General features: G+C 69.7%; 102 protein-coding genes, 1 other RNA gene and 17 pseudogenes (1 of these 120 only partly in view). 50 read left to right on the top strand and 70 right to left on the bottom strand.

Annotated elements, in window-relative coordinates; all coding sequences use genetic code 11:
* The 21 genes and pseudogenes from murB to LRS10_RS21180 all read right to left on the bottom strand — a co-directional run.
* Window positions 1–397 carry the 5' portion of a UDP-N-acetylmuramate dehydrogenase gene (murB, locus tag LRS10_RS21080; protein ID WP_257838953.1) on the bottom strand. Its footprint begins 515 nt before the window's first position, so the window shows 397 of its 912 coding nt (coding positions 1–397); the start codon lies at window positions 395–397; its stop codon lies beyond the left edge, outside the window.
* A complete protein-coding gene (gene murC, locus LRS10_RS21085) occupies window positions 394–1821 on the bottom strand; it encodes a UDP-N-acetylmuramate--L-alanine ligase (RefSeq protein ID WP_257839233.1) in 1428 nt (475 codons plus the stop codon). Before murC ends, murB begins: the two co-directional genes overlap by 4 nt.
* A gap of 32 nt (window positions 1822–1853) precedes the next feature.
* Window positions 1854–2951, bottom strand: a complete 1098-nt coding sequence (gene murG, locus LRS10_RS21090; RefSeq protein WP_257838954.1) for an undecaprenyldiphospho-muramoylpentapeptide beta-N-acetylglucosaminyltransferase — start codon at window positions 2949–2951, stop codon at window positions 1854–1856.
* Between the two features lie 14 nt (window positions 2952–2965).
* Window positions 2966–4141: a putative lipid II flippase FtsW gene (gene ftsW / locus LRS10_RS21095; protein WP_257838955.1), complete on the bottom strand. Its 1176-nt coding sequence runs from the start codon at window positions 4139–4141 to the stop codon at window positions 2966–2968.
* Window positions 4138–5547, bottom strand: a pseudogene (gene murD / locus LRS10_RS21100) (UDP-N-acetylmuramoyl-L-alanine--D-glutamate ligase). The gene ftsW and the pseudogene murD overlap by 4 nt, the downstream one beginning before the upstream one ends.
* 18 nt (window positions 5548–5565) lie before the next feature.
* On the bottom strand, window positions 5566–6675 hold the full coding sequence (mraY, locus tag LRS10_RS21105) for a phospho-N-acetylmuramoyl-pentapeptide-transferase (protein WP_257838956.1): 1110 nt from the start codon (window positions 6673–6675) through the stop codon (window positions 5566–5568).
* A gap of 16 nt (window positions 6676–6691) precedes the next feature.
* Window positions 6692–8068 (bottom strand): annotated as a pseudogene (gene murF / locus LRS10_RS21110) (UDP-N-acetylmuramoyl-tripeptide--D-alanyl-D-alanine ligase); the annotation flags it as partial.
* A pseudogene (locus LRS10_RS21115) lies at window positions 8061–9513 on the bottom strand (UDP-N-acetylmuramoyl-L-alanyl-D-glutamate--2,6-diaminopimelate ligase). The pseudogenes murF and LRS10_RS21115, both read right to left, overlap by 8 nt.
* Window positions 9513–11256, bottom strand: a pseudogene (locus LRS10_RS21120) (peptidoglycan D,D-transpeptidase FtsI family protein). Before LRS10_RS21120 ends, LRS10_RS21115 begins: the two co-directional pseudogenes overlap by 1 nt.
* Window positions 11253–11693: a cell division protein gene (locus LRS10_RS21125; protein WP_257838957.1), complete on the bottom strand. Its 441-nt coding sequence runs from the start codon at window positions 11691–11693 to the stop codon at window positions 11253–11255. Before LRS10_RS21125 ends, LRS10_RS21120 begins: the two are co-directional and overlap by 4 nt.
* Window positions 11690–12622 carry a 16S rRNA (cytosine(1402)-N(4))-methyltransferase RsmH gene (gene rsmH / locus LRS10_RS21130; protein ID WP_257838958.1) on the bottom strand — a complete coding sequence of 311 codons (933 nt, stop codon included), beginning with the start codon at window positions 12620–12622 and terminating at the stop codon, window positions 11690–11692. The genes LRS10_RS21125 and rsmH overlap by 4 nt, the downstream gene beginning before the upstream one ends.
* Entirely contained in the window at window positions 12619–13122 is a 504-nt protein-coding gene (locus tag LRS10_RS21135; RefSeq protein WP_257838959.1) for a division/cell wall cluster transcriptional repressor MraZ, read from the bottom strand. Before LRS10_RS21135 ends, rsmH begins: the two co-directional genes overlap by 4 nt.
* Before the next feature lie 246 nt (window positions 13123–13368).
* Window positions 13369–13756: RNase P RNA component class A (rnpB, locus tag LRS10_RS21140), an RNA gene on the bottom strand.
* Between the two features lie 51 nt (window positions 13757–13807).
* Window positions 13808–14527, bottom strand: coding sequence for an N-acetylmuramoyl-L-alanine amidase (locus tag LRS10_RS21145; RefSeq protein ID WP_257838960.1), 720 nt, complete (start codon window positions 14525–14527; stop codon window positions 13808–13810).
* Window positions 14524–15417, bottom strand: coding sequence for a DMT family transporter (locus LRS10_RS21150; protein WP_257838961.1), 894 nt, complete (start codon window positions 15415–15417; stop codon window positions 14524–14526). The genes LRS10_RS21145 and LRS10_RS21150 overlap by 4 nt, the downstream gene beginning before the upstream one ends.
* A 50-nt stretch (window positions 15418–15467) precedes the next feature.
* A complete protein-coding gene (locus tag LRS10_RS21155; RefSeq protein ID WP_257838962.1) occupies window positions 15468–16367 on the bottom strand; it encodes an alpha/beta fold hydrolase in 900 nt (299 codons plus the stop codon).
* A gap of 57 nt (window positions 16368–16424) precedes the next feature.
* Window positions 16425–17042, bottom strand: coding sequence for a DUF3052 domain-containing protein (locus LRS10_RS21160; RefSeq protein ID WP_257838963.1), 618 nt, complete (start codon window positions 17040–17042; stop codon window positions 16425–16427).
* Window position 17043: 1 nt separating this feature from the next.
* Entirely contained in the window at window positions 17044–18186 is a 1143-nt protein-coding gene (locus LRS10_RS21165) for an acyl-CoA dehydrogenase family protein (RefSeq protein ID WP_257838964.1), read from the bottom strand.
* A 58-nt stretch (window positions 18187–18244) separates the two neighbouring features.
* Window positions 18245–19450 carry an acyl-CoA dehydrogenase family protein gene (locus LRS10_RS21170; RefSeq protein ID WP_257838965.1) on the bottom strand — a complete coding sequence of 402 codons (1206 nt, stop codon included), beginning with the start codon at window positions 19448–19450 and terminating at the stop codon, window positions 18245–18247.
* Between the two features lie 125 nt (window positions 19451–19575).
* The gene (locus LRS10_RS21175) at window positions 19576–20049 is read right to left on the bottom strand and encodes an energy transducer TonB (protein WP_257838966.1); all 474 of its coding nucleotides are present in this window, start codon (window positions 20047–20049) and stop codon (window positions 19576–19578) included.
* Between the two features lie 134 nt (window positions 20050–20183).
* The gene (locus tag LRS10_RS21180) at window positions 20184–20885 is read right to left on the bottom strand and encodes an energy transducer TonB (protein WP_257838967.1); all 702 of its coding nucleotides are present in this window, start codon (window positions 20883–20885) and stop codon (window positions 20184–20186) included.
* Window positions 20886–20974: 89 nt separating this feature from the next.
* On the opposite strand from LRS10_RS21180, the gene LRS10_RS21185 reads away from it, so the two are divergent.
* The gene (locus tag LRS10_RS21185; protein WP_257838968.1) at window positions 20975–21706 is read left to right on the top strand and encodes an endonuclease/exonuclease/phosphatase family protein; all 732 of its coding nucleotides are present in this window, start codon (window positions 20975–20977) and stop codon (window positions 21704–21706) included.
* On the opposite strand, the gene LRS10_RS21190 is transcribed toward LRS10_RS21185, so the two are convergent.
* The 3 genes from LRS10_RS21190 to LRS10_RS21200 all read right to left on the bottom strand — a co-directional run bounded on the left by LRS10_RS21190 (window position 21703) and on the right by LRS10_RS21200 (window position 23675).
* Window positions 21703–22347 (bottom strand): phospholipase D-like domain-containing protein, encoded by a 645-nt coding sequence (locus LRS10_RS21190; protein WP_257838969.1) that lies wholly within the window; start codon window positions 22345–22347, stop codon window positions 21703–21705. The two genes, LRS10_RS21185 and LRS10_RS21190, sit on opposite strands and share 4 nt — an antisense overlap.
* Window positions 22290–23177, bottom strand: a complete 888-nt coding sequence (locus LRS10_RS21195; RefSeq protein WP_257838970.1) for a hypothetical protein — start codon at window positions 23175–23177, stop codon at window positions 22290–22292. Before LRS10_RS21195 ends, LRS10_RS21190 begins: the two co-directional genes overlap by 58 nt.
* A gap of 159 nt (window positions 23178–23336) precedes the next feature.
* Window positions 23337–23675: a hypothetical protein gene (locus LRS10_RS21200; protein ID WP_257838971.1), complete on the bottom strand. Its 339-nt coding sequence runs from the start codon at window positions 23673–23675 to the stop codon at window positions 23337–23339.
* Window positions 23676–23850: 175 nt separating this feature from the next.
* Between LRS10_RS21200 and LRS10_RS21205 the strand changes: the two genes are divergently transcribed.
* From LRS10_RS21205 to LRS10_RS21215, 3 genes are all read left to right on the top strand, one after another.
* Window positions 23851–24270: a PaaI family thioesterase gene (locus LRS10_RS21205; RefSeq protein WP_257838972.1), complete on the top strand. Its 420-nt coding sequence runs from the start codon at window positions 23851–23853 to the stop codon at window positions 24268–24270.
* On the top strand, window positions 24267–24473 hold the full coding sequence (locus tag LRS10_RS21210) for a DUF1289 domain-containing protein (RefSeq protein ID WP_257838973.1): 207 nt from the start codon (window positions 24267–24269) through the stop codon (window positions 24471–24473). Before LRS10_RS21205 ends, LRS10_RS21210 begins: the two co-directional genes overlap by 4 nt.
* Before the next feature lie 89 nt (window positions 24474–24562).
* Window positions 24563–25081: a TIGR02281 family clan AA aspartic protease gene (locus tag LRS10_RS21215; RefSeq protein ID WP_257838974.1), complete on the top strand. Its 519-nt coding sequence runs from the start codon at window positions 24563–24565 to the stop codon at window positions 25079–25081.
* On the opposite strand, the gene dusA is transcribed toward LRS10_RS21215, so the two are convergent.
* Window positions 25025–26041 carry a tRNA dihydrouridine(20/20a) synthase DusA gene (gene dusA, locus LRS10_RS21220; RefSeq protein WP_257838975.1) on the bottom strand — a complete coding sequence of 339 codons (1017 nt, stop codon included), beginning with the start codon at window positions 26039–26041 and terminating at the stop codon, window positions 25025–25027. The two genes, LRS10_RS21215 and dusA, sit on opposite strands and share 57 nt — an antisense overlap.
* A gap of 117 nt (window positions 26042–26158) precedes the next feature.
* Here dusA and LRS10_RS21225 point away from each other — a divergent pair, with 117 nt between their 5' ends.
* On the top strand, window positions 26159–26785 hold the full coding sequence (locus LRS10_RS21225; protein WP_257838976.1) for a hypothetical protein: 627 nt from the start codon (window positions 26159–26161) through the stop codon (window positions 26783–26785).
* Between the two features lie 237 nt (window positions 26786–27022).
* Here the strand turns inward: LRS10_RS21225 and LRS10_RS21230 are convergent, their stop codons facing one another.
* The 7 genes from LRS10_RS21230 to LRS10_RS21260 form a co-directional block, all read right to left on the bottom strand.
* Complete coding sequence (locus tag LRS10_RS21230) at window positions 27023–27910, bottom strand: alpha/beta fold hydrolase (protein ID WP_257838977.1); 888 nt, start codon at window positions 27908–27910, stop codon at window positions 27023–27025.
* A 67-nt stretch (window positions 27911–27977) separates the two neighbouring features.
* Entirely contained in the window at window positions 27978–28385 is a 408-nt protein-coding gene (locus LRS10_RS21235) for a GFA family protein (RefSeq protein ID WP_257838978.1), read from the bottom strand.
* A 16-nt stretch (window positions 28386–28401) separates the two neighbouring features.
* The gene (locus LRS10_RS21240; RefSeq protein WP_257838979.1) at window positions 28402–28845 is read right to left on the bottom strand and encodes a RidA family protein; all 444 of its coding nucleotides are present in this window, start codon (window positions 28843–28845) and stop codon (window positions 28402–28404) included.
* Between the two features lie 21 nt (window positions 28846–28866).
* Window positions 28867–29172: a hypothetical protein gene (locus LRS10_RS21245; protein ID WP_257838980.1), complete on the bottom strand. Its 306-nt coding sequence runs from the start codon at window positions 29170–29172 to the stop codon at window positions 28867–28869.
* On the bottom strand, window positions 29165–29458 hold the full coding sequence (locus tag LRS10_RS21250; RefSeq protein WP_257838981.1) for a hypothetical protein: 294 nt from the start codon (window positions 29456–29458) through the stop codon (window positions 29165–29167). The genes LRS10_RS21245 and LRS10_RS21250 overlap by 8 nt, the downstream gene beginning before the upstream one ends.
* Window positions 29445–29729, bottom strand: coding sequence for a hypothetical protein (locus tag LRS10_RS21255; RefSeq protein WP_257838982.1), 285 nt, complete (start codon window positions 29727–29729; stop codon window positions 29445–29447). Before LRS10_RS21255 ends, LRS10_RS21250 begins: the two co-directional genes overlap by 14 nt.
* Window positions 29726–30781 carry an arginase family protein gene (locus LRS10_RS21260; protein WP_308237999.1) on the bottom strand — a complete coding sequence of 352 codons (1056 nt, stop codon included), beginning with the start codon at window positions 30779–30781 and terminating at the stop codon, window positions 29726–29728. Before LRS10_RS21260 ends, LRS10_RS21255 begins: the two co-directional genes overlap by 4 nt.
* 24 nt (window positions 30782–30805) lie before the next feature.
* Between LRS10_RS21260 and LRS10_RS21265 the strand changes: the two genes are divergently transcribed.
* The 15 genes from LRS10_RS21265 (at window position 30806) to LRS10_RS21335 (ending at window position 45583) form a co-directional block, all read left to right on the top strand.
* Window positions 30806–31699 carry a LysR family transcriptional regulator gene (locus LRS10_RS21265; protein ID WP_257838984.1) on the top strand — a complete coding sequence of 298 codons (894 nt, stop codon included), beginning with the start codon at window positions 30806–30808 and terminating at the stop codon, window positions 31697–31699.
* Window positions 31700–32144: 445 nt separating this feature from the next.
* A complete protein-coding gene (locus LRS10_RS21270; protein WP_257838985.1) occupies window positions 32145–33089 on the top strand; it encodes a bifunctional enoyl-CoA hydratase/phosphate acetyltransferase in 945 nt (314 codons plus the stop codon).
* Window positions 33086–34264, top strand: a complete 1179-nt coding sequence (locus LRS10_RS21275) for an acetate/propionate family kinase (RefSeq protein ID WP_257838986.1) — start codon at window positions 33086–33088, stop codon at window positions 34262–34264. The genes LRS10_RS21270 and LRS10_RS21275 overlap by 4 nt, the downstream gene beginning before the upstream one ends.
* A 137-nt stretch (window positions 34265–34401) precedes the next feature.
* Window positions 34402–34848 (top strand): TadE/TadG family type IV pilus assembly protein, encoded by a 447-nt coding sequence (locus tag LRS10_RS21280; protein ID WP_257838987.1) that lies wholly within the window; start codon window positions 34402–34404, stop codon window positions 34846–34848.
* Window positions 34845–35252, top strand: a complete 408-nt coding sequence (locus tag LRS10_RS21285; RefSeq protein WP_257838988.1) for a TadE/TadG family type IV pilus assembly protein — start codon at window positions 34845–34847, stop codon at window positions 35250–35252. Before LRS10_RS21280 ends, LRS10_RS21285 begins: the two co-directional genes overlap by 4 nt.
* A 2-nt stretch (window positions 35253–35254) precedes the next feature.
* Window positions 35255–36550 carry a Tad domain-containing protein gene (locus tag LRS10_RS21290; protein ID WP_257838989.1) on the top strand — a complete coding sequence of 432 codons (1296 nt, stop codon included), beginning with the start codon at window positions 35255–35257 and terminating at the stop codon, window positions 36548–36550.
* Window positions 36547–37791 carry a pilus assembly protein TadG-related protein gene (locus LRS10_RS21295; protein WP_257838990.1) on the top strand — a complete coding sequence of 415 codons (1245 nt, stop codon included), beginning with the start codon at window positions 36547–36549 and terminating at the stop codon, window positions 37789–37791. The genes LRS10_RS21290 and LRS10_RS21295 overlap by 4 nt, the downstream gene beginning before the upstream one ends.
* Window positions 37792–38031: 240 nt before the next feature.
* Window positions 38032–38196, top strand: coding sequence for a Flp family type IVb pilin (locus LRS10_RS21300; protein ID WP_257838991.1), 165 nt, complete (start codon window positions 38032–38034; stop codon window positions 38194–38196).
* A 66-nt stretch (window positions 38197–38262) separates the two neighbouring features.
* Window positions 38263–38757, top strand: a complete 495-nt coding sequence (locus LRS10_RS21305; protein WP_257838992.1) for a prepilin peptidase — start codon at window positions 38263–38265, stop codon at window positions 38755–38757.
* Window positions 38758–38770: 13 nt separating this feature from the next.
* Entirely contained in the window at window positions 38771–39637 is an 867-nt protein-coding gene (gene cpaB / locus LRS10_RS21310; protein ID WP_257838993.1) for a Flp pilus assembly protein CpaB, read from the top strand.
* Window positions 39634–41061, top strand: a complete 1428-nt coding sequence (locus LRS10_RS21315; protein WP_257838994.1) for a type II and III secretion system protein family protein — start codon at window positions 39634–39636, stop codon at window positions 41059–41061. Before cpaB ends, LRS10_RS21315 begins: the two co-directional genes overlap by 4 nt.
* A gap of 2 nt (window positions 41062–41063) precedes the next feature.
* Entirely contained in the window at window positions 41064–42278 is a 1215-nt protein-coding gene (locus LRS10_RS21320) for a CpaE family protein (RefSeq protein ID WP_257838995.1), read from the top strand.
* Window positions 42279–42282: 4 nt separating this feature from the next.
* Window positions 42283–43683, top strand: a complete 1401-nt coding sequence (locus tag LRS10_RS21325) for a CpaF family protein (protein WP_257838996.1) — start codon at window positions 42283–42285, stop codon at window positions 43681–43683.
* A complete protein-coding gene (locus LRS10_RS21330) occupies window positions 43680–44630 on the top strand; it encodes a type II secretion system F family protein (protein ID WP_257838997.1) in 951 nt (316 codons plus the stop codon). The genes LRS10_RS21325 and LRS10_RS21330 overlap by 4 nt, the downstream gene beginning before the upstream one ends.
* Window positions 44627–45583, top strand: a complete 957-nt coding sequence (locus tag LRS10_RS21335) for a type II secretion system F family protein (protein WP_257838998.1) — start codon at window positions 44627–44629, stop codon at window positions 45581–45583. Before LRS10_RS21330 ends, LRS10_RS21335 begins: the two co-directional genes overlap by 4 nt.
* 5 nt (window positions 45584–45588) lie before the next feature.
* On the opposite strand, the gene hemN is transcribed toward LRS10_RS21335, so the two are convergent.
* The 9 genes and pseudogenes from hemN to ccoN form a co-directional block, all read right to left on the bottom strand.
* On the bottom strand, window positions 45589–46965 hold the full coding sequence (hemN, locus tag LRS10_RS21340; RefSeq protein ID WP_257838999.1) for an oxygen-independent coproporphyrinogen III oxidase: 1377 nt from the start codon (window positions 46963–46965) through the stop codon (window positions 45589–45591).
* A 49-nt stretch (window positions 46966–47014) separates the two neighbouring features.
* Window positions 47015–47173, bottom strand: coding sequence for a cbb3-type cytochrome oxidase assembly protein CcoS (ccoS, locus tag LRS10_RS21345; RefSeq protein ID WP_257839000.1), 159 nt, complete (start codon window positions 47171–47173; stop codon window positions 47015–47017).
* Window positions 47173–49353 (bottom strand): heavy metal translocating P-type ATPase, encoded by a 2181-nt coding sequence (locus tag LRS10_RS21350; protein ID WP_257839001.1) that lies wholly within the window; start codon window positions 49351–49353, stop codon window positions 47173–47175. The genes ccoS and LRS10_RS21350 overlap by 1 nt, the downstream gene beginning before the upstream one ends.
* The gene (locus LRS10_RS21355) at window positions 49344–49835 is read right to left on the bottom strand and encodes a FixH family protein (RefSeq protein ID WP_257839002.1); all 492 of its coding nucleotides are present in this window, start codon (window positions 49833–49835) and stop codon (window positions 49344–49346) included. The genes LRS10_RS21350 and LRS10_RS21355 overlap by 10 nt, the downstream gene beginning before the upstream one ends.
* Window positions 49832–51328 (bottom strand): cytochrome c oxidase accessory protein CcoG, encoded by a 1497-nt coding sequence (gene ccoG / locus LRS10_RS21360; protein WP_257839003.1) that lies wholly within the window; start codon window positions 51326–51328, stop codon window positions 49832–49834. The genes LRS10_RS21355 and ccoG overlap by 4 nt, the downstream gene beginning before the upstream one ends.
* The gene (gene ccoP / locus LRS10_RS21365) at window positions 51325–52233 is read right to left on the bottom strand and encodes a cytochrome-c oxidase, cbb3-type subunit III (RefSeq protein WP_257839004.1); all 909 of its coding nucleotides are present in this window, start codon (window positions 52231–52233) and stop codon (window positions 51325–51327) included. The genes ccoG and ccoP overlap by 4 nt, the downstream gene beginning before the upstream one ends.
* On the bottom strand, window positions 52226–52399 hold the full coding sequence (locus LRS10_RS21370) for a cbb3-type cytochrome c oxidase subunit 3 (RefSeq protein WP_257839005.1): 174 nt from the start codon (window positions 52397–52399) through the stop codon (window positions 52226–52228). The genes ccoP and LRS10_RS21370 overlap by 8 nt, the downstream gene beginning before the upstream one ends.
* A pseudogene (gene ccoO, locus LRS10_RS21375) lies at window positions 52396–53134 on the bottom strand (cytochrome-c oxidase, cbb3-type subunit II). Before ccoO ends, LRS10_RS21370 begins: the two are co-directional and overlap by 4 nt.
* Before the next feature lie 10 nt (window positions 53135–53144).
* On the bottom strand, window positions 53145–54638 hold the full coding sequence (gene ccoN, locus LRS10_RS21380) for a cytochrome-c oxidase, cbb3-type subunit I (RefSeq protein WP_374571059.1): 1494 nt from the start codon (window positions 54636–54638) through the stop codon (window positions 53145–53147).
* 302 nt (window positions 54639–54940) lie between these two features.
* On the opposite strand from ccoN, the gene LRS10_RS21385 reads away from it, so the two are divergent.
* From LRS10_RS21385 to LRS10_RS21395, 3 genes are all read left to right on the top strand, one after another.
* The gene (locus LRS10_RS21385) at window positions 54941–55195 is read left to right on the top strand and encodes a hypothetical protein (RefSeq protein ID WP_257839006.1); all 255 of its coding nucleotides are present in this window, start codon (window positions 54941–54943) and stop codon (window positions 55193–55195) included.
* Complete coding sequence (locus LRS10_RS21390; protein WP_257839007.1) at window positions 55186–55578, top strand: cytochrome c; 393 nt, start codon at window positions 55186–55188, stop codon at window positions 55576–55578. Before LRS10_RS21385 ends, LRS10_RS21390 begins: the two co-directional genes overlap by 10 nt.
* A gap of 93 nt (window positions 55579–55671) precedes the next feature.
* The gene (locus LRS10_RS21395; RefSeq protein WP_257839008.1) at window positions 55672–56325 is read left to right on the top strand and encodes an OmpW family protein; all 654 of its coding nucleotides are present in this window, start codon (window positions 55672–55674) and stop codon (window positions 56323–56325) included.
* 133 nt (window positions 56326–56458) lie between these two features.
* Here the strand turns inward: LRS10_RS21395 and LRS10_RS21400 are convergent, their stop codons facing one another.
* The 14 genes and pseudogenes from LRS10_RS21400 to LRS10_RS25400 form a co-directional block, all read right to left on the bottom strand.
* On the bottom strand, window positions 56459–57337 hold the full coding sequence (locus LRS10_RS21400) for a DMT family transporter (protein ID WP_257839009.1): 879 nt from the start codon (window positions 57335–57337) through the stop codon (window positions 56459–56461).
* Window positions 57338–57385: 48 nt separating this feature from the next.
* Window positions 57386–58777: an FAD-binding oxidoreductase gene (locus LRS10_RS21405; protein ID WP_257839010.1), complete on the bottom strand. Its 1392-nt coding sequence runs from the start codon at window positions 58775–58777 to the stop codon at window positions 57386–57388.
* A gap of 1 nt (window position 58778) precedes the next feature.
* Window positions 58779–59132, bottom strand: coding sequence for a cupin domain-containing protein (locus LRS10_RS21410; RefSeq protein ID WP_257839011.1), 354 nt, complete (start codon window positions 59130–59132; stop codon window positions 58779–58781).
* A 22-nt stretch (window positions 59133–59154) separates the two neighbouring features.
* A pseudogene (locus LRS10_RS21415) lies at window positions 59155–59879 on the bottom strand (amino acid ABC transporter ATP-binding protein).
* Window positions 59876–60151 carry an ABC transporter permease subunit gene (locus LRS10_RS21420; protein WP_257839012.1) on the bottom strand — a complete coding sequence of 92 codons (276 nt, stop codon included), beginning with the start codon at window positions 60149–60151 and terminating at the stop codon, window positions 59876–59878. Before LRS10_RS21420 ends, LRS10_RS21415 begins: the two are co-directional and overlap by 4 nt.
* 112 nt (window positions 60152–60263) lie before the next feature.
* Window positions 60264–60533, bottom strand: a pseudogene (locus LRS10_RS25395) (ABC transporter permease subunit); the annotation flags it as partial.
* Window positions 60533–61123, bottom strand: coding sequence for an ABC transporter substrate-binding protein (locus LRS10_RS21430; protein WP_257839014.1), 591 nt, complete (start codon window positions 61121–61123; stop codon window positions 60533–60535). The pseudogene LRS10_RS25395 and the gene LRS10_RS21430, both read right to left, overlap by 1 nt.
* Before the next feature lie 197 nt (window positions 61124–61320).
* Window positions 61321–62808 carry an NAD-dependent succinate-semialdehyde dehydrogenase gene (locus LRS10_RS21435; protein WP_257839235.1) on the bottom strand — a complete coding sequence of 496 codons (1488 nt, stop codon included), beginning with the start codon at window positions 62806–62808 and terminating at the stop codon, window positions 61321–61323.
* Between the two features lie 144 nt (window positions 62809–62952).
* Window positions 62953–63579, bottom strand: a pseudogene (locus LRS10_RS21440) (aminotransferase class III-fold pyridoxal phosphate-dependent enzyme); the annotation flags it as partial.
* Window positions 63580–63616: 37 nt separating this feature from the next.
* Window positions 63617–63817 (bottom strand): annotated as a pseudogene (locus LRS10_RS21445) (aminotransferase class III-fold pyridoxal phosphate-dependent enzyme); the annotation flags it as partial.
* Between the two features lie 43 nt (window positions 63818–63860).
* Window positions 63861–64022: pseudogene (locus LRS10_RS21450) on the bottom strand (hypothetical protein); the annotation flags it as partial.
* A 269-nt stretch (window positions 64023–64291) separates the two neighbouring features.
* A complete protein-coding gene (locus LRS10_RS21455; protein WP_257839015.1) occupies window positions 64292–65542 on the bottom strand; it encodes a TonB-dependent receptor in 1251 nt (416 codons plus the stop codon).
* The gene (locus tag LRS10_RS21460) at window positions 65539–66372 is read right to left on the bottom strand and encodes a TonB-dependent receptor plug domain-containing protein (protein WP_257839016.1); all 834 of its coding nucleotides are present in this window, start codon (window positions 66370–66372) and stop codon (window positions 65539–65541) included. Before LRS10_RS21460 ends, LRS10_RS21455 begins: the two co-directional genes overlap by 4 nt.
* A 10-nt stretch (window positions 66373–66382) precedes the next feature.
* Window positions 66383–66661: pseudogene (locus LRS10_RS25400) on the bottom strand (TonB-dependent receptor); the annotation flags it as partial.
* A 231-nt stretch (window positions 66662–66892) separates the two neighbouring features.
* Here LRS10_RS25400 and LRS10_RS21465 point away from each other — a divergent pair.
* Complete coding sequence (locus LRS10_RS21465; protein ID WP_257839017.1) at window positions 66893–67432, top strand: hypothetical protein; 540 nt, start codon at window positions 66893–66895, stop codon at window positions 67430–67432.
* Here the strand turns inward: LRS10_RS21465 and LRS10_RS21470 are convergent.
* The 4 genes from LRS10_RS21470 to LRS10_RS21485 form a co-directional block, all read right to left on the bottom strand.
* Entirely contained in the window at window positions 67426–68370 is a 945-nt protein-coding gene (locus tag LRS10_RS21470) for a glyoxylate/hydroxypyruvate reductase A (RefSeq protein ID WP_257839018.1), read from the bottom strand. The two genes, LRS10_RS21465 and LRS10_RS21470, sit on opposite strands and share 7 nt — an antisense overlap.
* Window positions 68371–68374: 4 nt before the next feature.
* Window positions 68375–69340: a LysR substrate-binding domain-containing protein gene (locus tag LRS10_RS21475; protein WP_257839019.1), complete on the bottom strand. Its 966-nt coding sequence runs from the start codon at window positions 69338–69340 to the stop codon at window positions 68375–68377.
* 116 nt (window positions 69341–69456) lie between these two features.
* Window positions 69457–70956: a CoA-acylating methylmalonate-semialdehyde dehydrogenase gene (locus LRS10_RS21480; RefSeq protein ID WP_257839020.1), complete on the bottom strand. Its 1500-nt coding sequence runs from the start codon at window positions 70954–70956 to the stop codon at window positions 69457–69459.
* Between the two features lie 85 nt (window positions 70957–71041).
* Window positions 71042–72736, bottom strand: coding sequence for an amidohydrolase (locus LRS10_RS21485; RefSeq protein WP_257839021.1), 1695 nt, complete (start codon window positions 72734–72736; stop codon window positions 71042–71044).
* Window positions 72737–72951: 215 nt separating this feature from the next.
* On the opposite strand from LRS10_RS21485, the gene LRS10_RS21490 reads away from it, so the two are divergent.
* The 4 genes from LRS10_RS21490 to LRS10_RS21505 all read left to right on the top strand — a co-directional run bounded on the left by LRS10_RS21490 (window position 72952) and on the right by LRS10_RS21505 (window position 77366).
* Window positions 72952–74229 (top strand): DUF1206 domain-containing protein, encoded by a 1278-nt coding sequence (locus LRS10_RS21490; RefSeq protein WP_257839022.1) that lies wholly within the window; start codon window positions 72952–72954, stop codon window positions 74227–74229.
* Window positions 74223–74603 (top strand): hypothetical protein, encoded by a 381-nt coding sequence (locus tag LRS10_RS21495; protein WP_257839023.1) that lies wholly within the window; start codon window positions 74223–74225, stop codon window positions 74601–74603. The genes LRS10_RS21490 and LRS10_RS21495 overlap by 7 nt, the downstream gene beginning before the upstream one ends.
* Before the next feature lie 272 nt (window positions 74604–74875).
* Complete coding sequence (locus LRS10_RS21500; protein WP_257839024.1) at window positions 74876–76771, top strand: PAS domain S-box protein; 1896 nt, start codon at window positions 74876–74878, stop codon at window positions 76769–76771.
* Window positions 76722–77366: a response regulator gene (locus tag LRS10_RS21505; RefSeq protein ID WP_257839025.1), complete on the top strand. Its 645-nt coding sequence runs from the start codon at window positions 76722–76724 to the stop codon at window positions 77364–77366. Before LRS10_RS21500 ends, LRS10_RS21505 begins: the two co-directional genes overlap by 50 nt.
* Window positions 77367–77570: 204 nt before the next feature.
* Here the strand turns inward: LRS10_RS21505 and LRS10_RS21510 are convergent, their stop codons facing one another.
* Window positions 77571–78710, bottom strand: coding sequence for an acyltransferase (locus LRS10_RS21510; RefSeq protein ID WP_257839026.1), 1140 nt, complete (start codon window positions 78708–78710; stop codon window positions 77571–77573).
* 231 nt (window positions 78711–78941) lie between these two features.
* Between LRS10_RS21510 and LRS10_RS21515 the strand changes: the two genes are divergently transcribed.
* The 6 genes and pseudogenes from LRS10_RS21515 (at window position 78942) to LRS10_RS21535 (ending at window position 84863) form a co-directional block, all read left to right on the top strand.
* The gene (locus LRS10_RS21515) at window positions 78942–80051 is read left to right on the top strand and encodes a glycosyltransferase (protein WP_257839027.1); all 1110 of its coding nucleotides are present in this window, start codon (window positions 78942–78944) and stop codon (window positions 80049–80051) included.
* Between the two features lie 3 nt (window positions 80052–80054).
* Window positions 80055–81863, top strand: a complete 1809-nt coding sequence (locus LRS10_RS21520) for an ABC transporter ATP-binding protein (RefSeq protein ID WP_257839028.1) — start codon at window positions 80055–80057, stop codon at window positions 81861–81863.
* Between the two features lies 1 nt (window position 81864).
* Window positions 81865–82956, top strand: coding sequence for a glycosyltransferase (locus tag LRS10_RS21525; RefSeq protein WP_257839029.1), 1092 nt, complete (start codon window positions 81865–81867; stop codon window positions 82954–82956).
* A gap of 229 nt (window positions 82957–83185) precedes the next feature.
* Entirely contained in the window at window positions 83186–83968 is a 783-nt protein-coding gene (locus LRS10_RS21530; protein WP_257839030.1) for a hypothetical protein, read from the top strand.
* A gap of 276 nt (window positions 83969–84244) precedes the next feature.
* A pseudogene (locus tag LRS10_RS25405) lies at window positions 84245–84442 on the top strand (DUF4126 family protein); the annotation flags it as partial.
* A gap of 22 nt (window positions 84443–84464) precedes the next feature.
* The gene (locus tag LRS10_RS21535; RefSeq protein WP_257839031.1) at window positions 84465–84863 is read left to right on the top strand and encodes a DUF4126 domain-containing protein; all 399 of its coding nucleotides are present in this window, start codon (window positions 84465–84467) and stop codon (window positions 84861–84863) included.
* An 85-nt stretch (window positions 84864–84948) separates the two neighbouring features.
* Here LRS10_RS21535 and LRS10_RS21540 read toward each other — a convergent pair whose 3' ends face one another.
* The 6 genes from LRS10_RS21540 to LRS10_RS21565 all read right to left on the bottom strand — a co-directional run bounded on the left by LRS10_RS21540 (window position 84949) and on the right by LRS10_RS21565 (window position 89766).
* Window positions 84949–85206, bottom strand: coding sequence for a hypothetical protein (locus LRS10_RS21540; RefSeq protein ID WP_257839032.1), 258 nt, complete (start codon window positions 85204–85206; stop codon window positions 84949–84951).
* Between the two features lie 305 nt (window positions 85207–85511).
* On the bottom strand, window positions 85512–86387 hold the full coding sequence (locus LRS10_RS21545; RefSeq protein WP_257839033.1) for a hypothetical protein: 876 nt from the start codon (window positions 86385–86387) through the stop codon (window positions 85512–85514).
* A 109-nt stretch (window positions 86388–86496) separates the two neighbouring features.
* A complete protein-coding gene (locus LRS10_RS21550) occupies window positions 86497–87207 on the bottom strand; it encodes a glutathione S-transferase family protein (protein ID WP_257839034.1) in 711 nt (236 codons plus the stop codon).
* Window positions 87204–87653, bottom strand: coding sequence for a MarR family winged helix-turn-helix transcriptional regulator (locus LRS10_RS21555; protein WP_257839035.1), 450 nt, complete (start codon window positions 87651–87653; stop codon window positions 87204–87206). The genes LRS10_RS21550 and LRS10_RS21555 overlap by 4 nt, the downstream gene beginning before the upstream one ends.
* Window positions 87653–88645 carry an ABC transporter substrate-binding protein gene (locus LRS10_RS21560; RefSeq protein WP_257839036.1) on the bottom strand — a complete coding sequence of 331 codons (993 nt, stop codon included), beginning with the start codon at window positions 88643–88645 and terminating at the stop codon, window positions 87653–87655. The genes LRS10_RS21555 and LRS10_RS21560 overlap by 1 nt, the downstream gene beginning before the upstream one ends.
* The gene (locus LRS10_RS21565) at window positions 88642–89766 is read right to left on the bottom strand and encodes a Gfo/Idh/MocA family protein (RefSeq protein ID WP_257839037.1); all 1125 of its coding nucleotides are present in this window, start codon (window positions 89764–89766) and stop codon (window positions 88642–88644) included. The genes LRS10_RS21560 and LRS10_RS21565 overlap by 4 nt, the downstream gene beginning before the upstream one ends.
* A 106-nt stretch (window positions 89767–89872) precedes the next feature.
* On the opposite strand from LRS10_RS21565, the gene LRS10_RS21570 reads away from it, so the two are divergent.
* Window positions 89873–91147, top strand: a complete 1275-nt coding sequence (locus tag LRS10_RS21570) for a Rieske 2Fe-2S domain-containing protein (RefSeq protein ID WP_257839038.1) — start codon at window positions 89873–89875, stop codon at window positions 91145–91147.
* A gap of 21 nt (window positions 91148–91168) precedes the next feature.
* Here the strand turns inward: LRS10_RS21570 and LRS10_RS21575 are convergent, their stop codons facing one another.
* Entirely contained in the window at window positions 91169–93346 is a 2178-nt protein-coding gene (locus LRS10_RS21575; protein ID WP_257835453.1) for a TonB-dependent receptor, read from the bottom strand.
* Between the two features lie 100 nt (window positions 93347–93446).
* On the bottom strand, window positions 93447–94817 hold the full coding sequence (locus tag LRS10_RS21580) for an MFS transporter (protein ID WP_257835454.1): 1371 nt from the start codon (window positions 94815–94817) through the stop codon (window positions 93447–93449).
* Between the two features lie 140 nt (window positions 94818–94957).
* Here LRS10_RS21580 and LRS10_RS21585 point away from each other — a divergent pair, with 140 nt between their 5' ends.
* Window positions 94958–95425, top strand: a complete 468-nt coding sequence (locus tag LRS10_RS21585; protein WP_257835455.1) for a MarR family winged helix-turn-helix transcriptional regulator — start codon at window positions 94958–94960, stop codon at window positions 95423–95425.
* Here LRS10_RS21585 and LRS10_RS25410 read toward each other — a convergent pair.
* The gene (locus LRS10_RS25410) at window positions 95388–96257 is read right to left on the bottom strand and encodes a class I SAM-dependent methyltransferase (RefSeq protein ID WP_374570831.1); all 870 of its coding nucleotides are present in this window, start codon (window positions 96255–96257) and stop codon (window positions 95388–95390) included. The two genes, LRS10_RS21585 and LRS10_RS25410, sit on opposite strands and share 38 nt — an antisense overlap.
* A gap of 211 nt (window positions 96258–96468) precedes the next feature.
* Between LRS10_RS25410 and LRS10_RS21590 the strand changes: the two genes are divergently transcribed.
* The 5 genes and pseudogenes from LRS10_RS21590 (at window position 96469) to LRS10_RS21600 (ending at window position 100175) form a co-directional block, all read left to right on the top strand.
* On the top strand, window positions 96469–96954 hold the full coding sequence (locus LRS10_RS21590) for a nuclear transport factor 2 family protein (RefSeq protein WP_257839039.1): 486 nt from the start codon (window positions 96469–96471) through the stop codon (window positions 96952–96954).
* Window positions 96955–97173: 219 nt separating this feature from the next.
* Window positions 97174–97422, top strand: a pseudogene (locus LRS10_RS25415) (TonB-dependent receptor plug domain-containing protein); the annotation flags it as partial.
* A 49-nt stretch (window positions 97423–97471) separates the two neighbouring features.
* Window positions 97472–97588: pseudogene (locus LRS10_RS25420) on the top strand (TonB-dependent receptor plug domain-containing protein); the annotation flags it as partial.
* 883 nt (window positions 97589–98471) lie between these two features.
* Window positions 98472–99368, top strand: a complete 897-nt coding sequence (locus LRS10_RS21595; RefSeq protein WP_257839236.1) for a TonB-dependent receptor — start codon at window positions 98472–98474, stop codon at window positions 99366–99368.
* Window positions 99369–99446: 78 nt separating this feature from the next.
* Complete coding sequence (locus LRS10_RS21600) at window positions 99447–100175, top strand: glutathione S-transferase family protein (RefSeq protein WP_257835458.1); 729 nt, start codon at window positions 99447–99449, stop codon at window positions 100173–100175.
* Here the strand turns inward: LRS10_RS21600 and LRS10_RS21605 are convergent.
* Complete coding sequence (locus tag LRS10_RS21605; protein ID WP_257839040.1) at window positions 100172–100927, bottom strand: SDR family oxidoreductase; 756 nt, start codon at window positions 100925–100927, stop codon at window positions 100172–100174. The two genes, LRS10_RS21600 and LRS10_RS21605, sit on opposite strands and share 4 nt — an antisense overlap.
* A gap of 181 nt (window positions 100928–101108) precedes the next feature.
* Between LRS10_RS21605 and LRS10_RS21610 the strand changes: the two are divergent.
* The 9 genes and pseudogenes from LRS10_RS21610 to LRS10_RS21645 form a co-directional block, all read left to right on the top strand.
* A pseudogene (locus LRS10_RS21610) lies at window positions 101109–101432 on the top strand (MFS transporter); the annotation flags it as partial.
* Between the two features lie 74 nt (window positions 101433–101506).
* Window positions 101507–102346 (top strand): MFS transporter, encoded by an 840-nt coding sequence (locus tag LRS10_RS21615; RefSeq protein ID WP_257839237.1) that lies wholly within the window; start codon window positions 101507–101509, stop codon window positions 102344–102346.
* Window positions 102347–102484: 138 nt separating this feature from the next.
* Window positions 102485–103243 carry an SDR family NAD(P)-dependent oxidoreductase gene (locus LRS10_RS21620; RefSeq protein ID WP_374570836.1) on the top strand — a complete coding sequence of 253 codons (759 nt, stop codon included), beginning with the start codon at window positions 102485–102487 and terminating at the stop codon, window positions 103241–103243.
* 252 nt (window positions 103244–103495) lie between these two features.
* A complete protein-coding gene (locus LRS10_RS21625) occupies window positions 103496–103909 on the top strand; it encodes a carboxymuconolactone decarboxylase family protein (RefSeq protein ID WP_257839239.1) in 414 nt (137 codons plus the stop codon).
* A 394-nt stretch (window positions 103910–104303) separates the two neighbouring features.
* Entirely contained in the window at window positions 104304–104591 is a 288-nt protein-coding gene (locus LRS10_RS21630; RefSeq protein WP_374570839.1) for a VOC family protein, read from the top strand.
* A gap of 123 nt (window positions 104592–104714) precedes the next feature.
* Window positions 104715–105098 carry a nuclear transport factor 2 family protein gene (locus LRS10_RS21635; RefSeq protein ID WP_257835463.1) on the top strand — a complete coding sequence of 128 codons (384 nt, stop codon included), beginning with the start codon at window positions 104715–104717 and terminating at the stop codon, window positions 105096–105098.
* Window positions 105099–105573: 475 nt separating this feature from the next.
* Complete coding sequence (locus LRS10_RS21640) at window positions 105574–105999, top strand: phosphotransferase (protein ID WP_257839041.1); 426 nt, start codon at window positions 105574–105576, stop codon at window positions 105997–105999.
* A 111-nt stretch (window positions 106000–106110) separates the two neighbouring features.
* Window positions 106111–106413 (top strand): annotated as a pseudogene (gene eno / locus LRS10_RS25425) (phosphopyruvate hydratase); the annotation flags it as partial.
* Window positions 106414–106492: 79 nt separating this feature from the next.
* Window positions 106493–106737: pseudogene (locus LRS10_RS21645) on the top strand (hypothetical protein); the annotation flags it as partial.

The raw sequence follows: 106737 nt of genomic DNA on the forward strand, positions 1-106737 counted from the left end.
CCAGCGCCCCGCCGATCGTCCCGGGCACGCCGCGATAGAACTCGAGCCCCGCGATCCCCGCCTTGCCGGCCTCCCGCGCCACCACCGCGTCGAGCGCCGCCGCTCCGGCATAGATGCGGTTGTCGCCGCGCGGCTCGACCTTGGCGAACGCCTTTCCCAACCGGATAACCACGCCGTCCACGCCGCCGTCGCGGACCAGGGTGTTGGAGCCGACGCCCAGGACCGTCACCGGCACGTCCGCCGGCAGCCCCTTCAGGAAGGCCGCCAGGTCGTCCTCGTCCTCCGGCAGGAAGATCACGTCGGCCGGCCCGCCGACGCGGAACCAGGTGAAGGGGCCGAGCGGCTCGTCCTTCAGCACCTTGCCACGGACGGGCGGAAGCTTGTCCTTCCAGCTCATTGCGCGGCCTGGCCCAGGGCTTCAAGTTCGCCCGGCAGGGCGTAGGCCCAGCTGGTGATGTCGCCGGCGCCCAGCAGCACCACGAGGTCGCCGCTCTGGGCTTCCTCGCGCACGAGCTTCGCGAGCTCCCCCGGCGCAGGGAGCGGCACGACCCGGCGGTGGCCGTAACGGCGCAGGCCGCTGACGAGGCCGTCCTTGTCGACGCCCTCGATCGGCTGTTCGCCGGCGGGGTAGACGTCGGCCACGACCACAGTGTCGGCGTCGTTGAAACAGGCGCAGAAGTCGTCGAAGAGGTCGCGAAGGCGCGTGTACCGGTGCGGCTGGACCACCGCGATCACCTTGCCTTCGGTCACCGCGCGGGCCGCCTTCAGCACCGAGGCGATCTCCACCGGATGGTGGCCGTAGTCGTCGAGGACACGGACCCCGTCGGCCACGCCCGTCGTCGTGAAGCGACGCTTCACCCCGCCGAAGGCCGCCAGCCCCTTGCGGATGGCGTCGTGCGCCACGCCGAGCTCTCGGGCCACGGCGATGGCGGCCAGCGCGTTCTGGACGTTGTGCTGCCCCGCCATCGGCAGCAGGAGGTCATCGTAGGACGTGAAGCTGCCGTCCCGCGGCTGGATCATCACCGAGAAACGCGCGCCTTCCGGCCCCATGCGGATGTTGTGCGCCCGCACCTCGGCCTGCGGATTGACGCCGTAGGTGACGAGACGGCGGTTCTCGACCCGGGCGGCCATGGCCTGGACTTCCGGATGGTCGGTGCAGACGGCGGCGAAGCCGTAGAACGGGATGTTCTCGACGAAGTCCTGGAAGGCTTTCTTCACGGCCTCGAAGTCGCCGTAGTGGTCGAGGTGCTCGGGATCGATGTTGGTGACGACCGCGGCCGTCGACTTCAGCTTCAGGAACGTGCCGTCGCTCTCGTCGGCCTCGACCACGATCCAGTCGCCGGCGCCGACCTTCGCATTGGTGCCGTAGGCGTTGATGATGCCGCCGTTGACCACCGTCGGATCGAGCCCCCCGGCGTCCAGCAGCGTCGCCACCATCGACGTCGTGGTGGTCTTGCCATGCGTGCCGCCCACGGCCACCGAGAACTGCAGCCGCATCAGCTCGGCCAGCATCTCGGCCCGGCGCACCAAGGGCAGGCGCTTCTCGCGGCCGGCGACCATCTCCGGATTGTCCGGCTTCACCGCCGTTGAATAGACGATGGCGTAGGCGCCTTCGACATTGGCGGCGTCGTGCCCGATGAAGATCTTCGCGCCCAGCTTCTCCAGCCGCTCGGTGTTCGCGCTGGCCTTGGCGTCCGAGCCCTGCACCTGGTAGCCGGTGCGCAACATGATCTCGGCGATGCCGCTCATGCCGATGCCGCCGATGCCGATGAAATGCACGGGGCCGATCGCGAAGGGTACGGGGCGGCGATTCATAGCGATCTGCTACCGCCGACCGCCCTCGTGAGCAATTGCTAGCCGCCGCGGGCGGTCTGCTCCACCACGTCGGCCAGGCGCTCGGCCGCGTCCGGGATCGCCACCGAGCGGGCCGCGTCCGCCATCCGCTGAAGGCGGGCGGGGTTGTTCAGCAGCTTCTCCAGCGCGTTGGCCAGGCTGTCGACCGTGAGCTGGTGCTCGCGCGCCACCTCGGCGCCGCCGGCGTCGGCCAGCAGCTTGGCGTTCTGGCCCTGGTCGTCGTCGATGGCGATGGCCAGCGGCACCAGGATCGAGGGCTTAGCCGCCACCGCGAACTCGCACACCGTGCCCGCGCCGGCCCGGCCGATCACGAGGTGGGCGTCGCGCAGGCGGCTGGCGATGTCCCGGAAGAAGGGCGCGATCTCGGCGTCCACCAGCGCGTCGCGATAGGCGCGCCGCGCGGCGTTCATCGACTCCGCGCGGGTCTGCTGCTGGACCGCCAGCCGCCGGCGCAGGTCCTCCGGCAGCGCCTTGACCGCCTCCGGCACCAGTTCCGACAGCAGGCGCGCACCCTGGCTGCCGCCCGTGACCAGCAGGCGCACGGGTCCGTTCGGCTCGGGCGGGACGTAGGGGACGTCGGCCAGCGCCCGGATGGGCGGCCGAACAGGGTTGCCGACCACGACGGCCCGGGCGGCGACCTTCTCCGGGGCCTTCTTCAGCGTCGGGAAGGCGCAGGCGACGGTCTTCACGTGCGACGCCAGCAGCCGGTTGGTCCGGCCCATGACCGCGTTCTGCTCGTGGATCACCGTCGGGCGGCGGTCCAGCAGCGCGGCGACCAGCGCCGGCGCCGAGGGATAACCGCCGAAGCCCACGACCACGTTCGGGCCGATTTCGCGGAACGCGGCGCGGGCGTGCATGGCCCCGCGCATGACCGCAAAGCCCGCGCGCATCATGCCGATCGGATCGCCCGGCTTGTACGTGGCGGCGGAGAGGCCGATGCGGCGTTCGGCCGGAAAGTCCTGGGCCAGGCCGGCGACCCGCTCGTCCGAGGCGAGCACGACGCCCCAGCCGCGGGCGATCAGCGCCTCGGCGAGCGCCTGAGCGGGAAAGAGGTGGCCTCCGGTGCCCCCGGCGGCGACGACGGCGATCTTACGCATGATTGGCGGGACGCTTAGGCGAAGGCGCCCGCCTTGGCGAGCCCCTCGGTCGGGGTATAGGCGCCAGGCCGGCGGCGGGTGAGCGCCAGAGCCATGCCCAGGGTCAGCCCCATCGCCAGCATGGACGACCCGCCGTAGCTGATGAACGGCAGCGTCATGCCCTTGGTCGGGATCAGGTTGAGGTTCACGGCGACATTGATGATCGCCTGCTGGCCCACCAGCACGAACAGGCCCGCCGCGGCGACCTGCTCGAACGGGTCCGACAGCTTCATGGCGCGGTAGAGGCCGCGGATCACCACGAAGGCGAACAGCGAGATCAGGAGCAGGCTGAAGACCAGGCCGTACTCCTCGGCGCCCACCGAATAGATGAAGTCCGTGTGCAGGTCGGGCACGTGGCGCTTCATCACGCCCTCGCCGGGGCCGCGGCCGAAGAAGCCGCCGGCTGCGATCGCCTCGGCGGCGCGGTCCACCTGGTGGGTGTCGGCCTTGTCGGGGCTGAGGAACCGGTCGACGCGGCTGGCCACGTGCGGGAACAGGAAGTAGGTCGAAGAGAGGCCGGCCACGGCCATAGCCCCCAGCAGCATCACCCAGGACAGCGGCACGCCCGCCATCCAGAACGCCGCGCCGAAGGCGACGGTGATGAGCACGGTCTGGCCGACGTCCGGCTGGATCAGCAGCAGGCCCACCGAGACGGCATAGAGACCGAAGGCGATCGAGACGCCCGGCACGCCCTGCCCCTTCTGGCCCTCGGCGAACATCCAGGCGACCAGGATGATCAGCGCCGGCTTCATGTATTCCGAAGGCTGGAAGGTGAAGCCGCCGAACTCGATCCAGCGGGTCGCCCCCTTGGCGTTGTGGCCGATGAAGGGCAGCGCGACCATCACGGCGATGGCGGCGAGCCAGATGAAGAAGGCGGCGCGGCGGACGTTCTTCACGTCCAGCATCGAGATGCTGATCAGGATGACGGTGGAGCCCACCGCGAAGACGCACTGGCGGACGGCGAAATGGAAGGGATCGCCGAGATTCATGCGCGCCGCGGCCGCCGGACTCGCGGCGAACGACATCAGGATGCCAATGAAGATCAGCAGACCCACGACGCCCAGCATCCAGCGGTCGACCGTCCACCACCACACGCCCAGCGGCGAGCGGTCGGAACGGGGAAAGGCGTGAGCCTGGCTGACGGTGGTCATGCGGCGGAAACCTGGGCTTGGGCCAGCCGCTGGACGGCCGCCCGGAAAGCCTCGCCGCGCTCTTCGAAATCGGCGAACTGATCGAACGAGGCGCAGGCCGGCGACAGCAGGACGACGGCGTCCTGTCCGGTGGCGTTCGCATCCGCGAACGCCTGCTGGACGGCGGTCTCGATGACGCCGGCCTCGACGGCGGCGACGCGTCCCCTGAGCGTCTGGGCGAAGGCCGGCGCGGCCTCGCCGACGAGGTAGGCCTTCTCGATGCGCGGGAACAGGTCGGTCAGGCTGTCGATGCCGCCGGTCTTGGCGAGGCCGCCGGCGATCCAGAAGAACTTGGGATAGCTGGACATCGCCTGGCGCGCGGCGTCGGCGTTGGTGGCCTTGCTGTCGTTGACGAACCGCACCTTGCCCAGGGTCGCCACCGTCTCCATCCGATGGGCGAGGCCCGGGAAGGTCATCAAATGCTGGGCGGCTTCGTCGCCGGGCACGCCCAGCCCCTTGGCCGCGGCGTAGGCGGCGGCGGCGTTCTGCCAGTTGTGCCGGCCCGGGAGCGAGCGGGCGCGCTTCAGGTCCGCCGCCTCATGGGCGCGCTCGCCGGTGGCGTCGTACAGCAGGCCGTCGAGCGCGTAGACGCCGCGGCTCATCGCCTTGGACGCCGAGATCGGCACGATGGTGCGGCGGTTGGCGGCGGTGATCTCTGTGCAGATCCGCTGCCCCCAGGGATCGTCCACGCCGATCACCGCCGTGTCGCCCTTGCCCTGGTTGGCGAGGATGCGGCGCTTGGCGGCCACGTAGTTCTCCATCGAGCCGTGCCGCTCGAGATGGTCCGGCGAGATGTTCAGGATGACGGTGACATCGGGGTGCAGGCTCGACGTCAGGTCCAGCTGGTAGGACGAGAGCTCGAGGACGTAGACCGCCCCGCCGTGCATGTCCTCGAGGCTCAGGACGCCGTAGCCGATGTTGCCCCCCGATGCGCACGTCGCGGCCGGCCTCGGCGAGGATGTGGCCGATCAGCGCCGTGGTCGTCGACTTTCCGTTGGTGCCGGTGATGGCGACGATCTTCGGCCGCTTGTGGTCGGGCGCCGCGTTCACGGTGCGGGCGAAGAGCTCGATGTCGCCGAGGATCTCGACGCCGGCTTCGCGGGCGCGCTCCACCGTCCAGTGCGGCGCGGGGTGGGTCAGCGGCACGCCGGGCGACAGCATCACGGCGGCGAACCGGCTCCAGTCGGCCCGGGTCAGGTCGGTGAGCTCGAACCCGTCCGCCTCCGCGGCCGCCCGGGACTTCGGGTTATCGTCCCACAGCGCCACCTGGGCTCCCCGGCCATGAGCGCGCGCGCGGCGGCGAGGCCCGTACGGGCCAGGCCGAACACGGCGACCGTCCTGCCTTCGAAGCCGCGGACCGGGATCATGGCGTGCGCGCGACCTCCCTACCGGAGCTTGAGGGTGGCGAGGCCCAGCAGGGCCAGCATGATGGCGACGATCCAGAAGCGGATGACGACGGTGGATTCCGACCAGCCCAGCTTCTCGAAATGGTGGTGGATCGGCGCCATGAGGAAGATCCGCCGGCCGGTCCGCTTGAACCAGGCGACCTGGATGATCACCGACAGGGTCTCGGCGACGAACAGTCCGCCGATCACCGCCAGGATGATCTCGTGCCGCGTAGCGACCGCGACCGTGCCGACGGCGCCGCCGAGCGCCAGCGAACCCGTGTCGCCCATGAAGATCTTGGCCGGCGGCGCGTTGTACCAGAGGAAGCCCAGTCCTGCGCCGATCAGCGCGCCGCAGAAGACCGAGATCTCGCCGACGCCCGGCACGTGGTGGAGCTGCAGGTAGTTCGAGAAGACGAAGTTGCCGACCAGGTAGGCGATCAGCCCGTAGGCGGCCGCGGCGATCATCACCGGAACCGTCGCCAGCCCATCCAGCCCGTCCGTGAAGTTCACGGCGTTGGCCGCGCCGACGATGATGAAGGCGCCGAACAGCAGGTAGAACCAGTCGAGGTCGAGGAAGAACTGCTTGAACAGCGGGAAGGTGACCGAGGTCAGCAGCTCCGGCGTCTGGGCCGGCTTCTGGGCGAAGACGATGATCAGCGCCACCGCCGCCATGGCGATGCCCGCTTCCAGCACCAGCCGCACCCTGCCCGAGACCCCGGCGGTCGATTGCCGCGTGACCTTGGCGTAGTCGTCCATGAAGCCCAGCAGCCCATAGCCGGCGGTGACCAGCACCACGGCCCAGACATAGACGTTGGAAAGATCGCTCCAAAGCAGGGTTCCGGCGAGCAGGCCCGCCAGGATCATCACCCCGCCCATGGTCGGCGTGCCGGCCTTCTCGATGACGTGGCGCTCGATGCCTTCGGCGCGGATCGGCTGGCCCTTGCCCTGCTTGGCCTGCATCCAGCGAATGAAGCGCGAGCCCATCGCGACCACGATGAACTGGGCCGTGAAGATGGCCATCCCCGTGCGGAAGGTCTGGTATTTCAGCAGGTTGAGGATCGGGACGTAGCCCGAGGCCGCGAACTGTTCGTACAGCCAGTAGAACATCAGGCCGCCTCCCCGAGCCGGGCGCGAGCGCAGACAGGGCCTGCGCGATGGCGCCGGCCCTCGACCCGTTCGACCCTTTCACCATCACCACGTCGCCGGGCTCTACGGCCTGGACGACCTGCGGCGCGAGCTCCGCAGCGGTTTCGGCGTACCCGCCTCGCCGAGTCGGCGGAAGGGCGTCCCAGAGGGATTTCATCAGCGGACCGGCGCAGAAGACGAGGTCGATCGACGCAGCCTCCAGCGGCTCGGCGAGCCCCGCATGGAAGGCCTGCGCCTCGGGCCCGAGTTCGAGCATGTCGGTGAGCGCCACGATGCGGCGGCCGGCGGCCTCGCGGGCGCCGAGGGTCTTGATCGCCGAGGCCATGGAGATCGGATTGGCGTTGTAGCTCTCGTCGATCAGCGTGAAGGCGCCCGCCCCCTTGGCGATCGTCGCCTCGGCGCCGCGGCCGGCCAGCGGCTCGAACGAGCCCAGCGCCGCGAGGCTGTCGTTCAGGTCGACGTCCAGCGCCCGCAGCATCAGCAGAACCGCCATGCTGTTCAGGCCCCAGTGGAGGCCCGTCTGCAGGATCGGGAAGTCCAACGCCTCGCCATCAAGCCGCGCCTGGACCACTGCGTGCGGCCCCGGAATCTGGAAGTCGATCAGGCGGGCGTCGCAGCCTTCGGCGGTCCCGAAGGTGCGGATCGTGGCCCCGACCCTGTTCGCTTCGGCCTTCAGCAGGTCGAACCAGCGGTTGTCGGCGTTGAGCACCGCGATCCCGCCCGGCTCGAGCCCCTCGAAGATCTCGGCCTTGGCGTGGGCCACGCCGGTCTCGCCGTCGGCGAAGTTCTCGGTGTGCACGGGCCCCACGGTGGTCACGACCACGGCGTGCGGCCGTACGAACTTCGACAGCGGCCGGATCTCGTCGGCGTGGTTCATGCCGATCTCGAACACCGCGCGGTCCACCGTCCGCGGCATCCGCGCCAGCGTCAGCGGAACGCCGATGTGGTTGTTGTAGCTCTTCACCGACGAGTGCGCCGGACCAGCCAGGGAGAGGCCGGCCATGATCGCCTGGGTGACGCTGGTCTTGCCGACCGAGCCGGTCACCGCGCCGCGCCTCACGTGCGGCGCCCGCTCACGGGCGGCGACGCCCAGCTGCTCCAGCGCCTTCAAGGTGTCCGGAACGATCACGGACGGCGCGTCGACCGGCTCGGACGCCAGCACGCCAGCCGCCCCCGCCGCCATGGCCTGGGCGACGAACTCGTGACCGTCGCGCACGCCGGCCAGCGCCACGAACAGGTCGCCCGCCTCCAGGGTGCGCGTGTCGATCGAGACGCCGGCGGTCTCGAAACCAGCGGTAACCCTACCGCCCGTGGCGGCGGCGAGGTCGGCCGCGGTCCAAAGCGGCTCAGCCATGGTGGACCAGCTCCAGCGCCTGGGCGGTCTCGGTCACGTCGTCGAACGGGTGGGTCACGCCGCCGACGATCTGGCCCTGCTCGTGCCCCTTGCCAGCCACCACGAGGATGTCGCCGTCACGCAGCATGGCCACGCCTTCCCGGATCGCCTCGCGGCGGTCGCCGATGTCCTTCGCCTGCGGGCATCCGGCCATCACCTCGGCGCGGATCGCGGCCGGGACCTCCGAGCGCGGGTTGTCGTCGGTGACGATAGCGACGTCGGCCAGGTCCCCGGCGATCTTGCCCATGATCGGGCGCTTGCCGCGGTCGCGGTCGCCGCCGGCGCCGAACACCACGATCAGCCGCCCCCGCACGTGCGGGCGCAGCGCCTTCAGCACCGTTTCCAGCCCGTCCGGCGTGTGGGCGTAGTCGACATAGGCCTCGCCGCCCCGCGGCCCCTGCCCCACCCGCTGCAGGCGCCCCGGCGCGCCCTCAAGCGCCTCAAGCCCGGCGAAGGTCTCCTCCAGGGTCAGCCCGGCCGCCCGGCAGAGCCCCCGCCGCCACCAGGGCGTTCGAGGCCTGGAACCCGCCCGCCAGCGGCAGGCGCACGTCCCACGCGCGGCCCTCGCACTGGATGCGCAGGCGCTGGCCTTCGGGCAGGAGTTCGCGTTTCACCAGCTTCATGTGCTGGCCGGTCTCGCCGACCGTCATCACCCACTGGCCGGCGATCACCGCCGAGGCCGCGAACGCGGGGAAGGCGTCCGAGTCGGCGTTGAGCACCGCCGTGCCGCCGCGCGGCAGCAGGGTGTCGAACAGGCGCAGCTTGGCGGCCTGATAGGCGTCCATCGTGCCGTGGTAGTCGAGGTGATCCTGGGTCAGGTTCAGGAAGCCCGCGGCGGTCAGCCTCACGCCGTCGAGGCGGCGCTGGTCCACGCCGTGAGAGGAGGCCTCCATGGCGAAGTGGCTGACGCCCATGCCCGCCAGCCTCGCCAGCCACTCGGCGACATCGGCGGCGTCCGGCGTCGTCAGGCCGGGCGGCGTCAGCTGTTCCACCGCGCCGCCAGGGCGCGAGACGGTCACGCCCAGGGTGCCCATGCTGGCCGAGGTGCGGCCGGCGCGGGCGAACATCTGGCGGCAGAAGTTGGCGACCGACGTCTTGCCGTTCGTGCCGGTCACGGCGACGCAGACCTGCGGCTGGCGGCCGTAGAACTCGGCGGCGGCCAGGGCATAGGCCCGGCGCGGGTCCTTGGAGACGATGGTCGGGACCGGGAGGCCCAGGTCGCGCTCGGCGATGACGGCGGCCGCGCCCGCCTGGACCGCGGCCGGGGCGAAGCTGGCGCCGTCCACCTTGGTCCCCGGCAGGGCGGCGAACAGGACGCCGGGCTTCACCTTGCGGCTGTCGGCGGTGACGCCGGAGATCTCGGCGTCGGGTCCGACGCTGCGCTTTACGATCTGCGACAGGCGCATCACTGGCCGTTCCCGGCCGGGGCGGGTCCCGCCGCGGTCTCGACGATCTCGGGCTGGCGTTGCACGCCCAGGAAGGGTGCGATCCGCTCGATCACCCGGCCGGCCGCAGGCGCAGCCACCCACCCGCCCGTGGCGTAGCCCGCGGAACGCGCCGTGCCGTGCGGTTCGTCCAGGAGGATCAGCACGAAATAGCGCTTCGCCTCGATTGGGCCGCTGGTGGGGGAACACCGCAGCGAACGACGAGACCTGGCGCTTGTGGTTGTAGCCGCGGATGGCGGGGTCGTACTTCTCGCCGGTGCCGGTCTTGCCGCCGACCGAGAGGCCGGCGATGTTGGCCGAACGACCGCTGCCCGCCTCGCCGGCCACGTTGGCGCGCATGATCGACAGCATCTGCAGGGACGTGCGCTCGGACATCACCCGTCGACCTTCCACGACGGCGCCGGGTTCCTTCTTTCGGATGGTCAGAGGGATCAGCTGGCCGCCGTTGAGGATGGTGTTATAGGCCCGCGCCAGCGCAAGCGGAGTCACGTTGATGCCATGGCCGAACGAGGTGGAGGCGACGGCGTCCTCGTTCCACACCTTGGGCGTCAGCGGCCGGGCGGTTTCGATCAGCTCCACCGGCGCCGGCTCGGTCAGGCCCAGGCGCTTGAAGTAGTCGCCCATCCGCTCAGGACCGATGCCGACGGCCAGCTTGGCCGTGCCGATGTTGGACGAGTGCTGGAACACCTCGACGAGGCTCAGCACCTTCCGCACGGCGTGGTAGTCGTTGATGGTCCGGTAGCCCAGCTTGTAGGGCACGGTGGCGTCGAACATCGTGGTCGGCGTGGCGACGCCGGCGTCCAGGCCGATGGCCACGGTGAACGCCTTGAACGTCGAGCCCATCTCGAACACGGTCGCCGCTGCGCGGTTGGTCTGGGCGTAGACCCCGGCCCTGCCCGGCTTGTTCGGATCGAACACCGGCCAGCTCGCCATCCCCAGGATCTCGCCGGTGTGGACGTCGGTGACGAGCCCCACCGCGCCCTTGGGCGTGAACTCGTGGACCGCCTTGTAGAGCTCGTCCTCCAGCGCGCCCTGGACGCGCAGGTCGATGGAGAGCGGGATCTCGCCGCCCGCACCCGCGCGGATCTCCTCGTTCAGCGCGGCCTCGGCCCCCGAGATGCCCTCGCCGCCGCCGTCGGCGAAGCCGATGATGTGCGCGGCCGACGAACCGAGAGGATAGACGCGGCGTTGCTCGGGCTCGAAGCTGACCCCGGGCAGGCCCAGGGCGTGGACGGTATTGCGCTGCTGGGGCGTCAGCGCGCCGAGCACGAAGATCCGCCGATTGCCGCGCAGCGCCCGCTCCAGCCGGTTGGCGTCCAGCGACGGCAGGGCGGCGAGCAGCGCGCGGCGGGTTTCGGCCGGCTCCCAGATTTCGCGGGGATCGATGTAGAGGCCGTAGTGCAGCAGGTCGGCGGCCAGCAGCATGCCGTTGCGGTCGACGAGGTCGGCGCGCGTTGTCGCCGCCGGGGCGATACGGCCGTCGGGCCGCGCGCCCGAGAACATGGCGGCGCGCGTCGCGCCGACGGCCAGGGTCACGAAGCCCAGGGCGAACAGCGCCAGGATGAAGAAGATGCGCAGGCGGGTGTCGTCCTCCGCCTTCCCCGATGCACGCGCCCGCTCGAAGGCGTGCTCCAGCCCCCACACGCGCTCGGACAGCCAGCGCGACAGCGGCGAGGCGCGCAGCGAGGCCTGGCCCAGGCTCATCGGCCGGCCTCGGCCACACGCATAGGCATCGTTTCCGGCGGCGGCGGGGGCGGCACGCCCGGGATCGCGTCGCCGCCGTTGACCATGGCGGCGACCGCCGAGGGCGCCTTGTCCTTCTTCGGCGGCCCCTTGGCGGCGAGATCGATGATCTGGTCCGGCGTGGCCTCGCGGCTCGCCGTGACCGGCTCCATCTTCAGATAGCTGACCGACAGCCGCTCGATGCGACCGGGTTGTTCGAGGTGCGCGACCTCGGCCTGCAGCAGGCGGATGCGGGTCTTCTCGGCCTTGATCTGGCGCTCGATGGTGGCGATCTCGGCGCGCTCGCGGCCCGCCATCGTCTTGGCCAGGTAGACGCCCACGATGATGAGCACCAGCAGGCCCAGGCCCACCAGGTCGACGAGGCGGAAGCCGCGAATCCTCCGGCTCAGCAGGCTCATGCCGCATCCCTCCAGACCGGCGCTTCCGTGCGCACGGCCGCTCTCAACTTCGCCGAACGGGCTCGGGGGTTGGCCGCCGTCTCCGCTTCCGACGGCCCGCGGGCGCCGTTGAAGAGGAGCTGGAAGCTCGGCGCCGCAGTCTTCTCGACCGGTGGCGCATGGCGCGATCCCGCCGGCGTTCTACCCGCTCGCACCTGCAGGAAACTCTTCACGATTCTGTCTTCCAACGAATGGAACGTGACGACGCAGAGGCGTCCCTGCGGCTTCAGCACGCGCTCGGCGGCCGCCAGGCCCGCCTCCAGCTCCGACAGTTCCTCGTTCACGGCGATGCGCAGCCCCTGGAAGGAACGGGTCGCCGGGTGGATCTTGGCGCCCCGACGGCCGCCCAGGGCCTTCTCGATGAACTCGGCCAGTTCCAGGGTGCGGCTGAACGGCTGCTCCTCACGACGCTTGGCGATGGCGCGCGCGATGCGGCGGCTCTCCCGCTCCTCCCCATAGACGAAGAAGATCCGCGCGAGCTCGGCCGGATCGGCGGTGTTCACCAGGTCGGCGGCCGTGGGCCCGGTGTCGCCCATGCGCATGTCCAGCGGCCCGTCCTGCATGAACGAGAAGCCGCGCTCGGGCTGATCCAGCTGCATCGACGAGACGCCGATATCCAGGACCACGCCGCCGACAGAGCTCTCGTCCAGCACGTCGGCGATCTCGGAGAAGCGGGCCTGCACCAGGCGGAAGCGGTCGGCGGGCAGGTCCTCCGCGAAGCGCGTCACGGTCGGGTCGCGGTCGAAGGCGATGACGGCCGCCCCGGTCGCCAGGATGGCGCGGGTGTAGCCGCCAGCGCCGAAGGTGCCGTCGACGATCTGTTGGCCGGGCGCGGGGGCGAGCGCGTCCACGACCTCATTCAGCAGGACGGGGACGTGCGGCCGCGTCATCCGGCGCCCCCCTGCCCCACGCCGGCCTGGCCCATGCCCGCCTGGCCGAGGCGGGCGGCCCGCTGCTGGGCCCGGAGGTCGGCGAGGCCCTGGCGGGCCATCTCGCGCTGGGCGGCGCGGTGGGCGTTGAAGGCCTCGCGTTCCCAGATCTGGAAGCGGTCCCCCATACCGACGATGGTCACCCAGTCGGTCAGGCTGAACATCTGGCAGAGGTTCTCAGGCAGGGTGATACGGCCCGCCGTATCGAACGAAAGCCGCGCCATCCCGCCCAGCACCGAGGTTTCCAGGGCGGTGCGGAGGGGATCGCCGAACTCCAGCTCCTCGATGACGCCGTTGTAGCGATCGAACAGGGCCTTGCCGCCGCCTTCGATGCAGTCGGCTTCGATGGAGGGGAAGCAGAACACGCCGTCGAAGGGGCCGGCGGCGAGCGCGCGGAATTCCTGCGGCACGACGATGCGCCGCTTGGCGTCCAGCTGCTTCTCGAAGGTCGAGAGAAACATCTCGCCCCAGTCCCCTGCCACCCTCGCCCAAACCCAGCAGCGCCGCCCCAACGCAGCTTTTGGTTAGCGAGACGTTGATTGGGGTATCATGGGATCAATTGGGACACAATGACTCTGGATGACTCTCTGAGCGCAAAACAGAGACGGTCCGGATGAGTAGGACGGGCAACTTCTACTTATCCACAGAACATACAAAGAACCTATGGCCAAGCTTGCCGGAGGCGGCGGGTTGGGGCTGCGGATGAACGGATCAGACGGCCTGTAAGCCGGGTTCTGTGCCGCCCTTGCGGGCGCGGCGATCATTCCTCTGGACCGCCCCTCGCGGGACGGTTCTCGCGACCAACCCGGATCCCTCGGGCCGACGACGGCCCTGCCGAATTGCTCCGGCGCAGGATCCCTATTCGGTCTTGCTCCTGGCGGGGCTTGCCATGCGGCCTCTGTTACCAGCGACCCGGTGGGCTCTTACCCCACCCTTTCACCCTTACCTCCGCAAGCGGAGGCGGTTTGCTTTCTGTGGCGCTATCCCTGGGGTCGCCCCCGGCGGGCGTTACCCGCCGCCATGTCGTCGTGGAGCCCGGACTTTCCTCGAGCCCCGCCAGGTGAATGGAGGGCCCGCGACCGCCCGGCCGTCTGATCCGCGCGGAAATTGGGACCGGATGACACCGAGGTCAACCTCTGGCCCGGCTCAGCCGGCCAGCCGCAGCAGCGCGATGAGGCGCGCGCGGGTCTCGCCGTCGGCGATCCCGTCGAACCGTTCCGGCCGCCAGTGGCGCTGGAAGGCGCTGACCACGGTGGTGGTGTCACGGTCGTACTTGCCGGACGGCGGCAGGTTGTAGCCCAGCCGGGTCAGCCCCGCCTGCAGGGCGAAGACCGCGGCCCCCTCCTCGCCCTCCGCGATCGCAGCGCCCGGAGCCGGCGGCGCTTCCGCCCAGAGGCCGTGGCCGGCTTCGGCCAGCCGTTTCCAGGGGAAGAGCTCGCCCGGATCGATCTTGCGGTCGGGGGCGATATCCGAGTGGCCGACGATGCGGGCGTCCTCGATCATCCAGCGGCTGCGGATGTCGGCGGTGAGCGCGATGACGGCGGCGATCTGCGCCTCGGGGAACGGCCGGTATCCGAACTCGTGGCCGGGATTGACGATCTCGATCCCGATCGAGGTTCCGTTCAGCGCCTGCTGGCCTTTCCAGAAGGAGACGCCGGCATGCCAGGCCCGCCGCTCCTCCCGCACGAGCCGGAAGATCCGCCCGTCCTCTTCCACCAGATAGTGGGACGAGACCTTCGCCTCGGGGTCGCGCAGGCGCTCCAGCGCCGCCTCCCCCGTCTCCATGCCGGTATAGTGCATGATCAGCGTGTCGGGCGGCGCCGTGCGGGCGTCGAAGTTGGGGGACGGCGCCTCGATGAAGGTCATTGCGAGCGGTTCCAGACGGCGAGCAGCAGCGGCATCACCTGGTTGCGGCGGAGAGCGATGATCAGCACGCCGGCGAGGGCCAGCGCCGTGCCGGCCACCATGCGCGGACCGAAGGGGTCGCCCAGGAGGGCCACGCCGAGCGCGATGGTGGCCAGGGGCGTCATCAGCGTCAACGGCGAGATCAGGGTCGCCTCGTAGCGCTGGATCAGGGCGTAATAGAGGGTGTGGGCGCCGACCGAGACGACGATCCCGGAGTAGACGGCCGCCACCCAGAACTGCCAGCCGGCGGCGACGCCCGCCTGGACCTGGCCAGGTTCGAAGATCGCCGAGAGCAGCGCCAGCGGCAGGATCGAGGTGGCGCCGACCCATGCCTGGAATTGTAGCGGCTTCACCCCTTCCATCTGCTTCATCATCACGGCGCCCAGCGAGCCCGCGAAGGCCGACGCGACGACGAACATCAGCCCCGTCGACAGCGTGAAGCCGTGAGGATCCCACATCACTGCGAGGGCGCCGGTGAGGGTCAGCAGGATGCCCACCGCGCGCCGCCAGCGGATCTTCTCGCCCAGCATCAGGACCGAGAGCAGCGTCGTGATCGGCACGCCCACCTGGCCAACGACGGCCGCCGCCGACGGCGTGGTCATCTTCAGGCCGACGAAGAGGAGCGCGAAGTTGCCGCCGCCCATCAGCAGGCAGACGATGATCATGCGCCAGGCCGGTCGCGGCATCGGGAACAGCCAGGGGCACACCGCCAGCGCCACCACGGCGAACCGCACCACCGCATAGAACAGCGGCGGCGCCTCAAGGTAGCTCACCACATACTTCGAGATGATGTTGTTCGAGGCCCAGAGCAGGCACACGAGCACCAGCAGTCCGAAGTCGCGGAAAGACATCGCCTTCGGTTAGGCCGCCCCGCCCCCTCCCCGCAACCTCGCCCGAAACGTCAACCGCCGAAGAACGCCTCGAGGTCGCGGTTCACCTGCGCCAGATGAGTGACCCAGATCCCATGAGGCGCGCCAGGATAGACCTTCAGTTCCGCGCCGCGGATGCCGGCGGCGAAACGCGCGCCGGTCGCCGCCAGGGGCGCCGAGGCGTCCTTGTCGCCGTGTAGGATGAGCACGGGCCGGCCGATCTTCGACAGGTCGCCCCGAAGGTCCGCGGTGATCAGCGCCTTCTGGGCGGCGATGGCCACCGGCGCGGGCACCTCGAGCAATTGCCGCGTCAGTTGCTCCTGCAGCGGCCGCGAGGTCTGCGGCGTGAAGAAGGCCGCCTGGTTCTCGTAGGCCCATTTCGGGAAGTCGGCCGCGTACTGCGCCCACACGCCTTCGAAGACGGACCGCGGCGCGCCATACGGGTTGTCGCCGGCCTGCAGCAGGAACGGACCGACCGGGGCGATCAGCGCCGCCTTTCGAACGCGCGCGGCGCCGTGGCGCGCGAGGTAGCGGATGGTCTCGGCGCCGCCCATCGAATGGCCGACGAGGATCACGTCGCGGAGGTCCAGCTGCTCCAGCACAGCCGCCAGGTCGTCGGCCAGGGTGTCCATGTCCCAGCCCGCGCTGGTGACGTCCGAGCGGCCGTGCCCGCGCCGATCCCAGGCGATGCAGCGGTAGCCCAGCGCCGCGAAGTGGGCGACCTGGTAGTCCCACATCCGGCTGTCCAGCGCCCAGCTGGCGGTGAAGACGAGTGTCTTCGGGCCCGCCCCGAAGTCGCGGTGATGCAGCCGCGTCCCGTCGCGGGCGACGATTTGGCTGATCCGACGCTTGGGCGCGGCAAGCGCTGGGGCTGCGACCTGCGCGGCGACCCCGGCGACCAGCGCCGAGGTCAGGATGTGGCGGCGGTTCATGTCTTCGGCTCCCTTCGCGAGGACGGGAGGGAAGCCTGGGCGCGGTAGCGGCGTCGATTACGCCACAGGTAACTTGCGCCGTACGAAGCGAAGCGCGGTCAGGGTGTCCGAGAAGCCGACCACCTTGTTGTCGACGAGGCCGGCGGCCTTGGCCGCGGCCATGACCTGGACGTCCTTCACCGTCGCCGCCTTGCCCTTGCGCGAGACGACCCACAAGGCCCCGCGCTCGGAGAGGGTCTGGACCAGTTCGGGGATGCGGTTCAGCTCGGCTGCGCTGTCGGCGGCGTAGAACAGCAGGTCGAGGTCCTGCAGCTCCTCGACGGGGACAGCGCCCTTGTGGCGAAGTTCGGAGGTGAAGGTCTCGTCGGCCACGCCGATCACGGCGACCCTCATGCCCGGCTTCACGCCGATCTTCTCCAGCCGCCCCTTCGGATTGAGGATCGCGTCCGCCCAGCTGGCGGCCTGCCTCTCGCCGAGCTGAAAGCGCGAGCCGTCGGCCAACACCAGCTCGGCGCCCTGGGCGCGGACGCCCGTCAGGGCCTCGGCGTCGAAAACGCGCCGCTCACGGCCGCGGAAGACCAGCGTCGGCGCCTCGTACTGCAGGCGGCCCTCGTCCGCGCCGCCCGCTCCCGGAACACCGGGGAAGACCGCGCGGACGTGGGCCTCCTTGCCCAAGCTAGGCCGCCTGGCCCAGGCTCAGGAACTCGTAGCGGCTCAGGTGGTGGTCCACCGAGCCGAAGGCGCTGGCGATCATCGTGGCGCGCTTGAAGTAGTGGCCGATGGCCATCTCGTCGGTCATGCCCATGCCGCCGTGCAGCTGGATGGCCTGCTCACCCACGAACTTGCAGGCCTTGCCGATCTGCACCTTGGCGGCAGATGCGGCCTTCGACCGCTCCGCGTCGTCCGAGAGCTTGATCGTGGCCATGTAGGTCATCGAGATCGACTGCTCGAGGTTGATGAACATGTCGACCATGCGGTGCTGCAGCACCTGGAACGAGCTGATCGGCACGCCGAACTGCTTGCGCTGCTTGGTGTACTCGACCGTGCCTTCCTGCAGGCGGCGCAGCACGCCACAAGCCTCGGCGCACGTCGCGGCGATGGCCTCGTCCACCACCTTCTCCACCAGGGGCAGGCCGTTGTCGGCCGGGCCGATCAGGGCGTCGGCGCCCAGCGACACGTTCTCGAAATAGACCTCCGAGGCCAGGAAGCCGTCGACGGTCGGGTAGTCGCGGGTCGAGACGCCGGCCGCGCCGCGCTCCACCAGGAACACCGAGACGCCCTGGGCGTCACGCTGGCCGCCGGCGGTGCGGGCGGTGACGATGAAGTGCGTCGCGTAAGGCGCGCCGATCACCACGGCCTTGTGGCCGTTCAGCACGTAGCCCGCGCCGTCCTTCTTCGCCGTGGTCGTCAGGTCGGCCAGGTTGTAGCGGCCCTGCGGCTCGGCGTAGGCGAAGGCGAAGATGTTCTGGCCGCCGATGATGCCGCCGATCAGGTCGGCCGCGCCGGCGTACCCCGAGTGCTTCAGGAAGCCGCCGCCGATCACCACGGTCGGCAGATAGGGTTCGACGACCAGCGCCTTACCCAGCTCTTCCATGACGACCATGTTCTCGATCGGACCGCCGCCCAGGCCGCCCAGCTCTTCCGAGAAGGGCGCGCCCAGGATGCCCAGCTCCTCGGCGAAGGCCTTCCAGACGTCGGGCCGCCAGTTGGGCGCCTTGGCGAGCGCCGCGCGGCGCTTGTCGAAGTCGTAGTTGTCGGCCAGGTAGCTCGCGACGGTGTCGCGCAGCATCGACTGTTCTTCGGTGAAGCTGAAATCCATCGGAGAGACGCTTCCTCAGAAAATATGTGTGTCTGCGAGAATGGGCGGTGGCTGAGCCTTAGAGGCCCAGCACCATCTTGGCGATGATGTTGCGCTGGATCTCGTTGGACCCGCCGTAGATCGAAGTCTTGCGGCCGTTGAAGTACTCGCCGGCCAGGCCGTCGGCGTACTCGGGGCCGACGCCCAGGTTCGAGCCGCGCAGGTCGCGCAGGAACGGCGCGCCGTAGTGGCCCACCGCCTCCAGCGCCAGCTCCTGCAGGCGCTGCTGGATCTCGGTGCCCTTGATCTTCAGGATCGAGCTCTCCGGGCCGGGGCCCTTGCCGCTCGACTCGCCCGCCAGGGTGCGCAGTTCGGTGAACTCCAGCGCGGTCAGGTCGATCTCGAGTTCCGCCACCTTGCGGCGGAAGAAGGCGTCGCCGATCAGCGAGCCGCCAGCGTCCGAGCGCTCGGTGCTGGCGATCTTGCGCAGCTTCTCGAGATTCCGCTTGGAGCGCGCGACGCCCGCGATGCCGGTGCGCTCGTGCGCCAGCAACGCCTTGGCGCAGGTCCATCCCTGGTTCTCGTGGAAGATGCGGTTCTCGACCGGCACCTTCACATTGTCGAGGAAGACGTCGTTGACCTCGTGGCCGCCTTCCAGGGTCGTGATCCGGCGGACCTCGATGCCCGGGGTCTTCATATCGATCAGCAGGAACGAGATGCCCGACTGCGGCTTGGCGTCAGGGTCGGTGCGCACCAGGAAGAAGCCCCAGTCGGCGTACTGGCCAAGCGTCGTCCACGTCTTCTGACCGTTGACGATGTAGTATTCCTTGCCGTCGTCGGCGGTGATCCGCTCGGCCTTGGTCTTCAGGCTGGCGAGGTCGGAGCCGGCGCCCGGCTCGGAGTAGCCCTGGCACCACCAGATGTCGCCGTTGTAGATGTCCGGGAGGAACTTCTTCTTCTGCTCGTCGGTGCCGAAGGTGTAGATCACCGGAGCCAGCATCGACATCCCGAACGGCAGGATGGGGAGGCAATCGGCCTTCGCGGTCTCTTCCGACCAGATGTACTTCTGGGTGGGGGTCCAGCCTGTGCCGCCCAGTTCCTTCGGCCAGCCCGGAGCGACCCAGCCCTTCTTCGCCAGCACCTTGTGCCAGAGCAGGTACTCTTCCTTGGTCAGCTGCCGGCCCTCGTCCTGCGCCTTGCGCAGCTCGGCCGGATAGTTGTCGCGGATGAAGGCGCGAACCTCTTCGCGGAAGGCGTTCTCTTCGGGCGTGAAGTCGAGGTTCATGGCCGTCTCCCCTTACAAGCGTTTGAAGCCGCTTCGGCCGACCCTATACGCGGGCCTCACGCGCCTGAAAAGGTGACGCTAACGTCAACGTAAACGCCGGTCAGTTTCCGCCCGCCTCGGCGGATCTAGGGCGCGAAGGTTATGTGCAATGTGACAGGCCCCGGAGCTATTCTGGCGGCCGATGCATCCACCTGAACCGCGACGTCGTGCGCCGCCGCGAGGAGGTCAGGCGTCTCTGGATCGGCGGAAATAGGTATGCACTGGTCGAGCCGTCCCGCGCGAGACCGGCAACTCACTTGAGCGCGCCCCACCTGCCCCCCGTAGCGTACGGTCAGGGCCCGCTCGCTGCTGGGCGAAAGCATCCAGCGGACTGGAATACGTACGAGGCGGCCAAGCGTCGGCGCGCCGTCATCCGTGCTCTGGCGCATCTTGAAAAGCGCCGAAAGCCTGAGCGTCGCCTCGCCGAAGCCGTGCTCCTTCGGATCGACCTCGGTGATCCCGCAGTCGCCGAGCCCACCTTGTGCATCCACGCGGCACACCATCACTGCGGCCCCAGAGAGCCCGTCGCGCGCCGCGCGGTCAGGATAGCGCCGCGCCATGTCGCTGGCGCTCGGCCGGCGCACCCACGGCCTGGGTGAGCCAGGCGTCGGCTGGCGCCGCCGTGGGCGCCGGAGCGGCCGCCCCTGCGACGGTCTGCGCGAGCAACATCAGCGGAAGACTTGTCATCCCTGCGTTATCTCGCGTGAAATTCGACGGTCGTGCGTACGCTGCGACCGGTGGCCTTGGCGCCGCCCGGCGGCGGACTGAGGGCGAGCCGCGACTGGATCTTCAGCGCCGCCTCGCCAAAGCCATGACCTTCCGGCGTCTCCCTGACGACCTCGCAGCCGACCTTGCCGTCCTCGCGCGCCGAACACTTCACCTCGGCCTGGCCCGAGACGCCAGCGCCGCGGGCCTTGCCGGGGTAGAAGTCCCGCCAGCGCTCCCACTGCTGGACGACGGCCCAGCCATCGTGCGCGACGACGCGGATGTAGGGGGCCGGCGGCGTCAGGATGAAGTTGAGCGGCAACCGCGCCGTCGGCGGGAAGGCCGCCCCGGGCGCGCCAGGCTCGAGCTTCGCCCCCTCGTAGGCGCGAACCGCCGCGACGCCGAAGCCCATGCCGGCCGGCGCCTCGCTGACGGCGGCGCAATCGTGAGCGACGCCGTCGGGCTTCACCTTGCACTCGACGACCGCTCGGCCCTCGATGTTGGCCCGGTGCGCGCTGGTCGGCCAGTGCGTGCGGATGTCGAAGGTCTTCGGCAGCCGTGGCGGCGGCGCGCTGGGCGTGCTGGGCGTGCTGGGCGTGCTGGGCGTGCTGGGCGTGCTGGGCGTGCTGGGCGCGCTGGGCGCGCTGGGCGCGCCTTGCAGCAGCGCGGCGGCGATGAAAGCAACTGGCACTTGAAGATCCTCCCGGCCGCAACTCAGCAGGGCTCCCGAAGGTTGGCAACCTTGCCTTTGCCGCCGTTCACGGCCAGACCTCCCGCCCCATGCCGCGCATCGTCACGTACAATGTCCATCGCTGTGTCGGGAACGACCGCCGCCTCGACGTCCCGCGCATCGCCGCGGTGCTGGCGGCGCTCAATCCCGACATCGTGGCCCTGCAGGAGCTGGATGTGGGCCGTCGTCGGACCAACTATGCCGACCAGGCACACGAGATCGCCGAACAGCTCCAGATGACGAGCCACTTCCACCCGGCCTTCACGGTCGAGGAGGAGCGTTATGGCGACGCCATCCTGACCGCCTATCCGGAGCGGCTGGTGAAGGTCGGCCCCCTGCCCGGCTACGACCGCATGCGGGGGCTGGAGCCGCGCGGCGCGCTCTGGGTCGAGGTGGAGATCGACGGCAAGCCCGTGCAGGTCATCAATACCCATCTCGGGCTGGTGCCTCGCGAGCAACAGATCCAGGCTGCGCATCTGGCCGGGACATCCTGGCTGGATCATCCGAACTGCAGCTGGCCGACCATACTGTTGGGCGACTTCAACGCCACCGCCACGTCGGTGGTCTATCGGACCCTTACCGCGAAGCTGCAGCCGGCGCGGCGCCTCTCGCCCCGGAAAACGCCCACCTCGACCTTTCCGTCGCCGCTTCCCGTGCTGCGGATCGACCACGTCTTCGTCAGTCCCGGCATCCAGGTGCAGGACGTCTTCGCCCCGTTCGATCCGCTGACCCGGGTCGCCTCCGACCATCTGCCGCTGGTGATGGACTTCGAGGTCGTCTAGCGCACCGCCGAGCCGCCGGCCCGCCGCTCGCCCTGGGCCCGCGCCTCGTCGAACAACCGCTCGCGCCGACGTCCGAGCCGCCAGCTGTCAGACACCTCGGTGGGGTCGCCCACGTGGTAGGCGGCGATGAACTCCTCGAAGGCCGAGCGGCGGGACGGGTCGACCGGCACAAGCCGCCCCTCGCGGTTCAGTGTGTCGATCGCGGGGACGAGGCCGCCCAGTTCTGCGCGGGCCTTGCCGACGGCGTCGCCCGTCACGCCCAGGAAGTGGCCGACCAGTCGGTCACGCAGCGCCGAGACATTCACCCGGGCGGCGTCATCGTGGTCGCAAGCCACGCCCAGCTCGAGCTCGGTGTCGAAGCCGAACGAGCGGTTGTTGAGGTTCGCCGAGCCGACGCGGACGATCCGGTCGTCGAAGATGCTGACCTTGGAATGGACGATGATGTTCGAGCCGCCGCTGGTGCGGGGGTAGAAGGCCCGAAACCGGCCGAAGATGTCGGCCGACCGCAGCCGCCAGATCATGGCGCCGCGCGCGCGGTCCATGGTCAGCTGGTCGAACCAGCTGGGCGACTTGCCGGTCGTGATCAGCACCACCTCGGGCCCGTCCGGCTCGCCCAGCCGCGCCGCCAGCGACTCGGCCACCAGGGGGAGGTGAAATACTGGTTCTCCAGATAGATGATGTCCCTGGCCTCGGCGATGCACTCGAGCGTCAGGGCCTTGATCTCGGCCACCGTCTCGGCCTGTTTCCAGGCGGGCTCCGTGCGGGCGATCGCCACCGGGGCGTGGATCAGGTGCGGCGGCACATGGTCCGGCCAGGGGTCGCCGCCGGCGTCGGGCGGCGGCGACAGCTCTTCCTTCTCCATCCGCCGCCAGCGTTCGCGAAAGTGGTCGCCAAGGGCGCGCGCCGCCTCGCCGTCCACCATCATCATCACCTCGTGCCGGGGCGCGTGGTAGTCCTGGTCCGGCATGATCCGCCGCGGATCGTGCTCGAGGTGGCCTGGCGTGTCCCACCGGTCGACGGAGATGTCGCCGCCGCCCGAGAACGCCAGCCGATCGTCGATGACCAGCACCTTCTGGTGATGACAGGCGCCGAACGGCACCTGGTCGTCGAGGCGGAACTTGATGTTCGTGCCCTCGAACCACTTCCGCGCCTTGTGCGGGAAAAACTGCTGGCTGGCGCTGACCGGCAAGGCGGATTTCCAGATCAGCAGGCGGATGTCGAGGTCGGGGCGGGCTTCGGACAGGCGGAGCAGGATGCGCCCGACCTCGTCCGGGTCGCTCGGCCCGTCATAGCCGTCGGGGAACAGGCGTGTGCGCGGATCGAACCCCCAGCCGAGCAGCAGGATCGAACGCCGCGCCTTCTGCATGGCTTCGAACGCGGCCGTGAAATAGGCCTCGTTGTCGATCAGGAACGCCACGCGATCCGCGCCCGCCGTGCGCCAGCACGTCTCTCCGGGTCTGAAGATCGTCATCCGCGTCCTTGCCCTTGCCCGCCCCCAGCGGGGCCTTGAGGAAAGCCTACGGCTCAGGTGCGGTTCCGCCGGCCGTTGCGCAAGACAAAAGCGCGCCGCCGGGGTCGTCGGCGGCGCGCGGGAGGGGTCGTGAGGGGCCGTGGCGGAATGGGAGCGCGATCAGCGCTTGGCCATGCTCGCAGGGGCTCCGAGGTAGGCCGAGCAGGGGCCGGTCAATTCGGCCGTCAGACGGGTCTTGCGATCCTCGCTGCGGGCTTCGCGCTTGGCCTTGTCGAACTCGCTGTCGGCGCGCTCGTAGACCGCGGGCGAGCGGGAACTGCGGGCGGACTTGAGATAGGCGTCGATCGAGCTCGCGTCGACCACGCCGGTGAGCGTCGTGGCGAGGCCCTTGCAGCGGCTGGCCTTCATATAATCCATGTCCGAGACGCGCTCGGAGGCGAAGCTGGAGCCGGCGCTGGCCAGGGCGGCGGCGGCGACAAAGATGGCGGCGAACTTCATGAGATTTCTCCCTAGGAACCTGGAGGAAATCTGTCGCGCCGCCCGCGGCAATTCAAATGAACAAGCTGCAATGAATAGTATTATTGGATGACTCTTTAGTAATGATACGTCGATGTTACCTGTTACGATAAATTCCTTGTAATGAAACGGCCGGCAGGCAAGAAACAGACACATGATGACCGCCCCGAAGCTGGACGCCGCCGGCGTCAACGCCCTGCTTGAGGTCGCCTTCCCCGACATCGGACGCGCAGGCCCCTACGTCCGCGACGTCCGGCCGGGCGGCGTGCGGGTCGTGCTGCCTTACCGCGAAGGGCTCCTGCGTCCGGGCGGCGTAATCTCGGGTCCGACCCTGATGAGCCTGGCCGACACGGCGGCGTACGCCCTGGTCCTGTCCCACATCGGCGACCAGTTGATGGCGGTGACCTCGCAACTGAACATGAGCTTCCTGCGCGGGGCGCAACCGGGCGACATCACCGCCGACGCGGAACTCCTGCGCCTCGGCCGGCGCCTGGCGGTCTGCGACATCCGCCTGTGGACGGAAGCGCCCGACCGTCTGGCGGCCCAGGCCAACGTCACCTACGCCATACCCGGATGAGCCAGCCGCCTGCCCCCATCAAGACGCCGTGCATCAAGGTATGCGTGGTCGACGGCGAGAGCGGCCTGTGCCTCGGCTGCTACCGTCGGCTGAACGAGGTGGCGACCTGGGCCCGGCTCACGGCCGAGGAACGCGAACGGATCATGGCCGAGTTGCCGGACCGCCGCGCCCTGATCCGGCCGGAGAAGCTGGGCCTGATCTGAGCCGCTCGCCGTTCATCGCTTGAAAACGCTCGCGCCCTAGTCTCCGCCGCCTGGATGGGCCGAAAGGCCGTCATGACGGACCGCCCCGCGTGTCGACCCTGGCGAGATACAGTCTGGTGGCGATGGTGGCGGGCTGTTCCGCCGCGATCAGCGCCGGCGCCATGCTCGCCCTCGCGCCGACGCCTCTGCGTGTCGCCCGGCTCGCCGCTCCGGACTTCCGGCTGGAGACCCTGGGGGCCGCCCCCTCCGCCGCCGTCCTGAAGGGCGCCGATGGGCACTACTGGGCCGAAGGGCAGGTCAACGGCCAGCCTGTGCGCTTCCTCGTCGACACCGGGGCGACGGCCGTGGCGCTGACGCCGCAGGACGCCGAGCGGCTCGGCTTCCGGCCGCAGGACCTGAACTACGCCTACCGCGTGACCACCGCGGGCGGGCGCTCGCGCGCCGCAGCCGTGACCCTCTCCTCCGTTTCCGTGGACGGGGCCCGCCTCGAAGATGTCGGCGCGCTGGTGATCGAGAAGGGGCTCGATACGTCCCTGTTGGGGATGAGCTACCTAGGCCGCCTCGCCCGCTTCGAGGCCACGCGCGAGGCGCTGTTCCTGCAGCCCTGAGATCGCCGCCAGCGCCCGGTCGATCACCTCGAGGCCGGCCCCCGCCTTCACGCCCTCCACCGTGAGAATGCGGCGCCAGGCCCGCGCCCCCGGCACGCCGTGAAACAGGCCCAGCATATGTCGCGTCATGGCGGCGAGGTGCGTCCCAGCCGCCAGCTCACGTGCGATATAGGGCTTGTAGGCCTCGACCGCCGCCACGGCTGTCATCCGCCGCGCCTCGCCGAAGATGCGGGCGTCCACGTCCCCCAGGAGGTCGGGCGTGTGGTAGGCGGCGCGGCCGAGCATCACGCCGTCGACCTGCGCCAGATGCGCTTCGGCCTCGTCGAGCGACCCAACGCCGCCGTTGATGACGATGGTCAGGTCCGGCCGCTCGCGCTTCAGCCGATAGACCAGCGGATAGTCCAGCGGCGGGATGTCCCGGTTCTCTTTCGGTGACAGCCCCTGCAGCCAGGCCTTGCGGGCATGAACGACGAACGTCGTGACGCCGGCCTTGGCGCAGAGGTCGACGAGGGCGAAGAGGCTCTCCTCGGGGTCTTGGTCGTCGACGCCGATCCGACACTTCACGGTCGCGGGGACCTTCACGGCGCCCCCGATGGCGGCCATGCACTCCGCCACCAGCTCGGGCTCGCGCATGAGGCAAGCGCCGAAGCGGCCGGACTGCACCCGATCCGAAGGGCAGCCGACGTTCAGGTTGATCTCGTCATAACCCTCGGCCTCGCCGATCCGGGCGGCCGCCGCGAGGTCCGCAGGCTCCGAGCCGCCGAGTTGCAGCGCCACAGGATGCTCGGCCGGATCATAGGCCAGCAGGCGAGCCCGGTCGCCGTGGAGGATCGCCCCCGTGGTCAGCATCTCGGTGTAGAGCAGCGCCCGCGCGGACAGCGTTCGATGCAGCATCCGGCAATGCCGATCGGTCCACTCCATCATAGGTGCTATACAAAGTAGATTATGTTGTTTTTTCAATGAATTCTCGTTATTCTTCAATCGAGTAGGCGAGCGTGAATCCCCCGATCGTGCGCGGACTTTCGATCCTGTTCGCTGGAATTCGACACCGTACCGCACCCGTTCTGCACGCAAAATATGGCTTCCATCCGCAAGCAGAAGTCCGGGCGGTGGCGGGCGCAAGTCCGGCGCAAGGGCCACTGCCTCAGTGAGACCTTCGCTCGCCGCGAGGACGCGAAGGCTTGGGTCGCGGAAGCCGAACGGCAGATCGACCGCGGTGGATCACCCAAGCCGTCACGCATCGCGCGACTATCGACGTTCGGGCAGCCCATAGACCTTCACGTTGCGGACATGAAGAGCGTCGGCAAAGCTCCCGGCCGCTCTAAAGAGGCAACATTGCGGATGCTCAAGGCGCGGCTTGGCGGGTTGAGCGTGGATCAACTCGATCGGGAGAGGCTGCTCCGCTTCGGTCGCGAGCGCGCGGCCGAGGGCGCTGGTCCAGTGACCCTGTCCATGGATCTTAGCTTTATCAGGACGGTCATTCTTGATGCAGCCGCGATCCACGGCCTTCACGTTTCGGCGGAGCCCGTGGAGCTGGCGCGGGTCGCGCTCCGTCGGCTTGGTCTTGTCGGCAAGAGTTCGGAGCGGGATCGGCGGCCGACCGAGGAAGAGCTCGAGAGGCTGGGCGCCTCCGCCGAGGACATCGAAGCCTGGGCGGAGCGGTTCATCGACACCAGCGCCGCTCTCGAACGCTATGGCCGATAACAGCGGCAGACTGCCCTTCTGGCGAACGGCCGCACTTACCAGAACGATTATCTCCTTATCCTAGGAGTCGACGGCTCTCGGGTCCGCCGCATCCGGGAGTACATGGACACCCTGGGGGGCTACGCGATGGTGTTCGGAGAGGCCGAACCGCAGAAGATCGTCTGACTTCGCGTCCACGTGGGCAGCGCCGGCCGGCGCTCGCACTGCTTTCCCGAGCGCGCACGGCGCGGCCGGAGCTCATGCGCGGGGCTGCTGAATCCCGCTAAGGAAGCCGCCTATCAGGGGCGCGACGTCCTCGAGATGCGTTTCCAGGAGCCAGTGGCCGCCCTCGAACAGGTGCAGATCGGCGCCCGGCAGATCACGACGATAAGCTTCGGCGGCGCCCGCCGGCATGTAGCCGTCATTCGTCCCCCAGACGATGAGGGTCGGCGGCTGCTGCTCCCGTAGATAGGCCTGGTAGCGCGGGAACCAGCCAAGGTTATCTTTCAGCCGGGCGATCAGGTCGACAGCGATCTCCCGTCGCTGGGGCGTCATCAGCGACCAATGCAGCTCCCACAGGTCAGGTGGGATGAGGTCGGCATGCTCATCCTGGAGCTGGTTCAGGAACTCGTCCCGGAAGCCCTCCCGACTGACGGCATGGCCGAGCGCGAGCTTGGCCTCTGGCGTCGGATCACGAAAATAGGCCTGCAACGGCGCGTACTTCGGTCCCAGCTGATCCTCGTAGATGTCGCCGTTCTGTATGATCAGACCAAGGATACGGGCAGGCTGGCGGATCGCCAGCCGAAGGCCGATTTGCGAGCCGAAGTCGTGGAGGTAGAGGGCGAAGCGTTCGACGCCGAGCGCCCGGCAGAAGCGCTCCAAAAAGGCAGCATAGCCGTCGAACCCGTAAGCAAAGTCCGGCGGCGTGTCGCTGTATCCGCAACCCGGGAAATCGGGCGCGATCAACCGCCAGTCTCCGGACAGACGCGGTATCAGGTTGCGGTAGGCGTAGGACGAGCACGGATAACCGTGAGGCAGCAGCAGCACCGGGCCGTCGTCCGGCCCGGCCTCTCGATAGAACACGGTGTCCGCACCCATCTTGAGCCACAGATGCCGCACGAGGGATTGCGAGACGGCCATGCTCATCTTCAGATCTCCGATGTCGGTTCTCGATGCAGTTCGGCGCGAGCCCCTACGCGCCGGCGGAACACGACTAGAGGTGCCGCGTCTCGCTCGGCGGCTCCCACCAGTTGTCGTTCAGCCCGTCGCCATAGGTGACCGGCGCCGCGAGCAGGTCGGCGAGATCCAGGTTGTCCAAGGCGGCCACGCGAACGGCGACGAAGGCGCCGCCGGCCTGCGCGATGAACCCGTGCCCGTGGGTGGCGGTACCGCAGGTTCTGCAGAACCGATGGTGCAGCTCGAAGCCCTCGCCGCTCCGGGCGTAGTCGCCGAGCTGCGCTTCACCCTCCACAAGGCGGAACTGCGACGGCGCGAGGCTCGGGATGTTCCAGTTCCGCTGCTTCCAGCAGAAGCGGCAGTTGCATTTGCTGGTGCGTTCGAGCTCGAGGTCCACCTCGAACCGGACCCGGCCGCAGTGACAACTCCCGTGATAAGTCTTCATTCCCGAAGCTCCATGATTAACCGCACGCGATGGCCTCGATCTCCACGAGCCAGGCTTCGTCGAAGATGTGGGCGATGATCACGGTGATAGCGGGGGTCGCCGCGCCCAGCACCTCGGCGCGGATCCGGGTGTTTTCCGCGCGATGGGCCCGATCACTCAGGTAAATCGTGACCTTGGCGAGGTTGGCGAAGTCCATTCCCGCGGCGTGCAGCTGCGCCCGGACGTTCGCCCACGCGAGCCGTGCCTGCGCAGCGAAGCTATCCGGCGCGCGACCGTCTTTGTCGGTGGGCGTCTGGCCGCTGACGAACAGCAGTCTTGAAGCGCCTTCGATGAGCCAGGCCTGGGCGTAGCCGGTGGTGGAGGGCTCGATGGGCTGGCCGCGGCGCAGCGGCGCGCCGGCCGCCCCGGGTAGCGACAGCAGGGTCGCCGTCGCGCCTCGGCGGGTGACTTCGGCGCTCATGGGGCGCGCCCGTGACAGGGGCTAGGCCAGGTTGACGGCGCCGGCGGCGCCCAGATCAATCCGGAAAATCTCGCCCGATCGCTCCCCATGCGCCTGCCCGAACAGGAGCGATCTGGCGTCGGGCGAAAGCAGCGGGCCGACCTGGAACACATCGGACCTCGCCGGCACACGGCCGATCTCGACCCACCCCGAGGGGGTCCGCTCGAACCTGTAGAGGTGCGAACGATCGCCTCGGTCCGCCACCACGATCAGCGTGCCGCCGTCCTGGGACACCTCAGCTTCGTACTCATTGGCCGCCGTGCTGACCGGTGGGCCTATGTTACGCACCGCCCAACTCCCGTCCACGCGCCGCTCGGCGACATAGATGTCGCTCTCGCCATGCCCGCCGGGGCGGCTCGATCCGAAGTAGAGGCCCCTTGCTATCGGCGCGGGGCAGCAGCTCCGCCGCGGGCGAGTTGACTGGCGGCGGGAGTCTCTCCGGATCGCCCCAGCGGCCGCCTGCGCCGCGCCGGACGTACCAGATGTCGAAATCCTCGTTCGCCGGATCGTGCCGAGCCGAGATGAAGTAGAGCCCCTCACCGTCCGGCGTGTAGCCGGCGTCAGCTTCGATCACCGGGGCGGGCGCAGCGAAGGGCGGCGGCGCCCGGCGTGGTCCACCGCCCGGCTTCACATCGCGACATCAGCAGCCGCCAGTTCCTGAACGTTGGGTCCGCCGACAGATAGATCAGCTCGCGACCGTCGGGCGACAGGGTTGGCGTCGACTCGTAGGCCGCCGCCGATAGTTCAGCCGGCGTCCAGACTTCGGGCTCCCCATGCGGGGGCGCTGGCGCGGGAGCAAAGGCCGCCAGCAGGACGCTGGCGAAAAGCGACGCCGCCCGTTTCATACCGGGCTCATCAGGCCGGCGAAGCCTTGCCGGAGGCAGTCTACGACAGCGCGCGCGTGCACGCCGGCGGGGTCGAGCTCGGGATCGAAGATCGCTACGTCCGCGCCAACGATCCGACCGGATGCGAGCAGGCCTGCGGTGAGCTCCGCCAACTGGGGGAAATCGAGACCGGGCGATCCGGGGGAGTCCACCGCCGGCATGACCGACCGGTCGAGCACGTCGAGGTCGATGTGCAGCCACAGCCTGCGGCGCTCCCCGTCGACGGGCTTCAAGGCGGCGGCGACCGTACGCGCGACGCCCTGCTCCAGGACCGTCCTCATCGGCAGCCGGCGGATCTCGGTCCGAACGATGTCGCCATAGCCCACGCCCTCGCGCAGCGCCTCGCGTTCGCCGATTTGCACCACGTCACGATCCCGAACGAGGGGGCGGCCGCTCCAGAGCGCGAGCGAGAGCTCGCCGCGGCCGACGGCAAGCGCCAAGTCCATGCCCGCGACGCTGCCAAGCCGCCGGCGGCTGTCGTAGTTGCCGGGATGGAAGAAGTCGGAGTGTCCGTCCACATGCAGCAGGCCAATGTCGCCGGCGGCGCCGGAGCCGAGGAGACACCCCAGCAGGATGCTGCAGTCGCCGCCGACGACCAATGGGAAGCCGCCGTCGCGCAGGGTCCGACCGACTTCAAAGCTTAGCCGCTCGCTGAAGGCGCGGATCTCGCGGCCGTTGCGGATCCGTGTGCCGGCTTCCGCACCGAACTTGTACGGTGGCCGCGGCAGCTCCGAGACCCGGTCGGCGGACAGGGCCTCGACCAAGCCCGCGACGCGTAGCGCCGTCGGCGCCGCCCAGACCCCAGGCTGCGCACCGGCCTTAGGAGGCCGTAGGCCGAGGTTACTCGGGGCGAGGATGAGATCCAGGCGTGGCCGCGGCACACGCCCGCCAGCACCTAGGAAGGGCAGCGCGGCGGCGAACGCACGGCGGGTTGGTCCACGTACCAAGCTCATCATTGCGGCCTTGGTTAGCGGCGCCTCACGCGCCGCCATAACGATGATCCTGGCGATCATTTCAACGCGGGCTTACAATGCCGCGTGATCCTCCGGTCTTCGTCCCTGGAAACGCTTCGCGTGTTCGAGGCCTGCGCCCGGAACGGCAGCTTCACCAGGGCCGCCGCTGAGCTTGGCGTCAGCCCCGCCGCGGTGAGCCAGCGGATGCGCAATCTTCAGCTGGACCTCGGCGTCCCTCTCTTCGAGCGGCACGGTCCCCGGATCAGCCTCACGGCCGACGGCGCGCGTCTGGCTGAGCGGGTCGGCGATGCGATGCAGGAGCTCGCGACGGCGCTCGCTGAGTGCGTGCGTCCCAAGGTTATCCGCGTCAGCGCGACCCCGACGTTCGCGTCAAGATGGCTAGCGCCCCGCCTATCTGACTTTAGCGAGCGCCACGGTGTCGCGGTGTCGCTGGATCCATCGATGGACCTGCGCGCGGCTGGGCAGTTCGACGTGGCCATCCGCAGCGGCGCGGGTGCCTGGCCGGGCTGTGCCGCGACGCGCTTGTTCTCACTTGATCTAACGCCGCTCTACAATCCTCGGCGCTATCGGCCCGATGCGCTCGAAGCGCCGGCGGACCTCCTCCGCTGCCGGCTGATCGCCAACGATGATTGGCCCCGTTGGCTGGCAACCGCCGATGTCGTGCCGGCCGCAGCGCCGGCGGCCCTGGCGGAGACCGGCTTTCCCACGCAGGACCTCGCCGCCGCGGCTGCGATCGAGGGCGCTGGCGTAGCGTTGCTGTCGCCGCGCCTCTTCCAGCACGCCATCACGGCCGGCGATCTGGTCCAGCCCTTCCCGATTGTCGCCGCCGGAACCCATGCCTACTGGGCGCTGGTCCGTGAGGCGGAAACACGCGGCCCCGTCCTGGCTTTCCGCGACTGGCTTCTGGCCGCCTGCGCTCGCGAGACCGGCGATCCGCCGTCGTCTAGCGGATTGTGATCCCTGCCCCGCCAGACGAGCCGCACGCGCTCAGCGTTCCGCATCTTCCATCCATTCAGGCCGATCAACCCTGAGACCGCCTGCAGCCAAAGGTCACGGAGCGCCGCGACAGCCGCCGCCTAAGGCTGCGCTTAGAAGCGAACGTGAACTCAGCGTACTATCTTTGCACCCGATATCTCGTAAGTCATTGATGTATTTTAGTTCTCTCCGCCTAGCCCATCATCGGCGCGACGGAAAATCTGTGGGGTTCGAAGGTCACCGGCTGCGTCTATCCCTCGCCACCCCTGCAGATGGGGCGTGGCCCTGCGCGGCGGCAAGAACCACGCCTTGCGCTGGAACGCAAAGCGACAGGGGCGCGGCGGGACCTTGTGCCGCCGGGGCGCCGCACCCTAGGCTTCGCCGGCGAGCCACGCTCGCACCCTGCCAGAGCTGCGGAGCTTCTCCCGTGTCCCCCTCGACCCATGCGGCCGGCTCGCAGCTCGAACGACTGCTCAGGCTGGCCGAGGCCAGTCCGCCATTGCCCACCGCCGTGGCGCATCCCGTCGATGCGCTGTCGATCCGCGGGGCGGCCGAGGCCGGCGAGCGCGGAATGATCGAGCCCATCCTGATCGGCCCGGCGAAACGGGTTCAGGCCGCCGCTGCGGCCGCCGGCGTGGACGTGTCCCGCTACCGCCTCGTCGATGTCGAGCACAGCCATGAGGCGGCGGCCCGCGCCTGCGCCCTCGCCGCGAGCGGCGAGGCCCGCGCGATCATGAAGGGCGCGCTGCACACGGACGAGCTGCTCGAGGCGGTCGTGGCGGAGCACTCGGGCCTGCGCACGGACCGGCGCATGAGCCACGTGTTCGTGCTGGATGTCCCGGGCTTCCCTCGCCCGCTCCTCATCAGCGACGCCGCCCTCAACATCGCGCCCGATCTGATGACGCTGCGCGACATCGTGCAGAACGCCATCGACTGCGCGCATGCCATGGACATCGTCGAGCCCAGGGTGGCCATTCTGTCGGCGGTCGAGACGGTGAACCCGAAGATGACCTCCACCGTAAACGCCGCAGCCCTCTGCAAGATGGCCGACCGCGGGCAGATCGTCGGCGGCCGGCTGGAGGGGCCGCTCGCCTTTGACAACGCCATCTCCGAGGAGGCCGCGCGGACCAAGGGCATCGCCTCGGACGTCGCCGGCCACGCCGACATCCTGATCGTGCCCGACATCGAGTCCGGCAACATGCTCGCCAAGCAGCTCTCCTATCTGTCGCACGCCCAGTCGGCCGGGATCGTCATGGGCGCGCGGGTTCCGATCGTTCTGACCAGCCGCGCCGACCCGGAGGCTTCCCGCCTCGCCTCCTGCGCGCTGGCGATCCTGGTCACCCAGCAGGCGCCGAGCAAATACGTCCGATGAGCGGGCCGCGGCTGCTCACGCTCAACGCGGGCTCGTCGAGCCTGAAGTTCGCCGTGTACGGCCTGCAGCCCGAGCCCCCGCTGCTCATGTCCGGCCAGGTCTCGGGCCTGGGCGTCGCTCCCAGGTTCCGGGCCCGCGCCGAAGGCGCGAGCCTTGCCGACGAAGCCTGGCCCACCGTCGGCCTCGACGCGGTGCTGGAGCGCCTGTTCGGTTGGATGGACAACACCGGCTGGTCGCTGGACATCGCGGCCGTGGGGCACCGGATCGTCCATGGCGGCCTGGAGTTCACCCGGCCGACCGTGCTCACGCCGGATGCGGTCGGACGGCTGGATCGCCTGTCGCTGCTGGCGCCGCTGCATCAGCCGTTCAACCTCCAGGCGGTGTCGCGGGCGCAGGCGCGCTTCCCGTCCAGTCTGCAGGTCGGCGTCTTCGACACGGCCTTCCATGCTGCGCAGCCCCGCGTCGCCCGCCTCTACGCCCTGCCCCGCGACCTGATCGACGAAGGGGTCATCGCCTATGGGTTTCATGGACTGTCCTACGAGTACATCGCCGGCGTTCTGAAGCAGCGAGAGGGGCCTCAAGCCGGCGGCCGCACCATCGTGCTGCACCTCGGCAGCGGCGTTTCCCTCTGCGCGCTGGACGGCGGGCGCAGCGTCGCCACCACAATGGGCTTCTCTGCGCTGGACGGGCCCCCGATGAGCACTCGGAGCGGGTCGCTTGACCCGGGCGTGCTCCTCTATCTGATGCAGGCCAAGGGCCTCGGCGGCCAGGAGATCGCAGATCTGCTGTATCACCGATCCGGCCTGCTGGGCCTCTCGGGCGTCAGCGGCGACATGGTCACGCTTCTCGCCAGCGAGGACCCGCGCGCGCGGGAGGCGCTCGACGTGTATGTTCATCGCCTCGCACGACAAGTCGGCGCGCTGGCCGCGAGCCTCGGCGGCCTGGACACTCTCGTGTTCACCGCAGGCGTCGGAGAAAACGCGCCGTCTATCCGCGAGCGGGTTTGCCGGCGGTGCGCATGGCTGGGGGTCGCGCTCGACCCCGACGCCAACACCTCCGGGCGGGGCCGCATCAGCGCCGCGGAGAGCGCGGTGAAGGTTCTGGTCGTACCGACCGATGAGGAGCTCGTGATCGCGAGGGCTGTCGTGAACGCGGCGCGGCGCTCGGCCCGCTAGCGTCAGCTCAAACTCAACCTGCGCGCGCGCCTCTGCGACCTACGCGCGCAGTGCGGCCGTTACGGGTATCAATACAACCTGCGCGAGCCATATGACCGCGTCCCGCGGGACCTTCCCGCCAACCTGGGACCGCGATCATGCGCTTGACGATGCGCCCCCTGATGCAGAACCGCGACGGGTCTGCGGCGGTGGAGTTCGCCCTGTTGCTGCCGATGCTGCTCCTGCTGCTGGCGGGACTGGTCGACGTCTCGCGCCTGATCTCCCACACCATGCAGGTTCGAGCCGCGGCCCAGGCCGGCGCAGACTGGGCGCAGCGCAACGGGTGGGACGCGACCCGCATCGCCTCCGCCGTGACAAGCGCCACGACCCTGCAGGGCGTCAGCGCCGCGCCTGCGCCGGCGCGCAGCCTGGGCTGCGTGGTCAACGGGAAGATCACGGCGCAGTCGACGAACTGCGCCAACAACATCGCGCCGGGTCAGTTCGTCACCGTCGCGGCGCGGGCGCCGTTCAAGGGCGTGGTTCCCTGGCCGGGCCGCGTGCTGCCGAACACGCTCTCCGCCACGGCCACGGTGCGCGTCCAGTGACCCCGCCGCGAAAGCTCCTCGCCCGTCTTGCGGGCTGTCGGCGTGGCGCTGCGGCCGTCGAGGCGGCCTTCATCCTGCCGCTCCTTCTGCTGCTGATCCTGGGGATCTTCGAGTTCGGCCGCATGGCCTGGACCAAGTCGGCCCTCGACTTCGCCGTGCAGGAGGCCGCCCGCTGCGCCGTCGTACGCCCCGGCCAGTGCGGGACCACAGCGCAGATCCAGGCCTATGCCGCGGCCAAGGTCGCCGCGGTCGGCGTGCCGGCCAGCGCGTTCACCGTCGCCACCGGCCAGGCCTGCGGCGTCCGCGTCGCGGCCGTCCACCCGTACCGCGCCATGTCAGGCCGCTTCCTGACCGACCTGTTCGGCAGGACCACGACCCTACGAGCGCAGGTGTGCCGGGCCTGAGAATGCGCCGAGCGTCCACCTTCCTGCGTCAGGTCCGCGACGACCGTTCGGGCGCCAGCACGGTGCTCGTCGGCCTCGGCGCCGTCGTCCTGCTCGGCGCCGCCGGCCTCGCGACCGACGTCGCCGGTTGGTACGCCGCCCGTCGTGACGCTCAGCATGCGGCGGACTCCGCCGCCTTCAGCGCCGCGACGGCCATGGTCGCCGGCGGCTCCGACTACGAGGAACAGGCCAAGGCGATCGTCGCGACCTACGGCGTCAAGGACGGCCAGGCGGGTGCGAAGGTCACCGTCGCCCAGGGCCAGAGCGCGGACGGCGCGGCCACGGTGCAAGTCATTGTCGAGGAACCGGCCCGGCGCTTCTTCTCACGACTGTTCCTGACCGGCGCACGAAGCATCAGGGCGAGCGCCGTGGCCCGTGTCGGCGGCGCAGGCGAGGGCTGCGTCCTGGCGCTGCATCCCAGCCTGAAGGACGCAGTGGAGCTCAGCGGCTCCACGGAAGTGCGGCTGAACGGCTGCTCGCTGATGGTCAACTCGAGCAACGCCGGCGGGTTCAAGATGTCTGGCTCATCGAGCCTCTCGGCCCCTCACGTCCTGGTGGGCGGGTCCGACTGGTCCCGCAGCGGTTCATTCAAGCTGACCACTCAGGACCGGAACCTTCCCCTCTTCAACCGACCCCCGACCGCGGATCCCTATCTGGGCGTCCGGGAGTTCGAGGACTTCCACGGCTGCGATCATCGCAAGATGAACATCGGCGGCAGCGACACACACGAGTTCCCCGCGAAGTCGACGCCCAGGATCTTCTGTGAAGGGCTGACCATCAACGGCAGCGCGAAGGTGACCTTCAAGCCCGGAATCTACGTCATCGATCGGGGCGTTCTGAGCTTCTCCGGCAGTTCGAGGATCACGGCCGAGCGGGGCTCGGTTTTCATCCTGACCAGCAGCACCGGCTCGAACTTCGCCCGGTTCAACATCACCGGGTCGACGACCGTGAAGATCACGGCGCCCTCGAACGGCGACTACGCCGGCCTGGCCATCTACCAAAGCCGCAAGGCGCCCGTGAGCAAGAACGACTCCGACAATACCTTCACCGGCAGCAGCGACAGCGTCATCGAAGGCGCGATCTACCTGCCGAACCAGTCCCTCGACTACCACGGCTCGACGTCCCAGACGTCGGGCTGCGTGCAGGTCATCGCCAGCACCATCAAGTTCACCGGCTCCTCCGGCATGGCGCTGAACTGCAGCGGCGTCGGCGTCCGCGCCATAGGCGGGGGGCAAGACGGTGCTGGTCGGCTGACATGACGCGCCCCAACCTCCTCAATGACCGCTCCGGCGCCGCTGCGCCCGCAACGGCGCTTGGGCTGGTCGCGCTGCTGGGGTTCGCCGGTCTGGCGGTCGATCTGGGCCACGGCTATCTCCAGCGCCGCAGCAGCCAGCACGCGGCCGACAGCGCAGCCTACAGCGCCGCCGTCGCCCTCACGGCCGGAGCGGCCGATCCGACGGCGCAGGCCTGGGGCGTGGCCGCCGAGTACGGCCTGCAACCCGCACAGGTCACGGTGAACCTTCCCCCCGTCTCCGGCGCCTACGCCGGATCCGCGGGCGCGATCGAAGTCCTCGTCCAACGGCCGGGACGGCGGTTCCTGGCCGGCGTTGTCGCGGGGGCGCCGCAGACGATCCGCGCCCGGGCGGTGGCGCGCACCGGCCGGACAGGCGACGCCTGCGTCGTGGCGTTGCACGCCAACGCCAGCGCCTCGGCGTCCGAGACGGGGTCGGCGGATGTGCGGCTTGATGGCTGCGCCCTGTTCGCCAACTCCACCAGCCAGAGCGCGCTGGAGCTGAGCGGCGGCGCGCGGCTGACCGCCAAGAGCGTCAATCTCGTCGGCGGCTACAGCCAGAGCAGCAATTCGACGATCACCACGACCGAGGGCGTGAACACCGGGCAGGCCGCCATCGGCGACCCCTATGAGGACGTTGGCGTACCGCCCTACGAGACCTCCTGCCCCATGAATGGAGCGAAGCTCGCCTCCGGAACCTACGGCCGCACGGACGGGCGCCCGACGGTCTATTGCAACGGCCTGACCATCAACGCCGGCGCCAGCGTGACCCTCAGGCCCGGCGTCCACGTGATCGATCGTGGCGCGCTGCTCGTGAACGGTAATGCGACGCTCCGCGGCGACGGGGTCACCATCGTTCTGACCAGTTCGACCGGCGCGGACTACGCCACCGTGGACATACGCGGGGGCGCGGTCGTCAACCTCTCGGCGCCCACGGCCGGGCCAACCGCGGGACTGGCCTTCATGCAGGATCGCCGCGCGCCAGCGTGGGGCGAAAACAAGCTGAACGGCGGCTCAAGTCAGCAGATCGCGGGCGCCCTCTACTTTCCCTCGCAGACGGTGACGTTCGCCGGCGGGAGCGAAAGCGGAGGATGCACGCAGGTGGTCGCCAGCAAGGTGCACTTCTTAGGCAATGCGCGACTGGCGCTGAATTGCCAAGGCACAGGCGTGCGACCTGCAGGCGGTCGACGGCCATTGCTTGTGGAGTAACCACGAAGGCCTGCGACAGTTTATCCTAATCAAGCCCCATACATTTGAGATTCAAGCTTAGCCTTATCGCCTTCGATACGGGTGCGCCTGGGGAATTATACTTCCATTACCCTCTTTTGGTGTACTTTATGTCGCACATTGCAACCATTGCGACAGGTTAATGCCACACTTAATTAGACATCCACCGACGGGGCCGCTTCAGAGCGCTCGTGCCGGGAAGTCAAATTGAGGAACTCCGCTATGAACCTGCTGAAGAAGCTCGCCGGTGACCGCAAGGGCGCCACCGCCATCGAATACGGCCTGATCGCCGCCTTCATCGCGCTCGCCATGACCGCCGCCCTGCCGGGCATCAAGACCGCGCTGGGGACCAAGTTCGCGGCTGTTGAAACGGAACTCGGCAAGTAAGCCGAGACGAATGAGCTGAGCGGACCTCCTGCAGGTCCGCCCCACCTCTGAAACCGAGGGCGGACGATGACCCACGTTGCCGACGCGGCGCTCCTGTCCGCCCTCGCTCTCTCCGCCGGGGCCCTGCTCTGGGCCGCGGCCAGCGACCTCTCCAGGTTCCTGATCCCCAACCGGGTCTGCCTGCTGCTCGTCGCGAGCTATGGCCTGGTGGTCACGACCTTTCCGATGGGCCCCTGGCTGGCGGGTCTGGCGATCGGCCTTCTCGCCTTCGGTCTCGGCCTGGTGCTCTTCGCCCGCGGCCTGGTCGGCGGCGGCGACGTGAAGCTCGCGGCCCCTATCGCCGCCTGGGCCGGCGTCGAACACCTCTCGGGATTCATGCTCGTGACCTCGCTGGCCGGCGTCGCCCTGGCGCTCGTGATGCTGAGCCCGGCGCGCCGCCTGATGCCGCGCGCCGCCGGCTCGGAAGCCCAGACGGGCTTCGCCCAGCCGATGCCGTTCGGCGCGCCTCTGGCCGCCGGCGGCCTGTGGGTGCTGCTCCAGCACCTGACCGCAACCTTCTGAGGGAGAGAGCCCGGTGGTTTCCTCACGTCGCCTGGCCTACCTGGGCGCCGCGGCGCTGCTGTCCGTTGGCGCCGTCTACCTGACGCAGCAATGGCTGCAGGGACAGCTCGACCGCGTCTCGCAGGCCGCCACATCGGGCCAGCCGGCCGCCCCCGTCGCCGCCCAGGTGCTGGTGGCCGCGAGGCCGCTGCCGGCCGGAACCATCCTGAAGCCGGCCGATGTGCGCTGGCAGAGCTGGCCGGCGGGCGCCGCCGACGGGTATCTGACGAACGTCGCATCCAGCCCCGCCCAGATCGCCGGCGCCGTCGCCCGGACCGATCTCGCGGCCGGAGAACCGCTGACCGCCCAGCGTGTCGTGCAGCCAGGCGAGCGCGGCTTCCTCGCCGCCGTCCTGAAGCCCGGGCGCCGCGCCGTCACGGTCAATGTCTCGGCCAGCACCGGCGTCGCCGGCTTTATCTTCCCGGGCGACAAGGTCGACCTCGTGCTGAGCCGTGAGGCTGGCGACAAGCGCTTCGTCAGCGAGACCGTCCTGACCGATGTCCGCGTGGTCGGCATCGACCAGCGCACGTCCAACCCGAACAGCGAAGTCCTGGTCCCCCAGACGGCCACGCTCGAAGTCACGCCCAAGCAGGCCGAAGTCGTCACCATGGTGACCGAGCTGGGCAAGCTGTCGCTCAGCCTCCGCAGCCTGGCCACGCCGGCGGACGCTGGCCCAGCGGACCACGCCGTCACCCGCACCTGGGACCACGAGATCACACGCGGGAGCACCCCGCGCGCCGCGCCGGCCGCGGCGCCGACGTCTCGTTCCCCACGCGCCGCCGCACCGGCCGTCGAAGTCGTGCGCGGCTCGGCCTCCAGCACCGAGGGAGCCTCATCGTGAGACGCCTGACCGCACTTGCCGCGGCGCTTTCGCTGTCGCTTGGCGCCGTCGCGCCCCAGGCCGCCTTGGCCGACGTCGTCGTGCTAGGCGATGTCTCCACCGACCTGCAGGTCGAGGCCGGCAAGGGCCGCCTGATCCGCCTGGACCGGCCCGCCAAGACCGTCTTCATCGCCGACCCGAAGGTCGCCGACGTGCAGGTGAAGTCGCCGACGCTGGTCTATGTGCTGGGCAAGGCGCCGGGGACGACCAGCCTGTTCGCCCTCGACGCCAAGGAGCAGATGATCGCCAACCTGGCGGTCAATGTCGGCATCGACACCGCCCGCCTGGCCAGCGCGCTGAAGCGTCACGCGCCGAACAGCCAGATCAAGGTGGAGAGCGTCGACGGCGCCCTCATCCTGTCGGGCCAGGCCGGCTCGGCGTCCGAAGGCGCCGATGTGCTGCGCATCGCCGCCCAGTTCGTGCCCGGCGACGGCGAAGCCAGGGCCTCGCGCCTGATCAACCGCATCGCCGTCCAGCAGACCAATCAGATCAACCTGCGCGTCCGCGTGGTCGAGGTCTCCCGGGAGGCGCGCGAGATCATCGGCGTGAACTGGAACGCGGTGGGCCAGCTCGGCAACGGGGTGGTCGGCCTCGCCACCGGCCGCGACGCCTTCATCCGCCAGATCGGCTCCGACGCCGTCGTCGGCGGGTACAGGGACGGCGACGTGGATGTGAACGTCCTCGTCGACCTGCTGAACCGCAAGGGGCTGGTGAAGGTCCTGGCCGAGCCCAATCTGACGGCGGTCTCCGGCGAGCCCGCCAGCTTCCTGGCCGGCGGCGAATATCCGATCCCGGTCGCCCAGGAGGACGACAAGATCACCGTCGAATACAAGGCCTTCGGCGTCAGCCTGGCCTTTGTGGCCACGGTCATGGACGGCGGCCGCATCAGCCTCAACGTCCGGCCCGAGGTCAGTCAGCTCTCCGACGCCGGCGCGGTCACCATCAACCAGCTGCGGCTCCCCGCCCTGACCACCCGCCGGGCCGAGACGACGGTGGAACTCGGCAGCGGCCAGAGCTTCGCCATCGCCGGGCTGCTGCAGAACACCTCGAACGACCTCGTCCGCAAGATGCCAGGGCTCGGCGACGTTCCAGTCCTCGGCCAGCTCTTCCGGTCGAGGGATTTCCAGAAGAACCAGTCCGAGCTGGTCATCATCGTCACGCCCTATCTGGTGAAGCCCTCGAACCAGAAGCTGGCGACGCCGTCCGACCTGCTCACCGCCGCCAACGACCAGAACCTGAGGCTGATGGTGGCCGAGGCCGCCGATCTCGAGCGCGGCTCGGACACCCCGGCGCTCTCGGGCGACGAGAGCCTCGCCGCGGTCCAGCGCCTGCGCGCCGGCAAGCAGAAGCCGCTCACCCAGATCATCACGCGCGAGGATCGATAGCCATGGCCCTGCCCCGCATCGCCCCCGGCGGCGAGACGCCCCGCGACGTCCTGGCGCTGGCCTGCGACGACGTCACTCGCGAGACCCTTCGCCAGGTCGCCGTCCAGCTCGGCTGGCCGCTGAACCGCGTGCGCGACGGCGGCCTCGTGGCGGCCATCGCCCACCTGCAGGCCAACCCGGCTCCCGCCGTGCTGCTGGTCGACGTCTCCGACAGCGAGGACGTGCTGGCCGGCATGGATGCGCTGGCCGAGGTCTGCGAGCCGCACACCCGCGTGGTGGCCATCGGCGCGACCAACGATGTGCGTCTCTATCGCGAGCTGATCGGCCTTGGCGTCAGCGACTACCTGGTCAAGCCGGTGAGCGCCGAGGTGCTGGCGGAGGCGCTAAGCGAGGCCGAGGCGCGCGAGCGCCCCGGTGGGCCGAAGTCGGCCACCTGCCGGACGATCGCCGTCGTCGGCGCGCGCGGCGGGGTGGGCGCGACCGCCGTCGCGACCTCGCTGGGCTGGGCGGCCGCTCACGAGCGCCACACCCGAACGGTGCTTCTCGACCTCGACCTGCAGTTCGGCGCCGCCGCCCTTGCCCTCGACGTCGAGCCCGGCCGGGGTCTGCGCGAGCTTCTGGCCAACCCTGCGCGCATCGACAGCCTTCTGATCGGCTCGGCCCTGGCGTCCGTGGGCGACAAGTTCCGCGTGCTCGCCGCGGAGGAGCCGCTGGAAACCGAACTCAGCCTTCGCGGCGACGGGCTCGAAGCGCTGCTGGCGGCGCTGGCGCAAGACAACCAAACGGTCGTCCTGGATGTCCCCCGCCGCCTCGACGCCCTGGGCCGGGCGGCTCTTGCCCGAGCCGACGTGGCCGTGATCGTCACCGATCTTAGCCTGCCCGGCATGCGGGACTCGCATCGGCTGCTGGGCCTGTTGGGACATCTGCGGACCGGCGAGACGCTGGTGGTTGCGAACCGCATCGGCGGGGTCGCAGGTGAGGTCCCGCAGGCGGAGTTCGAGCGGGGCGCCGGGCGCAAGCTGGACGCGATGCTCATCCACGACGCCAAGATCGCCGCCGCGGCCGCCGAACAGGCCAGGCCGCTGCTGGCCGCCGCTGGCCAGGCGGCGCCGCTGGGCGCCGAGCTGCGCCGTCTCGCCGGCCGGGCCCTGGGCGGCGCCGAGGCCAAGGCTCCGGCCGCCGCCGGATCCTGGCTGCAGAAGATCCTGGGGAAGTAGCACGATGTTCGGAAGGCGGGGCGCGACGCCCGAGGTCCCGGCCGCGGCGCGGCCGCACCTGACCGTGCTCACCAACGACAACCTTCCCGCCGGGCCGGAGCCGTCGCTGCGGCCGGATCCTGCGCCCGAGCCGCAGGCCGCGGGCGAGGACAAGATCCAGGACGCCGCCCGCCAGGTGCAGCCGCTGCTGCTCCAGCGCATCGACAGCGAAGCCGCCAGCCGGCTGGAGCGGGAGGACCTCGGCCGGCAACTGGCGGAGGTCGTCGCCCATCTCGTCGCCGAGTTGAAGCTGCAGTTGAACGGCCGCGAGCAGACCGACCTCGTCACTCTCCTGCTCAACGACATGCTGGGCCTGGGCCCGCTGGAGCCCCTGTTGGCCGACGACGCCGTCACCGACATCATGGTCAATGGGCCGAGGCAGATCTACGTCGAGCGCGGCGGCAAGCTGACGCTCACCGACGCCCGCTTCCGCGACAACGCCCACGTCATGGCGGTGGCTGGCCGCATCGTCAGCCAGATCGGTCGCCGCGTGGACGAGTCCTCGCCCCTGGTGGACGCCCGGCTCGCCGACGGCAGCCGGGTCAATATCATCATCCCGCCGCTGGCCATCGACGGGCCGTCGATCTCGATCCGCAAGTTTTCCAAGCGTCGGATCGACCTCGACCTGATGGCGCGTCAGGGCAACGTGTCGCCCGAGATGGCGACCGTCCTGAAGATCGCCTCGCGCTCGCGCCTGAACATCCTGATCTCGGGCGGCACCGGTTCGGGCAAGACGACCCTGCTGAACGCTCTCTCCCAGATGATCGCCGCCGACGAGCGTGTCGTGACCATCGAGGACGCCGCCGAACTGCAGCTCCAGCAGCCGCACGTCGTCCGTCTGGAGACGCGCCCGGCCAACCTCGAGGGCAAGGGCGAGATCCACATGCGGGACCTGGTGAAGAACGCCCTGCGGATGCGGCCCGACCGCATCATCCTGGGCGAGATCCGCGGCGGCGAGGCGCTGGACATGCTCCAGGCCATGAACACCGGCCACGACGGTTCGCTGGGCACCATCCACGCCAACCGGCCGCGCGAAGCGCTGACCCGCCTCGAGAACATGGTCGGCATGTCGGGAGTCAGCCTACCCGCCCAGGCGGTGCGCACCCAGATCGCCGCCGCCGTCCAGCTGATCGTCCAGATCAGCCGCATGCGTGACGGTCAGCGCCGGGTGACGAGCATCACCGAGGTCGTCGGCATGGAAGGCGACGTCGTCACCACCCAGGAGCTGTTCAGCTTCAAGTTCGAGGGCGAAGGGGCCGACGGCAAGCTGAAGGGCCGTTTCGAGTCCGCCGGCCTGCGCCCCCACTTCACGCCGCGCGCCGAGTACTTCGGTCTCGATCGCATGCTGCTGGAAGCCGTCGGATGACCCTGCTGCTGCTCCTGCTCATGGCCGGCGCGGCCCTGGTGCTGGCGGGCCTTGCCCTTCCGTCGACCGGAAGGCGCCGGCTGGCGCGCCGCGCCCGGGCCTTGGGCGCGGGCCGGAAGAGCGCGCCCGAGGGCCGCGCCGTCCGCCTGGCCAGGCCCGGGGCCACCCGGCTGGATGCTTTGGCGCAGCGGCTGCTGCCGAAACCGGCGGTCCTGCGGTCACGCCTCGAGGCGACCGGCCTGCCGATCACCATCGGCCACTACGGCGCCGCCACGGCCGCCATTGCTGTCGCGTCGCTGGCGCTCGGGCTTATGGTCGGCGCGCCGCCGGCCCTGGCCGTGCTGGCCGCCCTCGCCGAGGCGGTGGTCCTGCCCCACCTCGTGGTCGGCTTCCTCATGGGCCGCCGCCGGGCGAAGTTCCTCAAGGCCTTCGCGGAGGCCATCGCGCTGATCGTCCGCGGTCTGCGCGCTGGCCTGCCCGTGACCGAGACCCTCGGCGTCGTCGGCCGCGAGATCGCCGATCCTGTCGGCGAGGAGTTCCGTGGCGTGGCCGACCAGGTGCGCCTGGGCCTCGCCGTGGAGGACGCCATGTGGCAGTCGGCCCGCCGTATCGGCCTGCCCGAGTTCAACTTCCTGGTCATCAGTCTGTCGGTTCAGCGTGAAACCGGCGGCAACCTCGCCGAGACGCTGGAGAACCTCGAACAGATCCTGCGCCGCAGGCAGCAGATGCGCCTGAAGATCAAGGCCATGTCGTCGGAGGCCACCGCCAGCGCGCTGATCATCGGCTGCCTGCCCTTCGTCATGGCGGCGCTGATGACCTTCACCAGCCCGGACTACATGCGCGTCCTGTTCACCGAGCCGCTGGGCCGGATGATGCTGGCCGGCGGGTTCGCCAGCCTCGCCGTCGGCGCGCTCGTCATGCGTCAGATGGTGAGGTTCGAGATATGAGCCCTGACGTCTTCGCCCTGCCCGGCGCCGGCGCCGTCGTCCTCGCCGTGGGCGTCGCCAACTTCCTGGCCATCCTGGCCGTTCTACGCGCCCTGTCCCCGGGAGATCCGGTCGCGGTCCGCGCCCGCGCGCACGCGAGGCGCCGCCAGGAGCTGCGCGCCGAGCTGCTGCGGCCGCGTCGCAGCGAGCGCGCACGCTCGGTGGGCTTGGCTCGGCGGCTGGTCGAGGCGCTGAACCTCAATCGCGGCGACGAGGCGAAGAAGGCGGCGAGCCTGCTGGTCCAGGCCGGGCTGCGCACCAGCGACGCCACCCACGTCTTTCTGGCGCTGCGCGTCCTGGCCCCCCTGGGCCTCGCCGCGGCGGCCTGGATGCTGGGACCGTCGATCCTGCACGACGATGACGCGCTACGGCGGATGGCGGTGACCGCCGGCGGGGCCTGCGCGGGCCTGTTCCTGCCCCGCCTGCTGCTCAAGAACCTGATCCAGAAGCGCCAGCTGAAGATCCAGAAGGGTCTGCCCGACGCGCTGGACCTGTTCGTCATCTGCGCCGAAGCGGGCCTCAGCCTCGACGCCGCGCTTACCCGCGTCGCCCGGGAGATCGGGGCCAGCGCGCCCGAGCTCGCCGACGAGCTCGGCCTCACCGCCGTCGAGCTGGGATTCCTGCCTGACCGGCGCGAAGCCCTGCTGGGCCTCACCCGGCGGGTCCCGACGCCGCAGGTCCGCGGCCTCGTCAACACCCTGGTGCAGACCGAGAAATACGGCACGCCGCTGGCTCAGGCGCTGCGGGTGCTGGCTAGCGAATTCCGCGACACCCGGATGATGAAGGCGGAGGAGAAGGCCGCGCGCCTGCCGGCCACACTGACCGTTCCGATGATCGCCTTCATCCTGCCGCCGCTCTTCGTGGTGCTGATCGGACCGGCCATCGTCCAGGTCCTGTCCGCCAGCATGTCCTGATCGGCCTAGAGCGCCCGAGAGTGCCGCACGGCCTCGGGGGCGAAATAGGCGTCGAACACGGCCGCAATCGAGCGGATCACCAGCCGCCCGACGTCGGTCGCCGTGACCCGGGCGCCGGCGATGCGCACGAGCCCGTCGGCGGCGAACGGCGCCAGCCGCGACAGCGGCTCGGCGAGCTCTCCCCTGTCGCGGCCGTGGCGGCTGCAGACCTCGGCCAGATCGACGTCCAGGTCGCACATCAGCCGCTCGATGATCTCGCCCCGGAACCGGTCCTCGGCCGTCACCGCCACGCCGCGGGCGACGGGCAGACGCCCGTCCTTCACGGCGGCCCGCCACCCGAGTTCCTGCGTGATGTTCTGGACGAAGCCCTGCGGCAGCGAGCCGATGGACGAGGCGCCCAGGCCCAGCAGCGTCTGCGCCGCATCGGTCGTGTAGCCCTGGAAGTTGCGACGCAGACGCCCTTCGGTGAGGGCGCGAGCCATGGGGTCATGCGGCGCCGCGAAATGGTCGAGGCCGACGCGCACGTACCCTAGCGCCGCCAGCCGCTCGGCGGCCGCCTCGCTCTGCTCCAGCCGCTCGGCGGGGCCTGGCAAAGCCGCTTCGTCGATGAGCTGCTGGTGGCTCTTCATCCACGGCACATGCGCATAGCCGAACAGTGCGATGCGTTCGGGCCTCAGGGAGGCGACGGCATCCACCGTCGCCAGGGTGGCCGCCGTCGTCTGGTGTGGCAGGCCGTACATCAGGTCGAGGTTGATGGAGCTGATCTGGGCCTCGCGCAACCACCCCACGCAGCGGGCGATCTCCTCGAAGCTCTCCCGGCGGTTCACCGCGGCCTGAACCTCGGGATCGAGGTTCTGGACGCCCAGGCTGGCGCGGCTCAGCCCGTGGAAAGCTGCGGCGTCGACCCATTCGCGGGTCAGCACGGATGGGTCCAACTCGGCGGCGATCTCGTAGCCAGGGGTGAAGCGGAACGCCTGCTTGAGGGCGCCGAACAGCGCCCCGAGCTCGTCCGGGGTCAGCATGTTGGGCGTGCCGCCGCCCAGGTGGACGGCGCTGGCCTTCATCCGCGCCGGCAACGCCTGCTGGAGCAACGCCAGTTCGGCCAGCAGCAGTTCGACATACTCGCCCACCGGCTCGTGTCGGTTCACCGCCCGGGTGTTGCAGCCACAGTACCAGCACAGGCGCTTGCAGAACGGGATGTGCACGTAGAGCGAAACGGGGTCTTCCGGCGCCAGGGCGGACAGCCAGCTGCGATAGACCTGGTCGTCGACCGCCGGCGTGAACTGCACGGCCGTCGGATAGCTGGTGTAGCGGGGCGCGCGGCCGTCGTACTTGGCGACGAGATCGGCGATCGGGATCGGGGTGTCGGGGGCGAGGCTCATGGCCTTTGATCGCGCGGTTCGAACCGCCGCGCCGTGATCTGGATCAAGCCTAGAGGGCGGGTCGGTCGTCGGGATCGTCCACCAGGATCCGGTTGGCGTCGCCGACAGGATCTTCGTACTGGCCGTCGCGGAGGGTCCACCAGAAGGCCGCCACCGCGAGCAGGCCGAGGCCCACCGAGAACGGGGCGAGGATCAGCAGGATGTCCATCAGCGACCTCCAGTCCGAAGCGCGTTGAGAGTGACCACCAGCGACGAGCCCGACATGGCGAGCGCCGCGACGAACGGGTTGATGAAGCCCAGGATAGCCGCCGGGGCCGCCACGAGGTTGTAGAGCGAGGCGAAGCCGAAGTTCTCCAGCGCGCGGCTGCGGGCCGAACGCGCCACGTCGATCGCATCGACGACCGCCATTAGCCCATGACCGGAGAACACCAGGTCGGCGGCGTTCTGACTGGCCTCGAGGGCCGTGCCCGGCGCCATCGCGGCATGGGCCTTGGCGAGCGCGGCGGCGTCGTTCAGGCCGTCGCCGACCATCAGAACCTTGCGGCCGGCGGCGGCGCGCGCATCGACCGCCTCGGCCTTTTCCTGCGGCGTCAGACCGGCGCGCCAGGCCGGCGCTCCGACGTCGGCGGCGACGCGCCGGACCGCGGCCGGGACGTCGCCCGACAGAACCTCGACCGTCAGGCCGCGGGCCTGGAGCGCGGCCAGGGTCTCGGCTGCGTCTTGCCGCACCGCGTCCGTGAAGCGGAAGCGGATCTTGGTGTCGCCTTCGAAGCCGAACCACAGCTCCGTCTCGGAGCCGTCTCGCTGTTCGACGCCCACGAATGCGGCCCGGCCGAGCCTGGCGCGCCGGCCGCCAATCACGCCCTCGACGCCCAATCCGGCGTGCTCGCGCACGTCGTCGGCGATCAGCCCCGTTCCGGCTTCGGCGGACAGCGCCCGGGCGAGCGGGTGGCGCGACGCGCGGGCCAGCGGCGCGGCGAGCGCGACCGCCGCCGGCGCAGGGTCAACCAGACGCGGCGCGCCCTCCGTCAACACGCCGGTCTTGTCGAAGATCACGTGGTCCACCTCGGCCAGGCGTTCCAGCGCGGCGCCCGATTTCACCAGAACGCCCTTGCGGAAGAGGCGGGCCGACGCGGTGATCTGAACCGCCGGCACGGCGAGCCCCAAGGCGCACGGACAGGTGACGATCAGCACGGCGACGGCGCGGATGAGCGCCTCCCGCGGGCCCAGGCCCAGCGCCCAGCCGCCCACGAAGGTGAGCGCCGCCACCGTGTGGACCACCGGCACGTAGACGGCGGCGGCCTTGTCGGCGAGGCGGACGTAGCGCGAACGGCTCTGGGCGCCGGCCTCCACGAGCCGGGCGATGCCGGCGAGGGCCGAGTCCTCGGAACGGGCGGCCACCTTCAGCCGAAGGAGGCCGGTCAGGTTCACGGCCCCGGCCCGACACAGCTGGCCCGGCCCCACCGCGGCCGGGGCGGTCTCCCCCGTCAGCAGCGCGTTGTCGAGTTCGGAGACACCGTCCTCCACGACGGCGTCGACCGGCAGTCGCTCGCCCGGGCGGACCAGCAGCACATCGCCGGGGACCAGTTCGCTGAGCGGCACGCGGCGCTCCACGCCATCGTCCAGACGCGTGGCGGCCGGAGCCTGGAGGGCCAGCAGGTCGCCTGCGGCGCTCCGCGCCTTGGCGCGGAGCTGGTGGTCGAGCCAACGGCCGATCAGAAGAAGGAAGAGCAGGGAGACGGCCGCGTCGAAATACGCGTCGCGCCCCTTGAGCACCGTCTCGGAGAAGCTGATCGCCAGCGTGAGGATGACGCCGATCGAGATCGGCACGTCCATATTGGCCCGGCCCGCCTTCAGCGACCGCCAGGCCGACTTGAAGAACGGCATGCCGGCATAGATCGCGCAGGGGGCGCCCACCGCGCCCGACAGCCACATCATCACCGTGCGGGTCGCCGGCCCCAACTCCTGGCCGAACAGCCCGGCCCAGAGCGGCACCGAGAACATCATGGTGTTCATCGCGCCGAACGCGGCCACCGCCATGGCGAGGATCAGGGCCCGTCCCTCGCGGTCGTAGGCCGCCTGCGCCTGACCTGGATCGTACGGCGTCGCGGGATAGCCGAGGCGCTCCAGCGCCTCGATGACGCGCGCCGGGTCGGCGCCGGCGCCCTGGAAACCCACGGTCAGCTTGCCGGTGGTGAGATTCAGCCGGGCCTCGGAGACGTTCGGCAGGCTGCGCACCTCCCGCTCGATCTTGGACAGGCAGGCGGCGCAGCGGGCGCCGCGCACCAGCAGTTCCACGGAGGAGGCGCCGTCGGCGCCACGCTTGAGAAAGGCCGAGAGATCGGGCCGGCCGGCCAGTCCGCCGGCGGCTTCATAGGTCAGGGCCACGTCAGCCTCCGCTCGGCGATGAAGCGGCGGCCCTGGGCGTCGACCGCCTCGGCCGTCAGGTCCCAGGCGCCGTCGATGGCGCCTGTCGTGCCTTCGTAGCGGCCTGGGGCGGTCTCCACGAAGCGCGGCTGGCGACGGTCAGCCTCGGTGGCGGGACGCTCCAGGCGCCCGGTCACGGCGAGGCCGCGCAGCGGCCGCCCCTCGGCGTCCCGGAGGGTCAGAGCCACCAGCCCAGGCTGCGCCTCGGCCGCTGCGCGCCAGCCGAGCGCCGTCTGCGCCTGCTCCTGCGCGATGCGCTTGTTGTAGAGCAGTCCGTCCTCGTAGGGCGTCACGGAGACCTGCCCGGGGAAGGTCCGCACCGCCAGCACCGTGAACAACACGTCGACGGCGATCACGACGGCGAAGAAGGCGGTCACGCCGCCCAGGACGTGCCAGCCGTTGATCCGAAAGCCGGGCTTCGGGGCGGGATAGGTCGCGCTCATAGGGTGTTCGCGGCTCCGGAGAGGAAGGTGGTCTTGGCGCGGAACGTGCGCCCCTCGCCGCGCACCTCGAAGGCGGCGGGCAGGCTGGACGCGTTCAGCGCCTCGGGTTCGGCGGTGACGAACACCCGGACGGCGGTCACCTCATTGGGTTCGAGCACGACGTGCAGTGCGTCGGCCGCGGGCTTGCCCGGACTGCGGACCCGCGCCCCGGCGACGCCGCTGAAGCGGATTTCGACGGGCATCGGCTCGAAGCTGCGGTTGGCGATCTTCAGCGTGTAGCCGTTGCGGATCGCCCCATCGTGCAGGCGCACGAAGGTGGGATTGCGGTCGCGCAGGGCATGCATGTCCAGCGGGCTGCGGTTGGCCAGCCCCCAGATCATCAGGGTCGAGACCACCGCGAGGGCGACGGCGTAATAGACGGTGCGCGGCCGCGCCAGCTTGTAGCGGGGCGTGTTGCCGCGCTGACGCTCGGCCACGGCGCTGTCGGTGTCGTAGGCGATCAAGCCCGTGGGCCGGCCGACCCGCAGCATGATCTCGTCGCAGGCGTCGATGCACAGGCCGCAGTTGATGCACTCCAGCTGCGGGCCGTTGCGGATGTCGATGCCCATCGGGCAGGCCACAACGCAGGCGTTGCAGTCCAGGCAATCGCCGCGGCCTTCCCAGGACTGGCCCTTCTTGTGCGCGCCGCGGGGTTCGCCGCGATCGTAGCGGTAGGTCACCTGCAGCGAATGGTGGTCGAGCATGGCGCCCTGGATGCGCGGCCAGGGGCACATGTAGATGCAGACCTGCTCTCGCATGTGGCCCGCGAAGACATAGGTCGTCGCCGTCAGCAGCAGCGAGAAGATGTAGGCCGTCGCCGGCGCCTGTCCGACCCAGTACTGCTGGATGAGCGTCGGCGCATCGTGGAAGTAGAAGATCCACGCGCCGCCGGTCGCGAAGCCGATGGCCAGCCAGGTCAGGTGCTTGCCGGTCTTGCGCCAGACCTTGTTGAACGACAGCGGCGCGGCGTCGAGGCGCATGCGGGCGTTGCGGTCGCCCTCGAAGGCGCGCTCCACATAGATGAAGAGGTCGGTCCAGACCGTCTGCGGACAGGCGTAGCCGCACCACAGCCGGCCGAACAGCGCGGTCGCCAGGAAGAGGCCGAGCGCCGAGATCACCAGCAGGCCGGTGATGAAGTGCACTTCCTGCGGCCAGAGCTGGATGTCGAAGAAATAGAACCGCGCGCCTTCGAAATCGACGAGCACCGCCTGGTCCGGCAGGGCGCCGGGACGCTCCCACCGGATCCAGGGCGTGACGTAGTAGATCGTCAGCATGACGATCAGCAGCGCCCACTTGAGCGTCCGCCAAGGGCCGTGCACCAGCTTCGGATAGATCGGCGTGCGCGGCTTGTAGAGGCCGCCGCCGCGGTCCTTCTTCCGGACCCGCTCGGCGGCCGAGACCGGAGCCTTGGGGGTGGGCTCCGGCCGGGACACGCGGTCGATGACGATGGTCATCTGGCGGTAGCGCCTCCGATCGCGGCGACTTCCTCCTCACCCCCGCCGGCATTGGCATGGATGTAGACGGACAGGGCCTTGATGGTTTCGGGGCTGAAGCGGGCTTCCCACGTCGGCATCACGCCGTTGCGGCCGTTCCAGATCTGCTCGCGGATGGAATCCCGGTCGGACCCGTACAGCCATTCGGCGTCGGTGAGGCTCGGGGCGCCCTTCGTCAGGTCGCCCTGGCCGCCCGCCCCGTGGCACGAGGCGCACTGGTCCGCGAACGTCTGGGTGGCCCGGCCGACGGCCGCGGTGTCAGCCTTGCGGCCCGACAGCGCCACCACGTACTCGGTCAGGTCCTGGACCTGGGCCTGGTCCAGCATCCGGTCGCGGCCGAAGGCCGGCATGACGGTCTCGCCCCGCGCCTGGGGATGGCCGGAGCGGATGCCGACCTGGATGGTGCGGTGGATGTCGTCAAGCGTGCCGCCGTAGAGCCACACGTCGTCACGCAGGTTCGGATAGCCCTTGGCCCCCGCCCCGCCCGCGCCGTGGCAGGTGGCGCAGTTGTCGCCGAACACCGACTGGCCGACCTGCAGGGCGAAAGCCTGCAGTTCAGGGTCCTGTTCGATCTGCTGCAGGCTGACCGACTTCAGCCTGGCGCCCTGGGCGCCGCGCACGGCGTCCAGCTTCGTCAACTCCTGGGCGACGCCGGCGCGATCCGAGTGACCACGCAGGCCCTTGGTGTAGCCGGTGAGGCCGGGCCAGGCCGGCATCAGCACCCAGTAGACGATGGCCCAGGCGACCGAGCCGTAGAACACCCACAGCCACCAGCGTGGGAGCGGATTGTCGAGCTCCTTGATCCCGTCCCACTCATGGCCGGTGGTCTCGATACCGGAATGTTCGTCGCGTTCGCGCTCAGACATGATCGCTCTCGTCCTTCTCGAGCGGCAGATGGGCGAGGCGTCGGAACGCCTCCTTGTTGCGGGGCCAGAGCGCGTAGATCAGGCCGGCGATGAAGATGGCGGCGAAGTAGAGGGTCCCACCCTGCTGGGCGAACCGCGCGACCGCCTCGTAGGTCAGGCCGCTCATCGCAGGTTCTCCGGGTCTTCGGCCTTGTAGGTCCGGAAATCGACCGTCGTGCCGAGCATCTGGAGGTAGGCCACCAGGGCGTCGAGCTCGGTGAGCTTCTCCGGGTCACCATCGAAGTCCCGCTGCGAGATCTTCGCGCCGTACCTCTGCTTGAGGCCCGACTTCTCGCCGGCGAAGGGATCGACCTGGGTCTCGAGGTCCGCCTTGGCGTTCTGGATCTGGGCGTCGGTGTAGGGCACGCCGACCTTGCGGAGCGCGATCAGCCGGGCCTCGATGGCGCGGTAGTCCAGGTCCTTCTCCGCGAGGAAGCGGTAAGGCGGCATGTTGGATTCCGGCACGACCGAGCGCGGATCCACCAGGTGATCGCGGTGCCAGCTGTCGGAGTACTTGCCCCCGACACGGGCGAGGTCCGGACCGGTGCGCTTCGACCCCCCACTGGAACGGGTGGTCGTACATGCTCTCGGCGGCCAGGCTGTAGTGACCGTAGCGCTCCACCTCGTCGCGCAGCGGGCGCACCATCTGCGAGTGGCAGACGTAGCAGCCCTCGCGGACGTAGATGTCGCGGCCGGCCTGTTCCAGCGGGGTGTAGGGCCGGACGCCCTCCACCTTCTCGACGGTGCTCTCCAGGTAGAAGAGCGGAGCGATTTCGATGAGGCCGCCGATCGAGACGACGATCAGGATGCCGATCGTCAGGATGATCGAGTTGCGCTCGAACTTCTTGTGCTTGTGCCACATGTGCGGAGCCTCACTCAGCCGCGATCGCGACAGGCGCGGGGGCGGCGGCGATCGGGCTCTCCAGCTCCGCCTTGGCGGTGCTGGGCATGCGGATCGTACGCCACAGGTTGTAGGACATGATCAGCGCGCCCACGAGGAACATGAGCCCGCCGAGCGTGCGGATGATGTTGGGGATGTGCTTGGCCGCGACGGTCTCGACGAAGGCGTTCGCGAGGTAGCCCTGGGGCGTGTACTCACGCCACATCAGGCCTTCCATGATGCCCGACACCCACATCGAGGAGATGTAGAGGAGCACGCCGGTGGTCGCGATCCAGAAGTGCCACTCGACGAGGGTGTTCGACCAGAGCCGCTCCTTCTTCCACAGCCACGGCACGAGGCAGTAGATGCAGGCGAAGGTGATGAAGCCGTTCCAGCCCAGCGCGCCGGAGTGGACGTGGCCGATGGTCCAGTCGGTGTAGTGCGACAGCGCATTGACCGCGCGGACCGACATCAGCGGACCTTCGAACGTGGCCATCCCATAGAAGGCGATGGCCACGACCATCATGCGGATCACGGGATCGGTGCGGATCTTGTCCCAGGCGCCCGAGAGCGTCATGAGGCCGTTGATCATGCCGCCCCACGACGGCATCCACAGCATGACCGAGAAGGTCATCCCCAGCGTCTGGGTCCACTGCGGCAGGGCCGTGAAGTGGAGGTGGTGCGGGCCCGCCCAGATGTAGATGAAGATCAGCGACCAGAAGTGGACGATGGACAGGCGGTACGAATAGACCGGCCGCTCCGCGCGCTTGGGCACGAAGTAGTACATCATCGCCAGGAAGCCGGCGGTGAGGAAGAAGCCCACCGCATTGTGGCCGTACCACCACTGGGTCAGCGCATCCTGGACGCCGGCGAAGGCCGAGTAGCTCTTGGCCTCCAGAAGGCCTACCGGCATCGCCAGGTTGTTGACGACGTGCAGCAGGGCGATCGTGACGATGAACGCCAGATAGAACCAGTTGGCCACATAGATGTGGGGTTCCTTGCGCTTCCAGATCGTGCCGAGGAAGACCAGCAGGTAGGCGACCCAGACCACCGTCAGCCACAGGTCCACGTACCATTCGGGCTCGGCGTACTCCTTCGACTGGGTGATGCCGGCCAGGTAGCCGGTGGCCGCCAGCACGATGAACAGCTGGTAGCCCCAGAAGACGAACCACGGCCAGGCGCCGCCGGCGAGCCTCGCCTTGCAGGTGCGCTGGACGACGTAGAAGGACGTGGCGATGAGCGCGTTGCCGCCGAAGGCGAAGATGACCGCGCTGGTATGCAGTGGACGAAGCCGGCCGAAGTTCAGCCAGCCCGCGTCCGGGAAATAGAAGACGTTCGGCCAGGCGAGCTGGGCCGCGGCGACGACGCCGGCCGCCAGGCCCGCGATCGCCCAGAACATCGTGGCGATGACGCCCGCGCGGACCACCCCGTCGCTGTAGCGGCTGGGATCGCTGCGGAAGCGGCCGGAGCCGATTCCCACGGACATGACGCAGAAGGCGGTCACGAAGCCCGCGATCATGACGTAGCCGTGGAAGCGGAATGAGGGGTCGGGCGAGAACGCCGTCGCCAGGATCGATCCCAGGGCGAGCAGCCCTGTGACCGTGTAGAGGACGATGGTGTCGAGCGACGCCTCGTCTCGGGTTGCAACTGCCTGCGTCATGGATCCGAACAGCCGTTGAGGAACTGCAGCCTCCATGCCGCGCTGCGGAATCTCGGGCCTTGATATCGGTCAACGACCACCTGGCTTCGACGCGAGACAAGGCGGCAGGACACCCACCGGAGGCCCTGATGCTGCGCCGCAAGATCACCGACGAGGAAACGCTGCTGCGCGGCGGACTTGCCCTGCTGGCCGCCGTGCTGCTGGCCAGCGCCGCCCTCGCCTTCGACGCCGCCCGCGCGCACATGGCCCTGCTGTCGAGCCTCTGCGGCGGCGCCGACGCGCCGCATTGCGGCTGGTGCTATGCGGCGGCCGGGTTCGTTGTCATGGGCGCGGCCGCCCTGTTCGCCGCGCTCCGGCCCGCCCGGGCGAAGGCGTGCGCCTGATCGTCCTGGCGGTCGCCGCCCTGCTGGCGGGGGGCGCACAGGTTTCCGCCGCCGAGACGCCGCGGGTTATGAAGCCCGCCGTTCTGCGTGGCCGCCTCTACGTCCAGAATCACTGCGTCGGTTGCCACAACGCCCGGGCGGACGGCCGCAGCGTGTATTCCGCCGCCCCGCCTCTGCGAGACCTCGCCGGCCGTTACACGCCCGCCCAGTTGCAGACGGTCCTCGCCGACGTCCAGGTCGGAAATCACTTCGCGATGCCCTCGACGCCGGTGACCTCACGAGATGCCCTCGACATCGCCGCCTACATCGAGGCGCTCGCCAGGGCGGACAAGGACACCCAGCGCAAGCTCAGCCTTCCCGCCTGCGTCGCCCGGGCCTGCTGAGATTGCGCGATATCAAGGCGAAGCTTGTCGTCGCCTGCGATCCCCCCTGGCGCGGCCCCTCCCCGGGCCGCGGACAACAAGGGGATAAGTCTCATGTACGCCAAGTTCATCGCCACCGCCGCGGGCGCAGCGCTGCTGGCCGCCGCCGCGACGCCGGTGTTCGCCCAGGAGTTCCAGCCGAAGACCGCGGGCACGATCATGCTCAACACCCGCCTCAGCGTGGTCTCGCCTGACGCGGGCGATCCGATCACCACTCTTTCGGGCGGCGCGACCGGCCTCAAGGCCGAGATCAGCGACGACGTCATGCCGACGATCGGACTCACCTACTTCTTCACCGACAACGTCGCCGTGGAGGTGATCGCCGGCACAACGAAGCACACGATCCGGGCCAAGGGCGGCGCCACCGACGTCAAGGTGCAGGAAACCTGGGTGCTGCCCCCGGTCGTCTCGCTGCAGTACCACTTCGCCCCGGCCGCCAAGGTCAGCCCCTACGTCGGCGCCGGCGTGAACTACATGCTGTTCTACAGCGAGAAGGACGACAACGGCTTTGGCCTGAAGGTGGACGACGGCTTCGGCTATTCGCTGCAGGCCGGCGTCGACGTCGCGCTGCGCGACCGCTGGAGCCTCAACGCCGACGTCAAGAAGGTCTTCTTCGAGACGGACGCCACCGACCGCTTCAACGGGGTGAAGTCCAAGGTCAACCTGGATCCGTGGGTCGTTTCGGCCGGTCTCGGCTACAAGTTCTAGCCCAGCGGGAAGGCCCGGCGACGCCTCGCGTGGCCGGGCCGCCGTGCGACCTCAGCGCTGCGCCGCCGCGCCGGCCTTCGCATTCAACGGATGACGCCGAGCCGCGGCCCATCGGGAGGCGCAACGCCGGCTGTCATGATCCCTCCCCGCTTTGGCCGCGCGGGCGATCGACCGCGGACGCGCCGGCGATCGCCACGGTGATGAGACCGATGGCCGCCCATTGGATGAGCGTGAGGCGTTCGCCCAAGGTCACCCATCCGACGAGCGCGGCGACCGCCGGCGCGGAGGCGACCAGCTGCGCAAAGACCTTGGGCGACAGGCGACGCAGGGCGAACATCTCCAGACTGTAGGGCGCGGCGCTGGAGAGGATCGCGAGACCGAGGCCCGCCACGAGCACGGCCGGCTGGAGGAGCATGACCCCGGCCTGCAATACCCCGATCGGGGCCGCCACGAGGGCCGCGACGGCGAGACCAAGGGCGACCGTCTCCCCGCTGCGACCGTCGCCTGCGACGCCGGCGCCCAGCAGGATATAGGCCGCCCAGGTGACCGCTGCACCGCCCGCAGACGCCAGGCCTATGGGGTCCACACCTGCCGGGCTGACGATCGGCAGCAACAGGAGAAGGCCGGCGGCGGCCAGACCCGCGAAGACCAGATCGACCACCTGCCGCGACCTCACCAGAACCACGGCGAGCGGACCCGTCACCTCGATGGCCACGGCGAGGCCGATGGGGATCCGCGCGAAGGCCCCATAGATGAGGATGTTCATCAGCCCGAGGCTGAGTCCGTAAAGAGCGAGGCCGCGCCATTGGCTGGGCGTGCGGCGTGTGCGCCAAGGCCGCCACACGAGGCCCAGGAGGAGCGCGGCCAGACTGACCCGCAGCGCGGTGGCCCCGAGCGGGCCCACAAGCGGGAACAGCTGCTTGGCGAAGGCCGCGCCGAGGTTCTGGGACAGCAGGCCGGCCAGCACCAGCAGCATCGGCCCGGCCGCCTGTCCCCGAGGTTGGTGGATCATCGCCAAGTCCTGCGGCGCGGTGTGAGGGCCCGCACCGCCCGCCGGGACCTACTGGTCGGAGAGCCGCTTGGCCAGAGGGGCGTCGAACGGCGGGGGCCGTCCCGCATCCCGCGCGGCGTCCATGCGCTTCATGGCGTCCTGCACGTAGCGGATTCCCAGCCAGCGGAACGGTTCGGGCTCCCACGGTCGCGTCCGATGGCGAGCGAGCGGCAAGCGCGCAAGCGGCGTCTCGCGACCCAGCACCTGACTGGCGAGCAGCCGTCCGGCCAGGTTGGTGGTCGACACGCCCCGGCCGGTGTAGCCGTGGAGCACCCCCAGGCGGGTCGCCGGATTGAAGTTGACGCTCGGATTCCAGTCTCGCGGCACGCCCAGGAAGCCATGCCAGGCGTGGCTGAAATCCACGTCGCGGAGGACGGGAAACCAGCCGGTCAGCTGTCGGCGCATCTGCTGGGAGGTCCTGGCGAACGCGGCCTCAGCGCCTTCGGTGGCGGAACCGAACAGATAGGGCGCGCCGCGGCTGCCATAGAGGATGCGGCCGTCGGCCGTGCGGGTGAGGTAGTCGACGGTGTGCGCCTGGGAGCCCAGCCCCTCCCCGCCGGACCAGCCGATCTCGTTCCACTGCGCCTCGCTAAGCGGCTTGGTGAGGACGATGCTGGACGACATCGGCGCCAGCGCCCGCTCGAAGCCGGGCATCTTGGGTAGGTAGGCTTCGCCGGCGGCGATCACCGCCTTGCGGGCGCTCACGCGGCCGCTCTCCGTCTCGAGCGCAGCGTCGGCGCCGGTCCGAAGCCGTCGGACTCGCGTCTGCTCGTAGATCGCCCCGCCCAGGCGTTCGACGGCTTTGGCGAGGCCGCGGACGAGTTTGGCCGGATGCACCGCGGCGCTGCGCGGCGTGTACAGCGCGCCCTTGATCCCGCTGACCCGCACCCGCTCGCCCGCGGCCGCTTCGCCCAGGAGGCGATTGCCCTCACCGAAGCCGAGCCGTTCATAGGCGGCATGGGCCGCCTGCACCGCCGCCAGCTGCGCCTCGCCGCGCGCGAGGCTCAGGATGCCGTTCATCCGGAAGTCGGCATCGATCCCCTCGGCCTCGCAGACACGTCCCACCTCGTCGACGGTGTCGTACATGGCGAGGATGGTCTCGCGGGCGACGTCGGCGCCGTAACGCGCCTCAAGGGTCGACGGATGGAGCGGATAGCGGCTCGAGCACCAGCCGCCGTTGCGGCCCGACGCGCCATATCCACAGATCTCCGCCTCGACGATCGCGACCTCCAGGCCGGGGTTGTCCCGGAGCAGGTAGTAGGCGGTCCAGAGCCCCGAGTAGCCGCCGCCGAGGATCGCCACATCGACGGTGACATTCCCGGAGAGCGCACGGCGGGGCGTCAACGGTTCGCCCGCCGTCTCCAGCCAGAAGCTCAAGCCCTGATAGTCGTGCCGCGGCATCTCAGGGCGTCTCGTCGAACACCACGAAGGCCTTCTTCAGGGTCTTGCGAATTCGCCAGATTCCGCCGGTGCCGGCGGGGAAATACACCGCATCGCCCGCTCTGATCGTCAGGGGCTCGCCGTCGTCCGGCTCGAACACCGCCTCGCCTTCGAGGAAGGTGCAGAACTCGGCTTGCATCACCTGTCGCCGCCAGTCACCAGGCGAGCACTCCCACACGCCCGCCCTCGAGGCCGCCGCGCCGTTGAAGCTGGTGCTGCGCGTGGCGGCCACCGGCTCGCCAAGGGGGACCTTGACCGGAACCGCGTCGGGGAGGACCTGCAGGAGGTCATCGGGACGGAACGAGACAATCGGCATGTAGGACTCCGGGTCAGCCAGGTCAGAGCGGCCGCAGCACGCGGTCGAGAAAGGTGCGGGTGCGGGGCTCCCGCGGTTCGGTCAGCAGCTCGCGCGCAGGTCCGGCCTCGACGATCTCGCCGCCGTCCATGAACAGCACCCGGTCGGCCACCTCGCGGGCGAAACCCATCTCATGGGTGACGATGACCATGGTCATGCCCTCGTCCGCCAGGTCGCGCATGATCCGCAGCACGTCGCCGACGCGCTCCGGGTCGAGCGCCGATGTCGGCTCGTCGAACAGGATGGCCTCCGGGCGCATGGCCAGCGCGCGGGCGATCCCGACCCGCTGCTGCTGCCCCCCGATAGCGAGGACGGCAGGGCGTCGGCCTTGTCGGCCACCCCCACCTTGCCGAGCAGTTCGCGGGCTTCGGCGGAAACCTCGGCGCGAGCCCGACCCTGCGCATGGATCGGCCCCTCCATGACGTTATCCAGCACGGTGCGGTGGGGGAACAGGTTGAAGCGCTGGAAGACCATCGCAAGCTTTCCGCGCACCTGCGGGAGGGTGGCGGCGCCGACCTCCACGCCGTCCACGCGAATGACGCCGCCGTCGTGCCGCTCGAGGCCGTTGATGCAGCGCAGGACCGTGGACTTGCCCGAGCCCGACGGGCCGATCAGGCAGACCACCTCGCCGCGCGCCACCTCGAAGCTCACGTCGCGCAGCACCTGGTTGGCGCCGAACGCCTTGCTGACGTGGGAAACCTCGATCATCGCCGCGCCATCCGTCGCTCGAGTTGATGGACCGCGAGGGTCAGGGGCAGGCTCATGGCGAGGTAGAGCAGCGCGATGAGCGTGTAGACGGTCATGTTCTGGAAGGTGGACACGGCGAGCAGCTGCCCCGCCCGGGTCAGCTCGGCCACCGTAATGGTCGAGGCGATCGACGAGTCCTTGAGGAGCATGATGGAGGTGTTGCCGAACGGCGGCAGGGCCGTGCGGACCGCCAGCGGCATCATGAGCCGTTGCAGGATCTTCCGTTCGCTCATGCCGAGCGACTGGGCCGCCTCCACCAGCGCGGGATCGACGGATCTCGAAGCCGGCCCGGAAGTTTTCCGCCTGGTAGACGGAATAGGCGAGGCCCAGGCCGATGATCCCGGCCGCCAGGGCGTCCAGGCTCAACCCGAACTCAGGCAGGACGAAATAGACATAGAACAGCTGGACGATGATCGGGACGCCGCGCACCACATTGATCACGGTGCGGCTGAGCACTCGCACGGGCTTCAGCCGCGAGCGCCCCATCAGCGCCCACACGAGCCCCAGGACGATGCTCAGCAGCAAGGCTCCCACCGTGACCTGGAGCGTCACGACGACCCCCTTGAGCAGGATCGGCAGGAACTCGATGGCGCGGGGCAGGAAATCTTCCGGCATCACAACCCCCAGGCTTGAACGATTTCGGCGATGCGCGTGCCCTTGATCGCTGCGATCGCCGTGTTGAGGCGGGCGGCGAGCTGAGGCTCGCCCTTGCGCAGGATGAGGCACACCTCCTCACGCGCGCCGGGTGCGAACGCGTGCGCCAGGCGCAGCGCCTGGGTTCGGGTCACGCGCAGATAGTAGCGGATGATCGGCTCGTCGCCGTAGGCCGCGTCGAGGCGGCCCAGCCGCAGGTCCCGCAGGATGTCGGCGAGGTTGTCGTAGGTCCGGACGTCCCGCACGCCCGCCTCCGCAAGCTGATCGACGAAGCGGGAGCCCACCTGGGCGCCCACCCGCTTGCCGGAGAGACTGGCGAGGTCCGGATAGGGGCCGCTATCCGCAGCTCCTACGACCACGGCTCCGCCGTAGGCGTAGACCGGGTCGGTAAAGTCGACGACCGCTTCCCGAGCCGGCGTGCGGAGCATCGCCGCAGCGATCAGGTCGATCTTTCCGACGGTAAGCGACGGTATGAGCGCCGAGAACGCGGTGACCTGCACCTCGACCGGAAAGCCCGCCTCCGCGGCGACGGCCTCGACGATGTCCACCATGGCCCCGGTGAGGGTGTTGGTTCGAACGTCGTAGAAGCTGAAGGGGGACGCCGGTGGCGGTCGATCCGACCACCAAGCCGCCGGCGCGGCGGACCTCCGACGGCCGGGCGCAGCCGCTTGCCACGGCGGTCGCGCCGAGGCCGGCCAGCACGGCCCGCCGGGACTCTCCCGGGGGCGGCGTCATCGGCCCGCAGGGCTCATACGGGCTCTACCTCGAGGCAAAGCGTCTTGGTGTCCACGTAGTCGCGCACGCCGAACAGCGAACCTTCCCGCCCCAGGCCGGATTCCTTGACGCCCCCGAACGGCGCCACCTCGGTGGAGATCAGCCCGGTGTTGATCCCGACCATTCCGTACTGCAGGGCGCCGCCCACCCGCCAGACCCGCGAGTTGTCGCGGGTGAAGACGTAGGCGGCAAGGCCGGCGGATGTGGCGTTCGCCAGCGCGACGGCCTCCTGTTCGGTCTCGAACCTCACCAGGCCGGCGACTGGACCGAAAGTCTCCTCCCGGCAGAGCAGCGCGTCTCGCGCAACATCGGCCAGCACCGTGGGTTGGTAGAATGCGCCGGCCCCTTCGGCGGGGGCGCCGCCGGTCAGCACGCGGGCGCCGTCGCGAAGCGCGTCGGCCACATGGGCCGCGACCTTCCCGCGGGCGCGGTCGTCGATCAGAGGCCCCTGGTCCGTCGGACCTTCCAGGCCATCGCCGATGCGGAGCTCGGCCACCGCCTCGGCCAGGCGTGCGGCAAAGGCGTCGTAGATCCCGGCCTGGACGTAGAAGCGGTTGGCGCAGACGCAGGTCTGTCCGGTGTTGCGGAACTTCGACGCGATGGCGCCGGCGACCGCCTTATCCAGGTCGGCGTCGTCGAACACCAAGAAGGGCGCGTTGCCGCCAAGCTCAAGGCTGACCCGCTTGACGGTGGCCGCGCAGCGGGCCGCCAGCATCTTGCCGACGGGGGTCGAGCCCGTGAAGGTGAACTTGCGGACGCGCGGATCGGTGGTCAGCACCTCGCCGATCGCCGGCGCGTCGCCCATGACGATATTGAGCACGCCGGCCGGCAAACCGGCCTCTTCGGCGAGCACCGCGAGGGCCAGGGCGGAGAGCGGTGTCAGCTCAGACGGCTTGAGGACGACCGTACAGCCCACCGCAAGCGCCGGGCCGACCTTGCGGGTGATCATCGCCGCCGGGAAGTTCCAGGGGGTGATCGCCGCCACGACGCCCACCGGCTCATGCGTGACCACGATCCGCTTGTCGGCGAGATGGCCCGGGATGGTCACGCCGTAAACCCGCCGCGCCTCCTCGGCGAACCACTCGACGAAGGCCGCCGCATAGGCGACTTCGCCACGCGCCTCCGATAACGGCTTGCCCTGCTCCGCCGTCATCAGCCGCGCCAGGTCCTCGGCATGCTCGAGGATCAGCCGGCGCCAGTCTTTCAGGATGTCGGCCCGCGCCTTGGCGGGCTGGGCGCTCCAGGCGGGGAACGCGGCGTGGGCGGCGGCCACGGCGGCGTCCGCCTCCGCCGCGCCCAGCCGCGCAGCCCGCGCCAGCACCCCGCCGGTGGCGGGGTTGCTGACCTCGAAGCGCTCGGAGGTCTCCAGCCAGGTCCCGTCGACGAAGCCCGCCTCCCGCAGGAGGTCGGGGCGCCGGAGGGCGAGGCGCTGGCGTTCGTCGGCTTGGGCCACGGCGTTCATGCGCCCTGTGGCGCGGCGAGCGCCGCCTCGAGAAGGTCCAGCCCCTCGTGGAGGATGGCGTCGGAGGCGGTCAGCGGCGCCAGGGAGACGGATCGTCTCCCCGAACGGCCCGCAGGAGAGGACGATCAACCCCAGCTCCAGGGCGCGCGCCGTGACGGCCTTCGCCGCGGCGCCGTCCGGCTCGCGGCTGCCGCGGGACGCCAGGACGTCGAAGGCCACCATGGCGCCCGGGCCCCGCGGCGGCGAGACGGGGACCAGATCGTTCCGCGTTGTGAAGCTGCGCAGGCGCTCGGTCAGGACGGCGCCCTGGGCGTTCGCCCGCCCCACCAGATCCTCGGCCTCGATCACATCGAGCACCGCCAGGGCCGCGGCGCAGGCGATCGGCGATCCGCCGTAGGTGCCGCCGAGGCCGCCTGGCTCCACCCGGTCCATGACGTCGGCCCGGCCGATGACCCCCGAGAGCGGGAAGCCCCCGGCCATCGACTTGGCGACCGAGATCAGGTCCGCCTTCACCGGATAGTGCTCCATGGCGAAGAGCCTGCCCGTGCGGGCGAAGCCGGTCTGCACCTCGTCGGCGACCAGCAGGATGCCGTGTTCGTCGCACACGGCCCGCATCGCCGTCATCAACTCCACGGGGACAGGGTTGAAGCCGCCCTCCCCCTGGACAGGCTCGAGGATGATGGCCGCAACGCGGTCGGGGGGGGACATCGGCCGCGAACAGGAACTGCAGCGCCCGCAGCGTATCGTCCAGCGACACGCCGTAGCGCTCATTGGGGAACGGCAGGTGATACACCTCCGCCGGCGCCGGCCCGAAGCCGCGCTTGTACGGCGCGACCTTGCCGGTCAGGCCCATGGTCAGCTGGGTCCGGCCGTGGAAGCCGTTGACGAACGCGATCACCGCCGAGCGGCCCGTCGCGGCCCGGGCGATCTTGACCGTGTTCTCCACCGCCTCGGCGCCGGTCGTGAAGAAGATCGTCTTCGCCGGGCCGTCGATGGGGGGCCAGAGCATTCAGGCGCTCGGCAAGCTCGATGTAGGGCGCATACGGGACGATCTGGAACGCCGTATGGGTGTAGAGGTCGAGCTGCCGCTGCACGGCCTCGATCACGCGCGGATGGCGGTGTCCCACGTTGAGGACGGCGATCCCCCCCGGCGAAATCGACATAGCGGCGGCCTTCCGCATCCCAGAGCTCGGCGTTCTCGGCGCGCGCCGCATAGACGGCGGTGGCGTTGCCCACGCCGCGGGGAACGGCGGAGGCGCGGCGGGCGTGTAGGTCGGCGTTGGCGGGCACGGCGATGACTCTTGGTTGCAGAACTTGAGCGAAGGTCGACAATTCGCCGGAGGGACGACAGGCGATAACGGGGCCTGGATTGGTGACTGGAAGTCACCTCCCGGCGATCGCGACGGATCGCGAATGGAAAAGGCGCTCCCCGGGGGGAGCGCCTCGGCCCGGAGCGACGGGGAGGATCGCCGCCCGCGGGCGGTCAGTACCGAGCTGTCGCCTGGATGCCGATCACCCGCGGCTTGATGGTGTTCCCGGTCCAGAGCGGGCCGGCCTGGTAGATCGGCGCGTTCGTCGTCCAAGACACGTTGTTCAGCGCGTTCTCGACATAGAGCTCGAGGGTGACCTCCGGCGTCACCTCCACGCCGGCCCGGAAATCGAGCTGGCTGGTGGCGTACAGCCCCTCGGTGCGGGTCCGGTCGTAAACGGAGGCGACGGGGTTCTGGTAGGGGAACGGCCCGTCGTTAGCCGACTTGGAGCTCCACTGCCCGCGGACGAAGGCGTCGCGACCGGCGACCTCGAAGGCGTACTCGGCCGCCAGGTTGAGCGTCCACGGCGTGGCGCCCAGGGTCTGCCCCTTGAACACCAAGGGCGAGGTGCCGACGATGATCGTGCTGTCGTAGTAGGCGTCGGTGTAGCCCACAGCCGCGCTGAGGGTCAGTGCGTCCGTGGCGCGGACGGTGACGTTCAGGTCGCCGCCCTTGCTGATGGCGGAGGCGGTGTTGGCGACCAGGCTGAAGGCGCAGGGCAGACGGATCTGCTGCTGGATGTCGGTCCACTTGGTGTGGAACAGCGACGCCTGGAAGGAGACCCGCCTGTCCAGGAAGGCGCTCTTCACGCCGATCTCGTAGGTCTTGGTCTTGTCCGAGTCGTAGGTGTCGCCACCGTCGATGCCGAGCACCGCGAGGTCCGCGGCGCAGACGTCCGGCACCGCCTTGTTCACCCCGCCAGTCCGGTAGCCCTTGGCGAAGGAGCCGTAGATCAGGGTGTCGTCGCTCTGCTGCCAGGACAGCGCCACTCGCGGCGTGAAGGGCTTCTCGCTCAGCTGGCCCGAAGCCGTGGCGATCCCGCCGGCGTAGGAGACCCCGCGTTCGATGATGTCGAACTTCAGGGTGTCCTTGGAATAGCGGCCCCCGACGCTCAGGGTCAGGTCGGGGATGATCTCGAAGTCGACATTGCCGAACACCGCCGTCATCTTCTCGATCGTGTTCTCGTTGCCGTAGTAGCGGTGCACCCCGTCGACCATGAACGGGGCCGCCGCCAGTGGCCGGCCGATCTGGATCTGATAGGCCAGCGGGTAGTGGGCCGAGGTGATCGGCACGTCCGACTTCAGCGACGAGCGCGAGTGGTAGAGGCCCGCCGTCCAGCGCAGACGCGCGGTCGGGTCGGCGCTGTTGAAGCGCAGCTCGTGCGTGGCCAGCCGCTGCTCCGCGACCGGGTTCTGGTACGTCACCGGGCGAAGGCCGGGAATGAGCGGGAACAGCCAGCGGGCTCCAGGGAGACGCGGTCGTTGGTATGGGTCGCGTCGTTGAACGCGTTGGACTTGCGGTACAGGTAGGAGCTGACAGCCGTCACCGTCATCGGCTCGAGCTCGGCCACCACCTTCATCGCGGGCAGGATGAACCGGTCGCTCTGCGGCTGCGCGAACGGCGCGTAGCTGGTGAAGTCCCCGCTGTCCGGGTCGGCCACGCCGCGCGGACACGGGTTCACCGTCGGCGCCAGCGGGATCGTCGCCGGGCACACCGTATAGAGCGCCGGCCGGTCGTCCTGCTTGACGTTCTGGTAGTAGAGGCTGGGCTGGATCGACAGCCAGTCCGTGGGGGCGATGTTCAGGGCGCCGCGGAAGATCGAGGCATGGGTCGCATTGCTGTTCGGGTTGCGGTCGTTCGGGTCCTGCCAGCTCTGACGGTCGATCCAGCCGCCCTCCTCCCGCTGCAGGAAGCTGACGCGGAAGCCCAGCCGGTCGGCGATGATGGGGCCGCCCACCGCCACCCCGGCCTCATAGCTCGGGTCGCCGTCATCGACGATGCTGGCCCGGGCGCGGGCGTATACGCTGTAGCTCGTCAGGCTGGGCGTCGGGGTGATGAAGCGGATGGCGCCGCCTTGGGAGCTCGAGCCGAACAGCGTGCCCTGCGGGCCGCGGAGCACCTCGATCCGCTCGAGGTCGAAGATGTAGGGGACCGTGCTCCCCGAGTAGTTGATGGAGGCGTTCCGGGCCTGAATGGGAGTGTCGTCGATATAGACCGCGGCCGTTGCGGGCGCCGGCGGTCGATTCGATGCCACGGATCGCGATGCGCTGGGTGCGGTCCTGCGGGATGTCGACGCCCGGCGTCTGCAGGGCCACGTCGCGGACGTCGCGGATCCCGCGCTGGTCCATGGCCTCCTGGCTATAGGCGCTGACGCTGATCGGCGCCTTGCTCAGCTGCACCGCCTGCTTGGTGGCGGTGATCACGATCTCCTCGACCTGGGTGGCCGACTCCTGAGCGGCGGCAGCGCCGCTCGCGCCGACCGCGGTGGCGGCCAGGGCGGCGCCCATCAGCAGCCGGCCGCGTCGCGAAACCTTCATCCCCATCCTCTATCCCCTCTCGTGTTGGCCCGCGCCTGTGGCGTCTCGGCCCGCAGCCTTGGCCGCACCCTTGCTTGGCCCGGAGCTTCCGCGCCTTTGCGCCCCCTCGGGAGGTGCAAAACACAGCCTGAGTGGTGTCTCACGGTCACCACCCGTCTCGAAGCCGGACGTCGTCCCCGCCCCGCCATCCCGTCCCGGCGGTTGACCCGGGGCGCGGCCTCCCGGAGACCAGAGCGCATGGTCCTGCGCGCCCTGGCCGTTCCGGCCGCCCTCGCCGCCCTCATGTTCCCCGGATCCGCCGGCGCGTCGGATGCCGGCCTCATCGGCCGCCTGTCGGCGCGCAGCTTCGTCGTCCCGGACGCCCGAGGCGCCCCCGTCCCACTCGAGTTCAGCGCGCCGCACGCCGGCGTCGTGGAGGTGCGGATCGCCGGCGAGGTCACCGATCGATACCGGATCGACTCGGATGGCGGGGGCGAGCACGTCCACGCCGCAGCGCCGGATCTCGTCTCACAGGCGACGTTCGCCCCCGACAGCTGGTCGCGGAGCTACAAGGGCCTGACGGTGACCTACGCCCTGAGCCCGGAGGGAGATCTCGTCGGGCGCCTCAGCGGCGCCGTCGAGGCCTGGCAGGCGCCCAGGTTCGTCTACGCCCATAATCCGCACCGGCCTGACCTGGCGCGCCGCCTGCGCGACGCCGTAGAGCGCGCGCATGCGGAAGCCGACCGCTACGAGGGGCACGACCACGACCACGATCACGAGGACGGACCGGCTCAGTAGCCGGCCTGAGGGTCCACGATGTCGGCGACAGGCTCGCCGCGCAGCAGGCGGCCGAGATTGGCGGCCACCACCTCCGCCGCAGTCTCCGGATAGGTGAAGGCGGCGGCGTGCGGGATGACCCGCACGCCGGGATGGCGCCAGAATGCATGCTCCGGCGGCAGCGGCTCGCTGCGGAACACGTCGAGGGTCGCCGCCGCGATCCGGCCAGACGCCAGGGCGTCGAGCAGATCTGCCTCGACCAGGTGGGCGCCGCGGCCCGCCTGGATCAGGCAGGCGCCGGGCGCCAGGCGGGCGAAGAGCTGCGCGTTCAGAATCCCCTCGGTCTCGGACGTCAGCGGCAGAACGCAGACGAGGATCTCGCAGCCATCGGCGAAGGCTGGAAGGCCGGCCGGGCCGTGGAAGGTCTCCACGCCCTCAAGCGCCTTGGGGCGACGCGACCAGCCCCGCACCTGGAAGCCCAGGTCGGCTAGAGCGCGGGCGCAGCGCCCGCCGAGCTCCCCCAGCCCCATGACGCCGACGCGCCGGCGGCCGATCCGCGGCGGGCGCAGCGGCCTCCATGTGGCGTTCGCCTGCTGCTGTTCGTAGACGTGGACGAGGCGATGATGATGCAGCGTGCGCATCACCACGAACTCCACCATGCCGTCCGCGAGGCTGGGATCGACCATCCGCACGATCGGCACGGCCGGAAGCGTGGCGTCCGCCAGCAGCCCGTCGACGCCCGCGCCGAGCGAGAAGATCGCCTGCAGGTTGGGGAACGACCGCCAGAAGCCCGGCGGGTTCCCCCAGGCCATGCCGAAGACCACGGCGTCTGCGTCGGGCGCATCCGGCCAGACCCACAGCTCGACGCTTGAGAGCGCGGCCTTCAGCGCGTCGCGCCACGCCGAGGTATCGACGCCTTCGCAGGCGAAGAGCAGCACCGGCTGGGAGCCCGCGACCACCGGGCTAGTCCAGGGCTGGATCGTCGGCGGCCGCGCGCTCGAGCCAGCGCCGGAACTTGAGGATGGCAGGATCGCGCCACCGATCCTTGCGGACCCGCAGGGCGTAGGCGCCGAAGCGGATCTCCGGCTGGTCCGGCTGCAGCTTCAGTTGGACCAGCTCTCCGGATGCCAGCTCGTCGCCCACCAGCAGCGCGTTTGTCAGCGCGACGCCCTGCCCGCGACGAGCGGCGTCGAGGGTGAGGTGGGCATGCCAAAGCCGCGGGCCGCCGAGCCGCTCCGGCGCCTGCACCTGCCGGGCCGCGAGCCAGGCGCGCCACTCGCTGTCGTCGTCTTCGTGGAGCAGGGTTTCCCCGAGCAGAGCCGACACCGGCGCGTCGGCCCCGAGACGGGCGGCCACGGAAGGACTGGCGGCGGGGAACACCGACGGCCGCGCGATCTCCACAGACTGAACGTCGGGGTCGTGAGGCGGAGCCATGTCCCGTACGTACCGGATGTCCGCATCCGCCTCATGGCGCCCGAAGTCGGGGGCGTGATCGGTGGGCCGCACCTCGAGATCGAAGCCCGGGTGGACGGCGTTGAATTCCGGGAGGCGTCGGATGAGCCAGCGATAGGCGAAGCCGGGCACGCTCCAGATGACGAGCCGGCTCTCGTCGCCACGATGCGTCAGATCGAGCGTGGCGCGGCTGATCTCCTCGAGGGCGGCGGAGATCCGGGCGAGATATTTGGCGCCCTCCTGGGTGAGTTGGCCGCCGCGATCGCGGTCGATCAGCTTCACGCCCGCCCACTCCTCGAGGGCGCGCAGGTGGCGGCTCACCGCCGCGTGGTCCACCCCGAGTTCCTGGGCCGCGCGCCGGATGCCGCCCAGCTGGCCGACCGCCTCGAAGGCGCGCAGGGCCGCGAACGGCGGCAGGAGGCGGCGCGCCGGCGCGGACCGCCCTCCAGCTCCCGGTCGTGGGCCTTCCCGCGCCATAACGCTCTCTACCGACTCGACAACGCGCACGGTCGGGAGATCGAACCCGCTTGTCAAAGCCCGGCTTGTCGCGGGGCTTGCGCCGTCCTCCGCCACCCTCAGGCCGCCGCGGCTCGTCACGCCATGGTCGGGATGACGAAGCTCTGGTCGGTCGCAGCGGGTCCGCTCCTGGGCCAGCGCTGGGTGACCGTCTTGGTGCGGGTGTAGAAGCGCACCCCGTCCATCCCGTACTGATTGAGGTCGCCGAAGCCGGAGCGCTTCCACCCTCCGAAGGAGTGGTAGGACACCGGCACCGGGATCGGCACATTGATCCCGACCATGCCCACCTCCACGTCGGTGGCGAAGCTGCGCGCCGCCTCGCCGTCGCGGGTGAAGATGGCGACGCCATTGCCGTAGGGGTGACGCGAGGCGAGCCCCACGGCCTCTTCCAGGCTCTGGGCCCGCACCACCTGCAGGACAGGTCCGAAGATCTCCTCCTGGTAGCTGCGCATGTCGGATGTGACCCGGTCGAATAGCGTCGGCCCCAGGAAGTAGCCCTCCTCGTGCCCCTGCAGCTGGAAGCCGCGGCCGTCGATGACCAGTTCGGCGCCCTCATCGACGCCCAGCTGGATGTAGCCCTCCACGCGCGCCTTGTGGGCTGCGCTGACAACCGGGCCGTAGTGCGCCTCCGGGTCGGTCGAGACCCCCACCCGAAGGCCGGCGATCGCGTCGACGAGACGGGCCCTTAGAGCCGCCGCCGTCGCCTCGCCGACCGGCACCACCACGGGCAGCGCCATGCAACGCTCGCCAGCGGACCCGTAGGCCGCGCCCAGGATGTCGTTCACCGCCTGGTCGAGGTCGGCGTCCGGCATGACCACGCCGTGGTTCTTGGCGCCGCCCATGCACTGCATGCGCTTGCCGGCGGCCGCACCGCGGCCGTAGACGTACTGGGCGATATCCGACGAGCCGACAAAGCTGATCGCCTTGATCTCCGGATGGTCGACCAAGGCGTCGACCACCAGCTTGTCGCCCTGCACCACGTTCAGCACGCCAGCCGGCGCGCCGGCCTCGAGCAGGAGTTCCGCGAGGCGGACCGGCACGGAGGGATCGCGCTCCGAGGGCTTGAGGATGAAGGCGTTGCCCACCGCAATGGCCGGCGCGAGCATCCAAAGCGGGATCATCGCCGGGAAGTTGAAGGGGGTGATCCCCGCACAGATCCCCAGCGGCTGGCGCATCGAATAGACATCGATGCCGGGACCCGCTCCGACGGTATGCTCACCCTTCAGCAGGTGCGGCGCGCCGCAGACGAACTCCAGGACGTCCAGCCCGCGCTGGATGTCGCCCCGGGCGTCGGACACCACCTTGCCGTGCTCGGAGGCCAGCCGTTCGGCGAGGGTGTCCATCTCGGCCTCGATCAGCCGCTTGAACTCGAACATCACCCGAGCGCGACGCTGCGGGTTCATCGCCGCCCACGCGGGTTGCGCCTGGCGAGCCGCGGCGACCGCCCGTTCCACCGTGTCGGCGTCGCCGAGCACCACCTCCGCCTGGGGGCGACCGAGGTTGGGATCGAACACCGGCTGGCGCCGCGCGCCGCCGTCGACGGCCTGACCGCCGATGTGATGAAGGATGGTGCGCACTGGGGAATCTCCGCGCAGCGTCGGCTCCGGCCCCTAAGGGACGGACGACGCGGCTCTGCCTTGGGATTGTAAGGGGGCGCTGGCCCTAGCGGGCGTAGGCGACCTTGCCGTCGAGGATGGTCATGTCGACCGGGATGTCGGCGAGCTTGTCCTTCGGGGCGGTGAGCGGATCCTGCGCCAATACGACCAGATCCGCCACCTTGCCGACCTCGATCGAGCCGAAGTCCTTCTCCAGGAAGTTCGCCTCCGCGCTCCAGATGGTGAACATCCGGATCCCGTCCATGACGCTGATGGCTTCTTCAGGCTGCACGATCGTGCCGAACTTGGTGTCCCGGTTCACCGCCCGCTCGATCGAGAACATCGGATAGGTGGCGAAGTTCTGGGTGCCGATGGTGTCCACCCCGCCTGCGGGACGGAAGCCCCGGTCGATGATGGTCTTCATCGGGAAGAACTTCACGTCGGGCTCTCGCACATTGACGTCGGTCAGCCGCCACAGGAACGCGACCTGGGGCGAGATGATCACATTGCTGCGCTTCATCCGCTGCAGCCGCTCCTCGGTGCGTTGGGGGTCCTGCACGAGGAAATGGGCGAAATGCTCGATCCGCAGCCGCGCGTCCTGGCGGGGCGCCGCCGCCTGGGCGGCCTCGTAGGCGGTCAGCACCATGTCCTGCGCGCGGTCGCCGTTGGCGTGCACCTCGACCTGCCATCCGTTCCGGTAGGCGCGCAGCACCAGGCTGTTCAGGGTTTCCTGGTCATAGGTCACGCCGCCGGTGTTGTTGGGGATCCAGGTGGTGCCCGAGCCGTTCCAGAACGGCTTGTAGACCGCCGCCGTGGTGCCCCACACGCCGTCGGCGAAGAACTTCACAGCGCCGAACCGCAGCCAGTCGTCGCCTAGGCCGGTCGTCACGCCCGAAGCTTCCACCATGTCCAGCATTTTCGGATCGCGCACGAAGTAGTTCATGCGCACGCGGGTCGGCAGCCGTCCCTCCTTGCGCAAGTCCTGCATCGCCCGGTAGGCGGTGGGCGAGGACAGGTCCGAGACCGTGGTGACGCCCTTCTTGAGATAGAAATCGTCGAGGATGCCGCGGACCGCCTCCTTCAGCTCCGGATAGGCGAACGCGTCCTGCGCGGGCCAGGGCGCCGGGGCGTCGCGCACGATGAAGACCTCGCCGTTCGGCAGCCGCTCGTAATGTCCCGAATGGCCGGGGCCGGGATCCGGCCAATCCTTGGTCAGCCCCATCACCTGCGCCGCCTTGTGATTGATCAGCGAGTCGTGCGCGCTCCAGATCAGGCGAACAGGATTGTCGGGGAACGCCTTGTCGAGCTCGGCGCGCGTCGGCATCACCTGGTTGTAGGTGCCCTGCCCCACGAGCCAGGCTCCAGGCGGAAGCTTCGCCTGCGCCTTCTTCAGCTCCGAGATGATGGCCTTGCCATCCTTCAGCGGCGGCGCCTGGATCTTGATGTAGCGGCTCTCGACGCCCGCCATTCCCTCGACATGGGAGTGGGCGTCGATGAAGCCCGGCAGCAGCGGCCGCCCCTTGAGATCGATGACCCGGGTCTGCGGGCCGCGCCAGGCGGACACATCCCCGCCCACGGCCACGATGCGGTTGCCCTTCACCGCCACGGCCTGCGCAACCGTTGCGTTGGCGTCCACGGTGATCACCTTGCCGTTGATGAGCACGAGGTCGGCGACCTGGGCCTCCGCGGCCCAGCCCGAACCCGCCGCGGCCAGGGCCAGCGACACTGTCACCGCCGCCAGAATGCGCTTCGCCGTGTGCATGTCAGAGACTCTCCTTCGCCCGATTGCAGCGGAAGGCCGCCCGTGTGCCAAGGTGTGAACCGAGGCCCGGGCGGTGACTGGCGGTCACCAGCCCGAGGCCGCGCGGCGGCGCAGCGACGGCGTCGCCCCTTCGAGCGGCGACACGCCGTCGCTCTTCTCATGAACCATCCGGCCGCTCGGCGCTTCATGCGCCGTTAGAACGGAGGTGTCGCTGAATGAACGGTCCCGGTCACATGGCCAACGCCCGCGGGTTCGAACTGCTGACCCGGATCGGCTTCGCGGCGCGCGGCGCGCTCTATCTCACGATCGGCTATCTGGCGATCGAGGCTGGCCGGACGGAAAGCAGCACCGGGGTGCTGCGGATGTTCGCCGAGGGCGGCGCCGCGCGGTTGGCGCTCGCCGTCATCGCCCTGGGCCTGCTCGCCTACGGCGCATGGCGACTGCTCTGCGCCGCCTATGACCTGGAAGGCAAGGGCCACGAGGCCAAGGGCGCGGTGTCGCGGGCGGGGCAGGCGCTGAGCGGCGCCATCCACGTCGGCCTCGGGCTCCTGGCGGGCGGCCTGCTCCTGGGCTTGGCCTCCGCGGGCAGCAGCGGCGGCGGCGGCGGCGGCGGCGGCGGCGGATCGATCGCGGCCTGGGTGCTGGACCTGCCCGGCGGCGAACTGATCCTGCGCGGGGCGGCGGTTGCGATCATCCTGGGCGGCCTGTCCCAGGCTTGGGCGGCTTACAAGCTCGACTTCCTCGAGCAGCTCGACGCCGAAGCCGCGCGGCGCGCCTGGGTCGCCTGGTCGGGCCGCATCGGCTACGTCGCGCGCGGCGTGGTGTTCGTGCTGGTCGGCCTCATGCTGTGGAAGGCGGCGGGCCAGGGCGCGCCGGAGGCTGCTGGCGGGACCGCCGAGGCGCTGGCGACGCTCGAAGGCTGGCAGCGGACGGCGGTCGCCGCCGGACTGTGCCTGTTCGGGGTCTTCAGCATCGTCCAGGCGCTCTACCGCCGGATCGCCAAGCCGGATCTGCATCGCGTCTCCCCCCCGACCGCGCCAGCGGCCGGCCTGACGCCGTTCTCACGGGCTGCGCCGGCGCCGCGCCATCGCTCAATGCCCGCCCTCGACCCACGGCACGCCGGCCGCCCTGAACGCCTCGGCGAGCGCGGCTTCGAGGTCCAGCGCCTCCCACGGCCGCAGCGGGTTGAGGTGCGCCACGAGCGCCGGCAGCAGTTGCACGCCGAAGCGCCGCACGGCGCCGCTCGCCTTGTAGCCCCGCTTGTGCTGGTCGAACCGCCAGTCCGGATCGCGGGACGTTTGGCCGACGTAGAGTCCCCAGGGCTCCAGTCCGCGCCGCGGATCATGCAGAAGCACGACATAGACCGAATGCCGCGCTCCCCTGACCCCGCGGGTGGTTGCAGACAGCGTCTGCGCAGCGCGGTTCGCGCGCTCAATCCAATCCGGTCCGCCCGACATAGGATCGATACTAGCTCGGTGCGCCGTGGATGCTGAAGATGACGTCTCTCCGCCCCGAAGCGCTCAGGCTTCAAACACACGGCTTTCCCGGTCCCCCCTGGTCCGGACGCCGTTCAGCAGGCGCATTCACCCCCTGTTCAAAGCTGCCGGGCGACAAGCCCGACGGTTTACGCGTGGAGCTCCGGCTGTTGGCCACCTTTCGCCACTACATGTTGAGTGTTCAGGGACAGATCGAGTTCGGTGACTGGATCGAGGCGCCCGATCTGGTGGAAGCGCAGCGCCAGGCCGTAGGCCGCTGCGGCGGGCGGTTCCCGCGCTGCGAGATTTGGCAGGGTGCGGAGCGGCTCGCGGAGTTCACCTGCGGGCCGGAGCAGCAACCGCTCCCCTCGCCCGGGCCCGACGCCCATTAGATCTCGGGCGAGCTGAGCGGCCGGCGCGCTGTGCAGCGCGCAAAGACGGTGTTCGAGGCTTCCGCACCGGCTGCGCCCGCCTGACCGGGGCGTGCGCGGTAGAGCAACCACGCCCCCACGTGCAGGACGCAACCTAGAAGCGTGAGCGATTCCGCCGCAGGATCAATGCGTTGGCGTTAACGCCTCAAGAGGACGTTCAAGCCAAGCTGTCGCGCTCAGACTTGGACCGGCCGGCGGCGCAGTTGTCACCAGCCGGGCGGGAGTGTTGGCGGATGCCCTGGCGGACCGGCTTTCCGGCGATGGCGCGCGTGCGGCGCAAGGAGTTTGCGAGCCGCGTCGGGTTCGGCGCCTTCATCGGCGGCGCGGCCTGGATCCTCACCGGGGACGCGCGCGTGGCCCTGTGGTTCGTCGCCACCGTCGCCGTTCAGCTGCTGGACGCGGCCGTCGGCGACCAGATCATGAAAGGCCGGACCGGGCGCGGCTGGGCCTCGCTCTACAGCGCCACCATGGCCCTGAGCGGCGCCGTCTTCTCGGGCCTGGGCGTCCTCACCTGGATCGGCGGAGGCGCCGCTGGCCAGATCTTCGCGATCCTGTTGCCCGCCGCCGCCCTGCTTAACACAGCCCTCATCGCCAGCCGCGCAGCGGCGGTGGCGCCACCGATCTGGGCGCCGCATGTCGCCTATATGCTGGGCATCCCGCTGATCAGCGGGATCGTGAGCCCTGAGCGGGATCTGGTGGGCCTGGCCTGCATCACCGTGGGCGCGGCCGTCTATGTCGGCCACCTCCGGCTCGCTCTGCAGCGGCTGCTCACCGAGCGCTCCGGCCGCGAGCGCGCGGCGGCGGAGCTCGAGGAGACCCAATCCGCCCTCGCGGCCTTCGTGGCCACGGTGCCGGCCTCGGTGATGGTCACCGACCGTCATCTGCGGATCCTCGAGGCGAGCCCCGACTGGCTGGCCTCGTTCGGCCTCTCGCTGGAAGGGGTCCGCGGCCGCAGCGTCTTCGAGATCGCGCCGGAGTACTTCGCGCCGTTCCGCGGCGCCTATGAGCGCTGCCTTGCGGGCGAGCGCATCCACGGCGGCAGGGTGCCGAGCCCGCAGCCGGACGGAACCCTGCGCTACCTGCGTGCCGAGCTGTCCCCCTGGCGCGACGCGCGCGGGGAGATCGGGGGCATCCTCGTCGCCGCCCTCGACATCACCGAGATGGTGGAGGCGCTGGAGCGGACGGAACGCTCGCAGCAGCGGCTCAAGCTCGCCGTCGAGATCGCCGACCTGCACGTTTGGGAGGCTGACTATGTGCGCCGCACGGTGGAGACCGACGGCGCGGCCGAAACCTTCTTCGACTACGAGCTCGACGCCGAGACCTTCCTGCGCGACACCAACAGCACCATCGATCCGCGCGATCGGGCGCTCATCTCCGAAGCCTGGTCAGCGGCGGTGCTCGAGGACCGCCCCTTCCGGCCGGAGTATCGGGTGGCGCGGCGCGACGGCCGCGAGGTGTGGGCGACCTGCACGGCCAAGCTCATTCGCGACGAGGCGGGCCGGCCCCTGCGCCTGATCGGGGCGATGCAGAACATCACCGAGCGCAAGGCCGCGGAAGCCGAGCTGCGCCGCGCCAAGGAGACAGCCGAGGCGGCGAGCCTGGCCAAGAGCACCTTCCTGGCCACCATCAGCCACGAGATCCGCACCCCTCTGAACGGCGTGCTCGGCATGGCTCAGGCGATGGCCGGTGACGCGCTCTCGTCCGCCCAGCGGGAGCGGCTCTCGGTGATCCGGGAGTCGGGCGAGACCCTGCTCGCCCTGCTGAACGACGTCCTCGACCTCTCCAAGATCGAGGCCGGCAAGCTGGAACTGGAGGTCGCCGAGTTCGACCTGAGCGCCCTGATGCGCGGCGCGCACGCCGCGTTTACCGCGGTCGCCGAGCGCAAGGGCCTGGAGTTCAATCTCGTGGTCGCCCCGGAGGCGCGCGGGCGGTACCGCTCCGACAGCACCCGCGTGCGCCAGATCGTCTACAATCTCGTCTCCAACGCCCTGAAGTTCACCGAGAGCGGCGAGGTCCGGGTCAGCGTCGATCGCACGGCCGACGGTCTCGTTCTCGAGGTCGCCGACACCGGCGCCCGGCATGCCGCCGGAGGCCCTCGAGCGTCTGTTCGAGAAGTTCGAGCAGGCTGACGCGTCGACGACGCGGCGGTTCGGCGGCACGGGCCTGGGCCTGGCGATCTGCCGGGAGTTGGCGACGCTGTTCGGCGGTGAGATCGCCGCCGAGAGCGCACCCGGCCGGGGCAGCCGCTTCAGCGTCCGCCTGCCTCTGCAGCCGGTCGGTCCCGAAGGCGATCTCGCCGACACGGCCGTCCCCGAAGTCGCCGCCCCGCCCACCAGCCTGCCGCTGCGGGTGCTGGCGGCCGAGGACAACCCCGTCAACCAGCTGGTCCTGAGGACCCTGCTCCACCAGTTCGGACTGGAGTGCCAGGTGGTCGACGACGGCCAGGCCGCGCTCGACGCCTGGCGCGCCGAAGACTGGGACGTGATCCTGATGGACGTGCAGATGCCGGTGATGGACGGCCCCACGGCGACGCGCGCCATCCGCGAGGCGGAAGCCGAGAGCGGCCGCCCCCGGACCCGCATCGTCGCCCTCACCGCCAACGCCATGGCGCATCAGGTCCAGGCCTATCTCGAGGCCGGCATGGACGGATGCCTCGCCAAGCCCATCGATGCGCGGCACCTGTACGAGGCGCTGGCTGCGCCCGCGGTCGCAGAGGCGGCCTGAGCGGACGCGCAATGATCCTCTGCCCAACTCCACGCTTCACGCCGAACTTCATGGGCCGGGATCGACGGGCCGCCGGGAACCGCCGCCCAGCCGTCTGACGCGAAGTTTGCCTGCGCCAGAGGTTATCGGCCGGCTCGGGCTGGGGTCCGCGGCGCGTTCCCAGAACCTCCCCACGTTCGCGGGTCTAAGGCGGAAGGAGGACCGTCATTCCACGCCGGGACGTGCGATCTCCGGCGGCAGCCGCGGGCTCGGCGCCAGGTCTGCAGATCGGTCGCCCGACGCAGGCGCCGCCCCCCGAGCCGCGCCGCCGGCCCACCGGCGGCGGAGCCACCCGCGGACCGGAACGTCGTAGACGCGGTCCGCCAACCAGCAACCGCCGACAAGGACGACGACGAAGGCGGCGGCAAAGGCGGGCCCGGCCTCGGCCGGCCGCACGCCGATTTCCGCGAGCGCCTGCTGGCAGATGGTCAGCGCCGGCACGTGCAGGACGTAGACAGCGTAGGATGTCACCCCAAGGAAGGCGAACAGCCGCGCGGCGGCGAGGCGGGGCGTGGTGCGGGCGGCGACCACCACCAGCAGCGGCAGCAGGACGATGGCGCAGACGATCTCGTAGGCGACCTGCCAGCGCCCTGCGTCAAGACACAGCAGCGCCACGGCCAAGGCGAGCGGAACCCAGGCGCCGATGCCGAGCGCAGGCATGTAACGAAGCTTGCGATAGAGCAGCACGCCGAGCGGGAAGCTGAACGAGACCCGGACGAAGCCGGCGGCGAAGGTCGTCCAGTCCCAGCCGAGGCTGAGCGTCTGGTAGTGCACGGCCAGGCCGATGAGCAGCAGTCCAGACAGGCAGATCCACGCCAGCAGGACCGCGTCGGTGAGCCGCCGCCATGTCATGGCGAAGGCGGCGCAGGCGCAGATCTCGAGGAATAGGGACCAGGCGGGAAGGTTCAGGGGGTAGGCCTCGCCGTAGAGGCTCGGCGCCGGCAGATAGAGAACGTTGAGGGCGAAGGCCTGGGTCAGGTGCAAGGCGCTCCAGTCCCCTGGCCCGGCGACCACGCGCCAGATGACCACGCCCGCGGCCGCCGCCACGATGCTGAGCAGATAGAGCGGGTAGAGCCGGATCAGCCTCAGGCGCATGAAGGCGGCTGCGGAGAGACCCCTGGCGAAGCGCGCATCGTAGGCATGCGCGAGGACGAACCCGGACAGGACGAAGAAGAGATCCACCGCCAAGTGACTGCTGGGCAACGGCAGGCCCGTGAAGTCGCTGGCGTGGCGCAGCACGATCAGCAGCGCGGCGGCGCCACGAAGCCCTTCCAGACCCAGGAAAATCTCATGTCCGCCAGACACGTCTGCGGGTCGCCCCGCGTCCCGTGCCCCAGGCTGTGCCCCAGGCCGTTCCCCAGGCCATTCCCCAGGGCCTTCCCCAGGCCCTTCCTCGACACGCGGGTCGGCGATCATCGCGCCCCTGACACCTGAGCGGCCCGGAGATGCTTAATTTTTCTCCGTGCCCGGAACGTCCCGGCCCCCGCGATGGTTTCCGGCTGTCGATCTAAGGGTCGATTCTGGGGAGACCAGGAGATGCGCGCGTCCGGAGAGCCGCAGGTTTCCGTTGTGCTGCCCGTCTTCAACGGCGAGCCCTATCTCGAATCGGCCCTCCTCAGCGTGCGGCGCCAGACCCACCGAAATCTCGAGATCATCGCAATTGACGATGGCTCTCAGGACCGCAGCCTGGCCATCCTCGAAGACCATGCGCGGCGCGACAGCCGCTTGCGCGTCATCTCGCGCCCGAACCGCGGCGTCGTGGCGACCCTCAACGAAGGCCTGGACCTGGCGACGGGCGCGCTTGTGGCGCGCATGGACGCCGATGACGTCGCCTATCCCGACCGGATCCGTCGCCAGGCCGAGGTTTTCGCGCAGCGGCCGGAGCTCGCCGTCTGCGCGTCGAACTACGACATCATCTTCAAGAAGAGCCGGCTGCAGAGCCAGGTCTTCGACGACCTCTGGCAGGAACCAAACCTGCCGATCCTCTCGCTCTTCTTTACGGTCTTCCTCCATCCGAGCGTGATGTTCAACCGCGCGGTCCTGCCGTCGAACGTCCTGCGCTATGATCCCGCCTATCCGCATGCCGAGGACCTCGACCTCTTCCGACGGATCCTCAGCGCCTATCCCGGGCACGTCATCCGTGAGCCCCTGCTCGCCTACCGGACGCACGCGAGCAGCGTCTCGTCGAGCCGCGCGCAGGAGATGCGGCGCACGCATCTGCGCATCGTGCAGGAGAACCTCGCCGCGCGGGGCTGGCCAACGCACATCCCACGCCTGTTGCGAGGGGCCCCGGCCTCGGACGCGCTGCTGGCGGAAATGGCCGGCCTGTTGAGCGCCGTCCGCGGGCTGGCGACATCGGCCGCCGCACGGGAAGCCCCGGCCTACAAGGCCGGCGCGGACCGGCTCTTCTTCCTACTGCTGCAGCTTGCTCTACAGGAGTACGGCGTCACCTTCGCCGCGCGGTTCATCGACCGCACCTCGAGCTGGGACCTGCTCCGCCACCGGGAGCGGCTGACGCTCAGGATGTTCGGCGGCGCGCCCCTGCTGTCGCGGCTGGCTTGGCGGGCGGTCTGCAAGTTCGATGGGCTGGAACGCCGGTTGCGGTCGCGAAGCCTGCATCCGCCGCCCGCTCTTGAGGCGTCGTGACGGATGGCCGCGCTCCCCCTCCCGTTCGGCCCTCCGATCCTCCGCGTGGTGAGGCCCTACCTCAGGGTCTTGCCCTTGATCGTGGCGCTGGGGCTCGCAGCCGCCGCGCTGGAGGGGCTGGGCATTGGCCTTGTCATCCCGCTGCTCAACATCATGGTGGAGCCCGACACCCCGGCGCGGAGCGGCCTGCCCCGCTTGCTCACCGGCTTCGGCGCCGACCTGGACCCGCGCAGCCGGATCCTGCTCATCGCCGGCGCGATCCTGAGCCTGATGCTGCTGAAGAACCTGGTCAGCTTCGCGAACGGGATGCTGAGCGCGGCGGTCTATGGCCGGGCCAGCCATGCGATCCGCGATGCGCTGGCCGCGCGCCTGACGGACGTCGCCTATCCCTTCTACATCCGGGAGAGCCCGGGCCGGCTGCTCAACATCATCTCCACCGAGTCCTGGCGGGCCTCCGACGCGATCGCCACCGCCTTGACGGTCCTCATTCACGCCTCGGCGGCGCTGATCCTTCTGCTCTTCCTGTGCTTCCTGTCGTGGCAGCTCACCGCGGCGGTGGCGCTGGGCCTGGCGCTTGTCCAGCTGCTCCAGGCGCTGGTCTCCCGCGGACTGAAGTCGCTGAGCGGCGAGGTGGCGCGGAACAACGGCCGCCTCGCCTCGCGCATGCTCCATCTGGTCGACGGCGCGCGGCTCATCCGCGCCTTCGGCGAAGAAGCCGGCGAGCGGCGGCGGTTCTCCGGCGTGAGCGACGCGGTGCGCGGACTGCTGTTCCGGCTGGAGAGCCGCAAGGCCCTCATCCCTCCAGCCATGGAGGTGCTGCACGGCGTCCTCTTCATGTCGATCATCGTGGGCGCCTGGCTCGCCGGGGTGAATTTCGCCGTGGTCGCAGCCTTCGTGGTGCTGCTCTACCGGATGCAACCGCACGTGCGCGGCGTCCAGGGCGCCGCCTCGCAGCTACAGGCGCTGTCCGGATCGATCCAGGAGGTGGAGTGGCTCTTGGACGAGGCGCGGCATGGCCAGGCGCCGAGGGGCGCCCGCCCCGCCTTCCCGGTGGCGACGGCCGTGCGGTTCGATGACGTCCACTTCCGCTTCCCCCGGGGCGCGCCGGTGTTGAGAGGCGCAAGCTTCGCCATCGAGATGGGCTGCGCAACGGCTCTGGTCGGTCACTCCGGAGCCGGCAAGAGCACCATCGTCAACCTGCTCTACCGGCTGTTCGAGCCGGAGCGCGGTGAGATCTTCGTTGACGACGCGCCACTATCGGAGATCGATCCTGCCGGTTGGCGCCGACGCCTGGGCCTGGCGAGCGCTGATCTGGACCTGATTGAAGGCACGGTGGCGGAGAACATCGCCTTCGGCTCGCCGGGCGCGGGGTCCGACGCCATTGAGCGCGCCGCCGTCACCGCGGACGCCCATGACTTCATCAGCCGACTGCCGCAAGGCTACGACACCTTCCTCGGCTATCGCGGCGTCAACCTGTCCGCCGGCCAGCGGCAGCGGATCGGACTGGCCCGCGCCCTGCTGCGCGACCCCGAGATCCTGGTGCTCGACGAGGCGACCAACGCCCTCGACGGTCTCTCCGAAGCCTCCATCATCAAAACCCTGAGGGCGCGTTCAGGCCGGCGCACGACGCTGGTGATCAGCCATCACCGCAAGACCCTCGCCTTCTGCGACCGGGTCGTCCTCCTCAAGGACGGGCGCGTCCTGCGCAGCGCGGCCTACGCCGAGCTGCCAGCCGGCGAGATCGAGACCTGGTACGCGGGCGATCCGCACGCGCAGTCCATTGACGCCAGTCCCGGAGGCGCCAGCACCTGAGATGCCGGACCGCCTCGTCTCCATTGTGGTGATCAACTACAACTACGGGGTGTTCCTGACCCGGAGCATCTCCAGCGCGCTGGCGCAGGACTGGCCCGAGGTCCAGGTGGTTGTGGTGGACGATGCGTCGACGGACGGCTCGCAGGAGCTCATCCGTGGCTTTGGGGACCGGATCACGCCGGTGCTGCAGGACCGCAACCGGGGGCACGGGGCGGCGATGAACGCTGGCTTCGCCGCCGCGCGCGGCGACATCGTCCTGTTCCTGGACGCCGACGACTATCTCTACGGCCACGCCGTGCGCACCGTCGCTCAGAGCGCCGCCGCAGGCGAGGCGATCGCCCAGTACCAGTATCGCCTGCACCTGGTCGACGCTGAGGGCCGGATCCTCGACGCCTACCCGCCGCTGGACACCAACTGGAGCGAAGGAGATGTTCGTTCCGACCTCCTGACGCGCGGCCGCTACGCCACGACGGTGACCTCCGGCCTGGCGTTCAGCCGTGCAGCGCTGGAGTCGATCCTGCCGATGGACGAGGCGGCGTTCGCGCAGGGCGGCGACGGATACCTGGTGACGGTGGCTCCCTTCTATGGGCGGGTGAAGGCGATCGACGAGGTGCTCGGCGCCTATTGCCAGCACGGCGGCAACCATTCGCAGTTCTCAGCCCTGGTGGCGGAGCGCGCCCGCTGGCGTCTCGCACATGACCGCGAGCGCCTGACCGCCCTGGCCGATCATGCCCGGCGGAGCGGCCTGACGATCACGCCCGAGATCTGCCTTGAGGACCCGCTGCACCTCGAGGAGCGGGTCGCATCGCTCCTGCTCGCACCGCAGTTGCACCCCAACCCGCGCGAGACGCGGGCGTTCCTGGCGGGCAAGGCGATCGGGGCCGCCGCGGCCCTTCCGGTCACCCCGGCCCGCCGGGCGGTGATCCGCGCCTGGTGGCTGGTGATCGGCTTCGCGCCCGCCAGCCTGGCGCGCCGTGCGGTGAGCTGGAAGCTGCAGGCGAGCACCCGCCCGGCCTACGTTCGGGTCCTGGCGCGCGGGCTTCGCCGGCTGACGGGGTTGAGCCGGCGCGGGGCGGCGCACCATGCGCGGTGATCGGCGGGCTCGCGGCGTCACGGGCGTCAGCCTTCTCGCTTAGGCCAGTTCGCAGCGCGCCCCGTTTCCAGGGTGTGCGCCGGTGGCGCTGAGCCGCCGCCTGGGTCGACGGAACGGTCCGTTCGAAACCCAGGTTTCGGCCGCCTCGCAATGGAGGCCAGCATGCCAGCTATCGGACTGAGAGCAGCGGAAGCGCCGGTCACCGGGGGAGACCACGATCCATCTGATCGTGGAGCTTGTCGGGCTGCCGCCGACGAACGACCCGCGAGGCGTCTCCGGGGAAGTCGTCATCATCTTCGCCAACGGCGAGAAGGTATTCGAGGGCATGGTCTACAACCGCTCGCCGGTCGTCGCCATCCACAACCTGCAGCCCGGCGCCTACGTCTTCACCACAGCCCACACGGGCCCGGGCCAACCCGGCGCAAGCGTGACGATCCTGCCGCGGATCGCCGGGACGGGCGGCGACGACATGCTCGTCGCGCCGGCCTGGGCGACGGCGCTCTTCGGCGCGGAGGGCGACGACACGCTGGTCGGCGGCGCAGGCGCCGACCTCCTTTACGGAGGCCCGGGCGCCGACCTCTTCGCCGTCGGACTTCAGCAGACCCGGACGGGCGGAACGCTCGAGCTGTTCCGCAACGGCGCCAGCCCCAGCGATCGCGCGAACGATCGGGCGTGGAGCAATTACGAAGAGCAGGCCTTCGCCGCCGGCTTCACCGAAGTGGTGGGACACACCGCGGGCGGCCGCGCCCTCTACGGGCGGCTGGTCGGCGCGGATGTGTCCTACGATCTGCCCCTGGGCGTCGACATGATCCGCGACTTCAACCCCGCCGAGGGCGACCAGATTGCGCTCGTCGGCGTCACGGACCTGCAGGACGTCCTGCGTCACCTTACCGTGACCCGCGACGGCGACGGCTCCGGCGCCTTTGGCGTCACCACCCTGGCGCTCGCGGGCGAGACCTTCCTCAAGGTCCAGACAGCATCCGCCTTCGACGCCGGCTGGTTCGTCATCTGACGCGCGCCGCGCGGTCACGTCGGCGTTCGCTGCAGGCGCCGCCCCAATTTCCGCGCGGCGCCGGAACCGCGGCCGCCCATGCCAGGTTGGTCGCGGCCTCATCCACTCCGAGAGACGAGGCGGAAGCAGAGCCCGCTGAGGTCCGACCAGCCTCAGCGGGCCATCACCGCGCCTCAGGCGCGGCTCCACGCAACGACGCCGGCAGCCTGCACCGGCCCTTCCCCGCAGGCCCGCTCTTTTGAAGCGACCGAACCGGCGATGCCGCGTTCCGCAGCCATGGACACGTGGATCCTGCCCATCCTGTTGGGACTGGGGCTGGCGGCTTCCGCCGGTTTGAAGACCTTCGTGCCCCTCCTGGTCATCGCCGTCGCCGCCCGCCTCGGGTTGTTCGGATTCGAACTCGCGGGGCCGTTCGCCTGGTTGGCCTCGACAGGCGCCCTGATCGCCCTGGCGCTCGCCACCGCAACGGAGCTCCTGGCCGACAAGATCCCCCCTGGTGGACCACCTCCTCAGCATCTTCGGAACAGTCGCTCGCCCGGCCGCTGGCGCGCTCGCCGCAGCCGCCGCCTTCAGCCAGGCCGACCCCGCTGTCGCGGCCCTCGCCGGCCTCGTCGTGGGGGCGCCGACAGCGCTGGCGGTCCACTCCGCCCAGGCGACGACCCGCGTCGCGAGCACGGCTTCGACGGGCGGCCTCGGCAACCCGATCATTTCCACCATCGAGGATCTCATGGCCTTCCTCATGGCGTTCCTGGCGTTGGCCGCCCCGCTCCTCATCCCGCTCGTCCTCCTCGTGGCGGGCGTCGGCGCCTGGCGCGCGGTTCGCAGCCTCGCCCGCAGCGGCCGCGCCCGGGCGGCAGCCTTGCAGCCCCCGCTGGACCGCCGCGCACGAGACTGAGCCAGGCCCGCGACCGGCGCGGCGCTTCAAGCGGGCGACACAGGAGATCCGCCGCAGCGGAGGTCAGCGGCGCGCGCCCGTCGGATCACTTCACCGCGGCTGTGCGCGTCCCCAGTCGCAACGGGTGGCGCCAGCCCCGCGCGTGCGCCCATTCGTGGACCCGCAGCGCCTTGCGACCGGCCTTGTCCGGCCAAGCCCTGGCGCTCGGCAGGACCACGAGGTCCAGAGCCGGGATGTAGCAGGCGTAGTACACGCCCTGCGACGGGACGCTCAGATGCTCGCTGCAGAAGCGGTGGACATCCTCGCGTCGATCAAACAGCTGCTCCGTCGTTCGCCCGGTCACGCTAGGGCCGCTCAAATATACCGCAGGTGGTATGTCGTCGCCATTTATCAGCCCAAGTGGTGATTTGGCCCATACAGGTCCGTGTATCGATAAAATCGGCACAACTAAAAGTATTATTACAACCGCTAGTCTTTGGACGTGTTTTGACATGCGGCGCCCAACCGGGCGTCGCAGACAAAAGTTCTATCTTGGTCATGTCATTCACACACTCTTGAGCCGGCGGTGGCTCAAGAGCGCGACGGAGCTAGAAGACGCGCTCCGCGACCCCCGATCCTGTCGCCGGCGCTGACCGGCACACGGCGGCTTCACGCGCGGGGCGAAGCCGCGGCTCGCTCCGCGCAAGAGCTCCGCCGCACCACCGCCGCCAGAGCGCCGAGGCCTAGCCACCAGCCGAGCACCGGGCTCAGGCCCACGCCCACCAACGGAGTCGGGAAGGCGCCGAGGAAGGGCATCAGGGCGGTGAGCAGCAGGTAGACGCTGAGCGCAAAGCCCGCGGCCTGCGCGTCGGCCCCGCCATTCCGCGCCAGGACGCCGGGCGCTGCAGCGGCCGCCAGGAGCGCCACCAGGGCGAACCCTGCCGCCGTCGGGGCGACGGCGTAGGCGAGCTGCAGGATCTGTTCGACTTCCGGGACCGGCTCCAACGGATCAGGGCGCAGCCACGCGACGGCGGCCAGCGCCGCCGACAGGGCGGCGAAGGCGCGGCGCCTCGGAGCGCCTTCGCCGCGGCGCAGCGCCAGGGCGATCAGCGCCGCAGCGAAAGCTGTCGCTTGCGAAGCGTCCGGCTGGAGGACCAGCAGTCCGAGGCCCGCCAGGGCCGCCAGCCAGGGCCACAACCGCTGCCGCATGACCGCGACCGACACCAGCGCCGCCGGCGCCAGCAGCATCGCCACGTTGACGGTCAGCGGCCCCAATCCGACCCATCGATGGACGCCCAACTGCCCCGCACTGGCGAACGTAGCGACCAGGCCTGCCACCGAGGCGACAAGCACGCCTGCGAGGAAGCGCGCACCGGCCCATCGCGCGATGGCCAAGGCGACGAGCCCGCCCCCCAGCCAAGCCGCCAGGTTCCGTCCCCAGACACTGGCTGGGACGTCATGCCGGGCGCAGATCCAGGCTCCCGCAGCCACGGCGGCCAGCGACATCAACCCGAACGCCAGCGACAGCCTCTGGGCCTCTCTCATCTCGCCTCGCCATCTGGGCAGGTACGGCCATCCGCCGACCTCGCATTGAGGCGGCCAAGGTGCTTACCCGGATCTTAACGGCGCCGCTTCGCAGCCCGACGGATCGCCTCTAGCTGCGGGCGTACTGTCGGTCGCCGAAGAGGATCGAGCGCTGCTCTTCGGAGAGACCGGAGAGGCCGCCCTCGATGGTCTCCTTCCGCAGATCCGAGCGCCCAACGTCCATGCCGCGCTGGACCGCCGGACGGGCGCCGATCTCCTTGGCCCAGCGGGCGAGGTTGGCGAGCTCCGCGGGCCGCAGCTCGATCTGGCGCAACACATACGGATAGGTGGCGATGTCGGCGACGGTGTAGTCCTCGCCCCCCAGGAACCGGCTCTGCGCCAGCCGCTCGTCCAGCACCTTGAGCAGCCGCTTCACCTCGTTGGCGTAGCGGTCGATCGAATAGGGGTGCTTGTCCTTGGCGTAGAAGCTGAAGTGCGCATTCTGGCCGAACATCGGGCCCACGCCCGACATCTGGAACATCAGCCACTGGTGGCAGATCGCCCGCGCTCTGGGCTCCGCCGGCACGAAGCCGCCGCCGTGCTTCTCGCCGAGGTACCAGAGGATGGCGCCGGACTCGGCCAGCACGAGCTCGCCGCCCGGGCCGTCCGGGTCGACGATGACCGGCTGCTTGTTGTTGGGGTTCAGCTTCAGGAAGTCGGGCTTGAACTGGTCGCCGGCCAGGATGTCCACCAGGCGATACTCGTACTCGAGCCCCAGCTCCTCCAACAGGATGGCGACCTTCCGGCCGTTGGGCGTCGGACCCCCGTAGAAGGTGATCATGCGGTTTCCTCGCTTGTGTCGCGTGACAGGTTCTCGCTCATCCGACGCAGAACGCTGAGGGTGATGCGAAGCTCTTCGGGATCGATGCCCTCGGCGGCCAGGGTGTTGATGCGGCCGGCGATCGGCAGAAGCTCCGCCTTAAGCCGCTCGCCTTCCGGGGTGAGATGGACGTTCTGCTTGCGGCGGTCCTCGGCGTTGCGCTGGCGACGGATAAGGCCGGCCTTCGTCATCCCGTTCAGCGTTGTCACCGCAGTCGGCTCGGTGACGTTGTTGAGCTGCGACAGCCGCTTCTGGGTCGCTCCGTTCTCCTGCCACAGCGCCCGCAGGAAGCCCCAGAAACCCGCCGACACCTTGTGCTCGGCCAGGTGTTCGGTCAGCACCCGCTCGAAGGCGCGGTGACAGCGGCGGACCTGGAAGCCCAGGCTGTCTTCGGGCTTCACGTCCATCAGATCTTGAACGCTTCGAAGGTCTCGGGCGCAAACAGCTCTTCCACCGTCAACCGCCGCTTCGAGAGCCCCTGCTCGTGGTGGTAGCGCAGGAAGGTGTCGAGCACCGCGCGGTTGTCCGCGACGCCGTACGGCCACCAGTTCGACCCCAACACGGAGACCGCCTCCTCCACCGCCGCCACCTGCCACGGCAGCATGGAGATCATCGCCGAGGTCACCTTGAGGTTGTCGTAGGCGATCGCCTGAGCGGCCTCGAACGCCTTCAGCAGCGACCGGGCGATCCAGCGGTTCTGCTCATAGACGTCCCGCCGCAACGCGATGACGTGCATCGGCGGGAAGAAGCCGGTCCGCCTGAAGTAGTCCTTCTCGACCTCGACGAAGTTCGGGAACAGCCGCTTCACGTCGTCGGGCCGCGAATAAAACGTGGACGGCGTCCGGGCCGTGTGTAGGGCGTCGATCTCGCCGTCGGCCAACATCTGGGCCAGGGTCTTGTCCGGACCGATCGGCGTGACCCTGAATTGCGGCGGCAGGCTCAGCTTCAGCTTCTCGTCGCGGCCCGGCTCTTCCTCGCCGCCCGTGAAGTAGTCCACGCTGTCCGGCGCGACGCCGTACTCGTCGGACAGGATGCCCCGGATCCAGACCGGCGCGGTCATCTGGTACTCCGGCACGCCCACCCGCTTGCCGACCAGATCCTTCGCCTCGCGGATGCCGCTCTTCGCCGAGACGAAGATGCAGGAATGCCGGAAGAACCGCGACGGGAAGACCGGAATGGCGATGAACGCCGGATCCTCCTTGTGCAGCGAAACGCAGTAGGACGACAGGGACATCTCCGAGGCGTCGAACTCGCGCCCGCGCAGCATGCGGAAGAACGTTTCCTCCACGTCCAGCGGCAGGAGATTGAGATCGATGCCCTCGGGCTGCACGCGGCCGTCGGCCAGCGCCCGCGTCCGGTCATAGTCCCAGCAGGCGAGCGTCAGGCTCAGGCGACTCATCGGGTTCCTCCCAGGGCGACCTCCCGCCCCTCCTCGCTCGATTGGATGATGGCCAGGCAAGCGGCGAGGTTGGCCTCGCCCCAGGCCCCGCCGTGCCGCGGCGGCCGCCCGTCGACAACCGCCGTCCAGAACTCGTCGATCACCCCCTGGCGCGGGACCGCCGTCGGCGGCACGGGGACGACTTCCCGCGTGTCGCCGTAGATCTCGACCGCGTGCGGCGTGGGGCGCAGGTCGGCCCGCTCGCAGCTCGCCAGGACGAAGCCGAAGTGCTCGTGGCCGACCCGCTGGAACTCCGCCGGAGGCCCGCTGCCATAGGCCCGCCCCCGCTTCAGCGCGGCCTCGTCGCCTGCGGCCAGCCGGGCCCGCGCCGCCCCGTAGTCGGCCGCCGAGCGCGCCTGGCCCACCTCGCCCACCCAGTGCATCAGGGCGTCGGTATCGTACCGGCCGTGGCCCGAATAGGTGAGCTGGGCCGAAGCGCCGCCTTCGAAGGTCAGCATGGCCTGGTAGGCGCCCGCCGCCTCGCCCATCACCCGAGCCCGAACGCTGCGGACCTCGGCGCCGGCCAACCGCATGGCGATGTCGACCTGGTGCGCCGCCTGGCTCAGCACCACGCCCGCCGCCCGCTCCTCGGGTGTCCGCGGCCGGTCGAGGAAGTCGGTGAAGGTCATCAGCGTCAGCATCCGCAGCCGCCCATAGGCGCCGCCGGCGATCAGGTCCGCGGCTGCGGCGACCGGCGGGTCGTAGCCATGGCTCGGCCCCACCTGGAGGATCACGTCCGCGGCGGTGGCCGCGGCCCTCATCGCCCGCGCGTCGTCCCGGCTCAGCGCCATGGGCTTCTCGACCAGGATGTGCCTGCCGGCGTTCGCCGCCGCGATCGCCTGGGCGGCGTGCAGGCCGTGGGGCGAGGCGATGTAGACCGCCTCCACCGCCGGATCCGCCAGCAGCGCCTCGGCGTCGGGATAGGTCTGGCCGCCGAATTCCGCCTCGAACGCCCCGCGCGCCTCCGGCCGCGGATCCGCCGCCGCGACCAGCGCCACCCGCGGGTCGGCGAACATCGCCCGGCTCAGCACGAAGCCGCGCGACAGCCCGATGACCCCGAAGCGGATGATGCGGTCAGCCATGCCCTTCCCGTCGCCGCCCGCCGAAGCGCCTTCTGGACACTGCGGACCCCGGCTGATTAAATACTTCGAGTTCTAAGTTCTTTGCAACGACGGCCGTGACCCCGCCATGAGACCTGCCGACAACGACCTCCTCTGCCGCGTCGAAGGCGACGCCCCGATGGGCCGGATCATGCGCCAGCACTGGCTGCCCGTCTGCATGTCTGAAGAGCTGGTCTCCGACGGCGCGCCGGTGAAGAGCCGCCTGCTCGGCGTCGACCTGGTCGCCTTCCGCGACACCAAGGGCGTGGTCGGCGTCCTCGACGAACGCTGTCCGCACCGCGGCGCGTCGCTGGCGTTCGGCCGGAACGAGGACTGCGGCCTGCGCTGCCTGTACCATGGCTGGAAATTCGCCGCCGACGGCGAGATCGTCGACATGGCGTCCGAGCCCGCCGACAGCCGCATGCGCAACCTGCGCGCCCGCGCCTACCCGGCCCACGAGGCCGGAGGGTTCGTCTGGGCCTGGCTGGGGGAGGCCGACGCCGTCCGGCCGTTCGAGACGCCAGCCTGGGCTCCGACGCCCGACACCAACATCGCCATCGTCAAGATGCATGCAGCCTGCAACTGGGCCCAGGTGCTGGAGGGCTCGATCGACAGCGCCCACTCCTCCAGCCTGCACTCGACCAACATGCCGACCGCCGAGGTCGAGGGCTCGACAGCGACCGACACCGCCTGGCTGCGGCCGTCCAACGACAAGGCCCCGCGCCTCGAAGCCGAGGTCACCGACTACGGCTTCCACTACGCCGCCCTGCGTCGCCCGATCCGCGATCCCGAGACCCACGTCTATGTCCGCAGCACGGTCTTCATCGCGCCCTTCACGGTGCTCATCCCGCCGAACGACAAGTACAACCTGGCCCAGATGCTGGTGCCGGTCGATGACGTGAACTGCATGTTCTACTGGATCGCCTGGCATCCGACGGGCGGCATCGGCCAGGACGCCTGGCGGAAGTTCTGCGCCGCCGTGCCCGGCGTCGACCTGAACGCCGACTGGACCAAGAAGCGCAACCTCCAGAACCATTTCCTGCAGGACCGCGCCGCCATGGCCGCCGGCGACTTCACCGGCATCGAGGGCATCCCGGCCCAGGACATGGCCATGTGGGAGAGCATGGGCCCGATCGCCGACCGCTCGGAGGACCACCTCGGCTCGTCCGACGTCGCCATCATCCAGTTCCGCCGCCAGATGGTCGCCGCCGCCAAGGCGGTGCAGAACGGGGAGCCCGCCATCGGCACGACCTCGGCCACGCGCCAGGTCGACCTCGCCTCCTTCGAGGGCGTCGTGCCCAGGACCGCGGATTGGCGGACCTTCACGACGCGGAACGCCCGGGGCGCCGAAGCGGCCGAATAGGCCGCCTGGCGCGTCAGCCGGCTACATCCGCCAGGTCAGCGTCACGCCGTAGGTCCGCGGCGGCTGGTAGGGCACCAGCGTCTGCCGGAACAGGCCGAAGTAGGTGACGTAGGTGGCCACCAGCTCGTCCGACAGGTTCTTGCCCCAGACGGCGACTTCCCACCGGTCGTCGGGCGAACTGACCGCGATCCGGCCGTCCCAGTTGATGTAGCCTTCCTGCTTCTGCTGCGGGATGTTCGAGGCCTCGAAGTACATCTTCGACTGATTGGAATAGTCGACCCGGGCCAGCACGCCCCAGCCGCCGGCCAGCTCGGTCTCGTACTGCACGCCGATGTTGATCTTGTCCTCGGGCGAGCGCGGCAAGCGGTTGCCGCTGTAATTGGCGGTGGCGCCGGTGGCGAAGCTCTCGAACTTGGCGTTCAGCCAGGCGTAGCTGCCGTCGATCTGGAAGCCGTCGAACGGCCGGGCCACGAACTCCAGCTCGGCGCCCTCGATCTTCGCGGTCGCGGCGTTGCCGACCACCACGCAGCACAGCGGCACCAGCTGGCTGACCTGCAGGTCCTTGTAGTCGGTCCTGAACATCGCAAGGTTCAGCCGCAGCCGGTTGTCCAGCCACTGGGTCTTCGCGCCGGCCTCATAGCTCCAGGCGAACTCGGGATCGTAGGGCGTAGATTGGCTGGCGGCCGTCCCGGCGGTGCCCTGGAAGCCGCCGCTCTTGAAGCCGCGGGCGGCCGAGGCATAGAGCAGGATGTCGTCGGTCGGCTTCCAGTCCAGGGCGAACCTCGGCGTGAAGGCCTTCCAGCTCTCGTCGGCGGTGACGTCGTAGTCCTCGGCGCCCAGCGGCGGCGGCCGGCCGGGCCCGCTGATCTTGCGGCCGATGAAGTGGCCCTCCTTCTCCTCCCACGTCATCCGTGCGCCGACGGTGGCCGTGAGGCTCGGCAGGATGTCGTAGCTGAGCTGGCCGAACAGGGCCGTGCTCTTGGAGTCCACCGCCTGGGGATAGGTGGCGAGGCCCGTCTGGGCCGGCGCCGGGAACTGCTGCAACAGCCAGGCCGTGCGGTTGATGTCCTCGGTCAGGAAATAGGCGCCCACCTGGCCGCGCAGCCGCGCGTCCATGAGGTCGAAGGCCAGCCGCACCTCCTGGCTGAACTGCTGGTTCTTCTCGTAGCCGGTCTCGGTCGACTCGATCTGGGTCGGCGGGTTGACCGGATTGGCGAAGAACGGCGTGACGTAGTTCAGCTTCACGTCGCGCAGCCCGGTGATCGAGGTCAGCGTCCCGACGGGCGTCTTCCAGTTCACTTCGGCGCGGTAGGTCTTCAGCAGCCGGCGCATCACGCCGTCGGTGTAGGCGTTGGTGATCCGGGGGTCGGGGTTCACGCCCACGCAGTGGACGCCGTTGTTGAAGCTGGTCGGACAGATGTTGTCGCGCGGATTGCCCTTCTGGTCCTGGTCGGTGACGTCGAAGGCCAGCACCACGTCCAGGGCGTCGGTCGGCCGGAACCGCAGCGCCGCGTGGGCCGTCCTGAGGTCCTCGTTGTTGACGCGGTTGCCCGTGGTCTCGTTGAACTCGTAACCATCGCGCTTCTTGATCGATGCGCCGCCGGCAACCGCCAGCGTCTCGCTGATCGGCAGGTTGCCGCGGATGTTGAACGCCCGGCGGTCGTAGTTGCCGAGCTGGCCTTGAATGCGCAGCGCCGGCTCGTCGTCGGGCTTGCGGGTGACGAACTGCACCAGGCCGCCGATGGTGTTCTTGCCGAACAGGGTGCCCTGCGGACCGCGCAGCACTTCCACCCGCTCGAGGTCGAGGGCGTCGAGATCCGGCGCCCCGCCGCGGCCGGCGTAGATGCCGTCCACGAACAGCACCACCGAGGGGTCGCCGCCGGCGTTCTGGCTGATCCCCTGGGCCGAGCCGATGCCGCGGATGGCGAAGTTCTGCTGGATGGGATCGACCTTGCCCATGCTGAAGCCGGGCGTGCGGATGGCGATGTCGTCCAGGGTCTCCACGTTCGACCGCGCCAGGGCCGCGGCGCTGAAGGCCGTCACCGCCACCGGCGCGTCCTGGAGGTTCTCCTCCACCCGCTGGGCGGTGACGATGATCTCCTCGACCTGAGTTCCGGTCTGAGCCAGGGCTGGCCAGGCGGCGCCCAGAGCCGCCGCCATGGCGGCCACGGAAGCGCCATACGCGAGACGCGTGGTCATAGCATTCCTCCCCATGTGCGCCCCGTCGCGCGCTGGCGCGGGGCTTGTTGGAAAGGAAGCTACACCCAATTACATAGAATACTAAGCTTTTGTGCGTCGCTCAGAGCAGCTGCTCCATCTGCCGGCGCGCAGGCTTCATCGCGAGCGCGAGCAGCAGCACGCCGACCGAGAGCGAGACCACCGTCGTCACCGCCAGCGAGACGCCGACCATCTTCGGCCCGCCGAAGACGTGCTCGGTCATCCAGGCCGTCCAGGTGGGCGCCAGCCCCAGGCCGATCATGTTGGCGATGGTCAGGTACAGCGCCGCGACCTGGCCGCGCATCCGGTTAGGCGTCAGCGCCTGGATGGCCGCCGCCTGCAGACCGCCGTAGATGCTGCCGAAGAACAGCGCCACGATGAACAGCGCCGCCGCCGCCAGCGGCGCGGGCGCCAGATAGGCGCCGACGAACAGCGGCGCCTGGATCACCGCCGACCACATCGACACCCGGATCGGCGCGTCCAGGGCGCCCTTCGCCGCGAACCGGTCCGAGATCGCCCCGCCGCTCAGCACGCCCAGCGTTCCAAACAGCGCGAACCCGATGCCGTAGATCACGCCCACGCCCGCCGGCGTATAGCCGTGCACGCGCATGAAATAGGCCGGGCCCCAGACGTTGAAGGCGTAGCCGGCGATGACGATGGCCGAGAACCCGGCGAACAGCGGCGCATAGACCCGCTTGTTGCGCCAGAGGTAGCCGACCACCTCCGAGATCTTGGGCGCCACCGAGGCCGCCCCGCCCTTCTCCAGCCGCCGCGGCGGCTCGCGCACCGTCGTGAACACGACCAGCGCCACGATCAGGCCGGGCAGCCCGACCACCAGGAACGGCACCTTCCAGGCGGCCACCTGCCCCACCACCGGCAGCACCGGATTGGCCGTCGCCGCCCACTGCACCACCAGACCGCCCAGCAGCATCGCCAGCCCGCCGCCCAGGGTGACGCCGCAGGAATAGACCCCCATGGCGAAGCCCAACCGCTTCGGCGTGAAATAGTCGGGGATGATCGAATAGGCCGCCGGCGACAGGGTGGCCTCTCCGACCCCCACGGCCATGCGCGCGAAGAACAGCCGCCAGAAGCTGGTGGCCAGCCCGCAGAAGACCGTCGCCACGCTCCACAGCGCGATGCCTATGGCGATCAGGTTGCGCCGCCCTCGCGTGTCGACCCAGCGGCCGAACGGCAGGCCCAGCAGCGTGTAGAAGGCCGCGAAGGCGAAGCCGACCAGCAGGCTGATCTGGGTCTCCGACAGGCCCAGGTCCTTGCGGATGGGGTCGATCACCAGGCTCAGCAGCGTCCGGTCGATGAACGAGAACATGTAGGCGACCATCAGGACGCCAACGACATAGAAGCCATAGGCCTCGCTGGGGGCCCCCTCGCGGGACGGGCCGGCCGCCGGGGCCTCTGGGGTGTCGCCCGCGACCGTGCCTTCGGATGGGGTCATGTGCCGGATTCCTCGCCGCTTCTTTTCCTTAGAGATCGAAGTGATTTGCCGTCAGGCCCGGCCAGGGTGTCAACGGTTTTGACAATCCCAGTGAAGCGCTCCACTGAAATCGCTGGCTGATTTGGGAATGGGCGTACCCCGTGGCGGCGCAGGAAAACCTCAAGCCTCTGCTGCTGTCGCTGCTGCAGGCGTTCTACTGGTGCGACGAGAGCCTCCAGAACTACCTGCGTTCCCGCGGCTGGCCCGAAGTCACGCGGCCCCAGTCGATGGTCATGGCCAACATCGTGCTGGGCGTGAACCGGCCCTCCGACATCGCCCGCAACATGGGCGTCAGCCGCCAGGCCATCCACTCCACCATCAACCAGATGGTCGACACCGGCATCGTCGCCCTCGCCGACGACCCGGTGAACCGGCGGGTGAAGATCGTCACCCCGACCAAGCTCGGCGAGACCATGCGCGTCGACGCCCAGCAGGCGATGTTCATCCAGGCCGAGGAGCTGAGCGCCCGCCTCGGCGAAGACGACTTCCGCCAGCTCACCCGCATCCTCAGCCGCGCCTGGGGCCCCGCCCTCACCTTCGGGCCGGGGCTGGCGGGTTCGGACGCTTAGGCGAGCCTCCGCGCCGGCGATCCCCGGACTTGGCCAAGCTCCGCTCCGGGGACCGAGCCTCTCTGACCTCGCTGAGGCTGGAGCGCGCTCGCCGGACCCCGGCTCCGGCGCATGACGCTTGTGTGGCGCTTACGCCTTCACGGCGTGCCAGCCTCTGATCATGAAGGCCTGGAAGAACGGAACCGGTCGCGGGAAGCCAGCAGCTTTCCACAGGTCTTCCGTTTCCGTGGGGGGTTAGGACGCCGAGCACGCCGCGCATCATGTCTTCCAGCCTCGCCAGCGACTCCGGTGTCGCGCCCATCAGGACCTGAACGCGCTTCCAGTCCTCCAACGCCTGGGGAAACTCCGCAGCGTCCAGGTCGCCGCTGATCTCGGCGGTGGCGAGCCGGCCGCCCGGTTTCAAACGATCATGAATGGCCGAATAGAACGCTGGCCGATCGGCTCGCTTGATGAAGTGCGCGACCAGCAAGCTGACAGCGGCGTCGAACGGGCCGATGGGGGCTTCGTGCACGTATCCTCTGAAGAGCTGGCAACGAGACAGCACGCCAGCCGCTTCGAGACGGCGCCGTCCAACGGCTAGCATCTCCTCGGAGGGATCGATCCCCACGAACGACCAGCCTGGGTACGCAGCGGCCAAGGACAAGATCTCAGCCCCCGTGCCGACGCCGACGCAAAGCACCCGCGCGTCGTCAGGCAGGTCCGCAAGAACGAGTCGCAGGAGAAAGTGCAAGCCGCCGGAGATGGGTGCGAGCGGGCTGTTCCGACGATCGTAGGCGTCGGCCGCCTCCTGGCTGAAGAAGGCGTGCGAGGCAGGCGCGTCAGTCTGAGTCATGTTATAATGTAACACTCAAACAGGGGCGCGGCCAGTCGCCGATCGCCGGGGCGCCCAACGCATCGGCTCGCATGCCCTTGTGGACCAGGCTCGACGTGCGCCTACCCCTTGCCGGCGTACACGGTGGGCAACGCTCGGACCTAGGCCGCCGCCCCGACCATGAGCGTCAATATTGTTGACGAACGCCGCTTCCCTCGTGACGCTCCCCCTGATGCCGACCTCGCCCGCTGATCCGGCCATGCGCACGATCCTGGCCGACATGGTTGTCGCCTATGCGTCCGCACTCGACGACCGCGACTGGGCGCTGATGCGCAGCCTGCTCATGGATCCAGTAGAGATCGACTACAGCTCGATGGGCTCCATCCGGGAGACGATCGCAGTCGACGCCTGGTTGAAGCGGTTGGACACCCTCAAGGGCTTCGACGCCACTCAGCACGTCGTCACCAACTTCCGGGTCGCGGCCCAGGCCGATGAGGCGACCTGCACATCCTACGTCAACGCCCTCCACTTCCTGACGGAGGACGGGCGGGAGCACGTCGCCCATGCCTGCGGCGCCTATGTCCACGGCTTCGTCCGCACCCCGGACGGTTGGCGGATCCGAAAGGCGACCTTCCGACTGATCGGTCACCAGAACGGCGCCCGGGCCTTCCAGGACGCGTTTGCCATCGCTCGTGCGCGGGCCGCTCGGCAACCCTGAGCGGAAGTCGCCAAAGCGCCTCGCCCGCACGTTGCGGACCCGACAGAAGACTGGACAAAACGGCTCACCTAGGGTCACAATTCTTCGACATCTAAGCGTCAAGTGAATTGACAGTTCGCAGAACGGCGCCACTCTCCCGCTCAAGTCCGGTCAACGGACAGGATCGAAACCACAAGGGGGAGGACGGCCATGACCGCCCGGGTTCTGCTTTGCACCACCATGCTTGTCAGCCTGGCCGCCGGCGCGGCCGCCGCTCAGACCGCTGAGGGCTCCGCCTCGACGCTCGGCGAGATCGTCGTCACCGCCCAGAAGCGCGAGCAAAACCTCCAGGATGTGCCCATCTCGATGGAGGTCGTCTCCGGCGACAAGATCGAGGACTTCAACACCAACGACTTCAAGCAGCTGGTCTCGTTCGCCCCGAACGTCGCGGTGCAGACCACCGCCGGCAACGACACCATCTACATCCGCGGCTTTCGGCTCTCCGCCGTCGAACTTCTCGTTCGACCAGGCGGTCAGCCTCTACATGGACGGCGTCTACGCCGGCCGGAACCGCCAGGCCCAGTCGCCCTTCTTCGACCTGGCCCGCGTGGAGGTCCTTCGCGGCCCGCAGGGCGCCCTCTTCGGCAAGAACACGCCGGCCGGCGCCGTCAGCATCGTCTCGGCGGGCCCGACCTCGACCTTCGAGGGCGAGGTCAACGGCCTCTACAACTTCAGTCTCCGCGGCTACGACGTCTGGGGCCACGTCTCGGGCCCGATCAGCGACACGCTGGGCGCGCGCCTGGCGGTCAAGGTCACCGACAACAAGGGCTTCCTGCGCAACCTCGCGCTCGACCGGCGCGAGCCGCAGAACGAACAGGCGCTGGCCCGACTGACGCTCGCCTGGAACCCCACCGATGCGATCGACTACACGCTGAAGGTCGAGTACGCGAACCGCGAGGTGGCCGGCGGCGTCAACGTCTCCAGCCCGGTGAACACCGCCCAGAACCCGGACAAGACCCGCTACAGCACGGTCAACCCGATCGGGCCGGAAGGCACCAAGGCGACCTCGTGGCTGGTGTCGGCCACCGGCAACTTCGACCTGGGCGACTTCACCCTGACGTCGATCACCGGCTACTCGTTCTTCCGGTCGAACATCGTCAACAACTTCGACCAGTCGATCCCCGGCGGCGGCTTCACGGCCAACAGCGTCTACAACAGCTATCCCGAGCACTTCCGCCAGTGGTCGCAGGAAGTGCGGCTGCTGTCCCCGACCGGTCAGCGCTTCGAGTACATCGTCGGCGCCTACTACGACCAGTCGCTGTACCAGCTGACCCAGCTGGGCGGCTTCAACATCGCGTCGCTGAACTACTTCGGCCTGCTCAACACCGAGTTCCGGCAGCGCGCCGAGAGCTTCTCGGTCTTCGGCCAAGGCACCTTCAATGTCACCGACGACCTGCGCCTGATCGGCAGCCTGCGCTACACCACGATCGACAAGCGCGGGCGCCTTCTGGGGCCGCCTCCGCTACGGCCCGTTCGCGCTGCGTCCGGTCAACACGACGGCCAACGGCGAGATCAAGGGCGAGGACAACTTCGATCCCTCGATCACCGCCCAGTACGACGTCTCGGACCAGATCATGGTCTACGCCACCTATGGCCGCGGTTCGAAGTCGGGCGGCTTCGTGTCCAACACCTACGGGACGACGAACTCGACGTTCATCTACCGGCCCGAGAAGTCCGAGAACTACGAAGTGGGCGTCAAATCCACCTTCGCCGACGGCCGCGTGGTGCTGAACCTGTCGGCCTACGACACGAGCTTCAAGGACCTGCAGGTCTCGGTCTACAACCCCACCATCTCCACCTACCAGACGACGAACGCGGCGAGCGCCAGCTCGAAGGGCGTCGAGGGCTCGCTCTCGCTGTTCCCGATGCGCAACTTCGACATCACGCTGGCCGCCGCCTACCAGGACGCCAAGTACGACGACTATCCGGGCGCGGCCTGCCTGGCCTCGCAGCCGATCACTCAGTGCAACCCGGCGGTTCCGGCCAGCATCGCGGCGAACAACATCGCCGGAGCCCCGCTGCAGCACGCGTCGAAGTGGAGCGGCACCCTGCAGGTGCATCAGAAGATCGAACTCGACAACGACATGATGATCGACTGGCGGGCCGCCGCGTCGGGCCGTTCGAAGTTCTTCAACGCCGACAACCAGGCGCCGACCTTCGGCGTGCAGAAGGGCTACACCAAGATCGACCTGCGGGTTCAGTACGGCCCCGAAGACGAGCGCTGGCATGTGGCCTTCGTCGGCAAGAACCTGACCGACGAGCTGACCACCGGCTCCAGCTTCAACCTTCCCGCCCCGATCACGGCTGTGCCGCGGGCGATCCTGTACCTCGAGGAAGGCCGCACCCTCTCGCTTGAGGCGGGTCTGCGCTTCTAAGGGGCCAAGGGCGGCGCGCTACCTCTTCCCGGCGCGCCGCCCGCCAGCTTTCCCTGTCTGCGTTCTCCGGAGGCCGGCATGATCGACGTCCACTTCGTTCCCACGCCGAACGGGAACAAGGTCAGCATCATGCTGGAGGAGGTCGGCCTCCCCTATCGCCTGATCCCGTACGACATGCTGGCGGGCGACCACCTGAAGCCCGAGTTCCGGCGGATCAATCCGAACGGGCGGCTTCCCGCCATAGAGGACCACGAGCCGCTGGGCGGCGGCGGGCCCGGCTCCTTCTGCGTCTTCGAGTCAGGCGCCATCCTGCTCTACCTCTCGGAGAAGGCCGGCGGCGCGCTGATGCCCGCCGACCCCCGCGGGCGTTCCGTCGCGATGCAGTGGCTTATGTGGCAGATGGCCGGCTTCGGCCCGATGCAGGGCCAGGCGCACCACTTCGTCCGGTACGCCCCGGAAGGCCAGGACTATCCGGTCGGCCGCTACATGAACGAGACGCGGCGCATGCTGGCCGTGCTCGACCGGCGCCTGGCCGAGGCCGAGTACCTGGCCGGCGACGCCTATTCCGTGGCCGACGTCTCGACCTGGCCGTGGACGCGGGCGATCCGCGCCATCGGCCTCGATCCGGCCGACTGGCCGAACGTGAACCGCTGGTTCGAGGCCATCGCCGCCCGGCCGGCGGTGCAGCGTGGCACCGAGGTGAAGAACGCCGCCAACCTGTCCAGCGCGCGGCCGGTGCTGACGCCGGAGCAGTGGTCCAACCTCTTCGGCGAGAACATGCTCAAGAGCGCCGGGGTCGAGGTCTAGGCGGGCTCGTCGTGGCCCCACTGGCGCTCCACCCGGCCGCCGGACCGCCGGACCGCCACCCAGTCCCCGCCCGGCAGGCTGTCGTCCCGCACCAGGTCGATCACGGCGTCGGCGATGTCGCGCGGCGCGCACCGCTCGTTGTTCGCCAGGATCGGCGCCATCCAGTCGGCCGCGCCGTCGGCGCCGGTCTTGTGCAGGATCGGCGTGTCGGTGAGTCCGGGCAGCACGCCCGCCACCCGCACGTTCCAGTCGCCCTTCAGGCCGGCGCAGCAGCGGGTGAACATCATCACGCCCGACTTGGTGGCTGCGTACATGGCGTCGCTGAAGCCTTTGCCCAGGACGACCGTGGAGACCGTGTTGACGATCACGCCGCCGCGTCCCCGCATGGCCTGCGCCGCCGTCTGGGTCGCCACGACCACCGACGTCAGGTTCACGTCGACGATCCACTGCAGCTTCTCGAGCGGCGCTTCCGGGAAGGCCGGGGCGCCGGCCACGACGCCGGCGTTGTTGAACAGCACGTCGTAATCGCCCAACCCGTTCAGCCAGCCCGGGATCTTCGCGACTTCGGCCAGGTCGATCCGGTGGACGGTCGCCGCCTGGCCGATCCGTTCCGCCGTTTCGGCCAAGCCCGCCGCATGGACGTCGGCCAGGTGGATCCGCCCGGCGCCCAGCTCCGCGAACGCGAGCGCCGCCGCCTGGCCGATGCCGGCCGCCGCGCCGGTCACCACAATGGTGCGTCCCGCAATGTCCATCGCCTCGCGCCTCCCGTTTTCGTCACGGCTAAACCGTAAACTTTCTTGACATCTTGGGTAGCCCGCCGGACCCTCGGGATCAAGGCGCGACAGACGCCCGAGGGAGTGGAAATGGCCGAGGCCGCCATCGTGAGATCCCGCCGCGCCAGCGGCGGCCCGGCCTGGGCGTCGCCTGGCCTTGGTGGTTCTGACGGCCATCGGGGCCATCAACTTCCTCGACCGCCAGATCCTCTCGGTGCTGGCCGAGCCTATCCGCCGGGAGCTGCACCTTTCCGACACCCAGCTGGGCCTGCTGACCGGCCTCAGCTTCGCCCTGTTCTACGCCGTGCTCGGCGTCCCCGCCGCCATGCTCGCCGACCGGGTCAACCGGGTGAAGCTGGTCGGCTGCGCCTGCGCCATCTGGAGCCTGTTCACCGGCGCCTGCGGCTTCGCGACCAGCTTCTGGCATCTGGCGGTCGCCCGCTGCGGCGTGGGCCTGGGCGAGTCCGGCGGCACCGCGCCCTCGCTCTCGATCCTGGCCGACTACTTCCCCCGGAGAAGCGGCCGGCGATCATCGGGATCTTCACCGTCAACGGGCCCATCGGGGTGTTCCTCGGGGCCACGGTCGGAGGCTGGGCGGCGATCCAGTTCGGCTGGCGCGGCGCGTTCTTCCTGGTCGCCGGCGTCGGGCTCGCCGCCGCCGCCCTGCTGGTCCTGCTCGTGCGCGAGCCGGTCCGCGGGGGTCTGGACCGCGGCTATGCCGCCAAACCCGCCGCCGCCATGAGTCTCCCGGCCTCGGCGCGGCTGTTCCTTTCGAAGCCCACCCTTCGCATCCTGTTGGTGGCGAGCGGGCTCGCCGCCTTCGTCAGCACCGGCATGCTGAACTGGATTCCGGCCTATCTCATGCGGGTCCAGCAGATGCCCCTGGCCGAGGTCGCCCGCTGGTTCGGCCCGGCGGCCGGCCTCTGCATGGGGGGTCGGCATCTGGGGCGGCGGCGCCCTGGTGAACTGGGCCGGCCGCCGGAGTCCGAAAGCCTATGCCTGGATCCCCGGCCTCTCGATGCTGCTGACCGCGCCCACCCTGGCGCTGGCCTGTTTGGCTCCCTCCTGGCAGACCTCGCTCGCGCTGATGTGCGTGCCGATGATCTGCTGCACGATGTACGTCGCCCCGCCCTGGCCCTGGTCCAGAACCTGTCGCCGGTCGCGGCGCGCGCCACCGCCACCTCTCTGCTGCTGCTGGCCTTCAACATCCTGGGACCCGGCGGCGGCCCGCTGGCCATCGGGATGATGAGCGACGGCTTCGCCGCGGCCGGGGCCGCCCAGCCGCTGAAGCTGGCGCTCATCGCCACCGCGCCGATCGCACTGGTCTCCGCCCTTCTCTACGCCCGGCTGGCGCGGGTGGTGGACGCCGACACCCGCAAGGTCCTCGAGGAAACCTGACGATGAAAGACATCAACGGCCAGACCGCGTTCATCACCGGAGGCGCCAGCGGCATCGGGCTGGCCACCGGCCGCGCGCTCGCCCGCCGCGGAGCGCGCCTGATCCCTGGCCGACCTGGACGCCGAGCGGGTCGAGGCCGTGGCCAAGGACTTCCGCAACGAAGGCGTCGATGCGCTCGCCGTCCGGCTGAACGTCGCCGAGGAGGCCGAGTGGGCCGCCGCCGGCGAGGCGGCCGCGAACTTCGGGGACGTCCGCATCCTGTTCAGCAACGCCGGCGTCGGCGGCGGCTCGGGCAGCTTCGAAACCTACGACACCGACGTCTGGCGCTGGGCCTACGCCGTCAACGCCCACGCGCACCTCTACGCGTGCCGCACCTTCCTGGGCGCCATGAAGGCCAGCGGCAAGCCAGCCCACGTCGCCATCACCGCCTCCATGGTCGGCATCGTCCCGCCGCCCATTTCCGTGGCCTACATCTCCTCGAAGTTCGCCACCCTCGGCATCGCGCTGGGTCTGCGCAACGAGCTGGCGGATACGAATGTGGGCTTGTCGGTGCTGTGCCCGGGCATGTCCGCCACGCGCATCGTCGAGACCACCCAGAAGCTACGCCCCGGCGCCGCCGAAGGGGGCCAGGCGGCCCAGACGGCACAGAACATGGGCTCGGTCCTGGCCTCCGGCATGTCGCCCGACAAGATCGGCGAGCGGGTCGTCCGCGCCATCGAGGCGGACGAATTCTACATCTTCACACATCCCGAGTGGAAAGCTCTGGCCGAGGCTCAGTTCGCCGACCTGCTGGCCGGCTTCGGCGAGTCCGCCGACCCCGACTATCCCGGCGACGATCTGGAAGGCCTCGTCGCCGCCAACGGCGCGCGGCGGATGACCGCCGGCGTCGCGTCCTGATCACTCGAAGCCCAAGGATCGAACCATGCCCGTCCTCCGTCAGGTCCCGCGCTCGGAAGTCACTGCCGACGTCGTCAACGCCTACTATGATCGTCTCTTCGGACCTGGCCGCGACCCGGTCTCGGAACCCGGCACAGCCACCGGCACCCTGGCGACTGGTGGACGGTCTATGCGCTGTGCCCTGACATCTTCCAGCACGCGGTCGACGGCTTCGCCGTCTATCGGCACCCCAGCCGCAAGATCGATCCAATCCTGCGCGAACTCGGCCAGACGCGCGCCGGTTGGGTGAAGGGCAGCCAGTTCGTCTTCTCGCAACACTGCAGAGGCGATGCGGGCGCTGGGCGCCCCGAGGAGAAGATCGCCGCGATCCCGCACTGGACGGTGTCGGATGTCTATGACGAGAAGGAGCGCGCAGTGCTGGCCTACGCCGACTGCCTCACCCTCGGAGACGGGCGCACGCCGACCGAAGTGTTCGAGAAGCTCCGCACCTTCTGGGGCGACGAGGAGATCTTCGAGTTCACCTACATCACCACGCTCTACGCCATGCACGCCGTGATCACGCGTGCGCTGCGCATGGAGTTCGACAACCGCGAGGATCCGATCGTCGAGGTTGCGGCGCCCGAAGGCTTCAACGCCACAGACTTCCTCAGTGGCGCGCGCCGCTGAGGTCCCGAAAGCGTGATGGCCAAGAACATCAAGTAAGTTGACGTTTGAGCGTAAAACCTTAGATTCTATCTACTGAAACCCATTTGCCGCTGTGCGAGGCGGCGCAGGCCGGTATCGTCTCTCAGAAACCGCGCCACGCCGCACAGACGGCGACGGAGGAAGCCATGGCGAAGCCGAACACCGAATTCGAGATCCGCGGCGTCAACCACCTCGCCCTCGTCTGCAAGGACATGGCCGAGACGGTGAAATTTTTACCGCGACATCCTGGGCATGCCGCTGACCAAGACTATCGATCTGCCCCGCGACCTGGGCCAGCACTTCTTCTTCGATATCGGCAACGGCGACAGCCTGGCCTTCTTCTGGTTCAAGGACGCTCCTCCCGCTCAACCAGGCCATGCTTCCCCCAAGCGCGTTGCCGACCCAAGGCTCCTTTGTCTCGGCGCATGGCTCGATGAACCACATCGCCTTCGACGTACCGGCCGAGAAGTTCGACGCCTACGTTCAGAAGCTGAAGGACAAGGGGATCGCGGTGTCGCAGATCCTCAACCACGACAACTCGGAGACCGGCTCCAGCGCCGAGGTCACCGACGACGTCTTCGTCCGTTCCGTCTACTTCTTCGACCCCGACGGCGTGTGCCTGGAGTTCGCCTCATGGGTGGGGCAAGCCGTTCGACGACGATGACGTGGCGCATGCTCCGATGAAGGCCGACGGCGTCCGCGACGAGAGCGTGATCACCCCGCTCGCCAAGCGCCGGAAGCTGCAACCCGCCGAGTAGAGCGGGCCATCACAACCTGGAGGACTCCGATGGATGAGGCCGCGATCCGCGCCTTCGCCAAGCGCTTCTTCGACGCCATCGAACAGGGCGACGTCGACACGGTGCGCGACAGCTACACGCCCGACGTCGAGATCTGGCACAACTTCGACGACCTCATCCAGACCCGCGAGGAGAACGTCGAGACACTGAAGGGCATGGTCGGCCGCATCAGCGACCGCGTGTATGACAACCGACGCCTGGAAGTGTTCGCCGACGGCTTCGTGCAGCAGCATGTGCTGCGCGGCACCCGCAAGGACGGGAAGCGCGTGAGCCTGCCGGCCGCCCTGATCGTCAAGCTGAGGGACGGGAAGATCGCCCGCCTCGACGAATACATCGACAGCGCCCACGTGGCCGTCTTCCGACAGACGTTCTGACATCCCCGCAATGGGGGCGGCGTCCGACATCCTCGGCTGGCTGCGGGACGCGGGGTCTCGCCGCGCCCGATGAAGCGCCGGCGATCGCGCCGCTGACCGGCGGCGTCTCGAGCGACGTGTTCCGCGTCGAACTGCGAAGCGGGCCTGTCTGCGTGAAGGCGGCGCTCGACAAGCTGCGGGTGGCCGCGCGATTGGCGCGCCCCGGTCGAGCGCTCGGCCAACGAGGCTGCCTATCTGCGCGTCGTGGCGGGACTGGGCGGCCTGACCGTGCCGCAGGTGCTGGCTGCGGACGGGCGTCGAAACATCTTCGCCATGACGTGGTTCGAACCCGTCGATCATCCGGTGTGGAAAGCCGAACTCGCCGCTGGGCGCATCGATCCGGGCTTCGCCGCCACCGTCGGCGCAGGGCTGGCGCGCATCCATTCGGGCGACGGCGCGCGAGCCGGAGATCGCCCGGGCCTTCGACACCACGGCGATGTTCGACGCCCTGCGGCTGGAGCCCTATCTCACGCACACTGCCGTGGCGCATCCAGGCCTCGCCGCCCGGATCGGCGCCATCGCCGAGGTCACGCGGACGACCCGGCTCGCCCTCGTCCACGGGGACGTCAGCCCCAAGAACATCCTCGTCGGCCCGCACGGCCCCGTGCTGTTGGACGCCGAGTGCGCCTGGTACGGCGATCCTGCGTTCGACGTCGCATTCTGCCTCAATCATCTGCTGCTCAAGGCCGTCTGGAACCCTTCCCACAAGGCCGCTTACGGCGAAGCGTTCGACGCGCTGGCCGCGGGCTATCTCGCCGGTGTCGAATGGGAGCCGCCCGCGGCGCTCCAGGGCCGCGCGGCGCCATTGCTCGCCACGCTTCTGCTGGCCAGGATCGACGGCAAGTCGCCGTCGAATACCTGACGGCGGAGGCGGACAAGGCGCTGGTCCGCGAGACCGCCTCGCGCGCTGCTGGCCGGAGAGATTGCGCTTCGCGGACGTGCGGCAGGCGCTGTTCGCAAGACTGGGACCCTGATGAAACACACAATCACCGCCGTCCGGGCCCGGCAGTTGTGGGACAGCCGAGGGCGCCCGACCGTCGAAGCCGAGATCGAACTCGCGGGTGGTTCGATCGGCCGCGCCATGGCCCCCCGCCGGCGCCTCGCGCGGGGCCCACGAGGCGATCGATCTGCGCGACGGCGGCGAGGCGTTTGGCGGTATGGCGTCGCGCGCGCCACGGCGGCGGTGAACGGCGCGATCGCCAAGGCCCTCGTCGGCCGCGACGTGCGCGACCAGGCCGGCCTCGACGCCGTCCTGGAACAGCTCGACGGCACGCCCGCCTTCGCGCGCGTCTGGGGCCAACGCGGCCGTCTCCACCTCGCTCGCCGCCATCCATGCCGCGGCGGCCGCGGAGGGAATGCCGCTCTGGCGCTATCTGGCGGACGGCCGCAAGGTCCGCGTCCCGCTGCCCGAGATCCAGATCTTCGGCGGCGGCGCTCATGCCGGGCGGCGGACCGATGTGCAGGACTTCATGGTGATGTGTCCGCGCGCGCCCACCGTGCGGCGCGCGTTCGAGATCACCGCGGACGTCTACCGGGCGGCGGGCGCGGTCATGGAAGAGTCCGGGCGCCTGGCCGGCGTCGCCGATGAGGCGGCTGGTGG

It is taken from the genome of Phenylobacterium sp. J426, assembly GCF_024699945.1.
Classification (GTDB): Bacteria; Pseudomonadota; Alphaproteobacteria; order Caulobacterales; family Caulobacteraceae; genus Phenylobacterium.

Bases quoted from the DNA above. Each gene is read 5' to 3' on its own strand.
- ccoS (WP_257839000.1), bottom strand. From the start codon at position 47,173: ATGGACATCCTGCTGATCCTCGCCCCGTTCTCGGTGGGCCTCGGCCTG.
- LRS10_RS21210 (WP_257838973.1), top strand. From the start codon at position 24,267: ATGAGCCAGCCGCCTGCCCCCATCAAGACGCCGTGCATCAAGGTATGC.
- LRS10_RS21150 (WP_257838961.1), bottom strand. From the start codon at position 15,417: ATGTCTTTCCGCGACTTCGGACTGCTGGTGCTCGTGTGCCTGCTCTGG.
- LRS10_RS21590 (WP_257839039.1), top strand. From the start codon at position 96,469: ATGCCGACCTCGCCCGCTGATCCGGCCATGCGCACGATCCTGGCCGAC.
- LRS10_RS21575 (WP_257835453.1), bottom strand. From the start codon at position 93,346: ATGACCACGCGTCTCGCGTATGGCGCTTCCGTGGCCGCCATGGCGGCG.
- LRS10_RS21580 (WP_257835454.1), bottom strand. From the start codon at position 94,817: ATGACCCCATCCGAAGGCACGGTCGCGGGCGACACCCCAGAGGCCCCG.
- LRS10_RS21240 (WP_257838979.1), bottom strand. From the start codon at position 28,845: ATGAGCGCCGAAGTCACCCGCCGAGGCGCGACGGCGACCCTGCTGTCG.
- LRS10_RS21485 (WP_257839021.1), bottom strand. From the start codon at position 72,736: ATGCACACGGCGAAGCGCATTCTGGCGGCGGTGACAGTGTCGCTGGCC.
- LRS10_RS21370 (WP_257839005.1), bottom strand. From the start codon at position 52,399: ATGAGCGGCCTGACCTACGAGGCGGTCGCGCGGTTCGCCCAGCAGGGT.
- LRS10_RS21335 (WP_257838998.1), top strand. From the start codon at position 44,627: ATGAGCCCTGACGTCTTCGCCCTGCCCGGCGCCGGCGCCGTCGTCCTC.
- ccoP (WP_257839004.1), bottom strand. From the start codon at position 52,233: ATGTCTGAGCGCGAACGCGACGAACATTCCGGTATCGAGACCACCGGC.
- LRS10_RS25410 (WP_374570831.1), bottom strand. From the start codon at position 96,257: ATGACTCAGACTGACGCGCCTGCCTCGCACGCCTTCTTCAGCCAGGAG.
- LRS10_RS21125 (WP_257838957.1), bottom strand. From the start codon at position 11,693: ATGAGCCTGCTGAGCCGGAGGATTCGCGGCTTCCGCCTCGTCGACCTG.
- LRS10_RS21570 (WP_257839038.1), top strand. From the start codon at position 89,873: ATGAGACCTGCCGACAACGACCTCCTCTGCCGCGTCGAAGGCGACGCC.
- LRS10_RS21395 (WP_257839008.1), top strand. From the start codon at position 55,672: ATGTACGCCAAGTTCATCGCCACCGCCGCGGGCGCAGCGCTGCTGGCC.
- LRS10_RS21170 (WP_257838965.1), bottom strand. From the start codon at position 19,450: ATGAACCTCGACTTCACGCCCGAAGAGAACGCCTTCCGCGAAGAGGTT.
- LRS10_RS21435 (WP_257839235.1), bottom strand. From the start codon at position 62,808: ATGAACGCCGTGGCCCAAGCCGACGAACGCCAGCGCCTCGCCCTCCGG.
- LRS10_RS21410 (WP_257839011.1), bottom strand. From the start codon at position 59,132: ATGCCGATTGTCTCGTTCCGTCCCGATGACCTCCTGCAGGTCCTCCCC.
- LRS10_RS21515 (WP_257839027.1), top strand. From the start codon at position 78,942: ATGCGCGCGTCCGGAGAGCCGCAGGTTTCCGTTGTGCTGCCCGTCTTC.
- LRS10_RS21495 (WP_257839023.1), top strand. From the start codon at position 74,223: ATGCTGAAGATGACGTCTCTCCGCCCCGAAGCGCTCAGGCTTCAAACA.
- ftsW (WP_257838955.1), bottom strand. From the start codon at position 4,141: ATGACCACCGTCAGCCAGGCTCACGCCTTTCCCCGTTCCGACCGCTCG.
- LRS10_RS21145 (WP_257838960.1), bottom strand. From the start codon at position 14,527: ATGACCTTCATCGAGGCGCCGTCCCCCAACTTCGACGCCCGCACGGCG.
- LRS10_RS21555 (WP_257839035.1), bottom strand. From the start codon at position 87,653: ATGGACGTGAAGCCCGAAGACAGCCTGGGCTTCCAGGTCCGCCGCTGT.
- LRS10_RS21200 (WP_257838971.1), bottom strand. From the start codon at position 23,675: ATGAAGTTCGCCGCCATCTTTGTCGCCGCCGCCGCCCTGGCCAGCGCC.
- LRS10_RS21225 (WP_257838976.1), top strand. From the start codon at position 26,159: ATGGCTTCCATCCGCAAGCAGAAGTCCGGGCGGTGGCGGGCGCAAGTC.
- LRS10_RS21185 (WP_257838968.1), top strand. From the start codon at position 20,975: ATGCCGCGCATCGTCACGTACAATGTCCATCGCTGTGTCGGGAACGAC.
- LRS10_RS21525 (WP_257839029.1), top strand. From the start codon at position 81,865: ATGCCGGACCGCCTCGTCTCCATTGTGGTGATCAACTACAACTACGGG.
- LRS10_RS21260 (WP_308237999.1), bottom strand. From the start codon at position 30,781: ATGATCGCCAGGATCATCGTTATGGCGGCGCGTGAGGCGCCGCTAACC.
- LRS10_RS21545 (WP_257839033.1), bottom strand. From the start codon at position 86,387: ATGAGAGAGGCCCAGAGGCTGTCGCTGGCGTTCGGGTTGATGTCGCTG.
- LRS10_RS21420 (WP_257839012.1), bottom strand. From the start codon at position 60,151: ATGAGCGAACGGAAGATCCTGCAACGGCTCATGATGCCGCTGGCGGTC.
- LRS10_RS21195 (WP_257838970.1), bottom strand. From the start codon at position 23,177: ATGACGATCTTCAGACCCGGAGAGACGTGCTGGCGCACGGCGGGCGCG.
- LRS10_RS21280 (WP_257838987.1), top strand. From the start codon at position 34,402: ATGCGCTTGACGATGCGCCCCCTGATGCAGAACCGCGACGGGTCTGCG.
- LRS10_RS21235 (WP_257838978.1), bottom strand. From the start codon at position 28,385: ATGAAGACTTATCACGGGAGTTGTCACTGCGGCCGGGTCCGGTTCGAG.
- murG (WP_257838954.1), bottom strand. From the start codon at position 2,951: ATGCGTAAGATCGCCGTCGTCGCCGCCGGGGGCACCGGAGGCCACCTC.
- LRS10_RS21560 (WP_257839036.1), bottom strand. From the start codon at position 88,645: ATGAGTCGCCTGAGCCTGACGCTCGCCTGCTGGGACTATGACCGGACG.
- LRS10_RS21500 (WP_257839024.1), top strand. From the start codon at position 74,876: ATGCCCTGGCGGACCGGCTTTCCGGCGATGGCGCGCGTGCGGCGCAAG.
- LRS10_RS21255 (WP_257838982.1), bottom strand. From the start codon at position 29,729: ATGAAACGGGCGGCGTCGCTTTTCGCCAGCGTCCTGCTGGCGGCCTTT.
- LRS10_RS21465 (WP_257839017.1), top strand. From the start codon at position 66,893: ATGGTCCTGCGCGCCCTGGCCGTTCCGGCCGCCCTCGCCGCCCTCATG.
- LRS10_RS21565 (WP_257839037.1), bottom strand. From the start codon at position 89,766: ATGGCTGACCGCATCATCCGCTTCGGGGTCATCGGGCTGTCGCGCGGC.
- LRS10_RS21275 (WP_257838986.1), top strand. From the start codon at position 33,086: ATGAGCGGGCCGCGGCTGCTCACGCTCAACGCGGGCTCGTCGAGCCTG.
- LRS10_RS21505 (WP_257839025.1), top strand. From the start codon at position 76,722: ATGCCGCCGGAGGCCCTCGAGCGTCTGTTCGAGAAGTTCGAGCAGGCT.
- LRS10_RS21320 (WP_257838995.1), top strand. From the start codon at position 41,064: ATGGCCCTGCCCCGCATCGCCCCCGGCGGCGAGACGCCCCGCGACGTC.
- LRS10_RS21175 (WP_257838966.1), bottom strand. From the start codon at position 20,049: ATGGCGCGGCGCTATCCTGACCGCGCGGCGCGCGACGGGCTCTCTGGG.
- LRS10_RS21385 (WP_257839006.1), top strand. From the start codon at position 54,941: ATGCTGCGCCGCAAGATCACCGACGAGGAAACGCTGCTGCGCGGCGGA.
- LRS10_RS21475 (WP_257839019.1), bottom strand. From the start codon at position 69,340: ATGGCGCGGGAAGGCCCACGACCGGGAGCTGGAGGGCGGTCCGCGCCG.
- LRS10_RS21290 (WP_257838989.1), top strand. From the start codon at position 35,255: ATGCGCCGAGCGTCCACCTTCCTGCGTCAGGTCCGCGACGACCGTTCG.
- LRS10_RS21300 (WP_257838991.1), top strand. From the start codon at position 38,032: ATGAACCTGCTGAAGAAGCTCGCCGGTGACCGCAAGGGCGCCACCGCC.
- LRS10_RS21355 (WP_257839002.1), bottom strand. From the start codon at position 49,835: ATGAGCGCGACCTATCCCGCCCCGAAGCCCGGCTTTCGGATCAACGGC.
- LRS10_RS21520 (WP_257839028.1), top strand. From the start codon at position 80,055: ATGGCCGCGCTCCCCCTCCCGTTCGGCCCTCCGATCCTCCGCGTGGTG.
- LRS10_RS21135 (WP_257838959.1), bottom strand. From the start codon at position 13,122: ATGTTTCTCTCGACCTTCGAGAAGCAGCTGGACGCCAAGCGGCGCATC.
- LRS10_RS21405 (WP_257839010.1), bottom strand. From the start codon at position 58,777: ATGCCGCGGCACGACTATCAGGGCTTGAGCTTCTGGCTGGAGACGGCG.
- LRS10_RS21155 (WP_257838962.1), bottom strand. From the start codon at position 16,367: ATGAACCGCCGCCACATCCTGACCTCGGCGCTGGTCGCCGGGGTCGCC.
- LRS10_RS21205 (WP_257838972.1), top strand. From the start codon at position 23,851: ATGACCGCCCCGAAGCTGGACGCCGCCGGCGTCAACGCCCTGCTTGAG.
- LRS10_RS21640 (WP_257839041.1), top strand. From the start codon at position 105,574: ATGTTCGACGCCCTGCGGCTGGAGCCCTATCTCACGCACACTGCCGTG.
- LRS10_RS21295 (WP_257838990.1), top strand. From the start codon at position 36,547: ATGACGCGCCCCAACCTCCTCAATGACCGCTCCGGCGCCGCTGCGCCC.
- hemN (WP_257838999.1), bottom strand. From the start codon at position 46,965: ATGAGCCTCGCCCCCGACACCCCGATCCCGATCGCCGATCTCGTCGCC.
- ccoG (WP_257839003.1), bottom strand. From the start codon at position 51,328: ATGACCATCGTCATCGACCGCGTGTCCCGGCCGGAGCCCACCCCCAAG.
- LRS10_RS21635 (WP_257835463.1), top strand. From the start codon at position 104,715: ATGGATGAGGCCGCGATCCGCGCCTTCGCCAAGCGCTTCTTCGACGCC.
- LRS10_RS21605 (WP_257839040.1), bottom strand. From the start codon at position 100,927: ATGGACATTGCGGGACGCACCATTGTGGTGACCGGCGCGGCGGCCGGC.
- ccoN (WP_374571059.1), bottom strand. From the start codon at position 54,638: ATGTCCGTGGGAATCGGCTCCGGCCGCTTCCGCAGCGATCCCAGCCGC.
- LRS10_RS21630 (WP_374570839.1), top strand. From the start codon at position 104,304: ATGCTTCCCCCAAGCGCGTTGCCGACCCAAGGCTCCTTTGTCTCGGCG.
- LRS10_RS21305 (WP_257838992.1), top strand. From the start codon at position 38,263: ATGACCCACGTTGCCGACGCGGCGCTCCTGTCCGCCCTCGCTCTCTCC.
- rsmH (WP_257838958.1), bottom strand. From the start codon at position 12,622: ATGACGCGGCCGCACGTCCCCGTCCTGCTGAATGAGGTCGTGGACGCG.
- mraY (WP_257838956.1), bottom strand. From the start codon at position 6,675: ATGTTCTACTGGCTGTACGAACAGTTCGCGGCCTCGGGCTACGTCCCG.
- LRS10_RS21400 (WP_257839009.1), bottom strand. From the start codon at position 57,337: ATGATCCACCAACCTCGGGGACAGGCGGCCGGGCCGATGCTGCTGGTG.
- LRS10_RS21430 (WP_257839014.1), bottom strand. From the start codon at position 61,123: ATGGTGGACATCGTCGAGGCCGTCGCCGCGGAGGCGGGCTTTCCGGTC.
- LRS10_RS21330 (WP_257838997.1), top strand. From the start codon at position 43,680: ATGACCCTGCTGCTGCTCCTGCTCATGGCCGGCGCGGCCCTGGTGCTG.
- LRS10_RS21600 (WP_257835458.1), top strand. From the start codon at position 99,447: ATGATCGACGTCCACTTCGTTCCCACGCCGAACGGGAACAAGGTCAGC.
- LRS10_RS21550 (WP_257839034.1), bottom strand. From the start codon at position 87,207: ATGATCACCTTCTACGGGGGTCCGACGCCCAACGGCCGGAAGGTCGCC.
- LRS10_RS21165 (WP_257838964.1), bottom strand. From the start codon at position 18,186: ATGGATTTCAGCTTCACCGAAGAACAGTCGATGCTGCGCGACACCGTC.
- LRS10_RS21325 (WP_257838996.1), top strand. From the start codon at position 42,283: ATGTTCGGAAGGCGGGGCGCGACGCCCGAGGTCCCGGCCGCGGCGCGG.
- LRS10_RS21490 (WP_257839022.1), top strand. From the start codon at position 72,952: ATGAACGGTCCCGGTCACATGGCCAACGCCCGCGGGTTCGAACTGCTG.
- LRS10_RS21230 (WP_257838977.1), bottom strand. From the start codon at position 27,910: ATGAGCATGGCCGTCTCGCAATCCCTCGTGCGGCATCTGTGGCTCAAG.